Genomic DNA, 113,415 nt, shown 5'->3' with positions numbered 1-113,415 from the left:
AGCCTGCTGACAGGCCGCGGGGCCGGCCGCACGCGGCTTCGCCGCTCCTTCCGACTGGCAAAGCGCCCCACCCGGCGCGGCAAAGCGCATTCGACTCGCGCTGTCCAATCTGTCGCAACTGTGAAACACGACTGCTCGCGCTCCGTCCGTTTTAGTCACGCCTTAATACCCGGGCAATTGCTACGCAATGTGCGATTGCGCGCATAACCGGCCTTGACCGCTTATTCATAAGTGATCCGTGTTAATCCGAAAATCCAACCTGCATTCTTCATCCATGTTTCTTTGTCTGGCGCTTTCAGGCGCTTTCGCTTATCGTTAGGCCATGCGCCAATCAGAGCGCTTCTATCAGGTCAACGAGGCAAGCCACGGTTCAAGTGGTTTTCACGGTTCGGGGAAAAATCGCCGGGCAGTTTCAGCAATGAACGACAAGGTCGCCGCCATTGCATGAATCGGTCCGCCATGCAGCGCGTTCCGGTTCGCGCCGCGCTTGAAGCGTGTCCCTTGTTCGTGATTGCTGCTGTCGTGAATGCGTCGCAGCCGGAGTGCAGCAACTGGCCGCCTGAATCTCACAACGTCGCACGGCAGTCCTGAGGATCGAACGGGGGGAACCATGACTACGACTTGCACGCCGGCCGATATGGAACGCACGGTTCTGTACGTGGCGAACGCGCCCGACCAGATACTCGTCGAGTTTCTGGCCGCGTCGGGATGGCAAGCCGTGCACGCAAAAAGCACGGCCGTGGCGGAACGCATGATCGAACGCGGCAACATCAAGGTCGGTCTCGTTCAGTTGCCCGAAGATTGCACGTCACAGCAGCTGTCCGCGCTCGCGCTGTGCATGCGCCGCGTCGAAACCAACTGGGTCGCGCAGATCGTGCCGGGCCAGGCCGACAACGAGCTGGTCAGCCGTTTCATCCTCGATTACTGCTTCGACTTCGTCACGCAGCCGTGGCTCAACGAGCGGCTCGTGTTCGCGCTCGGCCACGCGCATGGGCTGTCGAGCCTGCGTCAGCCGCGCGTCGTGCCGGAGCCGTCGCTCGGCCGCCACGGCATGGTCGGGCAATGCGAGCCGATGCAGCAGCTCTACCGGCGCATCGACAAATGCGGCGTGACCGATGCGCCGGTGTTCATCGCGGGCGAATCGGGCACCGGCAAGGAGCTGACCGCGCGTGCTATTCACGACCGCTCGCCGCGCGCGGGCCGCACGTTCGTCGCGATCAATTGCGCGGCGATTCCGCCGAGCCTGTTGCAGGCCGAACTGTTCGGCCACGAGCGCGGCGCTTTTACCGGCGCGGTGCAACGCAAGCTCGGCCGGATCGAGAGCGCGCATGAAGGCACGCTGTTTCTCGACGAAATCGGCGACATGCCGCACGAATGCCAGGCGGTGCTGCTGCGCTTCCTGCAGGAAGGCACGATTGAGCGGCTTGGCGGCAACGGTCCGATCAGCGTCGACGTGCGCGTGATCTCGGCCACCCACGTCGATCTGGAGCGCGCCGTCGAAGCCGGGCGTTTCCGTTCCGACCTCTATCACCGGCTGTGCGTGCTGCGCCTCGTCGAGCCGCCATTGCGCGAGCGCGGCGGCGACATCAAGCTACTCGCCAATTACGCGCTCAGCATGTACAAGCAGGACGGCGCGCGCAAGCTGCGCGGCCTGTCGAGCGACGCGATCGTCGCGATGTCGAACTATCCGTGGCCCGGCAACGTGCGCGAGCTGATCAACTGCGTGCGCCGCGCGGTCGTGATGAGCGAGGGCCGCTTCATCACCGCGAGCGACCTCGGCCTACCCGAAGCTGACAATGGCCCGGCGGTCACGCTGGCGGAAATCCGCAGCAAGGCCGAAAAGGATGCGATCGAGAACGCGCTGCTGCGGCACGGCTACAAGCTGTCCGATGCGGCGGCCGAACTCGGCATTTCGCGCGCGACGCTGTACCGGCTGATGCACGCGAACCGGCTGCATCAGGAGCCGGCCGGACGCGGCGCGAGCAGCGGCCCCCATGCCGATGACGAAGCAGAGCGCCAGACCTCTTCAGTGGCATAAGCGCGGATTTAAGCGTTTTTTGTAGTGAACGCTTAGCAGCGCACGGTCATGGCGCTTGAGCATTCCCGACTTTCCGCGCTCTGCCCGCACGGAGCGTGGTCGTCGAGAACATCCTCGCGCCGCCGCCAGCATGGCCACCCGGCAAGCGGCCTCCTACCTCCTGCGCCGCCCCGCCCACGGGGCTTTCCGGGCAAGCTTTCTGCTGCCTTCGACAGGCCTGCCGGCCAGCATCGGCTATCCTGTCGGGTCAACGCCCCGCCCGACGGGCGCCGCTCTCGCGGCCCTTTCGCCCGTCCGGCGGGCCTGCGCCGCAGGAACTTCAGCGCCCCGCCCCGTGTCGGTCCCGGGTCACCCCGCTGAAACAACCCATGTTCCGGCACTATCGTCCGCACTGGCTTCATCCCGCTTTACACCCTATGCAAAAATTTCTGCGTATCTATTTTTTCATTTTTCTGCTCGCAGGCGCGGCGCCCGTCTTCGCCGCCGCGCCTGAGCCTGCCCATCCCACGCCCGCGACACCCGCTTCCGCCGCCGTCACGCTGACACCTCAGCAGGCCCGCGACGCGCTCGCTGTCCTGAACGACCCCAAACGCCGCGCGCAAGTCGCCGATACGCTGCAAGCGATCGCCGCGGCCGGCGCGTTGAGCGCGCCGCCCGCATCCGCGCCGGCGGCGGCGTCGGCGCCCGCCGCCGCAAGCGGCGCAGCCGCGCTCGTGCCGGACGCGTTCAAATCCAATGGCCTCGCCTCGCAACTCGCGCGCGAGGGCGCGCATTACGCCGGCCATCTCGCGACCTCGCTGCGCGGCTCGATCGCCGCGCTGCTCGACGTCGCGTCGGTGCGCGCATGGTGGAACTGGCAGTTCGCCAATCCGCACGCGCGCGCGGTGCTGTTCGAGGTGCTGTGGTCGCTGCTGGCCGCGCTGATCCCCGCTCTGGTGCTCGAATGGCTGGCGCGGCGGCTGCTGCGGCGCGTCTATCGGGTGATCGCCGCGCGCCGCGAAGCCGCGCTGCAGGATGACAACGACAACTCACCGCCGCCCGCGCACGCCGCCGGCGCCGCGCCGGCAGGTCATCCGCCGACCAGCACGCCGCCGCTGCCCCCGCTGTCATCGGTGCCGTCAGTGCTCGAAGCGGAGGCGCAAGCCGTCACGACTGGCCCGGCCGCGCCGTACGCGACGCCATCCGCCAAAGGCCGCGCCATCGAAGCCGAAGGCAAGCGCAACGCGACGCACCACTGGACGCTGCTGCAACGTCTGCCCCGCGCGTTGCTGATCACGCTGGTGCGGCTCGTGCCGATCGCGGTGTTCCTCGGCGCGGCGAGCGCGCTGATGTCGATCTTCACCGGCAACGGCACGCCGCAGGATCGCGCGCTCGATTCTCTGATCGACGTCTATGTGGTGTGCCGCTGCGTCGTGATCGTCGGCGCATTCTTCCTGCAGCCGAGCGCACCGCGTCTGCGGCTGCTGCGCATGGGCGATGCGTGGGCCGCGTTCGTGCTCGGCTGGATCGTGCGAATCGTCAGCGTGGTCGGCGCCGGCGTCGCGCTAGCCGAAGTCGCACAGGCGCTTGGCATGAACGACGCCGCGCATCTCGCGCTGCTGAAAGTGGTCGCACTCGCCGGTCACGTGATGATCTCGATCCTCGTGCTGCACTGCGCGAAACCGGTCGCCAACCGGATCCGCAATCGCTTCGCCGCTCACGAGTCGTTAGAGATGTTCGGCAACGCGTTCGCGGACGCGTGGGCCGTGGTGACCGTGGTCATCGTGATGGGCCTGTGGTTCGTCTGGGCCTTCGACGTACGGAACGGCTATCACGCGCTCGTGAATATCGGCGGCATGACGCTCGCGATACTGATCGGCGCGCGGCTCGTGTCGATCGTGATCTTCGGCGCGCTCGCGCGCATCTTCCATGTGCAGGACGATGCGTCACACTCGCTCGTGCATCAGCACGCCTACCGATACTATCCGGCGCTGCGGCGCGTGATCGGCTGGATCATCGGCAGCGTCACCGCGCTGGTGCTGTTGCAGGCGTGGGGCGTCGACGTCGTCGATCTGTTCCGCAGCGGCACGATCGGCCACCGGCTCGCCTCGGCGCTCGCGACGATCGCCGTCGCCGCGATCATCGCGCTGGTGGTGTGGGAGATCGTCAACGTGTCGGCCGAACGTCGCCTCGATAACTGGACGAGCAGCGGCGATCTGGTGCGCGCCGCGCGTCTGCGCACCTTGATGCCGATGCTGCGCACCGCGCTGTTCTGCGTGATCGCGCTCGTCGTCGTGCTGACCGGCCTGAGCCAACTCGGCGTGAACATCGGCCCGCTGCTCGCGGGCGCGAGCATCTTCGGCGTCGCGCTCGGCTTCGGCTCGCAGAAGCTCGTGCAGGACTTCATCACCGGCATCTTTCTGCTGATGGAAAACGCGATGCAGGTCGGCGACTGGGTCACGCTCGCGGGCGTGTCGGGCACCGTCGAATATCTGTCGATTCGCACCGTGCGGCTGCGCGGCGGCGACGGCTCGCTGTTTACGGTGCCGTTCAGTTCGGTGTCGACCGTGAACAACACGAATCGCGGCATCGGCAACGCGGCGGTGCGCGTGAATATCGTGTTCGGCCAGGACGTCGAGCGCGCGATCGAGACGCTGAAGGAAATCGGCGCATCGCTGCGCACGGACGACAACTTCAAGGACGGCATCCTGGCGGACTTCTCGTTCTGGGGCGTCGATGCGGTCGACGGTTCGGCGATCACGCTGGCCGGCCAGATGCAATGCCGCGATACGTCGCGCTGGGGCGTGCAACGCGAATTCAACCGACGCATCCTCGAGCGCTTCAGCGAACTCGGCATCGAGATCGCGAATCCGCAGCGTCATCTGCTCACGTGGGACCCCGCGAGCAAGGCCAGGTTCGATACGGCCCTGCCGCGCGAACGCCATGGCGACCGGCCGGATGGCGACGCCGCCGGGGACGGTCACGCTCCGCACAAGGGCGACGCGCCGCTCGACGACCAGATCCCGGTTGATCCGAGCCCGGCCGGCGGCCCTGGCACGCCCGGCAATCCGGGCTCGACCTCGCCGCACGCGTGACGCGTCGCGCGTCGCGCGCGTAAAGGTTCGCTAGCGCGGCGCGGCGCTAGCGAACCTGCCACCAGCGCGGCAACAGGCGCCGCACTTCCGGCCTGCGAAAGCGGTCGTCGATCAGATGCACGACGCCGCGGTCCTCTTCGGTGCGGATCACGCGCCCCGCCGCCTGCACGACTTTCTGCAAACCCGGATACAGGTACATGTAGTCGTAGCCATTGCCGAAGCGCGCATCGAGCGCGCGGCGCATCTGCTCGTTGACGTCGTTGATCTGCGGCAGACCGAGCGTCGCGACGAACGCGCCGATCAGTTGCTGCCCGGTCAGATCGACACCTTCCGAAAACGCGCCGCCGAGCACCGCGAAGCCGATGCCCTGATTCATCGTCCTGAAGCGCGCGAGAAACGCATCGCGCGCGGCTTCGTCCATGCCGGGTTCCTGCGCCCACACCGGCAAGCCGGGGTGCCGCTCGCGCAGCAGCGCGACCACGCGTTGCAGATAGTCGAAACTGCTCAGGAACCCGAGATAATTGCCGGGCTGCATGTCGTACTGCTTCGCGATCAGCTCCACGATCGGCGCGAGCGAGCGTTCGCGGTCACGCCAGCGCGTCGACACATGAGCGGCCACGTGCACCTGCAACTGCTCCGCGCGAAACGGTCCCTCGACGTCGAGCCATTGCGTGTCCTCGGCTAGCCCAAGTGTGTCGCGATAGAAATGCTGCGGATTCAGCGTGCCGGAGAACATCACCGTGGTACGCGCGGCCGCATAGCGTGGCGCGAGGAACGGCGCGGGGATCACGTTGCGCACGCAGAGCGTCGCACTGGTTTTGTCGCGCGGCGCGTAGCGGTCGGCGCTCAATGTCACGTCGAACATCGAGTGCTCGCCGAACTGCTCGGCGAGCGCGACGAAGTGCATCGCGTCGAAGAAAACCCGCAGCGCATGTTCGTCGATCGACAACGGCGCGTCGGCGAGCTGATCCATTACCGCGCCGATCAGATTCTGCGCGGCGGACAGCAATTTGCCGGGCACCTCCGCGTACACCTGATAGCTGGACGTCTGCGTGCGCTTCACCGCATTCCACTCGCGCTGCAAGCGTTCGAGCGGCTTCTTCAGCGCCACCGGCGCGCTCTTGCGCGCGAGCCGGAACGCGCTTTGATCTAGCGACGCGGTATACATGCGCCGCGCGCGTTCGAGCAGGTTGTGCGCTTCGTCGACCAGCACGCCGGCGCGCCACTGGTTGATCTGCGTGAGCGCATGCAGCATCGCGCTCCCGTCGTAGTAGTAGTTGTAATCGCCGACGATCACATCGGCCCAGCGCGCGAGCTCCTGCGACAGATAGTACGGACAGATATTGTGCGTCAGCGCAGCCTCGCGCACCGCCGCGCGATCGAGCCGTGGCGTCGCCAACGCGGCGGCGCGCGCCGCATCGAGACGGTCGTAAAAGCCGCGCGCGAGCGGACAGGACTCGCCGTTGCAGGCTTTGTCCGGATGCTCGCAGGCTTTGTCGCGCGCGACCAGTTCGAGCGTTCTGAGCGGCAACGGCGCGCTCTGGTGCAGCGAGTCGATCGCATCGAACGCGAGCGCGCGGCCCGGCGTCTTCGCGGTCAGAAAGAACACGCGATCGAGCCGGTCTTCGCCGCAGGCTTTCAGCAACGGAAAAATCGTCGCCAGCGTCTTACCGATACCGGTCGGCGCCTGCGCCATCAACGGCTTGCCGTCGCGTGCCGCGCGATACACGGCCACCGCGAGCTCGCGCTGCCCGCGCCGAAACCGCCCATACGGAAACTGCAACGCGACGAGCGCCGCGTTGCGCGCGACGCGATGCGCGTCTTCCTGCACGGCCCAATCGAGAAATCGTTCACACTGGTCGACGAAGAAGATTTCGAGTTCGCGCGCGCTGTGCTGCTGCGTCAGCACGGTTTCCTTCTGACTGCCGATATCGAAGTAGACGAGCGCGATCGTCAGCTCGCCGAGCCCGCGCGCCCGGCACAGCAGATGCCCATACACGAGTGCCTGCGCCCAATGCAGCACGCGATGATTCGCGGGCATGCGCGCGAGATCGCCGCGATACGTCTTCACTTCTTCGAGCCGGTTCGCGATTCCGTCGTAGCCGTCCGCGCGGCCACGCACGGTCAGACTGCGATGCGTGCCCGTCAGCGTGAGTTCGGTTTCGTAGCCGCTCGCGCGACGGCCGGCGACCATCTGATGACCCGCGATGCCTTCGAGCGAAGTCGGCGCGGGCGTGAAGCGCAGATCGAGATCGCCGCGCCGAGCGGTGAATTCGCACATCGCGCGGACGGCCACCACGTAGCTCATACGACGCGCTCCGCTGCGGCTTGCGTCGCGGCGTCCGCTTCGCTCTGCGCCTCTTGCCCGGCCCAGCGCACGTCGAGGACGCGCACCGCCATGCCGTGCTGCGCGCAGTACGCGAGCCAGCGGATCTGGTTGTCCTGCAGACGATCGCCGGGGCCTTTCACCTCGATCAGTTCATAGCGACGCTCGGCCGGCCAGAACCGGATCAGGTCGGGCAAGCCCGAACGATTGCCGCGAATGTCGCGCAGCAAGCGCTCGAAGCACAGCTTCAGATGCGCGGCGGGCAGACAGTCGAGCGCGAGCGCGATGAGCTCGGGCGTCAGCAGTCCCCAGAACACGAACGGCGACTGCATGCCGGCCTTGTCGTGCAGATGCCGCAGAATCGTGTCGCGATAGACGCCGCTATCGAGCTGCGCGAAGCACGCGGCGAACTGCGTGGCGCGACGCGCGTGAAAGTCCGGCGCGTGCAGATCGGCCGGTCCGCGTTGGAACGGATGAAAAAACGCGCCGGGCAACGCCGTGAACACCGGCTCCCAGCACAGCAGGCCGAACAGCGAATTGATCAGCGCGTTCTCGACGTAGTGCACCGGCGCGGCGTCGCTGCTCAAATGATCGCGCACCAGGTACTCGACGGCCACCGGCGTATCAGGCTTCGGCAGCACCAGCGTGCCGCGCTCCACAGGCCTCGCCGCTGCTGCGCGCGGCACCGGCTCGCCGCACTTGCGCCGCAAGCGCGGCAACATCCGGGCGACGCGCTGCGCCTCTTCTTCGCTCTCAGGCGCGACATCGGCCTGCGAGGCCAGCGCCAGCGCTTCGCCGTAACGCTCGCTGCGCTCGAGCACGCGCATGCGTCGAAGACGCGCGCCGGGCCAAGTGCACGCGTCGTACACCGCGAGCGCGGTGTCCCACTGCCCGCGCCGCTCGCAATCCTGGCCGATCCGGAAAAGTAGTTTCGCGCGACGCATTTCGAGCCACGGATTCGCGGTGCCGATCGAGCGGACGGTCGCGATCAGTTCGTGAAGGGTGGGGGTGCCGGTGCCGACCGGTAGCCATTCGAGCGCATCGCGGCACGCGTGCAGCGCGAGATAAACGTCGACGTCCGCGCGTTGCTGGAACGCGCGCGACCAAGGCCCGAACGCGACCTTCTCGTACTGGAACACGCCAAGATCGGCGAGCACGAACTCCGACCAGTCCTGATGCAGATTGCCGAAGAACATCAGGCGCAAGCGATCGCACAACGGCGCGATCGCGACGTGCAGCACGCGGTCCGTAGAAGCGTCGTGCCAGGCGGCGAGCGGACGTGATGTGCATGCTTGCGCGTCGCCGCTTGCGGTTTCGTAAAACTCGCGCAGCATTTCGAGCAGATCCGGTTTGCGCAAAGCCTTTGCGCCGGGAATCCGCGCGATCGCGTCCGCGAAGATGTCCTGCAATTGCGCACGCGTGCTGAGCGCAAACAGGTCGTCGAGAGACAGGGCCGGCTCGGCGTCGATCCAACGATGCACCGTCATCGGCATCGCCGCCTGCAACGGACAGCCGATTTCGTCGTAAGCCAGGCGGCTCGCGCGGAACAGCATGCCTTTGCGCATCAGCATGCGCACCAGCAGCGCACGCGATGCCTGCGGCAACGTCGCGAAAGTTTCCAGAAAAGCGCGCTCTTCGTCGTCGAGCAGATCGTCGTAACGCGCGGCGAGCCACGCAAGCGCGCGCTCGAAATTCAGCAGGTAGTAAGGGGCTTCAGAGCGGATCTCTGAGCGAGCATCGGTTGCCACGGACTTTGTGCGGGACCTGTATGTTTATACAGTGATGATAGCAAAGTCCGGCGCTGCGACCGCCGCGCATCAGCCCGCGAGCCACACGACCGTCAGCGAGCGCACGCCCTGCGCGCCGCGAATCAGTACGCCCTCGATATCGGCGGTGGCCGAAGGGCCGGTAACGAGCGCCGCGTAACGCGCCCTGCGGAAATCGTCGCGACGATAGACGTCTTGCAGTCCATCGAGCAAGTGCGCCGGATCGAGCAGCACGACCAGATGCTGGACGATGTAGCCCAATGCATTGACCACATATTCGCGCTCGCTAAACCACACCGAGCCGGTTTCGGCGACGCCAAAGCGCGCACGGACCAAACCGACGTCGACGTCCTGCAGCGATGCGGGGTCCGTATCCGCGCCGATCACGCGCGTGCCCGGCACTTCGGCGCTCGCCGATGCGATCGATGCCGCCGCGCCAAAACGCTCGCGGATCAGATCGCTGACGTCGCTCGCGCTGGCCGCTTCGACGCACGTGCCGCCCATCGTTTGCAACGCCGCCGTGAAGCGCGCCCGCAGATCGCCGCCAACCGCTTCGAACAGCGGCACGTCGGGACGCGGCCGCGCGGCCGGTTGCGCGGCGCGCACCTTGGCGAGAAAAGCCTCACGCGTTGTCATCGCCGCCTCCGCGATTCTTTTTGTACCAGGCATGAAAAGTCATCTTCGGCGCCTCCGGCAATTCGCGCTGCCGGCCCCAGATATTCAGAGGGTTGTACAGCACGAAATTCGGCAGCCGCCGCAACGCGCTGCCCATCGACGACACCGTCGCGCGATACAAGGTCGGACTCGATAGCAGACGTCCCGCCATCTTCAGGACTTCCTGCTTCACGAACGGCACTTCGTGCTGCTCGGCGATCACCGCGCGCCACTTATAGATCTGCTCGTGAATGTTGATCTTCACCGGACACACATTCGTGCAACTGCCATTGAGTGTCGATGCGAACGGCAACGCGCTATAGCGTTTCAGATCGAACGTCGGATTGATGATCGCGCCGATCGGCCCCGAATAGGTGCCGCCATACGACAGGCCGCCGCTGCGTCGATAGACCGGACACGTATTCATGCACGCGCCGCAGCGTATGCATTTGAGCGAGTACCAGAAGTCCTCCATCGCGAGCCGTTCGGAGCGGCCATGATCGACGAGGATGAAATGCATCTCGGTGCCCGGCCGCGGCGCACGAAAATGCGACGTGTACTGCGTGATCGGCGAACCCAATGCGCTGCGCGACAGCATGCGCACGAACACGCCGAGATCCGACACCTTCGGTATCAGCTTCTCGATTCCGAACGATGCGATATGCAGCGGCGGCACGTTCGCCGAAAGATCGGCATTGCCTTCGTTCGTGCAGACGACGACCGTGCCCGTTTCCGCCACCGCGAAATTGCAGCCGGTCATGCCAGCCGTTTTCTGGCGCACGAAATACGGCCGCGTATTCATGCGCTGACTCTCGGCCAGATAGTGGATGTCGCTGTTCTTCGGATCGGTGCCGATGGTCCGGCCGAACAGCTCGGCCACGTCCGCGCGCAGCTTGTGCACGGCCGGCACGACCATATGACTCGGGTCCTGATGATCGAGCTGCTGGATGCGCTCGCCGAGGTCCGTTTCCATCACGGTAATGCCGCGCGGTTCGAGATACTCGCGCATCCGGCATTCGTCGGTCAGCATCGACTTGCTCTTCACGAGCGTCGTCATGCCGCGCTCGGACATCAGCTTGTGGACGATCGCGTTGTGCTCTTCCGCGCTCGCTGCCCAATGCACGACCACGCCATTGGCCTCGGCCGCCGCCGCGAACTGCTCCAGGTAGTCGGCCAGATGCGACAGCGTGTGTTCCTTGATGCCCGACGCCAGCGAGCGCAACGTTTCCCATTCGGCAATGCCGTGCGCCTGCGCGTCGCGCTTCTCGCGCAGGTCCCACAGACGCTTGTCGTGAAACGCGACATGCTCGGTCTTGCTGATGAAAGAACCCGCGGCTTTGGCGTGATCGATGCGGTGATGGTCGCCGCTCATGCGCGTGCTCCATTGAGAACCTGCGCGATATGAATGAAGCGCGCGTCGGCTTTCATGCGTTCCGCGCAACCCTGCTGGTGCATCAGGCACGACATGTCGCCCGAAACGATGTACTCGGCGCCCGCATCCAGATGGTCGCGCACCTTGTCCTGCCCCATGCGCACCGACACCGCCTCTTCGGTGACCGAGAACGTGCCGCCAAAACCGCAACATTCGTCGGGCCTCGCCGGCTTGACGAACTCGATGCCCTTCACGCCTTCGAGCAACGCGCGCGGCTTCGAAAACGGCGTGCCGGCGATTTCCGACGCCGACGCCTGCTTCAGATGACGCAGCGCGCTGCAACTGGTGTGTAGACCGACGCGGTGCGGAAACTCGGCCCACGGAAATTCGCGCGCGCCGATCACGTCGTGCAGAAACTCCACCAGTTCGTAAGCGCCTGCGCGTACTTTCTTCACTTCGTCGGTCTGCTCGAGCGCGGTCAGATGTTCGCGCACGTGATGAATGCAACTCGCGGACGGCCCGACGATGTAGTCGTAACCCGCGAAGTTGCGCGCGAATAGTCGCTCCGTGGCGGCGGCGTCCGCATGCGCGCCGCTATTGGCCATCGGCTGGCCGCAGCAGGTCTGCTGCTGCGGATAGTCGACCTCGATGCCGAAACGTTCGAGCAGTTCGAGCGTCGCGATACCGACCTCCGGATAGAACGCGTCGATAAAGCACGGGATAAACAGCGCGACTTTCATAGGCTCTTCAGGAAAAGCGGCGGGGACGATGTCTGTTGACCGGCGTGGTCGGCGATCGCGAGATGAAACGCGGCATCGAGTTCGGCGAGATTCGCGCGATCGCGCGACAGCGACGCGGCCTTCAACGCCTCGAACGCCGCGCGGATTTTCTTCAGATCGGTGGCGGTTGCGCGCTGCGCGGCATAGACCGACGAAATCGCTTCGAGCCCCTGGCGCAACTCCAGAATGTCGGCACTGGTGCGCGGATTCTGCAGCAACAGTTCGGCAAGCGGCTTCGAGACGATGGGCGCGGTCACGTCGACCACCGTGAAACCGCCGCGCCCCGACGTTTCGATGTAACCGTCCGCCTCCAGCCGGATCAGCGCCTCGCGCAGCGATGGTCGCGACACGCCGAGCTGCGCCGCGAGATCGCGCTCGGCCGGCAGACGGTCGCCTGGCATCAGCGTGCCCTCCGAGATCAGTTGCTTGATCTGGTCGGACACCACGTCGAAAATGCGCTTGCGCGCGAAGGACGGAATCGGGGTGAATGGCATAAGCGGCGAACGATGAAGCCGGTTGACAGAGCGCGCGGCTACTCCACGGTGCGGGAATTATACCGTTCGACACCATGCGACGATTCGCCGATCTCAACGCGGCTGCCCCGTATAAAAGCTCACGAGGTCACGCTTCATCGCGTGCAGCGCGGCATCGTCGAGATACACCATATGGCCGGTCGGATAGTAGGCGATGCGCACGTTCTCGCGCAGCGACCGATCGAGGCCGAGATGCGCGAGCGCATATTCGGTCGCATAGAACGGCGTGGCGAGATCGAAGTAGCCGTTCAGCGATAACACCCGCAACTGCGGATTCTGCCGCATCGCTTCGGCCAGATCGCCGCCCGCGTAGGGCAGCTCCAGCCGTTCGCCCCACCATTCGCGATGTTTCCAGTCCCATTGCTTCAACGCGTCGTCGCTGAACACCACGTAACGGTCGGTTGGCGTGTAGTGCAGGTCGTCCGACAGATGCTGATGAAGCGCCGCATTGAACGCATTCGACACGCTGCTCACCGACGCATCGAAGTCCGGATCCTCAGATGCATCGTCGTAGTTCAGGCCTTCGAAACGCGCATCGTAGCGGCCCACGCTGCGCGACTCGTTGCGCAGCAACTCGTTTCGAAAACGCGACGGATAAAGACGCAGACGGTTACGCTTCACGAACCCTACGTCCAATCCGGTGAAGTACGCGATGCGCGCGGCGATCGCGTCGCGCTGATCGTCGGGCAGCGCATCGCCCTGTTCGAGCGCCTGCGCATAGGGTCCGCGGGCGAACGCGCGTGCTTCGTCGAGAAAGGCCGGCAGGCTCGCGGGCTTCGGTGTGACCTTGTCGTGATACCACGCGATCGCCGCGAAACTCGGCAGATAACTCTCGCTCCTGAAATCGTTGCCAGGCGCGAACGCCGCGGAATTGAGCACCGACGACAGCAGGATCACGCCGTTCAGCGCGATATTGTTCTGCCCCAACTGATAAGCGAGCATCGCGGCGCGCGCGGTGCCATACGATTCGCCGAGCAGGTACTTCGGCGAATTCCAGCGCTGATTCACCGTCAGATAACGGTCGATGAATTGCGCAAACGCACGGACGTCCTGATCGACGCCCCAGAAGTCCTTGCCCGTGCCATGCCCGACCGGTCTCGACAGGCCCGCGCCGACCGCGTCGATGAACACGAGGTCGCTGGTGTCGAGCAGGCTATCGGGGTTGTCGTCGAGCGTGTACGGCGCGGGCGGCGTGCTCGCGGGGCTCGCGGTGCGCACGCGTTTCGGGCCGACCGAGCCCATCATCAGGAATACGCTGCCGGCGCCTGGGCCGCCGTTGAACAGAAAGGTGATCGGACGCGTCGCAGGCGTCCTGCTCGGCACCGTGTACGCGACATAGAACACGCTCGCGTTCGGCGCGCCGGTCTTGTCGTGCAGCAACAGATTGCCCGCGCTCGCCGTGTAGTCGAGCTTGCGGCCGTTCAGGCGAAGCGAATGCGTGGTGACGCTGGCGGTTTCGGGCGGCACGGGAATCGCGGGCGTCGAGGCCCTGTCGTTGCGAGGCGTTGCCGTCGCGTCGGCCGAGTCCGGTGCATTCGATGCAGCCTGCGTGTCGCCACGCGCAGCCGTCCGCCTGCGCGGCTCGCCGTTCGGGCGCGCCGTCATCGCGTGCGGCTCGCTCGATTCGCCGACCGGCGACGCGTTCGCCTGCGGCCCCTGGCGTGGTGCGATCGGCGCGAATGCGGCGGCGTCCGTGCTTCCCCCCGTTGCCGTGCTTTCCGAGGTGCTCGACGCATCGGCCTGTTCGGCTGCCATGCACCGTTCGCCGAACGGCACCACACCAGCGACAGAAAGCGTCACCGTCAGCGCGGCGGCCGGTAATCCGGCTGTCAGCAAGCGGCGCAATGAAGAAGAGCAGCGATGGATCATGAAGTTTTCCGCGACGAGTCGAAGCGCGCTGGAATCGGGCTAGCCGGGTTCGGGAGCACACCCGGCGCTCGATTCTTGACGCAAGTTTGCGCGGCGTCAACCGTCGGCGTCACCGCACGCCCAACATTACAAAGCGCTTTTTCCGCGACGTGGCGCAGACCTGCGCAGTCATGGCAGAATCGACAGCGCCTTCGTCGCCTTGTCGAGAATACCCAATGGACCAACTGGTACTGGATGCATTCGACGCTGCCGCGCTGATCCCCGGCTTTCGCGCGCCGCAACTGCCGCACGAGCAGCCCGACCCCTCGACCCTCGACGCCGCCGACCACGCGATGCGGCACTGGACTAGCACCGTCAGCGGCCCGCTGGCGCCCGGCTCCGACGTGCACCGGCAGGAAATGTGCCGCATGTTTCGCGAGACCTTCAATCCGTATCGCCCGTCCGTGCTCGCATGGCCGCAGCTCGAAGCCGCGACGCTCAAGCGCATCGTCGATCTGCCGATCTGGGACATCGCCGTGCAAACCGAAGGCAGGGCGCGGCTGCGCATGGCCGCCTACGCGGCCTCGCTCGACACCCCGGAGCTGCGCGACGCACTTGCGCTGAACGCGTGGGAAGAGAACCGCCATAAGGAAGTGCTGTCGCGCATGGTGCATGCGTATGGCATCGCGCTCGCGAGCGAGCCGTCGTACGTCTATCCGAAAGACACGGAACGGGCTTACCTCGTGACCGGCTATAGCGAATGTATCGACAGCTTCTTCGCGTTCGGCCTGTTCGAGGTGGCGCGGCGCTCGGGCCTGTTCCCGCCGGCACTGACCGAGACATTCGAGCCGGTGATGCAGGAAGAGTGCCGCCATATTCTGCTGTTCGCGAACTGGGTCGCCTGGCATCGCGCGCAGCTTTCATGGTGGCAGCGCATCCGCTTCGAGCTCAAGGTGGCGGGCGTGTGGGCGTTTCTGGTGTGGGAGCGCATTGGGCTCGCACGTGCGATGGATGCTGAGGGCAACGTCCAGGAGCACGATAACAACTTCACGGTAAACGGCGCGCAGTCGGTAACGGATGTCGATATCAGCGTGCCCGAATTGATGCAACTGTGTCTTCAGGAAAACGAACGTCGATTCGCTGGGTATGACCCACGGTTGTTGCGGCCCGAAACGATGCCTCGGCTGGTGCGCTTCGGCTTGAAATTTGTGCGCAGGAAAAAGTAAGCCGCGCCGAACGCACTGCCCAGCCACCTTCGGCTGGCCGTGGTGCCCACCGACCGGATCGTCGCAATCTACAACCCACCGCCCTCTCGGCCCCGCCCCCTTTTCACGAACCGCGCGATCCTCTCGCACGCCTCGATCAATCGATCCTCGCCCACCACCAGCCCCAACCTCACGAAGCCGTTCGCCGTCTCCCCGAACGCACTCGCGTCGAGCACGGCCACGCCTTGTGCGCGAAACAGCTGCCATGTGAACTCGGTCGTATCGAGCCCGGTCCCGCTGACGTCGACCATCATGAACATGCCCGCTTCGGGCAACAGGCACCGCAAGCCCGGCACACGATGCAAGCGCTCGAACACGACATCGCGCCGCCGCCGGTAGATCTCGCGAATATCGGCGACGATCTCCGCCCTGTTCTCCAAAGCCGTCAACGCGGCCTGCTGGATGAAACCCGGCAGGCCGTACAGCATCGCGAGCGCGAGCCGCGCCATGTGCTCGATCAGCGTCGCGGGCCCGATTGTCCAGCCGACACGCCACCCCGCCATCGCATGCGACTTCGACAGGCTGCCGAGCGTGACCGTGCGCTCCGCCATGCCGGACAGCGACGCAATGCTCACGTGATCGCGTTCGAACGTGAGTTCCGCGTACACCTCGTCGGACAGCACCCACAGGTCGTGCTCGCACGCGAGCCGCGCGATGCGCTCGAGATCGGCGCGCTGCATCACCACGCCGGTCGGGTTGCACGGCGTCGCGAAGAATATCGCCCTCGTGCGCGGCGTGATCGCCGCTTCGAGCGCGTCGCAGTCGACGTGAAACGCGCGCGCCGGATCGACCGGCACCGCGACGAGCGTCGCACCCGCCGCGCGCACGCAAGCCTCGTAGGTCAGATACATCGGCTCGGGAACGATCACTTCGTCGCCCGCTTCGAGCAGGCACAGCGACACCGCGAACACGCCGTTTTGCGCGCCGGCGGTCAGCACCACGTTGGCGGCGCTCACGTCGCATCCCGTCGTGCGCGCGTGCTCGGCGGCGATCGCGGCGCGCAGCGGCTCGCGACCGGCCATCGCCGTATAGTGCGTATCGCCGGCCCGCAACGCACCGATGGCGCGCTCGACGATCGGCGCGGGCGTCGAGAACTCGGGATCGCCAACGCTCAGCACGATCACGTCTTCGCCCCTGGCGGCCGCCTGCTGCGCGACCCGATGAATTTCCCACGCCGACGTGCGCCGCCCTTGCAGTCGCTCGACCAGAGTCGAATACTTCATTGCGCTCACCCGTTGTTGTGCGGTCCGTTCCGCCGATCTCTTTCCAATTGACCCGCCAATGTAAAGGCACGCCGGCGAAACGTCCAGATACGAAAAAGGGTCATGCGAGCGGATAACCTCGCATGACCCTGTGCGCAATGTACTGCTGTTTGAATGACTGCTTTGCTTCAAACCCCCGCCAGGTTTTATTTCAAACCCCCGTTAAAACTTCGGCGCGTCAAAGCTGCCGGCGCAGTTCAGCCGGCGGCACCTTCATCAGATGCCGGTATTTCGCCACCGTGCGTCGCGCGACCAGCACGCCCTGATCCGCGAGCATCTTCGCGAGCGTCACGTCCGACAGTGGATCACGCGTATTTTCCGCGGCGATCATCTCCTTGAGCAGCGCGCGCACCGCGGCGGCCGAGCAGGTTCCGCCGCTTTCGGTGCCGAGCTCGCGCGGGAAGAAATGCTTGAACTCGAAGATGCCGCGCGGCGTCGCCATATATTTGTTGCCCGTCGCGCGCGAGATCGTGGATTCGTGCAGGCCCAGCTCGTCAGCCACGTCACGCAGCACCATCGGCTTCAGCGCGATCTCGCCGTACAGGAAGAACGCCTTCTGATGCGCGACGATGCATTCGGCAACCCGCTGGATCGTATCGAAGCGCTGTTGCGCGTTGCGGATCAGCCAGCGCGCCTCCTGCAGTTGCTGCGCGAGCGGCGAACGGCTCGCGCCGGCCGACTGCGCGAACAGCTGCGCATACATGCGATGGATTCGCGCCCGCGGCTGCACCGCCGGATTGATCGACACGACCCACTTGTTGCGCACCTGACGCACGATCACGTCGGGCACGACATAGTTATCCTCGGTGCGGCCGTAGCAATTGCCGGGCTTCGGATCGAGCTTGCGCACCAACGCGCAAGCCACACGCAATTCCTCCGCGCTGCAGCCGATCTGTTTTTGCAACTCGGCCTGCTCGCGGCGCGCGAGCCTTTCCAGATGATGCTCGGCGATCTGCCGCGCGACGTCACGTCCCGGCGTATTGGCGGGTAGCGCATTGATCTGCAGCGCGAGGCATTCCGATAGCGAACGCGCGCCGAGCCCCGGACGATCGAGCGCCTGCACGAGGCGCAACGCCACCAGCAGTTCTTCCTCGGTCAGCGTGGGTTCCAGATCGACGCTATCGGCCAGGTCGGCCAGCGACTGCCGCAGATAGCCGTCGTCGTCGAGCGCCTCGATGATGAAACGGGCCACCGCGCGATCGCGGTCGTCTAGCCGGTACAGGCGCAACGCGTCGTGCAACTGTTCGCGCAGCGTGGGTTGCGAGCGAGCCCAATCGGCCGGGTCGCTGCCGTCCGCGTCGCCGTTCTGGCGCGTCGAGTTGCGCGAACCGTAGTCGCCGGAAAAATCGGCGGGCATGTCGTCCTGGCCCGCGCTTTCGAGCGTATCGCTACCGGCGCTTTCCGCCGGCAGTCCGTCCGGCTCGGCGGCGGCAAGCGTATCGACGGCGGGCGGCGCGTTGGCGTCTTCACCTTCGCCTGGCGTCGTGCCGGCGAGCGCGACGTCCTCAGCTTCGGATGAGTCGTATTCGAGGAACGGATTGGTATCGAGCGCCGTGCGCAATTCCTGCTGGAACTCGAGCGCCGACAATTGCAAGAGCCGCACCGACTGCTGAAGACGAGGCGTCAGTGCGAGAGACTGCCTTGTACGAAGTTCGATTGAAGGCATTGGAGTGATCCCGTTCGTTAATAGCCTCAGACTCAACGAGCCGAGTTCACTGACCAACGCAACGTCCGTACCAGATCGCGCAAGACGCTGTTTTGATTGCGCTTTGTTTATTCAGGCGGATGAATTGCCCTGACCGGGCGCGCCGGTTTTTACAAACGGCAGGCAATTTCCGGTCCCTTTCTTCACCTCTCCGTCGACCTCGCGCATGGCCGCGCCGCAGCCCTATTCGTCAGTCGAAACTCCCCGGTGCATGCGGCTTTCGCGAGCGGCATGGATTGGCTCGCAGCCGGCAGGCACGATGGTTGCGGAGCGACGGTGTGTGGACGGACGCCGCCCTTCGCAAACGCCTCGATCGAGCGCGGATGCGAGTACAGCGTCCGGTGTCGAGAAACGGGCCCTGACGGTACCGTAGCGGCGACGACCCCACGTGTCTCATCAGCGGCTTCGGCCGCGATCGGCCACCGGCCAACAAGACCGCCATTTTCATTACCACCTGATGGAGAGAACCATGAAGACGATCCAGCTTCTGAAGACCGCAGGCAGCATCGCCGTCGTCGCGTTCGCGCTGAACGCGAACGCCCAGACCAGCGCTTCGGCCCCGCCAGCGGCGTCGGAAAGCATCGGCCAGCATATCGACGATGGCACCATCACGACCAAGGTCAAGGCTGATCTGCTTGCCGCGAAGAACGTCAAATCGACGCATATCCACGTGAAGACCCGCAAGGGCGTCGTGTGGCTCACGGGTTCGGTGCCGTCGGCCGACGACAAGTCCGCCGCCGAAGATGTCGTGCAAAGCGTGAAGGGCGTAACCAGCGTGAAGAACCATCTGAAGGTCGCGGCTGACTGATATCCGCGCGATGGGTTCGCACCGATTCGACTGAACAGAACGTAACAGAGCCGGCTGGCAGAGCCGGCTCTTCCTTATTGCACTGGCGCGTCGATCAATGCTTCATCGCCGCATACTGGTCGCGCAGATCGCGCACCCGGTCATGCGTTTGCAGCACGCCCTGGTACTGCCGCTCGACGATTGCCCGCACGTCCGCCGGCAAATCCTTCTCCAGCGCGTCGTGATAGCGTTTCTTCGCGACGTCCTCGCCTTTTTCGCACTCGGCAAGAATCGCATGGTCGCTGCGATTCGCTACCGCCGATTTCACGTCGACCCAGCCGCGATGCAGCGCACCGCTCATGCTGCCGCCGGTTTCGGGCTTGCCGCCCAGGGTCTGAACGGCATCCTGCAACTCACGCGCGCCGCGCGAGCAGTCCTCGGCACTCGAACGGAACAGCATCTTCAGCTGGTCGTCGTGCGCATCCTCGGCTGCCTTCATAAAGCCCTTTTCGCCATCCTTCGACGTTTCGACCAGATCATTCAATACGGAAACAACGTTGGTAGCCATTCAATACCTCCAAGGGTTTCGTTCATCGCGGAATCCGCCGCGCGGGGCTTTTTATGCGCCTCGCGATGAATCGGTTCGACGCGCGGCGGGCTGCATTTGATAGCACGCATCACGCGTGCCCGGCACCTCGCGCGAGCCGATGCGTAGCGAAAGGCAGCTCGAACGAGCGCAGCCGCCGCGCCGATGCGCGGCAACCGCGGGTGTCGCGCGACGTCGAAACAGCGCGGAAAACGGAAAACGGAAAACGGCCCGATGATCGCCATCGGGCCGTTTTTTGTCTGTATGCCGCGTCGCTCATATCACGCGCGCTTCTCCGCGAATTCCTTGATCGGCTCAGGAGTCTTCAGCGGATCGAAATCGGCCCAGCGTCCCTGCTGCCAGCGGCCGGTCGCCTTCTCGATCGACACGCCGCCCGCTTCACGCAGCACGCGCGCGGCGTCCAGCTGATTGTCGGGCGACACGTGCACGGCGACGAGCACGCCCGAATCGCGCGACTCCTCGTGATACGGCACGCGATGGTCCGATTTGCCGCGCTCCGTGGTGCGCGACATCGCGCCGACCAGCGAGCCGACATATGCGCCGACGCCGGCCGCGATCAGCGACACCAGCAGCGGCGCGGAAAACACCGCGAAGATCGCCACGCCAATCACCGCGCCAATCACCGCGCCGATCGTCACGCCCATGCCCGCGCCTTTAGGCGCTTCTCGCGCGCCGGGGTCGGTATCGGTGTCGCCGCCGATCGGGAAACGCGCATGCTGGCCGCGCGGATTGACGAAAAACAGCGTGACGTCCTCTTCCACGAAACCCGCATCGAACAGTTTTTGCGCCGCGCTTTCCGCAGCGGGAAAAGTCGTGAAGCGTGCCGCGACGATGAGTGACATACGGCCTCCTTATCGTTAATTGCCGTTCGTGGACCATCCTGTCGCCGGTGGCGCGAGTCGGAAGCAGCGCGCCCAGTCAATGCGACATGCAGCGGCGCTACGCCGCGGCGCCGCGATCCGGTTCCATGCCTTCCACTCTGAACAGTCCGCTATGCAACACTACGCCTTCTCCGTTGTTCTGGTCGAGCGCTTCCGCGCAGACCGAGCGGATGCGCTGACGGCCTCTGTCGAAAGCGGCCATCAACGCCGCTTCAAGCGCGGACTCCGCGCCGAAATGATCTTCCAGAGCCTCGGCAGTGATCGCGCAAACCACTGGCTCGCCATCGACGCGCGCAAGAAAGCGCACGGTCAGATTGGCGCCGTCGAAGGCCGCTTCGTCATCGGGGAAAGTGATCTGCATCAGAGAGTCCTCATAAGCAGGCCGTGGCAGGATCGCGTTCATGACGAGCCCTTCAATTTGCCGGCCAGTTGCTCCGCCATCTCGAGGTGATGCTTGATGGTTGGCAGCGCTTGCGCGGCCGCGGCCTTCAGTTGCGAGTCGGTGCCGCTCTCGCTTTGCTGCTGGAACAGGTCGACCGCGCGCTGATGCGCTTCCACGCCGACCTGCTCGACATAGGCCTGATCGAACTCGGTGCCCTTCAACGTCTGCAGTTTGCCGACCAGCGCGGAATCCGCGGACGGCGTCGGCTTGAAGCCCTTCTTAGCGACCAGCCCGGCCATTGCGTGCGACAGCTTCGTGTGGTCGGCGATCATCTGTTGAGCGAACTTCCTGACATGCGGATCGTTGGAGTTCTTCAGCGCGACCTTGCCAGCGGCGATTTCAGTGGCGTCCGACTTCGACGCTTCGAGCACGAACTGCTGATCCGCGGGTGACAGCGTCGTGCTGCCGGTCGGCGCTGCGCTCGCGGGCGCATCGCTCGCCTGCGCGCAGGCCGTGTCGATCGATGCCGCGCTCACGCCCAACACGGCCAGCGCGGCAGTCAACACTTGTAGGGAATACCGGAATTTCATGCATTTTCTCCCTGTCGAATCACCGATGCGCAGGCTCCGAAGCCAACGCGCGCGCCGCCCGCGATCAAGCCGCCTTGCGCTTCGTCAGTTGCGCGATCAGCGCCTTGTTGAACGCGGGAAGGTCGTCGGGTTTGCGGCTCGAAATAAGATTGCCGTCCTCGACCACTTCCTGATCGACCCACGTGCCGCCCGCGTTGCGAATATCGTCCTGCAGGCTAGGCCAGCTCGTCACCGTGCGCCCCTTGACGATCCCCGCCGATACCGGCAGCCACGTGCCGTGACAGATCACCGCGATCGGCTTCTTCGCGTTGTCGACCGCTTTGACGAACGCCTGCGCCTGCGGCAGCAGTCGCAGCGCGTCGCCGTTCACGACGCCGCCCGGCAACACCAGCGCGTCGTAGTCGTCGGGACTGGCCTTGTCGAAGGTCGCATCGACGTCGACGGTATCGCCCTTGTCGACGTGTTTGAAGCCCTGGATCTTGCCCGGCTTCGCCGAGATCACATGGACCGTCGCGCCCTCCTCGGTGAGCGCGCGTTTCGGCTCCATGAGTTCTGCCTGCTCGAAACCATCTACGGCGAGTACGGCTACCTTGTAGCCATTCAGTGCATCAGTCATGTGTGCTCTCCTTCATGCGGCGCCGCGCTCATGCGCTTGCCCGTGAGGCATGTGCATAGGTCTGCGCCTTCGCTAAGCGTGGTTACGCAAAACACGTGCCTGGTTGAGGCAGTGTTCAGCGGGCTGACATTACGTTGGCGATGCACCGACGCTGCGGTTGCGCCGTTCAGCTCGAGCCGCCGCGTGTGCAAAAGCGCCGTGGTCAGACGTCGGTTTCGTCTTCGCCGGAGCGTTCCGCGCCCGGCGGCACTTGCGGTTCGACGACGTGGTCGGTGTCGATATCGCGGTCCATCTCCAACGTCGAATCGCCATCGGCCGACGCGCGCTCGCCCGTACCTGAGCGATCGGTATCGCTGCCGAGTGCGGCGTCGCCGGCTTCGAGCGCGTGATTGTCGAGCTCCGTATCGACGTCGAAATCGTGACGCCTCGCGCCCGCCACGTCGCTGCCGCTATCGGACGAGTCGCTGGGACCCAGCGCGCCCGTCGTGCCGGACGTTTGCTTGACGGTCTGCTGCGGCTCTTCATCGGGGTTGAGTGTGCTGCTCATGAAAGCTCCCTTTCCGGTTGGTCACGTCGACTTTTCCGCAAGGACCGTTCCGCCTCAGCGCGCTGGTCACCTACCAGTGGCATCCCCCTTGCTTCCCGCCGATCACACGGCGCACATCGCACCTACTCGGCGAACCGGTTCGAACCGGGTTTGAAACTTCTACCTGCAACAATGGCTACCGCGACTCATTCCACGACCACATCACGCAGCCCGACCACCGCGAACGGCAACACCGCACCCCAACCGATGCCGCCGGGACTGCGCCACGCCGACGACACGAGGCCCGGCTACACACGCAAGCGCGACCGGAACGGCTTCATCTATTTCGACGTCGACGGCAAGCGCATCGTCGATGAGGACGAGATTCAACGCATCAATTCGCTCGCGATTCCACCCGCGTACGAAAACGTGTGGATCTGCCCCGATCCCCGCGGTCATCTGCAGGCGACCGGCCGCGACGCGCGCGGCCGCAAGCAGTACCGCTATCACCCCCGCTGGCGCGAAACGCGCGACGCCGACAAGTACGAACGGATGGCCGAGTTCGGCCGCGCATTGCCCAAAATCCGCGCGCGCGTGGCGCGTGATCTGAAGCTGCCCGGCATGCCGCTCGACAAGGTCGTCGCGGCCATCGTGCAGTTGCTCGACACGACGCTGATCCGCATCGGCAGCGCAGAATACGCGCGCGATAACCACTCGTACGGATTGACGACGCTGCGCAAGAAGCACGTGAAGATCAGGGCCGGTCAATTGCGCTTCCAGTTTCGCGGCAAGAGCGGCATCGAGCACGACGTGACAGTGGACAATCCGAACATCAAGCGCATCGTGCGACGTTGCGCGGAGCTGCCCGGTCACGACCTGTTCCAGTATCTCGACGAAGACGGCACGCGCCACAGCGTCGGCTCGACGGATATCAACGACTACCTGCGCCGCGTAAGCGGCGCGGACTTCACCGCCAAGGACTACCGCACGTGGGCCGGCAGCGTGTACGCGCTCGCGGCATCGCGCCGCTTGATGTGCAGCAGCGCGGCCGAAGCGCGTCGTCATATCGTCGCGATCGTGAAAGAAGTGGCGACGCTGCTACGCAATACGCCCGCCGTCTGCCGGCGCTGCTATATCCACCCAGCGGTCATCAGCGCGTTCGAGGCCGACGAGTTGCAGAGCCTCGCGCCAGGCCAATCGCGCCGCGGACTCAAGGTAGATGAAGTGGCCTTTGCGGTGCTGCTCGCGCAGGCGGAAAAGCGTGCGGCGAAACTCGCGCGCGCATCCGGTGCCAAAGGACGCAAGACGCGGGAGTCGTCGGTCGACGACAGTATCAACGCTTCGTTGACGAGTCTGCTAAAAAAGTCGCGCGTGGTGCGCAAGAAAGCCACCGCCGCGAAAGACAAAAGCGCCGCGGCACATTTGCGAGCCACGGCACGCGTGCGTACGCGGCGCGCTGCGCGGGAAATGGCCTCCGAACCGAAACCGCCGGCCCAGTGACGGGCTCAGCGCTGAATCGACCCCGGCTCAAACGTCTTCCTCGAACGCCGCCATCACGAGCCAAACGTCGCGTTCGCCGTCGCGTATCTCCGCCGCCAGCGCATAGGCATCGTTTGGCGAACATACGCGCGCGAGCGTGCTATGCGCGACTTCACCGTTGTCGAACACACGCTCCGACAACGGCCGCACTTCCTGCTTGCCTTCGAACATCGGCTGTTGCCGACGATACACGAGCGTCTCGGCCTTCCAGTTGCTGAAGCACTCGCGAACATGCGCGAAGTCCCCGCCGCAGATGTTCGCCTGATAATGAATCTTCTTAGTCACGATTTTCTCCCTCGATGGGGAGCGCGATACCGCCGGCGCGTTACGATGAACGCACAGGTGCATGGCCGCGCCCGCATCGATCCAGCGTTACTGTCCCTTCGTATCGCTGCTGGCATTGGCGCCGGGCGTGTTCGTCGTATCGGTCATCGGCTTGTTTGCCTTCGACTTCTTGTGATGATGTTTCATCGACGAAGTCGATCCCATGGTGCTGCCCGTGACATTCGACGCGGGCTCGTTGCCCGCCGTCGGCGCCGCGGTCGCCGCGCCATGCGCGTTGCCGCCGCCGGCGCCGCTATTGCCGTTACCGCCGCCCGCCTGCGCGAACGCGGCGCCCGACGCGACGGCGCCCGACGCGACCACACATGCCGCGAACAGCCATGCCTTCGGATACTTGCTCATCTGGGTTCTCCCTGAAGTAAAAGGACGGGTGAGATCCTTCGGTTCCCTGCTGCCATCACTGAGAATCGAGCAAGGCCTATGCCGCGCGATGCAGTCGTCGCATGCGCGCATCGCGCTTTGCTGATCAGCGCTGGCGTCGGCACTGACGAAATAATTGCAAACGCGCTCGCATCCTTTACGCACGCGGTGCCTCGTCGCGCGGATGCGCCGCGCGCCACGGCGTAACGGCGCCGCATGGCTAGATGGAACGGCCGTTGCTAAATGCCTCGGTACATTCACCCCTTCAAAAAGGAGCCCATCATGGTGATGCAGACCCAGACACAAGGTGCGAACATCGTCGGTAAAGGCGCCGCGACCGCGGAAGGCCCAGGTCCGGATGTTATGGCAGCGGCTACGCTCGACGGCAACAAGGTTATCAGCAGCGACGGCGAGCACATCGGCAAGATCAAGGACATCATGCTCGACGTGCGTTCGGGCCGCGTCGCGTATGCGGTGCTGTCGAGCGGCGGTTTTCTCGGCATCGGCGACAAGCTGCTCGCGATTCCGTGGAGTGCGCTGACACTCGATACGCAGGAAAAATGCTTCGTGCTGAACATGGTGGCCGAGCGCGTGAAGAACGCACCGGGATTTGATAAGGATCACTGGCCATCGATGGCGGATCAGACGTGGGCCACCACCGTGCATCAGTACTACGGCAGCGAACCGTACTGGGGCGACGTCTATACGAGGCGCGACGACCTCGGCGTCGGTGACATTCCCGCGGGTTCGTCGGATGCGCCCGAGGCCGGTGGCGTGAAGCTCTGATCGCCAAATCGACCATTTTCGACGCGTGGCGAGTCCGACATTCCGCTTCAGGAGACAACACAATGGCGACCCGAAAGACCAGCAGCAAATCGAAACGCCCTGTGTCTCGTGGCAAGTCGGGACGGCCAGCGCGTCAGCGGCATGCGCAGGCGCATCCCGCACATCGCGCCAAAACCGCGAAGTCGAGCAGCGTATCCGGCGCGAAGAGATGGTCGCATCACGTAATGGAAACGAGCGACGCGATGGACATCCAGAAGGATATTTTCAAAACCGGCAGCGCGGAGTCCATCGCGCAATCGTTGAAGCACTCGTCGACGGCGAGCCGTCGACGCAAGGGCACGCCGTTTCAATCGGCGATGTCGATGCTCAATTTCTACATCAATCGAGCGGGCCGAAACCTGCCGAAGGAGCGGCGCGATACGTTGCAGCGGGCCAAGCGCAAGCTGCGCGAAGCGTTTGGACGAGAGCCGCGGTGAGGTGACCGGATGACGGCGCCATCACGCGGCACGGCGCTTCAGTCGGCTCCAGGCTGAATGCCGAAGGCACTCTGCACGGCCTCGTACCGCGAATTGACGTTCAGTTTTTCGAACACGTTCTTCATGTGCCATTTGACCGTCTCGGGTGCCAGATTCAATGATCGTCCGATTTCCTTGTTGGACAGCCCGCGAGCGACGTAGCCCAGTATTTCGAGTTCTCGCGCGCTCAGTGTGCCCGGCGTTATCTTCGTGTTGGCATAGCTCGACGAAGAAGATGGCGTGTTATCCGCCTCGTCGAAAGCCGACAGCACCGTGCCGATATACGTGGCGTGCCCGGTCGCGATTTCCGATGGCGTGCGGCGAAAGCGTTCCAGTAACGCACGCATCGGCGGCCCCTCGTCCACGAAGCTATTGATCATCCCCATCGCGCCGCCGATCCGCACCGCGTTTCCCAGCGCGGCGAACGCCTGTTCCGAAGCACCGTTCTGCTCATGCGCGAGAGAAAGCAGCAGCGAAACGACGGCCTCGGCATAGCGCCAGCCCAGTGCAACCAGATTGTCGAGTGAGCGCGAGAGAAAACCAACCGCGTCGCCGGCGGCATTTTCAGCGAGCAGAACGCGGGCTTGCAGCACGCAGTAGCTTGCCCACGTTTCCATCGCCGAACCCCGTCGCCCTTCGCACATCATCGGTACGCTCGCGCTCAGTTCGTCGGTGACCTGTCGCGCCTCGACCACCCTACCGTCGGCAAGCAGCTGTCTGACGGTTTCCGCATCGCACGCGAGCTTCAGACGCAACCATCGACGGGTTATCGCGAGCTGTCGACCGTCCTCGAGAACGGCGAGTGCCGGACCTTTTTTGCCATCCCGCCACAGCAGGCGCGACGCGGTAAGCATATAGCGCATCAATGCGGCGAGCGGCGAAGTCTCCAGCGCGATGGTCATGCGACCGTCGATCAACTTCCGCGCCTTGGACAGCTCGTTGCACTCGTAGTAAATCGACGCAAGGCAACCGGCTACCGCGGCCGCGCCCGCCGACCACTCTCCTAGCTTGTCTTCGGAGTACCGCATCGCGACCTCCATCACCCGCCTCGCATCGGGAAGTTCGCCGTGTATCAGCGCGGCGATGCCGTACACCGCGTCGCGCAACATATCCGCGCTGTTCGGTTTCCGGCTGAGTCCCACCTGATCGACCCGCGCTCTCCATACGCGGGAGATGTAGGCGAACTGCCCTCTATACATCAAGCCGAAAATCTCCGCGCTTTGCCCGTAATGGCGTACCCACGGTTCCGCAGGCGCCGTCGATGCCTCAACGGCACGCCCGAGTTCCAGTGCATGTTCGCTGTCGTCGTTCACGCAAGCGATCACCGCGTGGATCGCGTTGATCTCCGCCCATGCGACCTCGTCGGCTACCGACCGATCATCACGGGCCATTCGTTCGAACTCGTCGGCAATCTCGCCGATCTCCTTCGACGCGCGCGCGGTCTCAAGCGACATCGCGAGAGCCCAGGCTTTCACCAGACGCAAGCGCAGTCGACCCGCGATCACGTCCGGCGGCAGTTTGCGAATCCAGCCCGGCAGCATGAACGGGTCGCCGCGTTGGAGCATCTCCATCGCACAGTTTTCGGCCCACTGCACCGCCTGCCCGATGTCGCCCGCTGCCAGCGCATGTCGCACGGCTTCGCGCCACAGGCGAGCCCGCGCGAACCACAGGCTGGCCCGGCGATGCAGCAACGGAACCTGTCGTGGCGTCTGACGCATGAGACGGCGGCGAAGCGCATCGCTCAGCAATGCGTGATAGCGATACCAGTTCTGCGTCTCATCGAGCGGCCGGATGAACACGTTATGCCGCTCGAGCCAGTCCAGCTTTTCTCCGCTTTCGCCCTCACCGCCCATGACATCGTCGCACAGCGTCGCCGTAAGCCGCTCGAGAATCGACGTGTAAAGCAAAAACGTCAGCATGGGCGGCGGCAAATGCGCAAACACCGTATCGTTCAGGTAGCGATCGATGCCGAAGCGGGAACCGGCGAGATGACTGGCGAGCGCGGCCACGTCATCGATCCGGTTCAGTCCGAGCGAGGCCAGCTGCAAACCGGCCACCCAGCCTTCGGTCGCGCTGTTCAACAACTCGACGCTGTTGCGGTTGAGCAGCGCGTTACCGGTGTGGTCGAAAAACGCCTGAGCATCGTCGAGCGAAAAGCGCAGATCGTCGACATTCACACGCGAAAGTTTGTCGGGCGAGCGCAGCCCGCTCAGCGACAGCGCCGGTTCACCGCGCGCGCCGAGCAGCACGTGCAGGTTGTCGGGCGCGTAGCGCAGCAGGCGCGACACGATCGCGAGAACGGGTTTCGCGCTCAGACGGTCGACGTCGTCGAGCACCAGGAAAACACCGCGGCCGTATGCGGCAATGCCATTGATCAGCACTGAAATGACCGTTCTGACCGGTGTGTGTGCATCGTTATCGAGAAGTTGCTGTGCCTGCCACGCGATCTCCTTCGACGCGCGACAAAGCGCCGCCACCAGATAGGCCCCGAGTTGCTGCGGATCGTCGTCTTCTCCATCGAGACTGAGCCACGCAACGGGACGCTTCTTTCTCGTTTGCGCTTCGCTCCACGCGGCAAGCAAGGTCGTTTTGCCGAAACCCGCGGGCGCGGTCACGAGCGTAATGTGACGCGGACGTCGTTCATCGAGTCGCCGGAGCAATCCCGGCCGTTGCACGCAACCCGCGGGAAGACGCGGCGGCATCATCTTGGTCTGGATCAGCGACACGATCCATTCACGCTCGAAACTATCAGCGGTTGTATTCATGAGGTGTCCTCTCACCGGCTATCCGTGAGAGGCATGGAGGGTCGTTGTGAATTTGTTTTCAAGATACGCCGAACCGTGTGACGACTCAATGAGGAGCCGCGCAACGAGGCGCGACCAGCGCAATCCGCTTCAGGTCGCTCATGGTCTCGTGTCGGATCGCTAGCGGAGATCGCTTTGCGCGCCCTGCTCGGACCCGTCGTTCTTCGCGACAGCGTCTTCCGGCTCGGTGCTCGCCGGCGCTTGCGCTTCCGCGCTGCCAGCATCGGCCTCGTCAAGGCGGTAGCCGTGCGTATAGACGGTCGTCAATCGCACGCCGTTGTCCGGATGCAGGGCCAGCTTGCGTCGCAGCCGGTAGATATGCGTGTCGATCGTGCGCGACGTACTATCCAGCTCGCGGCCCCACGCAAGCTTCGCCAGAAGCCGCTTGGAAACGACCCGTCCGACGTTCGCGAAGAAATAGGCCGCCACGTCGAATTCCTTTTCCGTCAACAAGATCGATTCGCCGTGCAGAAAAACACTGCGCTGCGTGACGTCGAATATGTACGGCCCAACCGCGATTGCACTTTCCACCTTGATGCTGCGTCTTGTGCGACGCAACAGCGCGCCTACCCGTGCCCCCAGCTCTTTGGCCCGGAACGGCTTGACGACGTAGTCATCCGCGCCGGCGTCCAGCGCCTGCACGATGTCGACTTCCAGAAGTCGGCTGGTCACGAACAGCACCGCGGGTTCGCGGCCCAGGTGACGGCGTATCCAGTACAGCACCTCGAAACCGCTCATGCCCGGCAATTCCCAGTCGAGCACCACGAGATCGACCTCGTTGGCCTGAAGAAAACTGATTGCGTCCTTGCCCCGCTCGACCTTGTTTATTCGATGCCCGGATTGCCCGATTTCCCTTTCGACCGAATCAGCTTGCGCGGGATCGTCTTCCACCAACAGGATATTCATCTATCACCTTTTTTCTTTCGCCCTGGCGACTTGAAGACCGGCCCGCTCGACAGATGCTGCGAAAGACATTCGCATCTGGAATTCCCCTCACACAAGCAAGCAGTTCAAACAGGACGAAAAAGCCAACATAAAAAATCGCATACGGCACCAGGTCGGCGTGAGCGGCCAGCGGCGCCGGCTCCGTATGCGTTGTGAATTTCGAGAAGAAAGATAGAGCCAGTCGCTTTTCAAATCCCCCCCTTTCGGAGGGGGGGATGGTGTTTTCGAAGGGGGGGCTCATATTGCACGATCCCCCCCCCTTATCAGCGATTCGATCTGGCGCGCGAGCATCCGGCCGCGCGTCGGCGGCGGTAATGGATCGGGATCGTCGCGGACATACAGCCGGTTTCCCCGTCGCGCTCGTACCGACGCCGCCCTTGACCTTCAGGTTGGCGGTCACGCGCGCGGAAAAGCCGATTGCAACGGCCGTGTAGCCCTTGTAGTTGCCCGAGCCGATTCCAACCGCGAGGGTCTTGCCGGGGTCGACGTCCGGGATCATCGTCTACGCGGTCGCGCCGGCGATGCCTGAATAGGCCTGGCGCGCCGCCGCGTTCACCCCTGCTGAACCGAGTCCAACTGCTGCATGTTGATCGCGTCGGTCGGACTGACGCCCGGCGCGACGTTCGAGATCGTCCGTTCGTGACCGAGCGAGCCGATCGACACTGAGTTCGCGTCGCTGGCGGCGGAGCCCGCACCGAGCGCGACCGAGTTGGGCGCGGCCGCAACCGCATTCGCGCCGAGCGCCGACGAACCCGCGCCGCCGAGCGTGACTTTCGTGTGGGATGGGGTCGTCGTACCGGACCGCGTCGCCGAGGCCGGTGGACAGGGAAGCGAGGCTGCTGTTGGTCGTGCTCAGCGCGGCGGAAAGCGACGTTACGTCGCTTTGTGCGTGCTGATGTCAGTTGAGGTCGAAGTCGACAACGAAGTCAATTGCCTAAAATTGACGGCATCGGTCGGGCGCACGCCCGCGCCGCGCATCACGACGACCTTGCCCGGTTGCACGCGGCCGTCCTTGATCGCCGCGATCGCATCGTCGGATGTCGATGCCTGCGCCGCTGTCGACGCTGATCGCAACGCGCTGGATCGAGGACGGCACCGCGCAGACGATCCTCGACGCGCAGCGCGCCGAGTTGCGCGCGCGCCAGGAGATCGCGCGCGAACTATTGCCCGCCGAGCATCTGAAGAGCGACCCCGCATGCATGTTCGTGTGGTTGCGCGTGCCGCCGCCGTGGCGCTCGGACGACTTCGCGGCAAACGCGCTCGCGCGCGGGGTCAACACGATGCCCGCATCCGCGTTCGCGGTCGATCGCTCGACGGTCGAGCACGGCGTGCGCATCAACCTCGCTTGCGCCGAGTCGCGCGAGCAGTTGACGCGTGGCCTGCTGATTCTCGCGCACACGCTGCGCGACCGGCCGCGTGCGCTGTTCGGCACGATCTAGCTAGCAGTGGAAGCGTAAAGCGGAGCCGCTAGAATACGGCACCCCCTGCCCAGCCGAGCCGCCTTCATCCGATGACTCCGTCCGACGATTCAAGCCCTTCCTCGCGCACGCACGCCGCCGATGCGCTGTTCGCTTTCCTGAAGACGCTGCCGCTCGGCGACCGCTTGATCGAGGGCGGCTTCATGGCCGTGCAGGCCGTGGCGGGCGCGAGTCTCGCGTTCGGCATCGCTCGCGCGCTGCACACCGAGCAGGCGTTCTGGGCCGCGATCACCGCGATCGCGGTGAGCCAGCATAGTTATATCGACACCCGCAAGCTGTCGCGCGACCAGTTCATCGGTGCGATGGTCGGCGGTATTTTCGGGCTGATCGGCACGCTCGCGGGCGGCGGCCATTTTGCCGCGTACGCGGCGACCGTGGCGGTCGCGATCCTGATCTGCTGGGTCGTCAACGTCGGCAGCGCAGCGCGCCTCGGCGGCATCACCGCGACGATCATGCTGCTGGCGCCAGGCGTCGGCCCGGCGTGGGACAAGGCCTTGCTGCGGCTTGCCGAAGTGACGCTCGGCACGGTCTGCGCGCTCGTGGTCGCGCGACTGATGGCGTCGTTCGAAAGGCGCGCGTTCAGCAAGGGCGGACCGCCCAGATAGAATCGCCCACGCGTTGAGTCTTTAGTCAGTCCTCCAGAGCATCGTCCGTTGGCGTGCGGCGCCGGTAACGTCCCGGCGTCACACCGACGCTTTGCGCGAACGCCTTGCCGAACGCCGCCTCCGATTGATAGCCGACCGCCTCGCCGATGTCCGCCGCGCTGCGTTGTGTGCGCAACAGCAGATCGCTGGCGATCGCCATGCGGATCTGCGTCAGAAAATCCATCACGGTCACGCCCGCGCGCTCGTTGAAGTGGCGCGAGTAGGTCGCGCGCGACATCGCCGCACGCTCGCCGAGTTCAGAGATCGTCCATGCGCGTTCGGGCGCGTCGAGCATGGCCTGCACCGATGCGCCGAGGCGTGCGTCCGTCAGCAACGCGAGCATCCCGGTGCCGTTCGCATTGCGCTCGCCGTGCACGCGCAGTGCCATCGCGAACAGCGCGTGGCTCAAGGCCGTCACGATCGCGAGCGCGCCAGGCTGACGCCGCTCCGCTTCGCCGCGCATCAGAGTGATCACCGCCTGCAACGCATCGAGCGTTTGCGCATCCCCGAGCGATACGTGCAGCGGATCGGGCAGCACATTGAGCAGCAACGCCGATGAACCGGGTGCATAGACGAAGCGGCCGCACAGCAGATCGACGCCGTCATGAATCGCGCTGTCGTTGGGCGCGTGCGCGGCCGTGGCAGTGGTTTCGTGGCCATCGTTGCGCCGCACCGGCAGCATGCCGTCATGCCCGAGCGTCAACGGCAGGCCACCCGCCGAGCGCTTTACGTCGCGCATGCGATGCGCGGCGCCACGCGGAAACAGCATGAAATCGCCGGCCTGCAATTCGAGCGGCTCGCCGGCGGCAGTCTCGATCACACAGCTGCCGTCGAGCACGAGATGAAACGGCGCGACGCCGGCCTCCAGCGGCGCGTGATCGATGTCGAATGCGCCTGATAGCAGGCAGCGAAGATCGAGACTCGCTTGCGGCCGGGCAAGGTCGATCAGGCGACTGAGCGTGTCCATGAGACGAGCGCGCTAAAAGTTGAGTCGAATCAGTATTCAGGATATCGCGGCGCGGCGCAATACTTTGTCCCACGACGCCGGCAACCGCCGGCGCGCAATGGACCAAGGAGCACTGCCATGTTGAACTGGATCGATTACCGCAAGGAACTGTTCGGCCGTATCGGCGAAATGTCAAAGCTCGCGCCCGAAAGCGTGAAGGCGTATCAGGCGATGTCGAGCGCCGGTCAGAAGACCGATCTGCTCGGCGCGAAAACGCGCGAGCTGATTGCGCTCGCGGTAGCGGTCAGCCTGCGCTGTGACGGCTGTATCACGGTCCATACGGCCGAGGCGCTGAAGCACGGCGCGACCCGCGAGGAAATCGCCGAAGCGCTCGGCGTCGCGATGGCGATCAACGCGGGCGCGACGCTGGTGTACTCGGCGCGCACGCTGGACGCGGTCGCCGCGCACACGCAGGGGTAAGCGAGACTGATGATTAGCCGCAGCGATCGCCAAGTCGTCGTCCGTCCTTACGTGCCGCATCGACCGATCATGTCCGGCGATGCGGCGCGCGGCCCTTGTTGCAGCGATCGATCAAACGCCTACCAGCCTGGTGACCGTTCCTCAGAACTGAATCGTCGTGCGCAAACCGAGAACCGCTTCGTTCTTGATGCGCTGGGACGAATCGTCCGGATGCGGAATTCCGCCGCCCGGCCGCCAGAAGTACTGGAAGTCCGCTTGCAGCATCCACCACGGCGCGACCTGATACTGATAGGTGGCTTCGAGCATCGTCTCCGCGCTGCGCGACGGATAGCCCGGCGTGTACAGCGGCTGCGCGCTCGCAAGATCCTGCGCGTGCGAGCCGATCTTCGCATAGCCGAGTGCGAGCCCGACCACGTCGTTGTCGCGCCCCTTGAACGGCGCCTTGAGCGTCACGCCCGCATTCACGCCGAGATCGACCAGATTGCGATCGCCCGGCGCACCCATGATGCGCGCGAACACACCGAGCGACCGCGGACTGTCGGAACCTGCGCGCCACACCATCTGATCGGCGACCGCGTAGAAGCTGTAGTTGCCGCGATGACTCGTCGGCACGCCGTTGCTCGCCGGATTCGCTAGCGACAGGCCGCTCGTGTCGAAACCCTGATCCGCGAAGTGGTTGCTGTTGTACCAGAAGCCGAGCTTGTAGGTGCCCGGCAGGCCGGCCGGCTTCGGATCGGACGCATTCGCCGACGGCTGGTTGATCGCGTACTGCAGTTCGCCGATCACGAGCACGCCGTTGCCGAGATTGAAGTTCGTGCCGCTCGCGTTGAGCTTTTGCGGATCGCCGACGCCTGGCGCCGGATTGCCGTCGAATACGCCGCCCAACACGGTTACTCCGTTCGCGAACGACGCCCGCGCCCTCACGCCGAGCGACGACAGCGGATAGGCCGGGCCGCCCGCCGGCAGATCGACGGACGGCAGCACTGGCCAACCGAACGTCGCGTTCATGAAGGTGGCCGCGTACTGGCTGACCATGAACTCCTGATCGAGACTCTGCTGACCGATCTTGACGTCGACGTTGCCGAGCGACTGCTGATACCACAGTTCCCACAGACGGGTCGCGGCGTCGGCTTCGATGCCGCTCGCGGTTTGCAGCGTTTGCAGATTTCTGGCGGTCAGGCTCGTGCCGTGAATCTGCAGACCGGACACGTTGAAAGTGCCGCCCGGCAATCCAAACGCCTTTTGCGTATCGACGACGAGTCCGAACTCGGTCAAGCCTTGATAAGCACCGCCGCGATTCGTCCCGCCCGAGAGGTTGCCCATGTACTCGCCGGTCTCCTGCAGATTGAAAGTCACACCGTAGTTGCCGAGCCACGGACGCAAACCGCCCATGTCGCCGAGCAGGTTCGGGCGCTCCCACAATTCCGTGGGCGCGGCGACGCTCTGATCGGCGGGCGCCGCATTGTCCGTGGCGCCGGGAGCCGGGGCGGCCGGGGCGGTCGATGGCGCCGCTTGCGTCGGCGCGGCTTCGCCGGGTGTCTGCGCGAACGCGCAAGGAACGAGGCCGAGAGAAAGAACCGCGCTCACGGCGATGGCACCGCCGGAGCTCTGCGGTCTGCGCTTGTAGATATTTTCCATCACGTATCTGGGGTTGAAGTTATAGGCGGATCGCTCCGTTGTTGTTCGCACACGCAGATGGCAAACGTGTGTTCAATTCATTGCCGGCATGCAAGCTCGCGCGAGCCAGCGACGTTACCGTGACGCACTCCGGCGCACAACGAGCGCAATGCGAAAGCGCAACCGCCTCTGCAAGCAGAGGTTGCAGACGACGGTCAGAAAAGAGGAAGCGTGCTACGGAAAACCGGCAGCAAAGGCCGGTCAGAATTGAAGCGCGCTAACCCGAATGGGGCGAGTTAGCGGCGAAGGAGTGAACCTGCGGCGACTATCTCGCGGTTGTGTTGCCGGCGCTGGCCGGCATCGGACTTCCACTGCCTGAACATGCGTCCATGGGTGACTCCTTCGATACGTTGGGGCGAATTGTATTGACGTCGCCCGAAAAAGCGCAAGTAAAAAAACGCATAAAGACAACGTCGGGTTCTCGGGGCCGCACGCAATGATTCTCGAACTCGTTGCGCAAGCCTTCGTCGATAAATGTTGGCTCTGCTTACAGAATCTGGTTGACTCCGGGTTTTTACCGCGTCTAGAATTCGCCCGTCTTCTCAAATGGGGCTGATGCCTTGGACACCTGCAGTAGTCGATCTTCGAACAGTTTCACTGCCTGACCGGCAGAACGTCCGCGCCCCTTCCCCGCGCCGCCGTTCCGCCAGCAGGCAGAACGGTGCGCGCCGTAGCAAATCTTCTTCGTGCACCTCGATCATGAGCGCCATGTGGACGCGGCCTTCGCTCGTCCGCACTGGCACGCCCTCGCAAGCCTTCGGGTTTGCGGCCGAAGCTCGCCGATACCCGCGCCTGGTCGCGGGTTCTGGCGAGGCCGGTAAAACCACGCTGCGTGCCTGAGCGCAGTTCAACCCGACGAGGAGCCCCATGCCCGACAGTGACAGTTGTTGTTTATGCCCCTTCCCTTCAGCCTTAGAGAAGGAAAGCAGCTAGCAACCTGACGCCGCGCCAAGCGTGCGACGTTGGACCGTCTGCCCGCTTTCCGCTTGCCGCGTCACATACGACGCGCGGAGAAACGTCATGTATTTCGCTCTGCTTTTGCCGCATCTGCCCTATCGCAACGAGTCGCGCGCTCACTACGAGTCGCTTCTGTCGCTCGATCCGGTCCAATCGAATCGGCTTGTCACGCTGTGGTGCCGAATCGGGTCGCTGCTCTCTTAAGTCCTGCCAGGTTTCTGTCACGAATCAACGCCATTATCGAAAGATTGTGGCGTTGCCTCGTCGTGGCCGTTGCTTGCTGAATGAGCCCTTTCGTCAACTTGCGATTCGTCATGTTCCAACTCAACAATCCCTCGCGAATCGATGCATGTGTCGCCGCCCTGTACGGCGGCACGACTTCGCTGTGCGCAAATACCCACGGCCCCGGAGGTTACTGATGGAGTTCGGTTTCAACCTGAACCGCACCGCCAATGCATCCGCACGACGGCTGCGTCCAAACGGATGGGACTTCGTCGCGTTCCCGCTGATCATCTGCCTGATCGCGATGGCGTCGATCGGCTTTCACGAGACGCTCGCGCCGATGTCGACGCTAAAGACGCAGGCGATCTCGCTCGATCCGGCCAACCTGCCCGAGTACGCGATGCGCACCACGCTGCGCATGCTCGCGGCGATGGTCGCGTCGCTGATCTTCACGCTGGTCTACGGGACGCTGGCCGCCAAGAGCCGCCGCGCCGGTCTCGTGCTGGTGCCGATTCTCGACATCCTGCAGTCGGTGCCGGTGCTCGGCTACATCTCGTTCACGGTGACGTTCTTCCTCGCGATGTTCCCGGGCCGCGTGCTCGGCGCCGAACTCGCCGCGATCTTCGCGATCTTCACGAGCCAGGCGTGGAACATGACGTTCAGCTTCTATCAGTCGCTGCGCACGGTGCCGCGCGATCTCGACGAAGTCTCGCGCGGCTTTCATCTGACTTCATGGCAGCGCTTCTGGAAACTCGAAGTGCCGTTCTCGATGCCCGGCCTGATCTGGAACATGATGATGTCGATGTCGGGCGGCTGGTTCTTCGTCGTGGCTTCCGAAGCGATCACGGTCGGCAATCATACGGTTACGCTGCCGGGCATCGGCGCCTACCTGGCGCAGGCGATCAGCGACAAGAACCTGCACGCGGTCGGCTGGGTCATCCTCGCGATGACGGTCGTGATTCTCGCCTATGACCAGTTGCTGTTCCGTCCGCTCGTCGCGTGGGCCGACAAGTTCCGCATGGAGACCACGACTTCGGGCAACGCGCCGCAGTCCTGGCTGCTCGACACGATGCGGCGCACACGTCTGATTCATCAGTTGCTGACGCCGGCGGGCGTGATGCTCGCGACCACCGCACGCATTCCGTTCCGTGTGCCTTTCGCGAGCGCGCGACGCGCCAGCGGACCGCGCGGCGAGAAATCGACGCGCGTGGGGGACATCATGTGCGGCGTGCTCGTATTCGTGCTGACGGTCTATGCGATCTATCGCGTCGTCGCCTATGTGCGTGCCGGCGTCACGCTCGACGAGGTCGGTCACGTGTTCGTGCTCGGGCTCATCATACTACTGCGGGTCGCCGTGCTGATCGCGATCTCCTCGGTGATCTGGGTACCGATTGGCGTGTTGATCGGCCTGCGTACGGCGCTCGCCGAGAAGGTCCAGCCGCTCGCGCAGTTTCTCGCCGCGTTCCCCGCGAACCTGCTGTTCCCGGTGTTCGTGATCGTGATCGTGCGCTTTCATCTGAATCCGGATATCTGGCTGTCGCCGCTGATCGTGCTCGGCACGCAGTGGTACATCCTGTTCAACGTGATCGCGGGCGCGACCGCCTATCCGAACGACTACCGCGAGGCGGCCATCAATTTCCGCATCCGGGGCTGGCAATGGTGGCGCCAGCTGATGCTGCCGGGCGTATTCCCTTACTACGTAACTGGCGCGATCACCGCATCGGGCGGCGCGTGGAACGCGAGCATCGTGTCCGAGTTCGTCCAGTGGGGCGATACCAATGTGGTCGCGCACGGCCTCGGCGCCTATATCGCCGAGACGACCGCCGCGGGCGACTTTCCGAAGATCATCCTTGGCGTCGCCGTGATGTCGCTATTCGTCACGCTATTCAACCGCGCGCTGTGGCGCCCCCTGTATGCCTTTGCCGAAATCAGGCTGCGACTCGACTAGGAGTGAACCCATGCAAAACGTCATTCAAGCCATTCCCGCCGACCGGCTCCAGTCGTCGCCGCGCGTGGGCGCGCAAGTGCTGAACATCGAGCACGTGAGCCGCGGCTTCCATAAAAACCAGAGCGACCTGCTGGTGCTCGACGACGTCAATCTGACGCTGCACGAGGGCGAAATCGTCGGACTGCTCGGCCGCTCGGGCTCGGGCAAGTCGACGCTGCTGCGCATCATCGCCGGTCTGATCCGGCCGACGAGCGGCAATGTGACCTACCTGGGCAAGCCGCTCGACGGTCCCGCCGAGGGTGTCGCGATGGTGTTCCAGACCTTCGCGCTGTTTCCGTGGCTGACGGTGCTGCAGAACGTCGAAGCGGGGCTGGAGGCGCTCGGCGTCGGCGTCGAGGAGCGGCGCACGCGCGCGCTCGCCGCGATCGATCTGATCGGCCTCGATGGTTTCGAAAATGCGTATCCGCGCGAACTGTCGGGCGGCATGAGGCAGCGCGTCGGCTTCGCGCGCGCGCTCGTCGTCGATCCGACCATCCTGCTGATGGACGAGCCCTTCTCCGCGCTCGACGTGCTGACCGCCGAAACGCTGCGCACCGACCTGCTCGACCTGTGGAACCAGGACCGCATGCCGATCAAGTCGGTGCTGATCGTCACGCACAACATCGAGGAAGCCGTGTTCATGTGCGATCGCATTCTCGTGCTGTCGTCGAACCCCGGGCGCGTGGTGGCCGAGACCGTAGTGCCGTTCGCGCATCCGCGCAACCGGCTCGACCCGGATTTTCGCGCGCTCGTCGACGAAATCTACGCGAAGATGACCGCGCGCCCCAGCGACACCGCGGCCAAACGCGAACTCGAACCCGGCAGCTGGTTGCCGAACGTGTCGACCAACCTGATGGCGGGTCTGCTCGAAACGCTCGCTGCAGCGCCCTACAACGGCCGCGCCGACATGCCCGAGATCGCGCGCACACTGCAGCTGGAAGTCGACGAACTGTTCCCGATCGCGGAGATGCTGCAGTACCTCGGCTTTGCCGAAGTCAGCGAGGGTGACGTGTTCCTGACGCCACCCGCGCATCGATTCGCCGAGGGCAGCACGCAGGAGCGCAAGATCATGTTCGCCGATCATTTATTGCAGCGCGTGCCGCTCGCCGCGCGAATAAGACAGGTGCTCAACGAACGGCCCGGACATCGCGCGCCGCGCGTGCGCTTCGAGCAGGAACTCGAGGACCTGCTGTCCGACAGCGCGGCGCAGGAGACACTCGATGCGGTGATCGACTGGGGTCGTTACGCGGAAATCTTCTCGTACAACGACAAGACGGAGACTTTCAGTCTCGCGGACGTCGAGACCTGAGCGAGTGCCGAAACGAAATGGCCGCGGAAAACCTGAGAGCGGTGGATCGTCTTCACGAGTTGGCGGTTTTTCCAGTCGACCGCCTCAGGCCCACGCGCGCGAGCATGAAACTCGCGCGGCCCATCGATGAAGATTCGGGCTTCCAGGGCGAACGCGAGTACGCCGTCGCGTCATCGCTGCACGACGTGCCGAACCTCGGCCAGCTGCTGCCGGCGTTGCTCGCCCTGCCGCTCCAGCATCCAGCCGGGGTACTCCGCCGGCAGCGCGCTGACTTCGGCCAGCTTCGCGAGCTCATCGGCGGATAGCGCGACGTTGGTCGCCGCGATGTTGTCGTCGAGCTGCTCGATTTTCTTCGCGCCGACGATCACCGTGCTGACGACACGCTGATGCAGCAGCCACGCCAGCGCGATCTGCGCGACCGAGACGTTTTTCGCTGCAGCGATTTCGCGCATCACGTCGATGCAGTCATACGCGCGCTCGCGATCGACAGGCGGAAAATCGAAGTTCGTGCGACGGCTGCCCGCTTCGGCCTGCTGCTCGCGTCCGTATTTGCCGCTCAGCAAACCGCCCGCGAGCGGACTCCACACCATCAGGCCGAGGCCTTCGCTTTGCAGCATCGGCACGAGTTCGCGTTCGAGATCGCGGCCCGCGAGCGTGTAATACGCCTGCAGCGTTTCGAAGCGCGCGGTGCCGAGCCGCTCGGCGATGCCGAGCGCCTTCGCGATCTGCCACGCGGCCCAGTTCGACACGCCGACGTAGCGCACGTGGCCGTGCTGCACGAGCGTATCGAGCGCGCGCACGGTTTCTTCGATCGGCGTGGCCGGATCGAAACCGTGGATCTGATACAGGTCGACGTGATCGAGTTGCAGACGCTTCAGGCTCGCCTTGATGCCGTCGAGGATGTGATAGCGCGACGCGCCGCGCGCGTTTGCGAACTCGCCGGTCTGGCCGAACACCTTGGTCGCGATCACGACCTTGTCGCGCGGTACTTGCAGGTTCTTCAGCGCCTGGCCGGTGATCTGCTCGGACAGGCCGCCCGCGTAAACGTCGGCGGTGTCGATGAAATTGATGCCCGCGTCGAGCGCCCGGCCGACCAGCCGCTCCGCGTCGTTCTGCTGCAGATCGCCGATCTGCCGCCAGATGCCTTCGCCACCGCCGAAGGTCATCGTGCCCAAACACAGCTCTGAAACAAACACACCGGTACGACCCAACTGGTTATATCGCATCGTCGACGCTCCATCGTGGGTGCAGGAAGAGTCGTCAAGCGTACTGCAATTGGCGGAGGTTGGTAGGAGTGGCGCACACGCCGCAAAAGACTACGAATTCCAGCAGCGGCGCGAAGCCCGATGCGCCGCGCACGAGCGGCGAAAACCTGCGAGACTGACGGCTATTGCGCCGTCAGCGTGGATCAGCGTGGAATGACCCACAACCGCCAAAACGGTCGACATTGCCCGGTACCGACTGGATATCGCCCGCGCCGCCCTCATCTGCACAAGCATGACTTCGGCAAAGACTTCCGCCGCACTCGACGCGGCGCTTCGCTCCCGCAAGGCCCGCTCCACCGCGAGCGCGGCGCGCGCCGCCGCGCCAGCCTTACCGCCAGCCCAGCAGGCGCTCGACGGTTTTCACCCAGCCGTCGCCAACTGGTTCCGGCAAACCTTCGCCGCCCCGACCGACGCACAAGCCGCCGCGTGGCCGCAGATCCGTAGCGGCCGTTCGACGCTGGTCGCCGCGCCGACGGGCTCCGGCAAGACGCTGACCGCATTCCTGTCCGCGCTGAATGACCTGGTCTCGCGAGGCCTCGCGAACGGCGGCACGCTGCCCGACGAAACGCTGGTCGTCTACGTGTCGCCGCTGAAGGCGCTTTCGAACGACATCCGCCTGAATCTGCAACTGCCGCTGCAAGGCATCGCCGCCGAACTCGATAGGCTCGGCCTGCCGCCGCTCGACATTCGCACCGCGGTGCGCACCGGCGATACCACGCAGCAGGAACGCAATGCGTTGAAAAAGCGCGCGCCGCACATTCTCGTGACGACGCCCGAGTCGCTGTACGTGCTGCTCGGCTCGGATTCTGGCCGCCGCATGCTGGCAACGGTGCGCACGGTGATCGTCGATGAGATTCATGCGCTCGCCGGCAGCAAGCGCGGCAGTCATCTCGCGCTGAGCCTCGAACGGCTCGACGCGCTCTGCGCCCGGCGCCTGCCGCGCATCGGGCTGTCGGCGACGCAAAAGCCGGTCAGCGCGGTCGCGCGGTTTCTGGTCGGCGGCGCGAGCCTCGAGAGCGACGTACCGGCCGAGTGCGCGGTGATCGACGTCGGCCACGTCCGCGCGCGCGACCTCGCGCTCGAGATCCCGCCGGTGCCGCTCGAAGCGGTGATGGCCAACGAAGTGTGGGAGCGCGTCTACGACCGGCTCGCCGAGCTGGTCGCGCAGCACCGCACGACGCTGATCTTCGTCAACACGCGCCGGATGGCCGAGCGCGCCGCGCGTCATCTGACCGAGCGGCTCGGCAAGGACGCGGTCGCCGCGCATCACGGCAGTCTCGCGAAAGAACATCGTTTCGACGCCGAACAGCGCCTGAAACGCGGCGAACTGCGCGTGCTGATCGCGACCGCTTCGCTCGAACTCGGCATCGATATCGGCGACGTCGACCTCGTCTGCCAGATGGGTTCGCCGCGCGCGATCGCGCCGTTCCTGCAACGCGTCGGCCGCTCGGGCCACCACGTCGGCGGCATGCCGAAGGGGCGGCTCTTTCCAGCCTCGCGCGACGACCTGCTCGAATGCGCGGCGCTGCTCGATTGCGTGCGGCGTGGCGAACTCGATGCGCTACGCATCCCGCGCGCGCCGCTCGACGTGCTCGCGCAACAGATCGTCGCGGAAGTGTCGAGCGCCGAGTGGAGCGAGGATGCGCTGTTCGACATGCTGCGGCGCGCAGCGCCGTACGCGGATCTGTCGCGCGAGCAATACGACGCGGTGCTGCGCATGCTCGCCGAGGGCTACACGAGCCGCCACGGTCCGCGCGCCGCGTACGTGCATCGCGATGCGGTAAGCGGCACGCTGCGCGGCCGGCGCGGCGGCAAGCTGGTCGCCGTGACGTCGGGCGGCACGATCCCCGAAAACGCCGATTACGCCGTCGTGCTCGAACCGCAGGCGATCAACATCGGCACCGTCAACGAGGACTTCGCGGTCGAAAGCCTCGCCGGCGATGTGTTCCAGCTCGGCAACGCGTCGTATCGGATTCTGCGAATCGAGAGTGGCCGGGTGCGTGTCGAGGACGCACAAGGGCAACCGCCGAACATTCCGTTCTGGCTCGGCGAGGCGCCGGGGCGCAGCGACGAGCTGTCTTTCGCGGTCACGAGATTGCGGGAGCAGGTCGAGCGTTTGCTGACGGAGGGCGAGCCGGCGTCACACGCGGTTGCGTCGGTGCCAATCGCCGCGGCGCAATTCGAAGCAGCCGCAACGCCCGCGAAATCCGCGGCAAAGAGAGGACGCAACGCGAAAGCTGCCGTGGCGCAGAGCCCGACGCAGACCACAACGGCGTCCGCACCCGCCGCAGCCACGCTGCCCGCGAACGAAGCCGAACCCACGGCCGCGCGCCTCGACCGCGCCATCGCCTGGCTCGCCGACGAGCTCGCGCTCGACGAGCCCGCCGCGCGCCAGATCGTCGAATACCTGGCGCGTGCGCGCGCCGCGCTCGGCGTACTGCCGACGCAGAGCACGCTGGTGATGGAGCGCTTCTTCGACGAATCGGGCGGCACCCAGCTCGTGATCCACTCGCCGTTCGGCAGCCGCGTGAACCGCGCGTGGGGGCTCGCGCTGCGCAAGCGCTTCTGCCGCAGCTTCAACTTCGAGTTGCAGGCCGCCGCCACCGAAGACGCGATCGTGCTGTCGCTGACCGGCAGCCACTCGTTCGTGCTCGACGAGGTCTGGCGCTATCTGCATTCGAACAGCGCCGAACACCTGCTGATCCAGGCACTGCTCGATGCGCCGTTGTTCGGCGTGCGCTGGCGCTGGAACGCGACGACCGCGCTCTGCTTGCCGCGCTACACGGGCGGCCGCAAGACCGCGCCGCAACTGCAGCGCATGCGCAGCGAGGATCTGCTCGCGAGCGTGTTTCCCGAGCAGGCCGCGTGTCTGGAGAACGTCGTCGGCGAACGCGAGGTGCCGCGCCACCCGTTAGTCGACCAAACCATCGACGACTGTCTGCACGACGCGATGGACAGCGAACGCTGGCTCGCGCTGCTGCGCCGCATCGAGCGCGGCGAGTTGCGGCTCGTCGCGCGTGATCTGCCGGCGCCGTCGCCGCTCGCCGCCGAAATCCTGACCGCGAAGCCCTACGCGTATCTCGACGACGCGCCGATCGAGGAGCGCCGCACCCAGGCGGTGCTGAACCGCCGCTGGACGGACCCTGAAAGCGCCGACGATCTTGGCGCGCTCGACGCCGCCGCGATCGACAGCGTGCGCGACGAGGCGTGGCCGCAGGCGCGCAACGCCGACGAAATGCACGAAGCGCTGACGGGCCTCGCGTGCATCACCGGGGCCGAGGCGCTCGCGCACGAGGATTGGCCGACGCTGCTTGCGGCGTTGGCGAAAGCCGGCCGGGCGACGCGCTTGCCGCTGACCGCGCAAGCTAACGCGAGCACGGGCAACGACAACGCCAGCGACAGCGCACTGTGGCTGCCCGCCGAACGCCTCACCTGTTTCGAAGCGCTGTACCCCGGCATCGCGCGCAATCGCTACATGCCGCCGCTGAGCGCCCCGAAGGGCTACACCGAGAACTGGAGCGCCGACGACGCGCTCGTCGACGTGTTGCGCGCGCGGCTGACCGGCTTCGGCCCGCTGACGGTCGAGGCGATCGCGCGCCCGCTCGGTTTGCCGGCCGACCGGATCGAACAGGCGCTGATCCGGCTCGAAGCCGAAGGCTATCTGTTGCGCGGCCGCTTCACGCCGCACACGAGCGACGAGGAATGGTGCGAACGACACCTGCTCGCACGCATCCACCGCTACACGGTGAGGCGGCTGCGGCGTGAGATCGAGCCGGTCGAGCGGCACGACTTCATGCGCTTCCTGTTCGAATGGCAGCATCTGACGCCGAGCACACGCGCCGAAGGCCGCGACGCGCTCGCCGCCGCGCTCGACCAGCTCGAAGGCTTCCAGGCCGCGGCCGGCGCGTGGGAGGAAGACATCCTGCCCGCGCGCGTGCGTGCCTACACTAGCAGTTCGCTCGATGAGCTATGCCGCGCCGGCAAGATCGTCTGGACCCGCCTGACCGAGCGGGCGCGCGGCGCCGCCGGTCCGGTCCGCGGCACGCCGATCGTGCTGCTGCCGCGCGTCCAGCTGCGTGCGTGGCGCGCGCTGCTCGATCCGGCGCGCCAGGTCGAGTTGTCGGCGCTCGCGCAAAGCGTGCACGATACCCTCGCGCAACACGGCGCGATGTTCTTCGACGAACTGCTCGCCGAGGTGCGCGTGCTGCGCATGGAGCTCGAAAACGCGCTCGGCGAGCTGGTCGCGGCCGGCCTCGCGAACTCCGACAGCTTCGCGGGCTTGCGCGCGTTGCTGAAGCCGGTCGCCAAACGCAACGCGTTTTCCAGCAGCCGGCGCGCGCGAGCGAGCGCGCTGATCGGCGGCATGGACGACGCGGGGCGCTGGGCGCTCGTAAGCCGTCCGTCCGCCGTCGCGCCGGAAAATCCCCCCGAACGGCGGCGCCAGTTGCCGCCCGAGGCGCTCGAACACGTCGCAATGACGTTGCTGCGCCGCTACGGTGTCGTGTTCTGGCGCGTGCTCGAACGCGAGGCCGAATGGCTTCCGCCGTGGCGCGATCTGCTGCGCGTTCTGCAGCGGCTCGAGGCGCGCGGCGTGATCCGCGGCGGGCGGTTCGTCAACGGACTCGCGGGCGAGCAGTTCGCGCTGCCCGAGGCGATTGCGCTGCTGCGCGAGGTGCGCCGGCAGCCGAACGACGGTGCTCTTATCTGCGTTGCTGGGACCGATCCGCTGAATCTCGTCGGCACGCTGCTGGTCGGCGACAAGGTGCCGGCCGTGACCGGAAACCGCGTGCTGTATCGCGACGGCGTGGTGGCGGCCACGCTGGTGGCCGGCAAGTTCCGGTTCGACGCGGCGCTCGACGCCAACCCGCCCGAACGCGAACGCGCCCGCGCGCTGCTGGCGCGCCGCCTCTAGCGACGTCATCGTGGCGTCGTTCTGGCGGGTAATAATCGCGCCGCGCGCGGCCGCGCAGGCCCATACTCATGCTTAGCAAAACGTTAATGATTCTTCGCTCGAATTGTCACGCTTAGATACAATGAGGCAGTTTCATTTTAGTATGAGGAAGACTGTCTGCCGCCGCCCGCCTTGATAGGGACCGCCGGCACACTCCGGGGATTCCATGAGCGACGAGCTACACGACCAGGTGCTTCACGCGCGGTTCGGCACAAGCAGCCCTCGCTGGGGCCTGGCGGCGGCCAGCAACATACTGGAACTCGTGCCTGCGCACGGCCACGCGGCTGTCGGCGTCGCCATTTCCCTCACCTCTTCTCAAGCTTCCCAGGTCCGCGCGCTGAGCGGCGTGACCTCCCACGTCGTCGTCGACGTTCAGTTGGACGCCGCGCCGCTGCGGCTGCATCTGGTCGGCAAGAAACTCGATTGTCATCGCTGGGGCGGCACCGCGTCGGCCGATGGCGACACCGAATCCGTCGCGCGAGCGCTGCTGCACGGTCTGTCGTTCGCTGAACAGGTCGTCTCGGAGGTCAATTCGGTCGTCGTGATCGTCGACCGGAACGGCCGGATACAGCGCTTCAACCGGCTAGCCGAGGAGCTGACCGGGCTCAGGGAAGAGGACATCATCGGCCGCAGCGTCTGGACGTTGTTCATGTCGTCCGACGACGACCGGGTCTCGAACGAGGTCAGCGCGAATTTTTTCAATCGTGGCGAACCGTACGAGATCGAACGGCGCATCAAAACGGTGCACGGCGAACGGCTGTTCCTGTTTCGCAACAAATTCGTGCGCAGCGGCAGCGGCATCGAAGAGCAGTTCCTGATCTGCTCGGGCACCGACATCACCGAACAACGGCTCGCGCAGGACCGCCTGATCGAGCAGGCCACCACCGACCCGCTCACAGGCCTCGCCAATCGCAACGCGATCCAGGAGCGCATCCAGATCGCGATCGAACTGGCCGCGCCGGGCGAAACCGTCGGCATCCTGTTTCTCGATCTCGACAACTTCAAGAAGGTCAACGATCACTACGGCCACGTGTTCGGCGACCGCCTGATCTGCGACGTGTCGGACGCGATCCGCGACTGCCTGAATCCGGGCGACTCGCTCGCGCGTCTGGGCGGCGACGAATTCATCGTGCTCGCGGCGAAGGGCTCCGCGCATGAGCTGGAAAACACCGCGCAGCGCATTCTCGATCGTATGCGCATGCCGTTCGCTGTCGGGCTCGTCGAGGTCTATACCGGCTGCTCGATCGGCATCGCGCGTTCGCCCGAGCATGGCGAAACCCTCGAATCGCTGATCCGTTCGGCCGACACGGCAATGTACGTCGCGAAGGACGAAGGCAAGCGCACGCATCGCGTGTTCTCGCCGGACATGAATCGCCGCGTCGCGGAGTTCATGTGGCTCGACACGAATCTGCGCCGCGGACTCGACGAAGGCCAGTTGGCGCTGCACTATCAGCCGAAGCTGAACCTCGCGACGGGCGCAGTGCAAGGCGCCGAAGCGCTGGTGCGCTGGAATTCGCCGGAGCGCGGCCAGATCATGCCGGCGGAATTCATCCGTTATGCCGAGGAATCTGGACTGATCGGCGTGCTCGGCCGCTGGGTGATGGAAACCGCAGCGAAACAGGCGGCCCGCTGGAAAGCGGCCGGCTATGACCTGCGCGTCGCGATCAACGTGTCGGCGCGACAGCTCACGGATACAGCCGTGGTCCGCCATTTCACCGAGGCATTGCAGCACGCGAGTCTCGATCCATGCCTCGTCGACCTCGAACTGACCGAAAGCTGCCTGATCGAAAACGAAGCGGCCGCGATCGAGCTGATCAAGCAGTTCCGCCAACTCGGCGCGCAGGTGCATCTCGACGACTTCGGCACCGGCTACTCGTCGCTGTCGCAACTCGGCCGTATTCCGCTCGACGTGATCAAGCTCGACCGCAGCTTCACGGGCTCGATCCACGCGGATATGAAGGCACAGGCGCTGGTGCGCTCGATGGTCGCCGTCGCGCAGGAGCTCGATTTCCAGGTGGTCGCCGAAGGGATCGAAACCGAGGCGGAAGAAGCCTTCATGAAGGGGCTCGGCGTCGATTACGTGCAGGGCTTCCTGTACGCGAAGCCGATGCCCGCCACCGAGTTCGAGCGCTGGCTGCTCGATAGGCGCAGCAAGCTCAGGCTGATCGCCTGAGCCCTGCTGTCGCGCGCTTCAGCCGAGGCGCGCGGACCAACCACCCACTTCGTCTTCATCCATCCCGACGGCGCGCGCCGCGCAGTGGATTTGCGTCCACGTAGCCGCGTCGATCGGAATGCCGGCGGCCTCGCGCTGCGCGCGCGTCACGCGCTCGGGCTCGCCGGGTTCGTAGATGCGCTCCGCGCCCGCCGCGAGCGGCGACGCCTTCACCCACGCGAGGAACGCATCGGCTTCGGCTTGCGCATCGGGCGCGTCGAATGCGGTGGGATCGATGATCACCGATAGCATGCAGTTGATGATCGCGTGCGTGGTACCGAGCGTGTCCGCATGCGTCGTGAAGCCGCCCGACAGCGCGCCGCCGAAAATCTCGCAGATCGCCGCGAGCCCGAAACCCTTGTAGCCGCCGAACGGCGTCAGCGCGCCGAACGGCGCTTCGTGCATGACTTTCGGTTCGAGCGTCGGCATGCCTTCGTGATCGATCAACGCGCCGGGTGGTGTGTGCTTGCCCTGGTTATAAGCGACGCGCGTCTTGCCGAACGCGATCGTGCTGGTCGCGAAGTCGAGCACCAGCGGCGGTTTGCCTGGCCGCGGATAAGCGGCGCAGAACGGATTCGTGCCGATGCGCCGGTCCGCGCCGCCGAATGGCGCGACGAGCGGATCGCCCGCCACGTTGACGAAGTGAAACGACACCAGCCCGGCGCGCGCGCACTGCTCGGCCCAATGCCCGATGCGGCCGATATGATGCGCGCCGCGCAGGCCCACCGCGCAGACGCCGAGCCGCCGCGCGCGCTCGATGCCCCGCTCCATCGCCTCGAACGCGATCACCTGACCGAAGCCCTTGCCGCCTTCGACGGTCAGTACCGCGCCCGCGTCCTTCACGACGTCGGCGTGTCGATTCAGTTGCAGTTGCTGGTCGGCGAGCGATTCGACATAGCGCGGGATCATGCCGACGCCGTGCGAGTCGTGCCCGGTCAGATTCGCGGCCAGCAGATGATCGGCCACCAGCTCCGCTTCGCGCGGCGTACTGCCCGCTCGCTCCCAGATCGCCCTGACGTAGGCATGCAGTTGATCGGCCGGAATCCGGGGCGTGGTGGTTTGGGCAGTCTGGGAGTCGGTCATTCAGCGTGTCGGTGAGGTTCGAACGGAAGGAATGAAACGGCGGGAAAAACAGCTGCATCAAAGCAGCATCGATAAACAGCGGGCCCGGGTCACGCCCGAGCCCCACTCAAACGAAACCGGAACTCACGGCGCCGCGGCAATCACTTCGGCAACCGCGGCCGTCAGCTTCTTGCCGTACGGCACGTGCAGGAACTCGTTCGGCCCATGTGCGTTCGACTTCGGCCCGAGCACGCCGCACACCATGAACTGCGACTTCGGGAAGCCCGCCTTCAGCACGTTCATCAACGGGATCGTGCCGCCGAGACCCATGTAGGCCGCGTCGGCGCCGAAGTGCTGACGCGACGCATCGTTGAGCGCGGTGGCGAGCCACGGCGCGACCTCCGGTGCGTTCCAGCCGCTCGCCGCGCCCGCATCCGGCTTGAACGTGACCTTCGCGTTGTACGGCGGATCGAATTCGAGCAGCGCCTTCAGTTCGGCGACCGCCTTCTCCGCTTCGATGGTCGGCGGCAGCCGCAGCGACAGCTTGAACGCCGTGCGCGGACGCAGCACGTTGCCGGCGTCGGCGAGCGCTGGCAAGCCAGCCGCGCCCGTCACCGACAGCGACGGACGCCACGTCGAATTGAGCAGCGCCTCGCGCGGATCGGTCGTGGTGGGCAGCACCTGACGGCCGTCCTGGCCGCACGCCCACGGCATCTTCTTCCAGACCTCATCGCCGAGAATCTTTGCGGCGGCCTCCGCTTCGCGCAGACGATCGGCCGGCACCGTGCAGTGGAAGCCCTTCGGCAGCAGCGTGCCGTTGGCGGAGTCTTCGAGACGGTCGAACAGTTGCCGCATGATGCGGAAGCTCGACGGCACGATGCCGCCGTAGACGCCCGAGTGGATCCCTTCGTCTAGCACCTGCACTTCGAGATCGCCGCCGACGAGTCCGCGCAGCGACGTGGTCAGCCACAACTGGTCGTAATTGCCCGCGCCCGAATCGAGACACACGACCAGCCCGACGTTGCCGAGCCGCTCGCGCAGCGCGTCGACGTAGGGCAGCAGATCGTAGCTGCCCGACTCCTCGCAGGTTTCGATCAGCCCGACGCAGCGCGGACGCTCGACACCCTGTGCATCGAGCGCGGCGAGCGCCGTCAGGCTCGCATAGATCGCGTAGCCGTCGTCCGCGCCGCCGCGGCCGTAGAGCTTGCCGTCTTCGAACTTCGGCGTCCACGGACCGAGGTCGTTGCGCCAGCCATCGAACTCGGGCTGCTTGTCGAGGTGGCCATAGAGCACGACGGTTTCGTCGCTGCCCGAGCGCGTCGCGGCCGTCTCGAAGAAGATCACCGGCGTGCGGCCCGGCAGGCGGATCACCTCGAGCTTCAGGCCGCGCACCGGTTGCTGCTCGGCCCATTGCGCGGCGTCGGTGATCACGCGCTCCAGATAACCGTGTTTCGCCCAGTCGGGATCGAACGCCGGACTCTTGGCCGGCACCGCGATGTAGTCCGTCAGCGCGGGCACGATCTCGTCGTTCCACTTGCGCTCGACGAATTCTCGTAGCGTGTCCGGGTTGAGTTGAGCCTGCTGGGTCGTGTCGTCGGTGATCATGATCGGGTCCGTGAAGTACTGTTCGGTCGAAACGATCATGATAGTCCCGATGCGTGTCGGGCTGAACCCCTTGCGGTGATTGGGGTGGAGACTGGAACGCGCAGGTGCGAGGCGCGCGGCCGCCATTCGCGCGACAATTGCTACATGCATCGCGCATCAGGAGCTTGTATGGGTGGCAACGTGGCCGTTCAGGCCATCGGCGCGGCGTTCGCGCTGGCCTTGTATTTTCTGCCGGCGATCATCGCGGACCGGCGCAAGCGCCGCGACGTGCTGACGCTCGCGCTCTTCAATGCCTGCCTCGGCTGGACCGTGCTCGGCTGGGTGCTCGCGCTGTATTGGGCGCTACAGCCGAATCCGGCGGAGAGCCTCGCGCGGGACGTCGTGGAGACACGCAAGGTGTCGACCTTGCGCGCGTTTTCATCGGCGCTGACGCTGCGCGTGCGGCGACGCCAGGCCGCGCGCGACCGGCCCGAGCGCTGAAACGATTCGGGCGGCTCGAGCAATACGAGCAACAAACGAACAACAGGAAACCGATTGATTGACGTGCACGGGCGTCACTCAGGGGCGTCAGTCAGGGGCGTCACTCAGGCCGCGCGCCCGATGCGACTCCACTGTACCGAGCCCGCCGGAATGGAGCGCGGCTCCGCCCGCACGGCTTGCGCCGCAAAGCTTTCGTGGCGCAGTTCGCCGTGTTCGTCGAACCACTCGCAGATCACCCAGTCGCCGGGATTCAGCGCGACCGGACCTGCGTACGTCACGGTCATGCGCGGGCCCCCTTCTTTTAACTTGACGACGTCGCCCACATTGAAGGCGGCGGCGGATGCTGTCTGGAATGCGTCAATGGTAGCGGTCAGCATATTGGGCCCCCCTATCTTGAGCGTTATTAACTTGAGCCCGGCTTTATCGACTCCGACCTGTTGAACGTACACGCTAAAGTTAAGACAGATTAACAATCGAATTTAAACGCGGCAAGCGCTTTTTTATTGATACCGTTTCCATTAGACCCGCAGTCCATGCTCGCTGGCTAAAGTTCCCGGCATTACCGAAAACAATCATCGCGACAGCTTGCGGCTAACCCTATGTGCGCTACCGCACAAACGCAACACTTACTGCAGGCCGTCTGCAGGCCGGTAGAAAATGCGAGGCCGGTTTCGTCTGATTAGAGAAAGCTGACGCGATGTCGTCGAGCCGTTAATCGGAATGAGCCAGTTTGATCTAAATCAGAATTACCTGTGAACGAGTAGATCGCCGGTAAATACGATGCAGTTCGTTATACCGCTTCGTTCAAATTGAACGATTTTTTCAGCAAGCTAACAAATGAAAACGATTACCAGCGGATTAATTTCAAACTGCCGGGGCCACCGAGCGCCGCACGCCTTGCTGATGACGTACCAGCAGCACGCTAAGGCCGATACACACGAACATCAGCACGGCATTGATAGCGAGGCTCAGCTGGAACGCGTGCGCATAAGAGGCGGGTGCCGAACTGCCGCCGAGCGCCCCGAAGAACGCGCCGCTGATCGCCGCGGTGCCGAACGCGGAGCCGATCTGCAACGTCGACGAGACCACACCCGATGCAAGCCCGGCCTTCTCGGGCACCACCTCCTGCAGCACGATGCGCATGATCGACGGCAACAGCAGACCATGTCCGACGCCCGCGCACACTAGCCCGCAGTAGAACAGCAGATCGGGCGTCGCGGATTGGGTAGCGGACCAGCCTGTCACCGTGAAGCCCAACGTCATCATCGAGAAACCGAGCGTCAGCACATGGGCGCCGATGCGCTTGACCACGGCCGGCGACGTCAACGGCCCGATCACGAAGCCGAGCGCGAACGGCATGATCGCGATGCCCGACGCGAGCGGCGTCCAGTGCAGGCCGGTTTGCAGAAAGATGCCGTAGGTCAGGAAGAACGCGCTATTGCAATAGAACAGGAACGCGAGCACGAGACCGAGCGCGAACGCGCGATTGCGGAACAGTTGCAGGTCGACGAGCGGATGGCCGCCAGCGCGCTCGACGCGCCGCTCGGTCGCGACGAACAGCGCGAACACCGGCACCGCGAGTGCGAACATGGCGAAGGTCCACGCGGGCCAGCCGGCTTCACGGCCATGCGTCATCGGATAGATGACGAGCAGCAGCACCGCCGACAGCAGCGCGACGCCCTTCAGATCGACGCCGGTATGCGTGGCCGGCTGGTTCTCCGGCACGAACTTCCATGTGCCGACGAACGCCGCGATGCCGATCGGGATGTTGATCAGGAAGATCACGCGCCAGTCGAGCCCGAACGGGTGATACGTGATCAGCGCGCCGCCGCCGAGTTGCCCGACGATCGACGACAAGCCGAACACGAAGCCATACAGACTCATCACGCGCGTCTGCTGATGCAACGGCACGACCGCACGAATCGTCGCGAGCACTTGCGGCGCCATCACCGCGGCCGCGATGCCTTGCACGATGCGCGAGACCACGAGCATGTGGCCGCTCGTCGCGAAGCCGCACAACGCCGACGCGATCACGAAAGCCGCCATGCCCGTCATGAACATGCGACGGCGGCCGAACAGATCGCCAAGGCGGCCCCCCGTGATCAGCAGCACCGCGTAGGCGGACGCATAAGCCGACACGACCAGTTGCAGTTGCGCGTCGCTCGCGTTGAGGCCCGTGTGAATCGACGGCAGCGCCAGATTGACGATGAAGTAATCGAGCGGCGCGAGAAAGGCGCCGACGAACAGCACGGCGAGCGCGAGCGCCTGGCGCTGAAAGCCGGGCGCCGACGCGTTGGCGGCGACAGCCATGCCGGCCATCGCCGGGCCGGGACCGGTCACGGCTGCGCTCGCCGCGCAGCTGACGGATCCACCGAATGCCGCCGGAGCGGACTTGATTGCCTCACGTTTCATGACCGATCGTTCAAAAATTGGTTAAAAAATTTTTGCGCCACTGCTCGCGGACGAGGCGTTACACCAGCGCGCGCATCGCCACATCGACGATACCGATCAGCGCATCTTGCTGATGCGCGACCCGCCCCATGACCCGCAAGCCCTGCATCACGCACAGCAGGAAATCGCCGACGGCTTGTTCGTCGAGCGTCGAATCGAATGCGCCGCTCGCCTGACCGCGGATCACCGCCGCCGCGAGCAAAGTCGCCATGCGGCGCTGAATCGCGGCGACGCGCGCGCGCAGCACTTCGTCATCGGGCTGCATTTCGAGCGTCGTATTCGTAATGAAACAGCTGCGCCGGCCGCTCAATGCGCAGGACACCCTCGCGTAGTGCAGCAGCGCGTCGCGCAGCGCCTGCTCCGGCTCGGCCGTCGCGCTCAGTCGCTGCGCAAGACGCGCGACCGCGCCTTCCGAGTAATGATCCAGCGCGGCGAGCATGATGCCGTGCTTGTCGCCGAACACGCCGTAGAGGCTGCCGCGCAGCAGACCGGTGGCCTTGCACAGATCGTCGATCGACGTCGCGTGGTAGCCGTGATCCCAGAACACCTGGCTCGCGTTCGCCAGCACGGTGGCCGTGTCGAACTCGCGCGGACGGCCGCGCTGACATGTTTCGCCAGCTTTTTTCGCGGCTTGCTTTGAATGACTCAATTGCGATGACCTTGTTGCCTGGTTGCGTCGGTCCGTTGATATTATGACTGGATGTTCAATAAATCAAGGATGACATTCGGAAGGCCTACACGCGTCGGGGTCATCCGTTCATTCGACAACCGCCATCAAAAAACCGGCGGCGGACATGGCCCGTCGCCGGCTTCGTTGCGCGCTCACAGTCACAGCAGGGGCTCAGGTCTCGAGCTTCGCATCCATCGTAATCGTTGCATTCAGCACCTTCGACACTGGGCAGCCGGCCTTCGCGTCCGCGGTGGCTTTGTCGAACGCGGCCTTGTCTCCGCCCGGAATCTTCACGGTCACGTCGAGATGCACCGCGGTGATCGCGAAGCCGCCACCGTCCTTGTCGAGCGTGACGGTGGCCGTGGTGCCGATGTGCTCCGGCGTGATGTTGGCCTTGCCCAGCTCCGCCGACAACGCCATCGAGAAACATCCCGCATGCGCAGCCGCGATCAGCTCTTCCGGATTCGTGCCGATGCCGTCCGCGAAGCGCGTCGCGAACGAGTACTGGGTGTCCTTCAGGACGCCGCTGTCGGTGGAAATCGAGCCCTTGCCGTTCTGCAGGCCGCCTTGCCAGACTGCCGATGCCTTGCGCTTCATTGCTCTCTCCTGTTTGTGCCTTGCCGCGCACGCTGCTCGACCAAAGATGATGCCCGCCGCGGCGGTCCGCCCGGATGTGTCCGCGCCTGGGCATCGGTCGCAGGTGCCGCGCGGTTTGCAGGCGCGGGCGTGGACCGGATTTCATCATAGGCGCTTCCGCGTCCCGGCGCGGAAATGCGCCTTTTTCACTATCTCAAAACTGGCAATAATATTTCGCCAGAAAGCCGCTTTTTTGCTGACCTCGTAAGAAATAGACTGCGTTCAACGGATCGGGGAACGCAGTTCACATCGATCCACCACACAATCAATTGGAGGTCGTCATGAAATCGCTTCTTTCCGCAGTCGTCGTCGCATCCGCTCTTATCGTTCCGGCACTGTCGTTCGCCCAGCAGGCAAACGGTCCGGTCACGCGGGCTCAGGTGCGCGCCGATCTCGTAGCCGCGCAAAAAGCAGGCCTCCTGAACCAGAACGACACCACCTATCCGAAGGCCGTGCCCCAGGACTCGACGATCGTCACCGCTTCGGCGCAAGGTTCGCAAGACGTCGGCGGCGCGAAGGCCAGTTCGTCGGATGCGGGCGCGCCGGCGACGGTGCAGCAACGTCTCTTTTCGACGTATCGCGGTAACTGAGCGTGGTAACTGATCGTGATAACCGAGCGCGCAAGTCGTTAATGTAGCGCGCAGTAAAAAAGCCCCGGTTGCGAAGTTCGGCAACCGGGGCTTTTCGTTGGCGCGCGCGGCGCTGCTGCGCAGCCGCTCGTTGGCAAAAGCGCTATTCGGGAAACGGCAGGCTTTGCTGCCCCAATGCGCGCATGTCGAACACGTTCAGCGTCATCGCGACCAGCGCGTAGTAGCCGAGCAGGCCGACCAGGTTGATCACGACCTGATGCCCGAAACGCCCGACCGTCTGCGCATACGTCGCGGCCGTCACGCGCTTCGTCTCGTACAGTTCGCTCGCGAAGTCGTAGATCAGCGCGTCGTCGGCATCGGCGAACTCGGGGCGGCGCCCCTGGCGGATCGCCTCGGCGTCCGCTTCGCCGACGCCCGCCTGCAGCGCGATCGGATAGTGGATGTACCACTCCGCCTGGGCCTGCCAGCGCGAAGCGGTCACCAGAATCGCGAGTTCCGACAGCCGCAGCGGCAGCCCGGTCTGGTAGCGGCAAAACGCGCCGAGGCGTTGCGCGTGCTGCGCGAGATCGGGGCTGTGAATCCAGCCGAGGAACGGCCCATTCAGGTTGCCGCGCGGGCCGGACAGGATTTCGTTGAGCACCGCCTTCTGTTCGGGCGTGGCAGTGGACATGTCGAAGTGAGGCAAGCGCTCGGTCATCATCGTTCTCGCAAAAGTCGGTGGGTCGAATCTCAGCGGGCGGCGAGCGACGCGCCGATCGCATCGCTGAGGCGGCTGACGATCTCGTCGATGTCGCGCTCCGTGCAGATGAACGGCGGCGCGAGCAGCACGTGGTCGCCGCTCTCGCCGTCGACGGTCCCGCCCATCGGATACACCATCAGGCCGCGCGCGAACGCTTCGCGTTTGATCGTCGCGTGCAGTTTCAGTTTGGCGTCGAACGGCTCTTTGGTAACGCGATCCTTGACGAGTTCGACGCCGACGAACAAGCCGCGCCCGCGCACGTCGCCGATATGCGCATGCTGCGCATAGTGCTCGCGCAACCGGCCGCGCAACTGCTCGCCACGCGCCTGCACGTTCGCCAGCAGATCGTCTTCCGCGATCACGCGCTGCACTTCGAGCGCGGCCGCGCACGCGGTCGCATGGCCGATATAGGTATGGCCATGCTGGAAGAAGCCGGAGCCGCCGACGATGGTCTGATAGATGCGGTCGCTGACCAGCGTCGCGCCGATCGCCTGATAACCCGCGCCAAGGCCCTTGGCGATGGTCAGCATATCGGGCGCCACCCCATCTTCGTCGCACGCGTACAGATAGCCGGTGCGGCCCATGCCCGACATGATCTCGTCGAGAATCAACAGCACGCCGTAGCGGTCGCACACCGCGCGGATCTTGCGGAAGTATTCGCGCACCGGCGGCACCGCGCCCGCCGTGGCGCCGACCACCGTTTCCGCGACGAACGCCGCGACCGTGTCCGCGCCGAGCGCGAGAATCTTCTGCTCGAGTTCATCGGCGAGACGCTGAGCGAACGCTTCTTCGGTTTCGTCCGCGCGCTGCTCGCGATATGCGTAGCACGGGCTCACGTGATGCGCTTCGATCAGGATCGGCAGGAACGGCTCGCGGCGCCATGCATTGCCGCCGATCGCGAGTGCGCCGAGGGTGTTGCCGTGATAGCTCTGCCGACGCGCGATGAAATGGCGCCGCTGCGTCTCGCCCTTCTCGACGAAATACTGACGCGCGAGCTTGAGCGCCGCCTCGATCGCCTCCGAGCCACCCGACACGAAGTACACGTGCTCGAGTCCGGCCGGCGCGCCCGCGACGAGCCGGTCGGCCAGTTGCTCGGCCGGCTCCGTCGTGAAGAACGACGTGTGCGCGTACGGCAACCGTTGGGCTTGCCGCTTGATCGCGTCGATCACGCGCTGGTTGCTGTGACCGAGGCACGACACGGCTGCGCCGCCCGACGCGTCGATATAACGCTTGCCCGTGGAGTCGATGATTTCGATGCCGTCGCCCGCGACGGCCACCGGCAAGGATTGCTTCGGAGAGCGATGAAAAACGGTGGACATGATGTTCAGTTCCTGGTGAGGGCGGCGGGCGCTGAAACGCGGGCCGGTTCGGGCGTCGCGCACGCGACGAAAGTGTCGAACGCGCATTGCTTCTGGCGATACGCTTTCATCGACACACCAGCGTTGCCGATTTCGAACAGCGCGGTGGCGAGGGTGTTTTCGTCGTCGGGATCGTAAGGATCGTCGCGGTAGATCGGCAAGCCCGCCGGCGCGCGATCGTGCAGTACGTCGAGCAAGGCCGCCGGTTGCAGCGGGCCGGCCGCGGCGAGGCGATTTCGCCAAGCCGGTAGCCGATGTCGTACGGCTCGCCGCTGACCTGAAAAAACACTGAATTCCTGCATCGACGCCACGGGTCGCACCATATTCAACAATCGGTACGTATTTATACGCCAATACAACATTTGTTGTCAAATGCCGTTGAACGATATCGAGCGGAGCGCGGCGTGCCTCACGCAATCGCTCAAGGCACGTACGCGCCCTTCGCATGCAACGATTGTTCGGCGAGCGCAAGCTGCTCGAGCGCATCCGCGCCTTCGAGCGCGAGCAAATGCGCGACCAGCGCTTCGGCGATCGCGGTGGCGGCCACCAGCGACGGAAAGAACGACGGGCTTTCGTGCGAGAAGATCAGTACCTTGTCGGCGTTCAACGCGATCGGCGACACGGCGCTGTCGGTGATGGCGATCAGTTTGCTGCCTTTTTCGAGCGCGGCCTCGGCGACGCGCGCGGCTTCGACCGAATACGGCGCGAAGCTGATGACGATGGTCGCGCTGTCGCGCTCGATCGTGCGCAGTTGCATTTCGAGCGTGCCGGCCTCGCCGTTGAGCAGCGACACCGACGGACGAAACAGCCGGTAGCCATAGACGAGACCGAACGCCACCGCGTAACACGAGCGGAAGCCCGCCACGTGCACGTGCGACGCACGCCGCAACACGCGCGCGGCCTCGACGATCACGCGGCCGTTATGCGCGGCGGTCGTTTCGAGATTGTGCTGCTGCGCGACGAGAAGATCGTTCGCGAGCGCATCTTTCGATTTGACCATCGAGCGCGCCCGGCTCGTCAACGGCTCCGGCCGCGTGCGCACACGCGCGACGAACAGATCGCGCAATTCGTTCCAGCCGGGAAACCCCAGTTGCTGCGACAGCCGCACCAGCGACGCGGGCTGCACCTGCGCGCGCTCGGCCACCTTGCGCATCGACGACACCGCGACCTCGTCGGGATGATCGAGCAGGAAGCCCGCTCCCATCTGGAACTGCGGGCTCAGTTCGGGAAAGCGCGCCCGGATCAGGGCGACGAGCTGATCGAAGCTGTCTGGCATGGGGAGGTGGGTCGGCGCCGAGGTGAGAGATGACAACAAATGTTACCACCGGACAGGCGCGTTTCAACGGCGCGAAGATGCTCGGTTCACCAGCGCTTCCCGATGCGCGTCGACGAAGTCCGCCATGCTGTCGAAGCGGAAGTCGATGTCAGGCTGCGAGCCCGGGTTCATCGTCGCGCCAAAGCCCGGCTGCGAATGACGGCGGTAAATCCAGCACGACGCCAGGCCGAACTCGTTTGCGGGCTTGTGGTCATGGAAGAGGCTTTCTGCCGTGTGAAGGATTTTTTCCTTCTTGATGCCGCGCTGATCGAGCTTCTGAAGCATGTACTCGAAGTTGCGCGGCGACGGCTTGTAGGACCCGACGTCCTCCGCTGTGATGATGGCGTCGAACTCAACCTGCAGCCTGGCGTTGCTGAAGGTGAAACTTTCGTTGTCGATGTTCGACAGGATGACCAGCTTGTAGTGCCTCTTCAGATATTGCAGCGCGAGCGCGGAGTCGGCGAATGCCGGCCAGTTTCTGATCGACTGGCCGTACGCCACGCATTCTTCGTGTGTATAGGGCAGGCCCCACTCTTCAGCCATGCGCTTATATACGATGGGAAGCAGTTCCTGATAGCGCTTCGCAGGGGTGAAGTTCTGCTGCGACGACTCGTGGCGAGCGTGCGCTTCGAGAACCTCGTCACGCGTGAGCGGCGTCCTGGCTCGCTCCAGCAGAGGCCTCAGGCCTTCAAGGATCCCACTCTCCCAGTCGATCAAGGTGCCGTAGCAGTCAAAAGTCAGTGTATCGAAATCGGTCAGTTTCACGACTCCTCCTGTCGGATGGCGTGCTCAAAGGTTGAACCCATGCCGAAGCGCAGCTAATCTGGTCAAACACGGGTCCAATACCTGGAGACTATATGCGCCACCTCGTCCTAACAATGGCTGTCTTAACAGCCGCCGGCATCACCGCATCCGCCAATGCTCAATCGGTGGTCACCCTCGGTCACTCGGCTCCGCTTACGGGCCCCCAGGCGCCGAACGGAAAGGACAACGAGAACGGCGCCCGCCTTGCTATCGATGAACTCAACAGGAGCGGTGTCACGGTCGCTGGCCAGAAGGTAACTTTCAAACTGGACTCCGAGGACGACCAGGCAGATCCGAAGGTTGGCGTTCAGGTCGCGCAGAAACTCGTCGACAGCGGCGTGATTGCTGTCCTCGGCCCGTACAACTCAGGTGTGGCTATCCCGGCATCGCGCGTCTATAACACCGGCGGGGTACCGATGCTGCCGGTTGCCTCCAATCCGGCGCTGACGAAGCAAGGCTTCAAAAACATCTTCCGTATCGGCGCGAGTGACGAGCAGCTAGGCGGAACGATGGGTCAGTTTGCGGCCAAAACATTGAAGGCCAAGACCGCCGCGGTGATCGACGACCGCACGGCATATGGGCAAGGTGTGGCCGAGCAGTTCGTCAAAGAGGCAAAGGCAAATGGAATTCAAATCGTGGACCAACAGTTCACGAACTCGTCGGCGACTGACTTCCTCGGCATTCTCACCAGCATCAAGGCCAAAAATCCGGATGTCGTCTTCTTCGGCGGATACGCTGCTCAAGGCGCGCCGATGGCCAGGCAGATGCGCGCACGCGGACTGCGAGCCAAGCTGCTTGGCGGTGATGGCATTTGCTCGGCCGACATGGGCAGGGTTGCCGGTGACGCGGCCTCTATCGTGTATTGCGCCCAGGGCGGCATCGCGCTCGACAAGACCCCAGCCGGCCGTGAGTTTCTGCAGAAATACAAGGCCGCGTTCAACACCGACACGCAGGTTTATGCGGTCAGCTACTACGACGGCGTAAAACTGCTGGCCGATGCGATGGTCAAAGCGGGAACCACGACCGATAAGGCAAAGCTCACCGCCCAGTTGGCAAAGACCAACTATAAGGGCGTGGCAGGCACCTACTCTTTCGATGAAAACGGCGATCTGAAGGGCGCACCCACGACCGTCTATGTGATCAGAAACGGCCTTCCGGTGCCCTACGGGCAGTGACGTTCAATCGAATAACCCCCAACGCACACATGAAAATCACTCGCACTATTTCGACGGTCGAGGTCCATACCGGCGGCGAAGCGTTCCGTATCGTGACGAGCGGGCTTCCTCGTCTTCCCGGTGACACCATCGTCAAGCGTCGAGCGTGGCTGAAGGAGAACGCCGACGAAATTCGTACCGCGCTGATGTTCGAACCGCGTGGTCATGCTGACATGTACGGCGGATACCTGACCGAACCCGTTAGTCCCACGGCAGACTTCGGAATCATCTTCGTCCACAACGAGGGTTATAGCGACCACTGCGGACACGGCGTTATCGCGCTGTCTACCGCGGCGGTCGAGTTGGGCTGGGTTCAGCGCCAGATTCCCGAGACGCGAATCGGCATCGACGCTCCATGTGGCTTCATCGAGGCGTTCGTGCAATGGGACGGTGAACACGCCGGCAACGTACGCTTCGTCAACGTTCCGTCGTTCATCTGGAAACGGGATGTCACGGTCGAGACGCCGTCGTTTGGCACGGTAAAGGGTGACATCGCCTTCGGTGGTGCCTTCTACTTCTATACGGACGGTGCGCCGCACGGTCTCGCAGTCCGGGAGTCTTCTGTCGAGGAACTGATCAAGTTTGGCGCCGAGGTCAAAAAAGCTGCAAACGACGCGTACCCGGTTGAGCATCCCGATATCCCGGAGATCAACCACATCTACGGGACCATCATTGCCAACGCACCGCGGCACGAAGGCTCGACGCAAGCCAACTGTTGCGTGTTCGCCGACCGCGAAGTGGACCGTTCGCCCACCGGCTCAGGGACGGGCGGACGCGTCGCGCAACTCTATCTGCGCGGCGAACTGGCGAGCAACGAGACGCTCGTCAATGAGTCCATCACCGGCACGGTCTTCAAGGGGCGTGTACTCAGTGAGACGACCGTCGGCGACTTCAAGGCCGTCGTCCCCGAGGTCCAGGGCAACGCATACGTTTGCGGTTTCGCAACCTGGATCGTGGACGAGCGTGACCCGCTGGCTTACGGTTTCCTCGTCCGATAATCGGTTCCTTGCAGTCGCTTTTAGCGCGGAACGCCGTGACAGGCATTCCGCGTTGTTTGATTGGCGAATCGAGCGGCCCGACCGGTAGGTCAAAGCGCGGTTTCGTGCGCGAGGCCAGCGCGTTGGCATCACCTCATCGCCCGTTCTTGCCTTGCGTCTTCTTTGCGGTCGCTCTGCTTCGGTTCCGAAGCGCGAAGAACACACCGGCTCCGAGCGCGACGAGCAGAACCACGATCAGGCCGCCACTGATGTCGCTCATGCCGGTCATGCCACGAGATTCGCTCTGGCTGGGCGCCGCCGAGGCAGCCACGGGCGCGGAAGCCTCCGCCGCGACGGGCTGCGGAAGCGCCACACCAGCGGCACTCCCTTGACGCACCAGAGAAGCCTCCGACGTCGGCGAGGCCTGGGACACCTGAGATGCATCAGATGCGGATACGGCTGGAGGCGCTTCGGGATTGGGACCGACAGGTGCCATCGCCGTTTCCGAGGCCGTCATGACAGGCGCGGCCGGCTGAGGCGCGGCCGCCTGAGGAGCGACGTCGACGGACCGGGCCATCGCCTTCCACTGCGCGAACACGCCATCCACGCAGTGCACATCGATACAGGCGTTTCGCGCCTGCCGCCACTTCGCCAGTTGCGCGGACGAGAGTTTCCCGCTGCTCAGAAGAGCCTGTTGCTGCGCGAAGATGTCGTCGTACTCGTTGTTCAGGATCGCGTGATCGCAAATGACGCGCTCAGCGGGTTGCTGCGAGGTTGCACACTGAATGTCGTTCGCCGATGCCGCGGTCGAACCCAACGCCGCCATGGATAGCAGCAATACTCCGAATCGTCGTGCCAGGTGCACCCGTCCTCCCAGAATGTGAGTGTCAAAGTCCAGGCACCACTATGAATCCGCCTGGCTCGTCACCGTATGTTTCGACTCTGCCTTCCAGCAGATAACGTGCCGCCAACGCGCATAGCGCCGCGTCGACGTCGTCGATCGAAGTCAGCGACGCTGTTGCGATACCTTCCCGTTCGAGGATTGCCCGGCGCTGCGGACCCTTTTGCTTCGCGGATGCGACGTCCGTCCCGAGGAAAGCGCACGTGATCGCGTGGGGGAATGTCTCGAAGCACACGCGACCATTGATTTTTTCGCCGCCGCTGAAAAGCGGAAAGTGCGCGACGAATGCGTCGTAGACGCGCTCGCCGTTGAACATCCATCCATAGAAGCCGCTTTTGCTGGCGATCGCCGTTTCGCGAGCCGGTGTCGCAAACGAAAAGATTCGCTGCCGCGCGAGCGCCTTCTCGGCTAGTCGTCCCGCGGCGCCTGTTCGCCAACGACACGGCGCATCGATGCCGACCGCCGCCACCTCGAGTGCGCGACACCGTTCGAGCATCTGTTCGGGGGTCGCGTTGCCGAGATGGCTCACGATCTCGGTGCCGCGCAGGACGACCAGATGGTTTCCCTTCCGGTCGCCGCCAACATCGATGCCCGCTACCGTGGTCGGCGTCAAAGCAGCGCCACCACCCTCACATCGCCCTGCTCCGCCGACGCCACCACCTTCTCGCCGATCCGGCGGAACGTGATCGACACCGACGCATCCCCGACCCGCAGATCGCTGACCTCGAGCCAGTCGATACCTTCGGGCAGCATCGGCTGTTCGATCAGCACTTCGCGGCGCTCGGCGTCGATCGTGATGCCCAGACACGCCTCGAGCATCATGAACGGCGAGCCCGCCGCCCATGCCTGCGGCAAACACGCGACCGGATAGGCCGTGGGCGGCTCGCCGCGGCGTCGCGGGAAGCCGCAAAACAGCTCGGGCAAGCGCATGTCGAAATTGACCGCGGCCTGGAACAGCGCCTGCAGCAGCTTCACGGCCGACGCCTTGCCGCCATAGCGTGACAGCCCTCGCGCGCACAGCGCGTTGTCGTGCGGCCAGACCGAGCCGTTGTGATATGCCATCGGATTGAAGCGCGCCTGGCTCGCGGCCAGCGTGCGCACGCCCCAGCCGGTGTGGAACAGCGTCGAGTCGAGCGCCCGCACCACCGCCTCGCCGCGCTCGCGCGTGGGCAGGCCGAACGCCAGCAGATGCCCCGCGTTCGATGCCATCACGCGACACAACTCGCCATGACCGTCGAGCGCGATGCCGTAAAAGCCGACCTCGTCCATCCAGTACTTTTCTTCGACGCAGCGGCGGATCTTCTTCGCGCGCTCCGCGTATTGCGCGGCCGCGTCGCGCAGGCCGCGCAACTTCGCGTAGTGAGCCATCGTGTCGAACGCGGCGCTCGCATAGGCCTGCACTTCGACGAGCGCGATCGGGCCGTCAGGGAAGCGCCCGTCCGCATGGAACACCGAATCGTGACTGTCTTTCCAGCCCTGGTTCGCGAGGCCGCCATCCGATTCGCGCTGGTAATCGAGCAGCCCGTGCCGGTTTTTGTCGCACACGCCCGCGACCCACTGCGCCGCGCGTTCGAGCGCCGGCCATAGTTCGTCGATCAAGCCGACGTCGCCGGTGCGGGCCGCGTAGGCGCCGGCCAGCACGATGAACAGCGGCGTGGTGTCGACACCGCCGTAGTACAGCGCGAACGGCACTTCGCCGGCCGCGGCCATTTCGCCCTTGCGCATCTCGTGCATGATCTTGCCCGGCGCGGCGTCGCGAAACGGCGAGTTCTCGCGCGCCTGATGCTCGGCGAGAAAACGCAGCACGCCGGCTGCGAGATGCGGTTGCAGCCACAGCGTCTGCAGCGACGTGATCACCGCGTCGCGGCCGAACGGGGTCGAAAACCATGGGATGCCCGCGTACGGGTACGGGCCGGTCGCGAGATCTGTCGTCAGCAGGCCGAGGTCGGCGAACGAGCGGTCGATCCACGCGTTGAACAGCGGATTGCTCGAACGCACGCGCGCGCTCGCGTTGCGTCGCTCGCGCATCACCAGGTGCGCATCCACCATTGCCGCGCGTACCGCCGTGCGGCCGACGCGCGGGCGCTCCGCATCGATCTGCGAGAGATGCGCTTCGCTCAACGCATGCATCGGCTGCGACACGTCGGCGCCGGGCTTGCCGGTCATCGGCACGACATGCACCGCTATCGACAGATAGATCGACACGCATGCCTGCGCGGGCAGCTTGACGGTGTAGTCGGCGCGGTCGGCGAACAGCTTGTCCGGCTGCGGCGAGAACGCGATCCGCACGTTGCGCGCTACGTCGTCGAGACCGATGTAGCCGAGCAGCACCTCCTGATTCTCGATGCGCGCGGGCTGCACGCGACCCTGTTTGTCGCGCTTCAGGCCGCGCACTTCGAACATGTCGCGGAAATCGCTGGAAAACGAAATCGACAGCGGCACGGTCGCATCGTGCGTGCCGTAGTTCGTGAGCTCGATCGCCTCGTTGAGCACGGTGCCCGACAGCACGCGCACACGCTCGACGTGGATCACGCCTTCGGGCGTGCTGTCGCCGCCGAGCGGCGGCAGCGGGCGGTTGGTCAGATGCGCGGTGAAACTGGTGTTGTCGCTGCTGACGCTGCCCGACAGCAGCGACGGCGCGCGGCCGCCGAAGGTCAGCCGCAGTTGCGACATCACGCGCGTATCGTTGACGAACAGGCCATCGTCGTGGCCGGTGATATCGCCGAGCGGATCGTTGACGACGAAGGTGTCGCCCGACTTGAGCACGTGCTGCGTAACGCTCGCGACGTTAAGGTTTTCCGTCGGGATGAAAACGCCGTCCTGCTCGGGCTCGCGATGATCGACGCCGCCGGAGTGGGTCAGCCCGCCGAGGGCTTCTGGCTGCTGTATCAAGGTCGCTCCTATGGATTCGCTGCTGCGTTTGGTTGCACTTCGGGTCTCGCCTCGGATCGGCCGCCGGATTGCCCGGTTGCCCCGTCACCCGAGCCCGGTGGGCCGGCCCCCCGGTGGGCCGGCCCATCCGATTGTAGAGGCTCTTTCCGCGTGAGACGAGCTTATCGCCTCGGAGTTTCGGCTTTTTGCGCCGTTTTTTGACGGCGTTTCCGGTGGCACGGGACGTGCAGGCGGCAGGATGCGCGGAACGTAAAAAAACCCACGGCCTCGTGAGCCGTGGGTTGGCGACCGTCGTTGAACGCGTTGTCGGGCGTCTATCCGGCCTGTTACCGCTTCGCGACCGGCTTCGCCTCGCGCAGCGTCTCGCCGATGAACAGCTGACGCGGACGGCCGATCTTCTGCTCGGGATCGGCGATCATTTCGTTCCACTGCGCGATCCAGCCGACCGTGCGTGCCATTGCGAAGATACACGTGAACATCGACGTCGGAATGCCCAGCGCGCGCTGCACGATGCCCGAGTAGAAGTCGACGTTCGGGTACAGCTTGCGCGACACGAAATATTCGTCTTCGAGCGCGATCTTTTCCAGCGCCATCGCGAGCTTGAACAGCGGGTCGTCGTGCAGGCCCAGCTCTTCGAGCACTTCGTGGCAGGTTTCGCGCATCAGCTTCGCGCGCGGATCGTAGTTCTTGTACACGCGGTGGCCGAAGCCCATCAGCTTCACGCCCGAGTTCTTGTCCTTCACCTTCGCGATGAAGTCGGGAATGTTGTCGACCGAGCCGATCTCTTCCAGCATGTTCAGCGCGGCTTCGTTCGCGCCGCCGTGCGCCGGGCCCCACAGACACGCGATACCGGCCGCGATACACGCGAACGGATTCGCCCCCGACGAACCGGCGAGCCGCACGGTCGACGTCGACGCGTTCTGCTCGTGGTCCGCGTGCAGGATCAGAATGCGGTCGAGCGCGCGCACCAGCACGTCATTGACCTCGTACTCCTCGGCCGGATTCGAGAACATCATGCGCATGAAGTTCGCGCTGTACGACAGGTCGTTCTTCGGATACACGAACGGTTGACCGACGCTGTACTTGTACGCCATCGCGACCAGCGTGGGCAGCTTCGCGATCATGCGGATCGCCGATACGTCGCGATGCTGCTGGTTCGTGATGTCGAGCGAGTCGTGATAGAACGCCGACAGCGCGCCGACCGCCGCAACCAGAATCGCCATCGGGTGCGCGTCGCGACGGAAGCCGCGGAAAAAGAAGTGCATCTGCTCGTGCACCATCGTGTGCTGCGTGACGGTGTTCTCGAACTCGGCTTTCTGCTGGGCATTCGGCAGTTCGCCCTTCAGCAGCAGGTAGCAGGTTTCGAGGAAGTCGGCGTTCTGCGCGAGGTTGTCGATCGGGTAGCCGCGGTAGAGCAGTTCGCCCTTGTCGCCGTCGATATATGTGATTTCGGAGTTGCACGCCGCCGTCGACATGAAACCCGGGTCGTACGTGAATTTGCCGGTCTGGCCGTACAGCTTGCGGATGTCGATGACGTCGGGGCCCAGCGAGCCCTGATAGATCGGCAGATCGATGGTCTGGTCGCTGTCGGAAAAGCTCAGCGTTGCGTGTGACTTCGAGTTCATGTACGTCTTCCTTTTGCTTGATACCGCACTCGCGCCGGCATGCATCGCGTTCGTACGGCGAGGCGCGACATCGGCGCTCCCGAAGACGGGCATGCTCAGGCTCCGCTGCGCATTCTACGGGTCGGCGTGTCGTTGATTGCGTCGATTGATCGCAACAGTCCATCTCCTTGGGCGCAACATTCGTTGTCGGCACGCGGCGGGTGCATCGCGATGCCGTTGAAAGTTGCACGAAAGTCGGAACACCAGCCGCAACAATGTTTTGCTGCCAGCACACTGCGTCGGGCGGGATCCATCTGCGATACTCAGTCCGTGCATTGATGCTTGCGGCCCGCGATTCGAAGCGGGTTTTTTTGATCACACAGAAAAGCAGGACGAATACAAATGAATGTCTCTCTCGAAACGCTGTTTCCGGATCACGTCCATACCGAAGACCACACGGTCACCGCGCTGAATCATCAGGATATCGTCGTCGCGTTGTCGGCGGCGCTGAAGACGCAGGACGTCGCGGTGCTGCACATGCTCTATCCGCGCACCGACGCGCGCACGCATCGCAGTCTCGACACGCTCGTCGACGTGCTGCATGGACACGGCCTGCATGAAGTCGCGGATCTGATCGCGCAGGAAGCGCACTATCTACTGTTCAAGGACCCGGTGAAGGCGTGGAGGGTGTTCCACGAAATCCGCAACGACTCGCTCGCGATCGGCGTACATCTGTACTATCACGGGCTCGTCGGCGAGGCGGCCGAACGCGCGCTCGACAAGGACGCGCATCGCAAGGCCTGATGCAGTAACGGGCGATCGGCGGCGCGCGCCGGCCGATCGCCCTTGGTCTTCGCTTCACTTGCTCAGCGCGCGCTCATCGCCTGAATGAAATCATCCACGTAACGATTGAACGCGGACGGGTGCGCGAGGTTCATGCCATGCGACGCACCGCGTACCGTTTCGCGGCGCGCATCGGGCAACCATCCCTGCAACGCCGTCACCGTGCGGTGGAACATGTCGGGACTCTTCTCGCCGTCGATCAGCAGGGCCGGGCAGCGCAGATCGGCCGCGTCCTCGGGCATGTAGGCGGGCAGCGGATCGCGGAATTGCCGCGCGAGCGTGTGCGCGTTGTCCGTCGCCATGCGGCGAAAACCCGGGGTGCTCATCGCCCAGAAGCCGGGGCGGCTCACCGAATCGACGAACAGTTGCAAGCCTGCTTCGACCTCGCCGCTTTCGATCAACCGAGCCGCTTTCGCGCGCAATGCGTTGACCGTCTCCGGCACGCTCGCGGGTGGACGTCCGGCGATCTGCAGCGGGCCGCCCGGATCGGCGAGCGTCAGCGTGCGCACGTGTTCGGGATGGCGTCGCGCGAAATGATAGGCGACGCAGCCGCCGCGCGAATGCCCGACCACATGCGCGGGCCCCGCGCCGAAACGCGCGATGAACTCCGCCACTTCATCGGCGTGGCTGCTCCAACTGAACGGCAGGTCCACCCGCGCGCTATCGGTCACTGGCCAGTAATGCGTGAGACTGACCGCGACGCAGCGATAGCGCTTCGACAGGCCGGCCAGTTGCGGCTGCCAGTAGCGGTAGTCGCACAACGAACCGTGCACGAACAGCAGCAAGTCGCCGTCGCCGGCCTCGACGTAAGGCACGCGCAAACCGCTGCGTAGTCCGATGAAGGATGGCGATGACGACAGCGACGAAGCGGAAACGGATTGATTCACGGGTGATCGACGGACAGCGGCATCGGCGCGGGAATGCGGGCGGAGCCGGCTGGCTACAGGCATTGGGAAATGAGCGTACCGGTGTCCCTGAAAATGGGACGCGATGCGTATTGTCACATAAGCGTCAGCGACGCGTCGGGCAGGCGTCTTCATCAAACCACTGACGCGTGGCGACAAGGATATTACTCGCCTGGAGAGAACTTCATCAGTCAGGCCGTTTCTTAAAGATCAACATAACCGGCGCGCCCCATAAAGCACCGTATATTGGGTTTCCCGATATTTTTTAGATGTTCGACGACCTCTTTAAACAGAGGCTCATCTTTGTCTGGCTCCATCATTATTCGCCAATCCTGGTCGCCGTCTCCTTTCATCTTTAAGAAGTGTGCGTCGCCTGGTTCGTCCACATAGGCCCTGACTATATAACTGACATTTCCCTCGACAAATTCATAGATATCGTACTCGTAATAATATTCATACATTCCATTTTCATCGCGGTCACTGCAGTCGATGTGGTGGCTCACAATTACTTTCATTAACTTCTCCTGCCGGTCAAAAATTTTGGCATCAAAGCTCAAGATACGCTGTGAGCCGACGCCGTATCTGATCCGTGCACGCCGAACACGACACACGCGGCCTTGCTGGCCATCGTCGGTTCCGGCAGCACACACAGAGCCGCCGCCCCGACCATTTCCAGCACCCCGCCGACCACCTGCAAACCGCCCCATAGCCGGTTGGAAAGCATCTCCGTGGGGCTGATCGACTGGCGGGAGAGCACTGCCGCCAGTTGCGGCGCACTGAGCACCACCCGCACGCCGTCCGAATCCTGTTGATACGACGTTCCGGTGTCCTCTGTAGTTGTTAGGGCTGCTACGCTAGCAGGCATCCACAGGGGTATGGAATGGGCGATGGATGATTTTTGGATTCCGCTTCGGTCAACGAAGTGTCAATATTTGTCCGCGTCGGAGGGTCTCAGTTCACTGGGAAGCGCGTGCGCGGCATTCTGAAACGGGAGCGCTGCGGCGGCAACGCTGGCCGCTTCCTGTTCGCGGTCGCGTTCGTTAATTGAGTGTTTGCCAGCGTCGATCGAACGGCCCATCGCAAGCGCCTTCACGTGCGTCCGCAATAGAGACCTCGGGAGACACGCCGGGCCCGCATCGCGTCGCTTGCCCGTCACAGGGCCGGTAAAGCGCAGCGTCCATTTGCAGCCCGCCTTGCCAAGGGTGAGCAGCAGCCCGGTTACCCTGCCACCGAATGCCGGGTTTTTGCCGAGCTGTAGTGAAGCCCTTATCCACCGCTCACGCGTCCCCGGCTTCGTCCACCCACCCCGCCGCGGCCGCCGCGCCCGCGCCGCGCACCGCGCAGGTCAGCGGTTCGTCGGCGACGTGCACGTCGAGGCCGATTTCCCGGCTCAAACGCCGCCCCAGATTGCGCAGCAGCGCGCCGCCACCGGTCAGCACGATGCCCTTGTGCGCGATGTCCGTCACGAGTTCAGCGGGAGCCAATTCGAGCCCGCGCTTCACCGCGCCGATCACCTGGCTCAGCGGCCCTTCGATCGCCTCCGAAATATCGCGGTTGCTCAACTGCACCGTGCGCGGTAGCCCATCGTCGACGCTGCGGCCGGTTGCGTTCATCTGCTCGAGCGGCACGTCGTGCACGGCCGAGCCGATGGCTCTCTTGACGTGCTCGGCGGTCTGCTCGCCGAGCAGCACGCCATACAGATTGCGCACGTAGCCGATGATCGCCGCGTCGAAATTGTCGCCGCCGACGCGCACCGAGCCACTATACGCGGTGCCGCCCAGCGCAATCACGCCGACCTCGGTGGTGCCGCCGCCGATGTCGACCACCATCGAGCCGGTCGGATCGCCCACCGGCAGGCCCGCGCCGAGCGCCGACGCGAGCGATTCGCCGATCAGGCTGACCTTCCACGCGCCAGCCGCCTCGGCCGCTTCGCGGATCGCGCGGCGCTCGACGTGGGTCGCGGAGGCCGGCACGCACAGCGTGAATGCCGCGCGCCGGCTGAAGAGCGAGCGCGGCCGCGCCATGTCGACGAATTGCTTGATCATGTGTTCGGCGGCGGAGAAATTGGCGATGACGCCGTGGCGCATCGGCCGCACCGCTTCGAGATTGCGCGGCACGCGGCCGAGCAGCTGGCGCGCCTCGGCGCCGATCGCGGCGATCCGCTTCGACCCGCTCGCGGGCTGCGTCTCGAAGCACACGACGGACGGCTGGTTCAGCACGATGCCGCCGTCGTCGGTATAGATAAGGGTGTTGGCCGTGCCGAGATCCACCGCCACGGCGTGGCGGAACAGTCGCTCAAAGAGCGGGTAATGCGGCGTCGGTCTGGCCATATGCAGGCTCTGATGTGTCGTTATGCGCCGTCCAAGGCGGTCTGGAAATGCGCCCCCGGTACCCCGAAGCCGCGCGACACGCACCGCTGGGCGTTGCGCTTCCCGCACGGCGGGGGTGATTTTCAAGCTATTGCCCGTATGACGGCAAGCCCGTCAGAATCTTTAGGGCCACTTTCTAGTGGGTTTGTGTCAATCGCGCGACAGCTCGCCCAGTGCGCGTTCCAGCGCGTCACGGCCGAGCGCGACGCCGTCGGCGGTGATCGTGTGGCCGACGCCGGGCAGCACGTAGGCGTCGACCGCATAGCCGGCGGAGTTGAAAGCGTCGGCCGCGGATTCGAGTTCGCGCACCGGGATCACCTCGTCGTTCTCGCCGTGGACGAGCGTGAGCGGCGTCGCGCGGTTCGACGACACGATCGGCGAGGCGAGCCGCCCCGAATACGCGACGACGCCGGCCGCGCCCTCAACGCTCGACGCGACGTGATGCAGCGCCATGATCGAACCTTGCGAGAAGCCGACCAGCGCAAGCCGATCGAAAGACAGCTGCCAATGCGCGAGCTCGGCGTCGAGCACGCGGCGCAGCGCCGGATAGGCGGCGGCGACGCGCGCCTCGCGGTTCGCCGCGCCGACGTCGCGCAGGCTGAACCACTGGCGGCCGCCGAAGCCGCCGTCGAACGGATCGGTGCCGTCGAGCGACACGAACGCCGTGCCGGGCAGCTCCTCGCTCCAGATGTCGGCGAGCGGCATCAGATCGCGCGCGTTGCTGCCGACGCCGTGCATCAGCACGACGAGGCTCGTCGCGGGCGCGTTTTGCGGCGCGCGCCGCCAGCCGTGTTCGAATTGTTGCCAGCTCATGGTGGGGTCCTTTTTTCCGTGGGATTGGGTGTACGTTTCGGCCTTTGCTGACGCAACCTCAGCCGCGAGCATACGCCGCGTGCCGCGTTCGCGCCGTCGGGCGCCGCATCGGCTGCTGCCGTGGCCGGCGCCGGCCGGCGATTGCGGGTATGCTTTTGCGCATCGACGGACCCGCCGCCGCGGTGCACGGTCCACGGCATCCTGCGCCGACCATGCATTGCGAATCGCGCGCCCTCGCCGTCCGTCCTCACGCCGTTCGCGCCGTCCGCCGCAAAACCTCCGGAGAACGCCTTTTGAGCCAGCCCAACGCCGCGCCTGATTCCGCGTCGCCGCCGCCTCAGCCACCCGCGCCACCGTCACCGCCCGCGCCTCTCGAAGGCGGCCGGCTGGTTCTCGCGACGATCGCCGTCGCGCTCGCCACGTTCATGAACGTGCTCGACACCTCGATCGCGAACGTCGCGATTCCGACCATTTCCGGCAACCTCGGCGTCTCGGTCGACGAAGGCACGTGGGTGATCACCGTGTTCGCGGCCTCCAACGCGGTGGCGATTCCGCTGACCGGCTGGCTCACGCAGCGCATCGGCCAGGTGAAGCTGTTCGTCGGCGCGATCCTGTCCTTCACGCTCGCGTCATGGCTGTGCGGCATCGCGCCGACGCTGCCGATCCTGCTGCTCGCGCGGGTATTCCAGGGCGCGGTGGCCGGGCCGCTGATTCCGTTGTCGCAGGCGATCCTGCTCGGCTCGTATCCGAAGGAGAAGTCGTCGACCGCGCTCGCGCTGTGGGCGATGACCGCCACCGTCGGCCCGATCGCGGGCCCGGCGCTAGGCGGCTGGATCACCGACAGTTACAGCTGGTCGTGGATCTTCTACATCAACATCCCGGTCGGCCTGTTCGCGGCCGGCGTCACGTGGATGATCTACCGCACCCGCGAATCGCCGACGCGCAAGCCGCCGATCGACGTGGTCGGCCTCGGCCTGCTGATCACGTGGGTCGCGTCGCTGCAGATCATGCTCGACAAGGGCAAGGATCTCGACTGGTTCTCGTCGCCGGTGATCGCGATTCTCGGCCTCGTCGCGCTGATCAGCTTTGCGTTTTTCCTCGTATGGGAGCTGACCGAGGAGCACCCGATCGTGGATCTGCGGCTCTTTCAGCAGCGCAATTTTCTCGGCGGCACGATCGCGATTTCGATCGCCTACGGGGTATTTTTCGGCAATCTCGTGCTGCTGCCGCAATGGATGCAGGAGTACCTGAACTACCGTTCGATCGACGCCGGCCTCGTCACCGCACCGCTCGGCATCTTCGCGATCATTCTTGCGCCGATACTCGGCCGCGTGCTGCCGCACTCGGACGCGCGCGTGATCTCGACGGTCGCGTTCGTCGGCTTCGCGATCGTGTTCTATATGCGCTCGAAGTACGTGATCGAGATCGACACGTGGCACCTCGTGCTGCCGACGCTGCTGCAAGGCATTCCGATGGCGCTGTTCTTCGTGCCGCTGACGGCGATCATCCTGTCCGGCCAGCCGCAGAGCCGGATTCCGGCGGCGGCGGGGCTGTCGAATTTCGTGCGGGTGTTCTGCGGCGCGGTGGGCACGTCGATCGCGGGTACCGCGTGGAACAACCGCACGATACTGCATCATGTGCGGCTCACCGAGCAGGCGTCGGTCGACAACCCGTTGTTCGCGCAGCAGATCGACAACACGCAGTCGGTGCTGCATCTGAATCCACAATCGGCGAATGCGCTGTTCGATTTCACCGTGAACACGCAGGCCGCGATGATGGGCCTGAACGACGTCTTCTTTGTGTCGGCGATCATCTTCGTGCTGATCATTCCGCTGATCTGGATCACGCGGCCGGCCAAGGGCGGAGGTGGACCGGATGCGGCCGGCGCCCATTGAGGCAGATTCGTTTTCGCGCGACGGCGACGCTCGCGCGGTGGCCACGAAGCGGCGTCAGCGGAAATAGCGCGCCGGCGTGTCGCCGAACGCATCGCGAAACACCGCGATAAACGACGACACGTCGTTATAGCCGACTTCGAGCGCCACCTGCGTGACGCTCTCACCGGCGCCCAGATGTTCGAGCGCGGCCAGCAGACGCAACTGCTGGCGCCATTGACCAAAGGTCTGCCCCGTTTCCTTCGCGAACAAACGCGCGGCCGTGCGCGCGGTCACGCCCGCGGCCGCGGCGAGTTCCTCCAGCACCAGCGATTGCGCGGGATTCGCGCTGAGCGCCTCGGCGATGCGCCGCGCGCGCGGATCGCCCGGCCAGTTCAAGCCAAGCGGCGCGGCGGGCAAGCCGGCGACGCGATCCAGCAGCACCTGCAGCAGACGGCGGGCGGGTTCATCGGGCGTGTGATCGTGCGGCAGATCGGCCGCGGCGGCGAGCAGCGCCTGCACCAGTGTGTCGGGGATCAGCGCGCCGGTCTGCGCGGGCAGCGGCGCGGCGGAGTCGGCGGCGGAGTCGTCGGTGGCGTCCATTGCGGCATCGGTTGCGACGTAGAGCGAATACGACTGCACCGGCCGCGCCGCGTGCAGGCAGTGCAGCGTATTCGCGGCGATCCACAGCGCGCGGGCGGGCGGGACGACCCAACGGCCGGATGCCGTGCGCACGGTCAGCACGCCTTCGCTGACATGAATCAGACGCGCGCGCCGATACGCGCGCCACGGCTCGTCCAGCGTCGCATGGCGCTCGCCGACCACGAAGACCGCTTGCTCGATGCCGTCCGGATCGAAGGCTTCCGTCATGGTGTCTGCTCTGACGCGGGACGTCCGCGAAGGGAGCAAGATTAGCACGCGCGCGGGGCCCGGCTGCGAGGCGGGCTAACAGGGTCCGGCCACCGTGAGCGCATCCCGCCTAGAGCGGGCAGCTCAAAAATCTCTCGAAGGCGATGTTAACTTTCTCGGCAAGCCGTTAGCCTTGAGCACCTGAACAACGAGCCCCTTCGTCCATCGGGCCAGCCGTAATCAGAGCCTGAACAAGGTTGACAAATGGCGCGATCCCGGCAACGCTGCTCACGCTGCCGGGATCGCCACGAGCCTGATCGCCGAATGGGCCATTGCACCACGCGCAACACGAGCTCGCGCGCTGAGTATATTCAGCTGGGAGCTCGTGTTGTTTTGCTTGGTGAGCATAGCAACTTGCCCACGGGGCATGCCATGGAACGCGCAAAAATCACGATCGCCTACGACTTCATTTGTCCATGGTGCTGGATCGGACATCGAAATCTGGAGGCCGGCAAGGCCCTTGACGATCTTCCCGAATTAGACGTTCGTTATCTTCCGTTCAAATTGAACCCGGAAATACCGCCTCAAGGGATGCACCGGCGCGCCTACCGAAGGCTCGAGTTCGGTAGCTGGACTCGCTCGGAAATGCTGGGCGGACGTGACTTTGCCGTGACGCGCCGCTATTTGAACTTGACGAGATCCTTGAAGATCAGTTGAGCCCAGGTATTCCCCCTGGCCTGGACGAGCGAACCGCCCTCCTTGAGCGGTCCTAGCGCAATCGGCGCGAAACCGAGTTGTTCAGCCAGAGCCGCGACCGGTGCCACCGCACTTTCGTCATCACTCGACAGAAACACGACGCGGCTGCCGCCATTCACACTCGGATCAGCGGCCAGAACGGCGGCAGGCAGATGGTTAAAACCCTTGACGAACCTGGACCCGGGAAACGCCTTGGCGACAACGGCGGAGGACGGCAGACCTTGTAGCTCTTCGACGGGAACGCCGTAAGCATTTGTCGCGTCGATGACCGTCTTGCCCTTCCAACTCTTGATCTGCTTCGCGACCTCGCGGTGCTCCCAGAAAGGAACCGCCAGGAAGATCGTGTCGGACTCGATTGCATCCTGCAGCGTCCTGGGGACGACGGTAGGGCCAATCGCTCGTGCCTGCTGCATCAACGTCTCGGGAGGGCGCCGGCTGGCGACCGTTACGTCGATGTTCTTTCTTGCAAACGCTCGAGCGAGTGCCTGGCCTACCGCGCCAAAGCCAATAATCGAATAGCTCATGCGAACTCTCCATCCAGGTGACGTTTTGATCAACCACGGATCCATGGTGATTATTGGCAACCGGGCGCGCGGGAGCGTTGCCCGCGTTAGGCGGCCCGCTGCGCGCGATGCGCCATGCGAGCCACAGCAGACACGCGGAGCCGAGCGCCTTCGACGCCGTTTGCGGCGACGACAGCGCGAGCAGACGTGACAATACCCGCTGGACAATCACCGAAACCAATCCAGGTTATTGATCAGGATTTCATATTTATAGACGCAACACGGACCATCTTCGTCAAGTTGACAGGCCCCCTACACGCTTTTCGGCGCGATTTCAGATAGCCGAGAAGCCGCCGTCGACAGACAATTCCACCCCATTCACGAAGCTCGAATCATCTGAAGCAAGAAACAGCGCGACCGTCGCAATTTCCTCAGGACGACCCATCTTTCCCCGCGGGATCAGGGATTCGAACATCCGCTTCGCCTCCTCGGTGAGAACCTGGTCCTGCATCGGTGTGGCGATCGGCCCCGGGCTCAGCACGTTCACCCGGATATTCCTGCCCTTCAGTTCGTTGAGCCAAGTGCGTGCGAATGAGCGCAACGCCGCCTTGCTCGCCGAATACACGCCGTAACCAGGAAAACCTTTCACCGAAGCAACTGACCCGGTCATGAAGATCGATCCGCCATCGTTGAACAGCGGCAACGCCTTCTGAACCGTAAACAGCGTACCGCGCGTATTCAGGCCGAAGGTCGCATCGAAGTGCTGCTCGGTAATCTCGCCCAGTGGGACGGCTTCGCCCATGCCAGCGCTCGCGAACAGGATGTCGATCTTGCCCTTTTCACGCCTGACTGTATCGAACAGGCGGTCGAGGTCGTCGAGATTGGCCGCGTCGCTGCGCACGCCGGTCACGTTCCGGCCAATCTGCTTGACGGCTTCGTCGAGCACCTCCTGCCTCCGGCCCGTGATGAAAACATAGGCGCCTTCTTCGACGAACCGCTTGGCGCTCGCCAGCGCCATGCCGCTCGATCCCCCCGTGATGACTGCAACCTTACCCTCAAGCTTTCCCATGACATCTCCTTTCGTGGTGTCGGACAGCGTCTCGGTTCCCATTTGCACAAATGTGCTGTATCTTGTGGATCACTGATCCAGATACAGCTTCATTTTATACGGATCACCGATCCGATTGTCAAGGCGATTTATGCGAGCCGACGCCAGAAAAAATTACAGCCATCTACTTGCGGTCGCGCGTGACGTCGTCACCGAGCATGGCGCCGATGCGTCGATGCGAGATATCGCCCGCCGGGCCGACGTCGGATTGGCCACACTGTTTCGCCATTTCCCGACACGAGAAGCCTTGTTCGAAGCGTTGCTGCGTATGAACGTGGACGAACTGATACAGCAGGCAGCCAAACTAGAAACGTCGAATCCGCCTGACGAAGCGCTGGTGTCCTGGTTTCGCGAAGGGGTTGCATTCGTTCGTAGCTATAGCGGCATTTGCGCCTTGTTCGCGACCGCGCACGCGGACCCTGACTCCGCGCTTCACGCTTCGAGCACAGCGCTGCGTTCAGCGGGCGCGCGACTACTGCGCCGTGCTCAGGCCGAGGGAACGGCGCGCGCCGATATGGATGGGGTCGACCTGTTCGCCCTGATGTCGGCGCTCGGCTGGCTCGACGGCCAACCCGGATTCGCGCCACGCGGGGATCATCTCTTTCACATTATTACGAGCGCCATCCTGACAAACCGGTCGAGCAACGATGTCGAGAAGGCAACGTGTTGAATCAGATCGCCGACGCATACTTTCCTACCAGGAAAGCCCCGGGGATTCGAACCAGACGGCGCAAAGCTGACTGGAGCCGACAGTCGAATGGCCATTACCGCACTTGATCGATCGGCCGCTTCTGGCCGCACGGTGACATCCGGGTCAGTCCTCGATCTCTCTATCTCAGCCGGGTTGAAGGTGCTGGCACTCCGTTTGGAACCAATAGTCGACCAGGCGCTGTGCCGCTTGTAGATCATCCGGGTAATACGGATCATCAAACCACGGTGACGGGTCGTAGCCCGCTTTCCTCAAGGCAGCGAGTTCGCTTTGGTGCTGCGCCATCGTAGGGGGCGCGTTTGTCTTGAGCGCCGCCAGGTCGCGGCACTCCGTCGGAGTGAGGTGCGGCCCGGTATACGGCATGCCACCAGCGACACAGCCGGTGAGCAAAATCACCAGAGCGGGAAGTATTGACTGTGTTCCAGGCCGATTTCTCATAGTACGTCTCCTTCCCTGCGCCGCGCCGTGAACCAACTCGTAGTGCGCACCGTTGCCGCTGCGGGTGGAAAATGCCCGCCTTCGACGCATGTCACTTCGAAGCCGGAACCGGCGTCGCCTTCTCTCACCACCTTGTAGATGCCACGCGTCTGAACCTTCTCGCGCGGTTTGTGCCCTTCGGCCCTATCACGCTCCTTCGGTTGATCCGCCGCGGGAGCAGCAAGCATCGTTCCTCCCGGCTACCGCGGAGCCCACGTCAGGCGTGAACGTCAACTTGTCCCGCGAGGCGCCGTCTGCAAGCCCGCGCCTCTCCACTACAGGCCAACTATCGTCGATCCAGTTGCGAAGGCGCGACGCGGCCCCCTGGCTGGGATCGGTCGCCGTGACGGCGAAACCATGAGTCAGGAAGTGTGTCACCCAACCCGCGCCAATGACATCAGTGCCGACGACGGCGACGTTGACGGCTCGCGTTGTCATCGGTTAGCCCTCCTGGCAGGCAGCGTGGATTGTTTCGCGCAACGGCCGCAGCCCAATGATCTTCCGTGCTTCAGCCGGCGTGGCCGGCTCGTAACCCATCTCGCGGACCAGGCGAACAAGCCGCTCGACCAGGTGAACATTGGTGGCCAACTGACCTTGTCTGTAGTAGAGGTTGTCTTCGAGTCCGACGCGCACGTCCCCTCCCAGCAACGGCGAGTTCATCGCCGCAGGCAACTGCGCCGCGCCGATAGCGCTGACGTTGAAGACGGCGTTGCGGGGCAGATGATCGATCATCATCTGCAACAGCCGGGGCGTGGAGGGCAACGCGCCCTGGAACGCATTGGCGCCGATCACGATATTGATAAAGTGCGGCGCGTCGTCGAGCCCCTCATTGATGGCGCGCTGAACATCCTGGACGAAGTCGGCGAGGCTGACCGGCCACAAGGGGACCCTCGACGACGTAGGCTACATCGTCGACATTCGCCATAAGTTTGACGCATGCGGGCGTCTTATCAGTTGTGTCGCGCCGTTCCGGAAGCCGATTGATCGAATCCAGGCGGCGAACAATCTGCGTTCGAATGCGCTATCAGGGATATGACACGCTCTTCGAGACCATCCCGCATCCGGCTGCAGGATGCTGCGCAACGAGGGCGGCCGAACCCGGTCGGATACTCCTCATTGCATTGCAGCAAAGGCGCCGCCGCCGTCCGCACCGGCAGGCGCGCAGTTCGCCCCTTGCCGATCCCCCGCTCCTTGCCTGCCGCGACGTCACTGGATCAGCGGCACCACGCCGAGCTTTTCAGCCAGCATCCTTTCGTAGACACCAAAGTGCAGATCGACCTCTTCCTGGGTGACCACGGTCACGAAAATAGTGATCTGCGCGGGCTGCAGGCCCAGCACCGTCGCGATCGCCGCTTCCAGCTGGGGCGCGCATAGCCGGTCATCGGCGAACGTGGTGCCGACCGCAATCTCGTAAGCGGACTCCTGCCGGAACACCACTTCAACCAGCCGCGCCCGGGCGCTCATGTTGCTGTCGATCGCCAGCCGGATGACTTCGACCGCCGTGCGCATCGTCTCAGTCGGGAACCCCTTTGTTGAGCGCAACCGGAGACGGTGACGCCCAAGAGTGAGCCAATCGTATTCGAATTCCATGGTGTCCTCGCATGGTGTTGCAGGGTGTCGTGAACGTAGGGGTGTGACAATCCAAATTCAAGAACAAAAAGTCGCCATGGCCCACTTGAAATTTCTGTTTTCAGTCCTATCTTAAATATCGCTCAGGCAGTCGCGCCGGCATTCCGGCGCGCTGCGTGTTTCGATTTGTTTGCCGCAGCATGGCAGACGGACTGGAGCGCGTATGCCGGTTCGTTTTCCTGCTGCATCCAAGGAGGAAACGATCATGAGTGATCTCTACTTCGGGACCGACCTTTTCAGCGAGTTCGACCGTCTGCAACGGCAGATGGCGAGTCTCTTCGGCGGTTTCCCGTCCAGCATCCGCTCGGGGCGCCTGGGCGCCTTCCCGCAGGTCAACATCGGTTCGACCGACGACTCTATCGAGATCGTTGCGTTCGCGCCCGGTATCGATCCGGCGCGTCTCGACGTATCCATCGACAAAGGGCTGCTGACCATCAGCGGCGAGCGCCAGACCGTACGGCCGGAAGCGGCCGGCGACGACCTGCGTACTTATGCGCAGGAGCGGTTCGTCGGCACCTTCCGGCGCGTCATTGAACTGCCGCAGCATGTGGACCCTGACAAGGTCACGGCGCAGTACACCAATGGTTGCCTGACCGTGAGCATCGGCAAGCGGGAAACGTCGAAGCCGCGGGCCATCACTGTTCAATGAAACCGGTCGCAGAACTGAGGAGGACATCATGAACGACACCACAGAACTTGCCAGCAAAGATGAAACGGCGCTGGCCCGTCGCGAAGACGAGCAGTCGCAACGCCCGATCACGCTAACGCCGCCCGTAGACATCTTCGAGGACAGCCAGGGCATCACCCTGTGGGCCGATCTGCCCGGCGTTACAAAGGACCGCCTTGATGTGAAGGTACACGATGGCAACCTGTACATCGAGGCCGAGGCGGTGGTGCCCACGCCGGCGGGGCTGCGCCTGCAACATGCGGAGATCCGCCAGCCGCATTTCGCGCGGGCGTTCGCTCTTGGGGCTGACTTCGACGCAACGAAAATCGATGCGAACCTGAAAGACGGCGTGCTGAAACTGACGATACCGCGCCGCGACGAAGCCCGGCCGCGCCGGATCGAGGTGCGGACGGACTGAAGTCGGCAGGTGGGCGGCAACGACAGGGAGAAAACCGGTGGCGGTCGTCTGGCCGCCACCTACTGACTGCGGAGGCCTGGATGCGGACGTCATACATGAATGCTGGCGCGGACGCACGCTCAGCATACGGCGCGGTGCCGGTACGTGAGCTCAGGACGCGCCGCGGATCGCGAGGCGGCCGTGGCGGCGTTCCGCAGATGCAGTCGGGAACGTCGAGGGCAGAGTCGCGACTTCAGCGCAATGACAGGAATCCGGTTCTCCGGCCAGACTGTAGAGGAGGATACGATGAATACGGATCCGAAAAAGTGGAATCCCTTCAAGTTCCTACGCGGGGCGGCTCGCAAGTCCGATGCGGACACCTCGGAAAGCCCCCCGGCGAGCGAACAGTGGCGTGACTCGTGGCCTGACATTCCGCGATTGTTCACACGCGAACCGTGGCGTGCTTTGGAAGAGTTCTTCCATGACCCGTTTGCAGGTCGCGGCGCCCTCGAACGTTGGTTTGGCGACTTCAGTTCATCGCGCTTCCAGCCGCGCATCGACGTGGTCGACGAAGGGAAGGTGTTGCGCGTGACCGCCGAGTTGCCCGGGATGGAGCGCGAAGACCTGAGTGTGAGCGTCGAGGACGGGGCGATCGTGTTGCGCGGCGAAAAGAAACAGGACGTGCGCAGCGAGGAAGACGGCTGCTACCGGCTCGAGCGCGCCTATGGAAGCTTCATGCGCACAATCCCGATGCCGGAAAACGCCGACCCCGATCACGCATTGGCAAAATTTGATAACGGTGTGCTCACGTTGACCGTGCCGAAATCGGAGCCGGCGCGATCCACTAGCCGCACGATCGATATCGGCTAGGCCAAACAGGCAAGAAGTGCGCTGGTCGCGGTGGACATCGGGCGACACGGGCCGTTAGCTCAGTTGGTAGAGCAGCGGACTTTTAATCCGTTGGTCACTGGTTCGAATCCAGTACGGCCTACCAAAAGATTCAAGGGCTTAGCGTTCGCGCTAGGCCCTTTTTCTTTTCCGACTGTCAACGAAGTGTCAACGGCATTGTTGTGGCGGCCCGCGATTTGGCTTAATTCGCCGAGTATGATTGAACCTCTTGCGATCTCAAGGGGGCTCGGGGCGTCTCCCAAAGATGGCTTCGGCCCGGAGGCGATTCATCGTTGGACTTTTTCCATGAAGTGACCTCCCTGTCGGTTAGGATCGTTTCAAGCGTCGCCGCGTTGTATGTGATGTCGGTTTTTCGATGAACCTCTTCGAAGGCATCAGACCCAACGCAAGCAGGATCAGACGCTTCTCCTGTGCACCGATGTCGCCCTTGGGATTGAATGAAGTCATGCTGCATCCGCCGAGCAGGCCGAATGCGCCGAGCGGCATAACGCGGCCTGCGGCAACGCAAAACCGTTTGACGGTATCAGATTGACCGTGCGCACTTGACCCGATACAGCGATTTCTTCTACATAAACCTGGGATTCTGCATGTCATGTACCCTGGTTGCCGGTAACACCACAGGCGGACGAACTCACCTGCGGTAGCGCCCCTTTGGCTGGCGTGGAAAGGGACCGGCCAAACTGAACCCGGCCGGCCCCACGATGGCTAGCGGCCTGTCGCATCCTGCACAGCTTCCTTCGTGGTTTCCCCAAGTGGGGCGGAGTTCGGCGCTGCCACTTCGAGATGTGGTTGCGCGACGCCCGCTTTATGGCGCCTGCGCGAGTAATGCGCTGGCTTGCTAGCACCCTCCAGTCGCGTCGCGTGAGGCGCGCCCCCGGGACGATGCACGTCGTGCGTCACGAATCCCGAATCGTGATCCGGTATCGCGAACCAGTCCGGATGCTCAAACGATGCGCGAATGTCGTCCAGGCCCGTCTGCCAGTGCTCGCTCATCGTGTCGATGCTGAATTCGTAATCCTTATAGTGCCCCTCATACGCCTTGTTCTTGTATATGAGGTGCACAACATTGACCGTACTGCCATCGGCAACTTCCCGCGCCTCCCGGATGAGCGGATGCTGCTTCTCCAGGCCCGGCGGCACATGCTTCAATAGCTCCTTGATGAGCTGTGCATGACGCTGGGTCGACCCGAGCATCGCGGTGATAGCGCGGGTCCGGCTGGAATACTGGATGTCCTTGGCGCGCTCGGACACATCCAGCATGTCGCCCGGGAGGCCACCGCTCGCACTCCAGAGGTCAACCTGGAAGACCAGGGTGTCCTTGTGCTGCGGGTCGCTTACAACCTCAGTCAACGGGGTGTTCGACACCAGACCGCCGTCCCAGTAATATTCGCCATCAATCTCGACGGCAGGAAAGCCCGGAGGGAGCGCACCCGAGGCCATGAAGTGCTCTGGCGAAAGGCGCATCTGGGTGTTGTCGAAGTAGACCAGGTTACCCGTGCGCACGTTGACCGCGCCGACGGAGACGCGAATATCGCCGTCGTTGATTCTGTCGAAATCGGCGAATTGCAGAAGGGTCGCCCGAAGCGCGGTGGTATCGTAAAAGCTCACTTCTTCTGGCGAGCGCTTGCCCATCCCTGGGATGGGCACCGGAAGGCGCGGCGAGAAAAAGCCTCGCTGCCCTTCGGTGAGTGCGCGGCCTGCCGCCCAGCAGCTCGACCACTTGCGCGACAGGTCGTGCATGCCCGCGGCGCGGGGTAGCCACGCGCCAAGGTTCCCAAGCATGTCCGCCGGCTGGCAGATGGTGTTCCAGAATCCATGCAATGCCTCGGTACGCTTGCCCGGAGCGTTGCCCGCGATGATGGCTGTGTTAAGCGCGCCGATGGAGATGCCGGAAATCCAGTCCGGATGAATGCCAGCTTCCTCGAGGCCTTCGTAGACGCCGGCCTGATAGGAGCCCAGCGCGCCGCCACCCTGTAGCACGAGAGCGACCTCGTCATAGGCCGGAAGCTTGAAAGTCTTGCGAGGTGTGCCTGATGTTTCTTGATCTTGACGCACTGGGCGGCTCCTTAGTGCATCGACCAGCCGTGGCTGACGATAATGGACTGGCCCGTCAATGCGGACGATTCGAAGCCGGCGAGGAATGCCACGGTGTTGGCGACGTCTTCCACCGTCGTGAATTCGCCGTCGACCGTTTCCTTCAACATCACGTTCTTGACGACGTCTGCTTCCGAAATGCCCAACGCTATCGCCTGCTCCGGAATCTGCCTGTCGACAAGCGGCGTGCGCACGAACCCCGGACACACGACATTGGCCCGTACACCGCGCGAACCACCTTCCTTGGCTACCACGCGTGCGAGACCGAGCAGTCCATGCTTGGCCGTCACGTAGGCAGCCTTCAGCTTCGACGCTTCGTGCGAGTGGACCGAGCCCATATAGATAATCGACCCACCGTTGCCCGCAGCGTACATGTGCCTGACAGCAGCTTTGGTCGTGAGGAACGCGCCGTCCAGATGGATTGCGAGCATTTTTTTCCAGTCGGAGAAAGCATAATCTTCAATCGGGTTGACAATCTGGATGCCCGCGTTCGAGACCAGCACATCGATGCTGCCAAGCCTGTCTACAGCCTGCTGGATGCCGGCGTTGACCGCTTCTTCGCTCGTCACGTCCATTGATACAGGCAGCGCTTTGCCACCCTCCTTGCGGATGCTCTCGGCCACGCTCTCAGCAGCCTTGAGGTTCAGGTCCGCGATTACCACCGACGCGCCGAGCGCCGCGAGCTTGCGTGCGCACTGTTCACCGATACCACTTGCAGCGCCCGTCACGAGCGCGACCTTGTCTGTTACGGACATGCCTTTTCCTTAATATGTCAGAGGGTGCTTACTGATTCGCGGCAAGCTTGAGTGCCGGCGCCTCGGCGAGGTAATCGAAAGCCACCTCCCCGATGTCGAGCGTGAGATTGGCGATAACGTGCCGCGCGCCGACGATTTTGCGCACCGGCAAATCCGCCACCGGAGCCAAGGCATGGGGGTGCAGCTCAAGCGCGGCCGGACCGCCCCACGCGCCGAGCACCGTGACATCCCGCAGGAAGTAGCGCACGAGCTCGCAGATGCGGGCTGAACCGTCGACGTGCGGAATGACTTTCAGTAGATAGTTCGGCGTGTCCGCCAGCTTCTTGCGCTCGACCTCGAGGTCAAGTGGCTCGTACTTGTAGCCCATCGTGCCCGTGGCAATGCGCTGGGTGCCATAGTCGAGCGTTCCAAGCAGCGTGTCGTTGCCGTCAACACGCAATTTCGGACTCGCCAGCTTCTTGGGGAAGCCCCAAATCTCACGACCGCCAGCAATCGGGCCTTCGTCGTCGAGGTACATCGCGTGTGTGTAGCTGCCTGGCGCGCCGGCATCATCTCTTACCGAGATAACCTGGCCGCTTTCCGTGTAATCGCCGAATCCCGACGAGTCTGGCATGCGAATGAATTCGTAATGCACGAGGGGGCTTGCGACTGTCAGTGGTTCCGGCACCACGGCGCGCAAAGCGTCCATGTCGGTCTCGTACGAAATGATGAAGTACTCGCGATCAAGGAAGCGAAACGGCGGGCGGGGGTAGGAAGGATTGTGGACGGGCATCGCAAAAGCATCTTTGCGGATTTTTTCGATTTTCAACTATCTCTCCAGTAGTGACGTCAAATGACGTCGCGTCTTTAAAGCCCACGCATGCGCACCAGAGGTGCTGTGCTGCACACCGCGCCTCTGCCTTATCACAGCGTGTCGGGTTCGAGTGGCCCTGTGCTCTGCATCGTTGTACAGAGCACGGGCAATAGTAGCGCCTTGGTCCATGCATCGGTGTCCTTGCTGGCCGTAAAACACTGTCCCCCTCGCCGCAACAATTGGTTCGATCCTTGTGCGCGCCCGCTTCTCATCGGCGAAACGCCGCGTGTAGCGATGTCGCTTCGTGATAGGCAATATCGCACATATAGGCGTACGTATTAATTGCCACATGGCTCGTTGTTTCGTCCCCGATGCCTCGCTTGCTTCAGGCATGTCGATTCGAAACCGCGTCCCCGAGAACATAAACGTGCGCAAGGTCACAATTGGACATTAACGGAAGCCGCGACCATCATTGCGCCTGCGTTTCGCGGCGGCGGATCGCCTGCTCTGGGAGAGTACACGGCGTCGCCCGCCTCAATCGGATGACCGCTCAACACGCACGTCCCCGGCCCCTTCGCGATGAACACCCGTCAGGGCTGGTAATCACAGCGACCGCTGCACGAATCGCACCAGGAAACCGACCGGGTCTGCAAAGGGTTCGGCGCCACTTTCAGGTCAGGCGGATCTTCGGTTGGACGAGACCGTTGATCTGTTCCGCTGTCCACAGCAGCGTCGCCTTTCGAAAGCCATGGAGAGCCTGCTGATGGCGCCGGTAGAGCATGGCGTGACTCAGTTGAGCGAAACGTCCGCGCACGAAACCGCCACGAAAGAGTCCGAAGCGCCCAAGCGTGCCGAACGCGTTGTAGTCGCTCAGCGAGACGAGCGAACCGAAATCGCGGAAACGGAAATCGGCAAGTGGCTTGCCTGCAAGCCACCCCGGAAGGTGACGCGCGAGATGCTCGGCCTGCTGCGTGGCGACCTGCGCGGTCGGTGCAAGTTGCCGGTCGTGACCGGCAAGTGTCAGGCTTGCGCAATCGCCGAGCGCGAACACGTGATCGTCACGCGAAGACTGCAGACTCGCTCCGACGACGATCTGGTTGGACCGGTTCGTTTCGAGTCCGTCGAGATTGTTCATGAAATCCGGCGCCTTGACGCCCGCTGCCCAGACCATCAGATCGGCCTCGGCAAGCGTGCCGTCGCCGTGGCGAAAACCATTCGCCTCTGCCGCGGTAACACGCGCCGAAGTCAGCACGCGAAAACCGATATGCTCGAGCTGCGACTGACTCGATGCCGATATCTCCGGCGCAAACGCCCCGAGCACGCGCGGGCCGCTTTCGAGCAGCGTCAGACTCAGCCGCTCTCGCACAGTCGGGTCTCCGTAACTCGACGCAACGTCAAGCAAGCGGCTCAGTTCAGCGGACAGCTCAACACCCGTTGCACCCGCGCCGACGATCGCCACACGCAGTGGTTCGTCCTTCGCGACGCTTCGAAATACGCGCGCTCGCAACGCGGCGTTGAACGCTTCGGCCTGTTTTTGACTGTCGATGAAATGGCAGTGCTCTTTCACGCCCGGCACGCCGAAATCGTTCGCCCGGCTACCCAGCGACAGCACAAGCACGTCGTACCCGACCGTTCGCGGACCGAGCACTACTTCACCTTCCGGCGTCCTGAGCTCGTCGAGCTGGACCAGCCGCCGGCTTCGATCGAGCCCGTTCATTGCGCCGGGCTGATAGGTGAAGCCGTGATCGCGGGCATGGGCGAGGTAGATCACCTGCTGCTGCTGAACATCGCGCGTGCCGGCTGCAATAGTGTGCAGCATCGGCTTCCATATGTGCGTCGGGCTGCTGTCGATCAGCGTGACGCTGGCCCGGCCGCTACGCCCTAACAGGTCGCCGAGTCGGGTAGCCAGCAAAATTCCCGCAATCCCGCCGCCGACGATGACAATCCGTATTGGTTGTGACATAATAAATTCAACGCGTGATGAATAAGTCACATCGTAGCCTAAAGCACGAGCTCCGTCAAACCGCGGCCCTCCTCAGCGTCTCACGCGCCGTCAGTTAAACTTCGGCTGAATTGACGATCCACAACTCACACCCAAATGAACGACGTAACGTCAGGACCCGCTAAGCTGATCGAGAAAAAGCGTACCCGCGGACGACCCGCGTACAGCGCTTCCGTCGGTGCCGACGTCCTCCTGCGACATGCCCGGCGCACCTTCGCAAAGCGTGGATTCGACGCTACCAGCGTGCGGGAAATCGCGCGCGACGCGGGTGTCGACCCGGCGCTGATCGCGCATCATTTCGGGTCGAAAGAAGCGCTATGGGTTGCGGTGGTAGAGCAGATCGCGGATCAGGCTGCGCCAATGATCGACGCCACAGCCAGGTTGCGCTCGGCCATGCTAGGTGCGCGTGAGCGTGTCGAACACGCAGTGGTTCTTTTCATCGATCAGGTTTTCGACGAACCCGACCTTGGTATGTTTTTTTCGACTGCCGCGACCGAAGAAGGCGAGCGCTTCAACATACTCATCGGGCGTCTGGTGCGCCCCTATCACGACGTTTTCGTGCCTTTGCTCGAAGATGCATCGAGGGCGAAGGAATTGAAACCGCACCACCCCGAAGTCATGTTTTCCATGCTGATGAACGCCATCAGCAATACCGTGGCTTACCACCATATGCTGCGGGCTTTCTCGTCACTTCCTGAAGATCAGGCCAGGTTCAAGCGCGCGGTGCGGGACACGGCGCTGAACATGATCGGAAAGTAATCAGCAAGACCCAATGCGCTTCGCGACAAGCCCGGAATCCTCCACCTGCTTATCGTGCGCGTCGTCCCCTGACGCATTCGCTGCCCAAGAGAACTACCATGGCGATGACCGCCCCAAGGAACGTGTCCACGATCCGCTCGCCGACGAGCGCGAGGGGAGCGCTCGTCCCGCCCACCGCTGAGATGGTCAACGCGGTTGGGGTAATGAAGGTCAGGGCCAGCGCGTAGTGCCGCGCGGCCACGACTTCGATCACGAACTGGAGCAGCGCGAGGACCCCGACGAGCCAGAGGCCTTTCGGGTCGACGAGCTGGATCAAGCCAAAGACAGCCGCGCCCAGGACCGTGCCCACAACGCGGTGCACGGCCCGAATGGCACTTGAGCGCGAGACGTGGCTGCCCTGCAGCACCGCACCCGCGACCATAACCGTCCAGTAGGCACGGTGCTCCCCAAAAGACAGGCTCAGCAAGCCGGCGCTGGCAACCGCCACGATCACCCTCGCGGCGATCGTGGCCTTTTCCCCGTCGAGCAAGCCGGGAGGAAACCGCATGCGCAAGCTGGACGCTTCGCCCTTGCGCTGTTGCACAAGCGGCAGCGCGAGGGGTGCGATCACGAGCAAGTACGCACTGAGCGCGCCGACCGCGACCAGAGAGGGGATCATAAAGACGCCAAGGGGCGAACCGCTGAAACGCGCGGAAGCGGCCAGATGACCGCTGACACCGGCGACCAGCACGAACTGCATCGGCCCGGGTGGACCCATTCCGACACCGAGCAGAATGATGCTGGCGAGCGCAGCCACGGCGACGAGGCAGGCGATGGTCAGCCACGCATTCGTCGCGCACAGTACGCCCAGCGTGGAGGCGGCCACGAACCCCGCCGCGACGAACGGCAAGGCCTGGAGCCGGTCGCCCAGGCGCAGCGTCGAGCCGTAGAGAGCCGTGAAGGCGCCGAGAGAAGTGATGAGCCCGAGTGACTGGTGGCCGGCCAGCATGAACGCGCTCAGAGGCACGCCCATCGCGACGCCCCCTCCGACGCCGGCCGACCACCGCCACGGGCCGTCGTTGAAGCCAAGCAGGCTTTTCAGTACGCGGGGCGGCAAGAAAGGTCTTCTCATTTGGGATTGTTTTGTGAAGCGGCCAGGCGATTGGATAATGAAATTTGAATCGAAGGCGGAGATCGCGTTTTCGCTCCGACGGCGCTCCGGATTGCACGCCTTGTCTGTCGACACTTCAGAGCCGCATTCCGCAGGGTCGCAAGTGACCAACCGCCTTTTTGCGGCTTCAAGACGGCCCTCTCCTGACGACCCCGTCGGTCTACACGTTCGTGCTACCAGTTCGTTCGTCGCAAGTGCCGCTTCCCCCGAACCCACCGAGGTTCAAGTGCGCGAGCGCGATCGAATGACGTTCACGTGACGGCCATCATGCGGACCGCTTGCCTCGCGCAACGGTGTGCGACGACGTGATGGCTCCGGTCCTCCGACTTTCAACCAACGCACGCGTACGCTGCGAGATTCGCGCCGCTGCCTCCCGGATCGATTCGACAAGACGGTCCAGATTGGCAAATTCGAGTCGCTGGGTCGGCACGATCACCGCAAGCGAACCGACTGCTTCACTGGAGTCGTCCGTAAATAGCGGCGACGCCAGTGCAGAAACGCTGCTTTCCAGTTCGCCCCTCGACAGATAAAAGCCGGCACGCCGGATTTTGAGCAGCGACGCGCGAAACTCGTCGAGTGTCGCCCCAAGGCCGCTTTGCGCGATCTCGTCGGCATACTGATCGAACAGGACCGCGAGCTTGGCCTTCGGAAAGGTGGACAGGATCGCTTTTGGAGCGGCGCCGAGAAACAGGGGGCGAGGACGGCCCCGGCCGTACCGGAGGTCAAGCGCCGCGCCGTGAGTCTCGCGATGCGTGTCCACGAGTTCGTTACCGTACCAGCGCGACATCACCACATCGAAGCCGGCGTGTTCACTCAACTCACGCATGATCGGCTGCCCGACCGCAAGCAGCGGATCCGACATGCGCAGGTGGTAGTCAAGCTTGATGATGCGAGGGCCGAGACCATAGTCTCCTCCTGCAAACCGGATGAGCAAGCCAGCATCCAGGAGCTCGCGTACATAGCGATAAGCCGTTGGGGTTGAGCAATCGAGTTCGGCGGCAACGTCTTCGACGGACAGGAACGGCTTCGCCTCCGAAAACAGCTCGAGTATGGATAAAAGTCTCGTAATGCTCGACATCTATTGCGCTGCGCCTCCTCGTGTGTGAACGGAATTATATGCACTGGCAAGATCGCCATTGACACCTTCAACGACCACCGCGCGGAAACAGTCGCACGCGAGCCACGCAGCGCCACGCTTATGCAAGCCCCATGCGCTCGGCCATTTCGGTTTGCCAGACACTTCGCGGCCTGAATCCCGATAGCGTTCTTGCGTGGCGTTCGACAGCCGCCATCAGTTCAGCATCGGGCAAGCCGAAGTCCACCGGCACCCGCATCGGCTGGTCGACGTACCACGGCGTGTCGATGTAGAGCTCGAGGCGATTGCCCTCGGGATCGCGCGCATAGATCGAAACCGAATTGCCGTGGGTGACGGGGTTGATTTCCTGCAGGCCTTCCGCAATGAACTGCCGATGAAACCGCCTCAACGTGGCAAGGCTGTCAGCTGTGAACGAAATCTGGTTGATCGGATTGAACGCCAAGTGCTCGGGGCGGCCGCTCGCGAGCACGATCTGGTGATGCACCGCGGGATCGCGGCTCAAGAATACCAACTGCACAGCGCCGTGCGGCGTCTGCAGCGAACCCCGATCCGTCACGGTGAATTCCATCACCCGCGTATAAAAGTCCTCCACGCGCGCCATGTCGCTCACATAGAAGCCCATGTGACTGAGCGACAGCCCTGCCCTCGCTTTCTTCATACCGTTCATGCCTGTCTCCAAGTAGTGATAAACCCTAGCAAAAAACACGTTGTGACATTTGCTAAAGTTAGTCTATTCTCACCATAAGATAAATGCACGGTTTTTTACGAATCCAGGCGTTGATCCAATCTACTTTTTATCTATCCGGAGCATCAATGAAACTCGCCAGCTTCTCCACCCACCTTGGCTCATCGTTCGGCATCGTTCGCGACGAAACCGTGTTCGACCTTGGCAAACGTCTCGGCGGCCGCTATGCCGATCTGAAGGCACTGATTGCCGCCGACGCATTCCGCGAGGCCGCACAGGCCGCCGATGGCACGCAGGGCGACTACCCGCTGTCGGAAGTCACGCTGCTGCCTGTGATCCCGAACCCCGAACAAATCTTTTGCGTGGGACTCAACTACGCAGACCACGTCAAGGAAACCGACCGCGAAACCACCGAGCATCCGGTCATCTTCATGCGGGTGCCGGCTTCCCAGGTTGGCCATGGCCAGCCGATGCTGCGTCCGCCTGAGTCGCAGAAGTTCGACTATGAGGGTGAGATTGCCGTCATCATCGGGCGCGGTGGACGACGCATCGCCGAGGCCGACGCGTGGAATCACATCGCTGGCTACGCCTGCTACAACGACGGTTCAGTGCGCGACTGGCAGCTTCATACGGGCCAGTGGGGCCCGGGCAAAAATTTCTATCGCACCGGCGCGTTCGGACCGTGGATGGTGACGAGCGACGAGATCGAACCCAACGCGGTGATGACGCTCGTCACCCGCCTGAATGGACAGGAAGTGCAACGCGCGACGACGCAGATGCTGATTCACGGCATTGCCAAACAGATTGCCTACCTGTCGACGTTCACCCCGCTCTCTCCGGGAGACGTGATCGTGACCGGCACGCCTGGCGGCGTCGGCGCGAAGCGCAATCCGCCGCTGTTCATGAAGGCCGGCGACGTGGCGGAAGTGGAGGTTGATCGGATCGGCGTTCTGTCCAATCCAATCGCCGACGAAGCGTAAAAGTCGTAGCCGGGCGCGTTCGTGTGCGCTCGGCGTCTTATCTGGCGGAACAAGACATGTTAGAGAAAACTATTTCGACGCACGCGTGCGACTACGACGTGGCCGTTATCGGTCTCGGGCCCACCGGGGCGACGCTCGCGAACCTGCTGGCAATCGAAGGCTTGCGGGTGCTGGTGCTGGAGCGAGACAAGGAGATTTTCGCGCTTCCTCGCGCGGTGCATTTCGACGGTGAATGCATGCGCGTGTTCCAAACCCTCGGTTTAACCGACAAGCTGCTACCCAAGCTGTTCGTGGGTCCCGGCATGAAATTCGTGAACAGGGAAGGCAAGTTGCTGATCGACTGGCAACGGCCAACCTGTATCGGACCACAGGGGTGGAGTGCGAGTTACAAGTTCCATCAGCCCGATCTCGAGAATGCGTTACGCGAGCGTCTTGCGCAGCAATCGAGCGTTGACGTCCGGTTGCGCCACGAAGTGTTCGCGCTTGACGAGGCGAGCGATGGCGTCCAGTTGCGCTTCGAGGATACGTGCTGCGGCAAACTTGGACGTACCACCGCGCGATATGTAGTCGGCTGCGACGGTGCGCGCTCGATTGCCCGACGCTTCATGGGCACCGAATTGAGCGATCTGAAATCGCATGAACGCTGGGTTGTGGTCGACGTATTGCTCGATGCACCGCGGCCCGATCTTGGCGACTACTCGGTCCAATACTGCGACCCGGCGCGCCCGACCACTTACACGCGTGGTCCCGGAAATCGGCGCCGCTGGGAAATCATGGTGATGCCCGGTGATGATGTGACGCAACTCACGTCCCCCGAATGGCTGTGGGACAAACTCGCTCGCTGGATTTCTCCGGCCGATGCGCGCCTCGAACGTTCTGCCATATATACATTTCACTCGGTCGTGGCGAACGGTTGGCGCCGTGGCCGACTCCTGCTTGCAGGCGATGCCGCGCATCAGACGCCACCCTTTATGGGCCAGGGAATGGGAGCCGGCATTCGCGACGCGTCGAATCTCGCGTGGAAGCTTGGTGCCGTCATTCATGGCGAAGCGCCCGATACCCTCCTCGACAGCTACGAATCCGAACGCTCGCCGCACGTGCGCTTATTTATCGAAACGGCGGTACAGCTCGGCTCAGTCATTCAAACGACGAGGTCAGACCTGGCCGAAGTCCGTGATGAAGAAATGAGCGCAGCGATTCGCAATTTTGTGACCCCACAACCCAGGCTTGGCCCGGGCGCATGGATCGATGAACCATCGGGCGTGGCCGGGCATATTGCACCGCAACCCCGCCTGCTGGACGGACAACTCGTGGACGACGTGGTCGGCTATCGGTTTGCGCTGCTTGCGCGACCCGAATTGCTCCGTGAATGCCCCGACGTCGCCAATAGCGCTGCGCAAGCGGGCGTCGGGATTGTGGCCAGCGATGGAGCGGCTGTTCGCGAGTGGTTGGAGTCGATCAACGCTCCAGCGGTGCTTGTACGCCCCGACCGGTATGTGTACGGCGTCGCGCAGGACGGTGAATCCTTGCAAAACCTTCTGCACCACGCCGTACCCGGCTTGCAAACCGAAGGTGCTGTGGCCATGTGAGCCCGCAACCCCCGTTGTCACGCGAGATGTCTCGCGGTCGACGCACATAGACCATCGGACAAAGAATCCGATAATCAAATTGGAGGAGTCATGGGAATATCCCACAACCCGGTCGGCGGCGCCGACCGTTCACAGCCATCCGGCTTGTCCCCGTCGCAGTGGAAAATGATTCTCATCGCAAGCCTTGGCGGCTCGCTGGAGTTTTACGATTTCATCGTCTACGGCTTTTTTGCCCATAACATCGCGGCCCAGTTTTTCCCGAACTCGTCGTCGCTGGTCAGCATGCTGGCTACTTTCTCCGTGCTCGCAATCGGGTACGTGATTCGACCGCTCGGCGGAATTGTGCTCAGTAGCTGGGGCGACCGGTATGGCCGGCGTCCAGTGTTTCTCGGCTCAATCATTGTGGTCACGACCGCGACGATCTGTCTTGGTCTGCTGCCCAACTTTCAGAGCTGGGGCATGACCGCATCGATCCTGTTGATCCTGCTGCGCATGCTTCAGGGTTTTTGCGTCGGCGGAGAAATGCCCGGCGCGATTACCTATGCAGTGGAAGCCGCGCCGCATCGGGCGGGGCTCGCCGCGGGCATCATTATCTGCGCGGTGAACCTGGGTGTTTTGCTGGCCACATTCGTCAACCTCGGCATCCAGACCTACCTGTCCGCCACGGACGCGGCGGCGTATGGCTGGCGGATCGCGTTTCTTTTCGGCGGCGTTTGCGGGATCGCTTCCTACCTGATGCGCCGTAATCTGGACGAGTCGCCCGAGTTCAAGAAGATGCAAGGGGCTGTCGTCAAACAGCCGTTTCGCGAGACCTTGCGACGTCATGGCAAAGCGGTCGTGACGGGGGCACTGGCGATCGCCGTGATGGCCGGCGTCAACGGCATACTTTATGGCCACATGCCCGCCTACCTCGTCCAGCAGTTGCACTATGCACCACGGACCGCGGCAATTGCCCAGAACGCTTATCTGATCGTCAGTTCCCTCGGCCTCCTCGCCGCAGGCTGGCTCGGGGACAAGATTCCACGCCGGTACCTGCTTCGAGCGTCAGCGGCGCTGCTGATCGCATTGAGCTACCCGTTCTATGAAGCGCTGGCGAGTCACACCGTCAATCCGGTGGTGCTGTTTGTGCTTGCCGGCTTGGTTTTTTCACTGGCAAGCGGGACATGGGCGTCGGTGCTCGCCGACCAATTCCCTCTCCAGGTCAGATTCAGCGGAATCGCGCTGGCTTACAACCTGGCCGTTGTCGTATTCAGCGGCTTTGCGCCCTTGCTGGCGACCATGCTGATTCGCATGACCGGCTCCTTGGCAGCGCCAGCCTGGTATGTCATCGCCGCATGCACGGTCGCGCTGCTTGCGAGCTATGGGTTGCCGACGGGAAAGTCTCGGGCCGGGTCGCCTTCGAAGACAGATGGACTGAGCGGCGAACTGTTGCGTTGAGCCGAATCGAGCGACGATGCGGCCGGCACCGTCTCCGACAAGAGGTATCCATGCAGTATTTTCGGGAGGTTTACGATGAAAGATGCATCCATTCAGGCCGCCGTCGAGGCGCTGGAACAACAGCGCTGCGACGCCACGGTGGCTGGAGACCTGCACAAACTCGCGTCGCTACTCGACGACGATCTGACGTTCGTCCATTCAGCTGGCTACGTTCACGGCAAGTCGGAGTATCTGTCCTTCCTTACCGAGAAGATCAAGGTGCGTCAAATCGTGCGTCCGCAACCGCTCGCGTATAGGTTCCTGCCAGACACCGTGATCACGACGGGCCATCTCGAACAATCCCTGGTGCGCAGGACCGATGGATCTGAGCTCAACATTCGCGCGCTCATAACTGAAATCTGGGTCAAAAGCGAGGGCGGCTGGAAACTGCTGCATCTCCATTCCGGGCGCTTGCCGGATTGACGCAGATCCCTATCTTGCCGTCCATCTCGGGGAAGCCTGGACACCGATCCTGAACAGGTTCGCGAACTTATGCTGCGTGCCTATCAGGCGCACCCGTCGATTCTCGACCATCCGGCGCCATCCGTCATGTTCAGTCAACTGACGCCCGACGGCATTACGCTGAGCGTCACCGGTTATGTCCGCAGCCCCCGGATCACAGGGGATATCAAGAGCGATCTGCTGTTCGAAATCCTCAAGCGATTACGTGCGGCGAAGATCCCACTGTCGAAGCCGCAAACCGTTATGGTCGGGAATCTGCATGACCAGAGTCGCGCCGCCTTTGCCACAACCAGCTTATCGGTCTAGCGTCCCCCGGAGCAGGAACGAGCCGGAGGTCAAGAAACCAGGCGGGATCAGCGCGTTTTCGTCGAAAAATCCGGCGGCATAGTGCGTCCAACTCACGCGGTCCGCTCGGACTAGTAATGCTTCTCGGACTGCAGATCGTCGATCACTAACGCGAGAAGCATGCCAGCACGCGAGTCGCCCGCTCATGCGCGCCAGATAGGGTTTCGCACGGCTCGGTACGCGCGGCGATGTCACTACCTGGTGCCCCGCAACCTGGGTGATGCATAGGGGACCGCATTCGGCCCCATTGCAGTGCGTGCGCGTTGCAGGCGCTCGCCCGTCAAGGTGCGCACCGCAACGCGGCTACCCTCGATATGGCGCGCGATCAACGCAACGCTACGATCCGTTTCGCGACAACGAATCGCATCGAGGATCGCGACATGTTCGTCGTAGGTTTCGTCGATGCAGTCGCCATACACGAGATCGAGCCGCCGCACGACCCGGATGCGATCGGTCACGCGCCGCATCGCATTGGTCAGCTCGGCGTTATCGGCGGCCTGCACGAGGGCGTGATAAAATGCTTCGTCGAGCGCGACCATCTCGCGGCCGTCACGCCGACGGTGAGCAGGCGGGATCTTCCAGATTTGTTCGAGCTGATCGAGCATCTGTGCGACGCCTTCGGAGAGCTCTCCTCCGGCACTCGCAAGCTTCGAGACCGCAAAGGTTTCAATCAGCTTGCGCATTTCGTACAGGTCTTCGAAGCGTTTGAAATCGACCGGCACGACTTCCCAGCCGCCGCGCACATAGCCGCGCATCAGGCCGTCACTTTGCAGGCGCTGCAAGGCCTCGCGCGCAGGCGTGCGGGACACGCCGAAGCGCTCGGCGATGCTGCCTTCCGTCACGCGGTCGCCGGGCAGCAGGCGCATATCGAAGATATCTTCGCGGACACTGACATAGACATGATCAGCCCGCGAGGGGGGAATGCCGGTGATGTCGTTCACGCTTGGAACCTGAGTTGGCGAGTGTCGGGGCTGAGATTATTGTCCGACCCGCACGCGCCATGTCAACACGCGATGAAAAAACCGGCATCGCACGGACATCAGCCGCGAGCGAAATACGCCTTTACAGCCGACAGAAACGTATCGATGTCCGCGCGCCTGCAGCGCGGACGATTTCGATTGAATTGAAAATCGGGTTATGCCGCCACGCGCTCACGAGTAGCTGCTGGCGAGCGAAAGCGCCGGGTTGCGCGCAGTGGCATCGCGCTGCTGTGGGTTGGGCGATTTCAGTTCCGAGCCGCGTTCGGACCCAACGGAGAAAAGATTGACCGCTCCCAGGAGGTTTCGTGCTTGCCGGTTCAAGGCGTCCACGGCGGCGCCCGATTGCTGGACGAGCGCGACGTTCTGTTGCATGCCGTGCTCCAGGCTTGCGATCATCTCGCGGACCTCGCCGATCTGAAGCGCTTGCTGCTGACGCGCGTCATGGATTTCGCTCCGCGTGCCCCTTCGGTGTCGCCGGAGGTTTGCCGTGCAATCACCTCGTCGATAAACGGCGTGGCCTTGTTGCCCGCCTCGATCACGCGCGAATAGATAGCGCGCTCGGCTGCGGTGATGTCGGTGCGCTGCGCGTAGACGGCGGCAAGCGGCTTTGCCGCCTCGTCATAATCCGCCGCAAGTTGAAATGAGCAACCGCCACGGCGCCTGCGCGGCAACGCAGTTCAATTTCGTAGGTTTATATCGTCACCTGACGAGTTGCGCTGGAGACGACTCGGACGATCGCAGCGATAACACCGGCGAGCCGCCCGGCGCCGACTCGCAATGCGCTTACAGCGCAGGCAGCAGGCTCGGCAGGCTCGTCAGGAAGGCGCGCACGTGCATGGCAATCACCGCTTCGGCGGGCATGCTGTTTTCATTCGAATAGATGCGGCGGCGAATCGCCAGATGAGACACGGCGCCATGTAACAGCCAACCCACTTCGCCCAGTTGAGCCGGGTCGGCGGGCATGCGTAGACCCAGTTCATACGCGGTCTCCGTGACGATGATCTCGAGCGCATGGCTGACGATCGCGTTCGTATAGGCCGGCGCCGTGTGCAGGCCCTCGAGCGACGAATAAAGGAAGAGCCTCAGCCAGCGGCGCGTCAGGAGCGTGTCATAGTACTCGCAATAAAAGCGGTTGAGTCGGCTTTCAATCGGCACACTTCGGTCTTGCAATTGAACAAACCAGATTGCGTCGAAGATTCCGACGACTTCCCGCTTGTAGACTTCATCAATCAAAGCGGCCTTGCTCGGGAACAGGCTATATAACAAGCGTTGCGATACGCCGCAGGCTTCCGCGATGGCGCGGGTCTGTGCGCCGAGACCATGCTCCGCGAAATATTCCGCGGCCTTCTCCAGCACGCGCGCCTGACGCTCGGCACGCGGCAAACGCTGCGGCGCTTTTTTCATCGGCCGCTTGACCGCCACGCGGTCGGCGCCGGTTCCACGGCTCGGCTTCTCGATAGTCCCTTTGGTCTTCATAGCTCCCTGCGCTCTCGGATCATAGCTGTTATCATCACCTGACGATTTACGTTTTGATAAAGTATACGCCCCGGGCGTGGGCGGCAGTCCCGCGCTGCCCTGCGTGACCCTCGCATTATCTCAGCCGTTGCGAAGCGAGCGTCGTCCTTGCTGCTGCCAACTAACCTGGAACCGGATGTTCGTCCATGTCCGCGTTGCCACGGAGGCATCGTGATGGGAGTCGGCGTGACGGCGCCCGCATTGGCATCGAATCCCGCCCAGCCGATGGCGGGTCGCCACGAACGCTCTCTTTAGCAAGCCTGAAGCACGTTGATGACGCGGCTCACGAGCAACGGGCGCGTATTGTGTCCATATTCGGCCATATGCGCGGAGGCCCCGTGCGCCCTCAACGCTTGCGCGCTTTCCCAGCGCTCGATGACAGCGAACGTGTCCTTGCCGAGCGGTGTCTGAATCGTCCCGAACTCAGGTACGTCGATGACGGCCTCGTAGCTGACGCACCCCTCTTCGGCCAACACCGCCGGCCGGTTCTTGTTGAAAAGTGCCAGCACGGCTTCGCGTTGACCGGGCTGTGCGGTGATTGTGGCAATGACATGGATCATCCGGGTACTTCTCCTTTTCTGTTTCGGCGCCGATCGCCGCGTGAAATCATAGCCGCGTTTGCGTACGTTTGCTGAAAGAGCCTCATCGAGTTCAGACCGCACTTCCGACGTGGCTCGTCAGCGATTCGATCCGTCACTACATCGCGACGCTCAGCACGCTCTTGCCTATCTGAACATGACAGCGGCGTAATGCGGAGGTCAGCCTGGCGTCACCCCATCCGCGGACAATAGAGCTTACTCACCCTCGCGGCGGTGGCGCGGCGAGCGCCGCCAAAGCACAGGTTCGCACAGCGTTCAGGCAGCGCGATGCGGCCGATGGCCTCGCCGTCCGGTGCGAACACCATCACGCCGTTCAATGTCGGTCCTGTACCCCAGCCGGCCCACAGGTTGCCGTCGGTGTCGCAGCGGAAGCCATCCGGCGCGCCGTGCTCGCCGCCGTCGACAAAGATGCGGCCGTTGACGAGGCGTCGGCCATCCTCGACGTCGTACGCCCGGACGCGTCTTGGCGTGGATCCGGACTCGACAATGTAGAGGCGGCTTTCATCCGGCGAAAAACAAAGGCCGTTCGGATTGGCGATGTCGCCAGCGACGATCTCTGCTTCGCCGGAGCGCGGGTCCAGGCAAGTCAGTCGTTCTTCCGGATATACGCTGCGAACGCCTGCTCGTAGTCCGGATGCCAACGCGATAGCGCCGGGCGATTCTCTACAATGTCTCCCGCAGCCCAAAGGATGCGTCGCTCGTCGAGGGAGCGAGGCACATCGTTGTCGGGGCACAGAATGTAGAAATCGCCGGCACCCAGTCGCTCGATCATGAAATCGACAGTCTGCTCGGGCGTCCAGGCGGCGGCCGGTTTCTCGGTACGACCTTGAGCGGCAAGCTCCGTAAACACAAAGCCAGGGATCAGCAAATGCGCGCTGATCCGGCAGCCCGGCGTATTGCGCAACTCGTGCTGCAGTGCTTCGGTAAACGCCTTCAGGCCGGCCTTGGAGACGTTATAAGCCGGGTCGCCGGGCGGCGTCGTGATGCCCTGCTTCGAACCGGTGTTAATGACGAGCCCCGGGCGTCCGCGCGCGATCATCGCGGGCACGAAGGTCCGAGTGCCACGAATGACACCCCATAGGTTGACGTCGAGCACCCGCTCCCAGTTAGCGGCCGCGCCGAACATGGCGCTACCCGGTTGAATCCCCGCATTGTTCATGAGGATATCCGTGCCGCCGAAGCGATCCCGAACGGCTGCTTCGAGGCGGACCAGGTCTTCGATGCGGCTGACGTCCGTCTCGACGACCAGTACCTCCTTCGCGCCTTCAGCAGCCACGCTGGCAATCGCCTGCATCGCATGCGCCAGGCGGTCCTCACCCAGATCCGCAATGCACACGCGAAGCCCGAGCTGCGCGAACCGCTTCGCAGCAGCGAGTCCAATGCCGGCAGCACCGCCTGTCACGACGGCGACGGCTCCGGGAGTGAAAGTAAAGTGTGTCATCAATAGTCCTTTCTGATTCGTCATAAAACGTCAGCCCGGCACCTCACAAGCAGACCGCCAAACGGCAGGTACGTCGATAGGTCGCGCGGCCGGGAAATTCGTCACTCACCTCAGTCCATCGGGCAAAACGGCACTGGCGACAGAAACACCGATTCCTGATGGACGAGATACGGCAGGATGCGCGGCGTGAAAGCTTGCCAGCGTGGATCGGCTGCGAGTTTCGCGCGCTGCGCTGCCCGATGCGCGTAGTCCTCGTAACCCCAGCAGAACACGATCGAGTTCAACGTGCCTGAGTCCTTCGTCCAGCAACCCTTGAGCCGGGCGTACTGACTGATGATGCCAAGCCCTTCGCGCTCGTAGATGTCCAGGAACTCGCCTGTCTTTCCCGCCGTAATCTGATATGTACGCATTTCTACCAACATGGTTCCCTCTGTTTCGATCGGTACTCTCTCGCAGCACACCGTCGTCAGACCGCGTGGCTTTCGACATGCGCCTTCAGCGCGCTGAAGAACTCATCGAGATTCTTGCTCGCGGCGGACTGAATCAGGCGCGACCCCACGCTCATCAGCTTCCCGCCAATCTCGACGTCAGCGTCGTACACCAGCACGGTCGTATTGCCTTGCGCTTCAAGTTGCAGGCGCGCAGTGACTTTGGCAAAGCCCAGCGCACCTGCACTGCCCATACCGGCAATCGTATAGGCCCTGGGCGGATCGAGATCCGACAATTCGACGTTGCTTTTGAAGGTCGCCGCCATCGGGCCGACGCGAATCTGCACGGTCGATTCGAAATGCAGGTCGTCGAGTCTCTTCAGCGCTTTGCAGCCAGGCAGGCATGCTTCGAGTACTACGGGATCGTTCAATGCGCGCCATGCGGCTTCAGGGGGCACGGGCAGGATGGTTTGATCTGTCAGCTTCATCGCCGCCGCTCAGCGCTCGTAGAGTTTGAACAGCGCCTGCGTGCCGTTGCGCGCGCAGCCCCGCTCGGCCAACTCCTGGTACATTACGCGCACCAGTTCCAGACCCGGCAATTCACGTCCCATGCTCCGCGCTTCCTCGTGCGCAATCCGCATGTCCTTGATGAAATGCTCGATGAAGAAACCGGGTGCAAAATCGCCCTTGGCAATGCGCGGCCCCAGGTTGTTCAGCTGGAATCCACCCGCCGCGCCTCCGCCAATCGCGCTCAATACGGTGTCGGCATCCAGCCCGGCGCTGTGCGCATAGGCGAGCCCTTCGCACACGCCCACCATTGTCGATGCAATGACGATCTGATTGCACAGCTTCGTGTGCTGACCCGCACCCGGGCCGCCTTGCAGGACGATGTTGGTGCCGAGGCAGCGCAACATCGGTTCCACGCGTGCGAGCACAGCGCGTGCGCCGCCGACCATGATCGACAGGCGCCCTTCGCGCGCACCGATGTCGCCGCCCGATACCGGCGCATCCAGCATGTGCACCCCGCGCTCAGCGGCGAGCGCGGCCAACTCTTCGGCCAGTTTTGGACTCGACGTCGTCATGTCGACCAGCACCGCATCGCGCCGCGCATGCGCGACCAGACCGTCGTCGCCCAGATAGAGTGTGCGGACGTCCGCGGGGGTGCCGACAATCGTGAACACGACGTCCGATACTTCGGCGAGCGCCCGCGGGGTCGCTTGCCATGTCGCGCCGGCCTCGATGAGCGGCTCAGCCTTCGCACGCGTACGGTTATAGACATGCAGCGGATAGCCGGCGGCGGCTAGCCGCGAGGCCATCGAGAAACCCATGATGCCAAGGCCGATAAAGCCAATCGCGGGTTTGCCTGTAGATTGATTCATGATGGTTGGTCCGTTCAGAGTTTGTCGCGCAGCAAGTCGCGCAATAGCATGGGAGTCAGTGGATGACGGTCGGCAACGACGCCAAATGGCGCCAGCGCATCATTGACCGCGTTGGTCAATGCGCCGATCGCTCCCATCACCCCGCCTTCGGCCATCCCCTTGATGCCGGCCGCCGTCGACTTGCCAGGCGTATGCAGCGGGATGATCTCGAAGTTGGGCAATTCAGTTGAAGTAGCGATCAGGTAGTCGGCGAGTGAGCCGGTCACGTTCTGTCCTGAGTCGTCGTAACGCATCTGCTCGAACAGCGCGCCCGACAGTCCCATCGCCACGGCGCCATGCTGCTGCCCTTCCACCACGGTGGGATTGAGCAGCGTGCCGCAGTCTTCGGCGACGACGTAACGCGCGATGCGGATTGCGCCGGTCAAGACGTCCACCTCGATCTCGCATCCATGAGCCGCATTCGAATAGGTCATGGCCGGAGGGTCGTAAGTCAGGTGAAATTCGAGGCCCGGCGTCAAACCTTGCGGCAACGCGGTGGGATCCAGATACGCACGGCGGGCGACGTCGGCGAGCGTCAACCCCGTGTCGATCCACTCGTCCGCGCGACGACGCTCGATTCTCGCGTCGATCAGGCGCAGCGACTGCTCGTCAGGCAAACCAAGGCAACCGGCGGCGATCGCGAGAACCTTGCGGCGTGCGTCGAGTGCGCACAGGTAAAGCGCGCCGCCGCCTGCCGTGCCGCTGCGGGCGCCACGACTGCCCATACCGTATGGTGCGATATCAGTGTGGCCCATATGAATGCGCACGCTCGACGGCGGCACGCCCAGGCCCTCCGCCACCGCGTTGGCCATCGCGCTCTCATAGCCCTGGCCGCTGGGCCCTAGACCGACCGACGCGTTCACCACCCCGCCTGGTTCGATACGGATCCAGCTTGCTTCGTGCCCCGAACCGGGAATTCCCGCGGCCTTATAGAAGCGCGAACCATACGTGGTCGGTTCGACCACGTTGCACAGGCCAAGCCCCAGGTAATGGCCAGTTGCGAGCGCCGCCTGCTGGCGCTCGCGAAAGCCCGCGTAGTCGAGCGCCGACAGCAAGGCCTCGAACGTCTGGGTCGGCGTGATGTCGTCCAGACATTCTCCCGTAGCAGTGCGGTACGGCAGTTCTGCCGGACTCAGCAGGTTGCGCCGGCGTACCTCGACCGGGTCGAGTGCCAGTTCCCGCGCGATTGCATCCAGCGTGCCGTCCATCACCCAGCTGGTGATGGACATCGGCGCGCGCATCGGTGCATTGCCACATTTATGACTGAGCACGACCTTCACATCGAAAGCGTAGTCCTGCAGCCGGTACGGTCCGCTCAGGATCATCGCAACGACGCGCGCCAGATAGTTGGCAGGAAAGAAGCAATAGGCGCCAAAGTCTTCGCGGAGTTCGAGTTCGAGAGCGAGCAGCGTGCCGCGCTCATCGACCGCTGCGCGGGTGCGGCAGAAGTCCTCACGCGAATTGGCGGCGGCCGTCAGGTTCTCGAGGCGATCCTCACGCCAGCGCACGGGCCGTTTCAATTGGCGAGCCAGCGCAGCAACCGTCAACTCTTCGCGGTACAAGGCGATTTTCTGTCCGAACGCTCCACCGACATCGGGCGAAATCACGGTCACCTGAGACTCGTCGAGCTTGAGGCGCTGCACCAGTTGAGTGCGCAAAGGATGTGGCACCTGCGTTCCAATATGGAACGTCAGGTGGTTCCGTCCGGCGTCCCAGACCGCTGCACAGCCGCGGGTTTCGATCGGCACATGGGTCTGGCGCTGCTGCTGGAAGGTCGCTTCGACTATCCGGAAGGCCCGGCTGTTGGCGCGCTCAGGGTCGCCATGCACGTAGGTCTGGTGCGAGACCAGGTTGCCTGGCACGGCCGGGTCGACTTGCGCCGCGTTGGGTGCGAGCGCCTGCCACATGTCTGTCACCACGGGCAGCGGTTCGAACTCGACGAGCACCTGCTCGGCGGCGTCTTCAGCGAGGTACCGATCCGTCGCGACGACGCAAGCCACAAGATCGCCCTGAAAACGCACTATGTCCACTGGCATCGTCGCAAATTCGACGGGCTTCAGTCCTTCGACGGGTGGTGCGACACGGAACGGTGTAGTCCACTGCGCGAGTTCCACGCCCGTGATGACGGTTACGATGCCGGGCATTGCGGCGGCGCCGTGAATATCGATGGAGACGATCCGCGCATGCGCGTGCGGCGAGCGAACAAAGCACACGTGAAGGACACCGGGTATCTCGATGTCGTCGAGATACCGGCCATAGCCGGTCAGCAGCCGATAGTCTTCGGTGCGAGGCGTCGCTTTGTTGAAATAACGAAACGTCTGCTCAGCCATCGACCGTCTCCGCGCGCATCCGCTCGGCCGCGAGCAGGATCGCCCGCACGATGTTCTGATATCCGGTACAGCGGCACAGATTGCCCGACAGCACCTCGCGCACCTGGGCCTCGGATGGCCACGGGTTCTCGCGCAGGTACGCTTCAAATGTCATGACGATGCCGGCCGTGCAGAAACCGCACTGCAGACCGTGGCACTCATGCAGCGCCTGTTGGAGCGGCGACAGACGACCGTCTTGCGCTACCGCCTCGATGGTCGTGATCTGCGCTTCATCCATCTGCACGGCGTAAGCCAGACATGAGCGTGCCGGGCGGCCATCGATCAACACGGTGCATGCGCCGCACACCCCGTGCTCGCATCCGACATGCGTGCCCGTCAGCCGGCAATCTTCCCGCAGCACATCGGACAATAGCTTGCGAGGCTCGCAATGCACATCATGGCGCGCACCGTTCACACTCAGATAAATTGCTGTCTTTTCCATGAACGGCCTAATCGGGTTGCGTAACGCCGGCGGTTATCCGCTGCAATGCTCGCGCGATGAGCGCCTTGACGAGATCGCGCCGATACGCGGCGCTAATACCTGGCTGATCGTGCACCTCGACGGCGTTTGCGACTGCCTCGGCAATCCTGCCGACGCTCGGCGCATCGGCCGTTTCGCCGACGAATCCCGCAGCGAGGTCGTCAAGCACCAGCGGCACATCTGCCACACCGCCTACGCCGATCCGCAACGAGGCGAACCTGTCATCCGCGAGCACGGCGGTGACAGCGCAAGCCGCGATCGCGAAATCGCCGTGCCGTCGGCTAAATGCTTCGAAGGCATGCCGCTCGCCGGACAACGCCGTCGGAAAGCGCACCGTGCGAATGATTTCGTCAACCGCCAGATCGGTGGTCATCACCGCGATCAGAAACTGTGCCGCCGACACCTCCCGGCTGCCGGCCGGCCCGACAATCTCGATGCGTGCGCCTAGCGTGCTCGCAATGAGCGGTAATTGCGCCGCGGGGTCCGCATGCGCGAGACTGCCGCCGAGTGTCCCGCGCTGTCGGATGGCGTAATGTCCGATCGTTGCCGCCGCTTCAGCCAGTAGCGGGCAAGCAGCGCGTACTGTGTTGCTGGTGGCCAGCTCGTGATGGCGCGTCATGGCGCCGACCGCTAGCGTATCGGGTTCAAGCGTGACGCCCTTGAGTTGAGGCAGCGCATTCAGATCGACCAGGTGCGCCGGTTGCGCGAAGCGCATATTCATCATCGGCGCGAGGCTTTGTCCTCCGGCGATCAGCTTGGCGTCAAAACCGTGAAGAGCAAGAAGCGACAGCGCGTCGTCGAGCGTGCTCGGCCGGTGATACGAAAATGCGGTGGGCTTCATACGCGTTGCGCCCGCGGACTCCGGCCGCAATTCCGGGCGAAGACCGGCAACCCGCGACAGCCCCCGCCCGCCGGTAACCGAGGCAATCGACGTCGGCCATTCCCGATTCGCTTGACGCTGCTCATGAGTCGCTCCAGCCGCGCGTGCGGCGCTGTTCACCCCGTTGGATAGCTACTGCTTCAGCCATCGCATTGGCAACGAGGATATCGCCGATAAATTAAATCGTCAATTGACGACTACATTTCCATGAACAGGCTCGACGTCGATCCAGCATGCAAGCTCGTGTATTTGCCTGTTTGTAAGGGAAATCGCGATGTGGCGTTTTTTTATCGGCCGTTTGATCGGCGCCATCCCTGCCTTCATGCCCCTCCCTTGTGAACGGGTTTTTCAAATACGTCTTCACATGACGATTTATGATTTGATAGAGTACATCGTCCGCAAGCATGAACCGGTGTCGCCATGCTCCCGGTCTAGCCATGCACTATGTCAGTGCCATCGCGAAGCGAGCTTCATCTGTGACTACCGGCATCGGCAAATACCCGCGCCAGGGCGTTTGCGAGTCTGCCACTCAACCCGTATCGGTTCTCCGCTCATGTCTTTGTCAAGCCGTCAATCGGTCATCATCGCGTTGATCGTCGCCAGTGCCTATTTCATGGAGAACCTGGACGCTACGGTGATTGCGACAGCGCTGCCCCACATGGCCGCTACGTTCGGCGTCACGCCCGTGAGGTTGAGTATCGGCATGACCGCCTATCTGCTCGCGCTCGCGGTTTTCATCCCGATCAGCGGCTGGGTGGCGGATCGCTTTGGGCAACGCTCTGTGTTCGGTAGCGCCATCGTCGTGTTCACGGGCGCCTCGATACTTTGCGGACTCAGCAACGGTCTCGTCGAATTCACAGTCGCGCGGATCCTGCAGGGACTCGGCGGTGCAATGATGGTGCCGGTAGGCCGGCTCGCGGTGCTGCGCAGCACTGAGAAGCGTCATCTGATGCGCTCGATCGCCTACATTACCTGGCCCGGGTTGGCCGCACCGGTGCTGGGTCCAGCGCTGGGCGGCTTTATCTCGACCTATTTCAGCTGGCGGTGGATCTTTTTGCTGAACGTACCGATCGGTCTGCTGGGTCTGGCGCTGACCGCCACCTTCATTCCGAACTACCGCGAATCCAGCCGCCGGCCGTTCGATGTGCCCGGATTCGTGCTTAGCGGAGTCGCGCTAACCTGCCTCATGTATGGCATGGAACTCGTTGGGCAACCACATGGCGACTGGCACATCACGGTCGCGGCCCTGACGGGTGGCGTGGCCGCCGCGGCCTTCGCGGTACGGCATTTCCGGCGTGCCGAACATCCGCTGATCGATCTTGCGCCGTGGCGAATCCCGACCTTTCGCGTGACCCTCGAAGGAGGTTCGTTGTATGTCGTCTCGGTCAGCGTTTCGCCCTTCCTGTTGCCGCTGTTCTTCCAACTCGGTTTCGGGCTGAACGCGTTCGCCGCCGGTTTGCTCGTGCTCGCTTACGCGGCCGGCAATCTGGCCATGAAGACCGTCACCACGCCCATTCTCAAGCGCTTTGGTTTTCGCAAGGTAATGATCGTGAATGGCCTGCTCACTGCCGCCACCATCGCCCTGTGCGCCCTACTCTCGCCGGACACGCCACGCACGCTGATCATGCTGGTGCTGCTGATCGGCGGGCTATGCCGATCGATGCAGTTCACCAGCATCAACACGCTCGCATTCGCGGATGTGCCGCCAGCGCGGATGAGTTCGGCGAGCACGTTTTTCAGCATGGTCCAGCAGATGACCATCGGTCTAGGCATCGCATTCGGTGCGATCGCGCTGCATGCTGCAGTCCTGATACATGGCGGCCACGCGCAGCTTTCGCTCGCTGACTTCCGGGTCGCGTTTCTGCTTGTCGCGGCGTTGGTACTGATCTCCATACTCTACTTTATCGGCATCGAACCCGACGCCGGCTGCGAGGTTAGCGGCCATGCGCAAGCCGCATCGCAGTAGTGCGGAAATTGTATCGAGCGCATTGACGGCTACCGATCCAAATTAAACAGAGAGAGTCCGTGCAGAATAACCCGGGTACGCCGCTCACCGCTGCGCATCTCACGCTGCGCCAGGTCGGCGCTACGCAGTAATGTGGAGGGATGCGATCAGCTTTCCGGAAGGTCCCGAGCGAGTTTGGCAGAACCATTTTTCGAAAAGCGTAAGAAGAATACGACGGGGTTGCCTTCAATGACGGAAATAACCGCCGTAGTCAGCGTCAGGATTGCGGATATCACGCGTCTGACCCACATATTCGGCGAGGAATCGACTCAACAGGCTCTCACTCAGTTCGGCGAGGAAGCAACGGCTTTGCTAAAGCGGTTGCTGGATCAGCATGAGGTAATTGACCGATATCGTTCTGATGTCGACGGACATTGCTCTGCGTGTTTCCGTGTCCTGTCGGGAGGCTTGCCGCGTGATGCCAGCGAAGCGGCGCAGGCCATAGAAAAGGCAGGGCGTCATCTGATTCGCGAGCGGCTACCTGCTATTTTTTGGCGGCGGGACAGGCGCCCGGATCAGCTACGGTCTGTCGGTGTTGGTTTTGCCTTCCGAAGCAGTCTCGGGAGATGCCAAAGCATGTTGGCTTCAATGGACGAAAGATCGATCGAGGTTCCAAACCAAAAAACCAAGGCGGAAGACCGCCGCTTCCTGCTGAGCGGAAACTCGTTCAGCGTTCGATCCGGCTGACCGCCTCACAGTGGGCAAAAGTCGATGCATACGGCCTATCCTGGCTGCGCCAGCTAATCGAGCGCGCCAAACCACCAAAAAGATTGCAGGAGCCTGGAGAACAGACGCCTGACGATTGATCCAAAAAAGAGTCGGCGAGGCGAACAAACCTCGCCGACCGAAAATGCCCCGGCTTTACGAGGGTCGCCGGGACAGGAGGGCCAAACCTTGATTAAAAAATTACTTGCTGCTCGCGACGCGCACGCCTGACGAGACAGGACCGGATACCCCCGAACTACCGTGCTGCGTCGAATTTGCCAGCTGATTCACGAAGGAAACGACTTCCGGCCAGTGATAGAATTTCGCCCACGCGAAAGCCGCGATCAGTACCGACGCCGTAGTCAGCGCGAACACTTTCCACGTGCGCCGTGGTCGCGGTTTTTCGTCTTTCGCAGCAGCGAGTGCTGCGGCAATTGATGAAGACGGTTTGATCGTGCTCGTGAAGCGGATATCGTTGACGAATACCTTTCCGGCTTCGAAGCGGTTGTGCGACGGAATTTGCGCCAGTTGCTGCGCCGGTTTTGCTTCTGCGCTGACGCGTGGCCGCTGCGGTTCGAAGTCCGCAGCTACAACCGCGAGCCGCACCGATACCCTGTCGAGAAAAACCTGCACATCTGGTTGCAGGTAGCCGAGCGCATCTATCGATCCTTCGTTCAGATGGTCCGCAATCGTCGCAAGCTGCGACGCGAACAGCCCCGGCAATTCCGAAATATCGGCCTGCTCGATCAGCACGTGATGTTTGATTAATCCGCCGAGAATCGCGGCGCAAATGCATGTCAATGCGCACGTAGCCTGCGCCGGTACGCCAATTTGCGTGGCGACGTGATCACTCAGCACGCTCGCATCTCTGCCGGTCGCGCGAGCCACGAACGTGAAGCCCGCGTGTTCAAGCTCTTTCAGTTGACCGGTCGTATCGACCAGCTTTGCGCACTCGTCGTCAATGCGCGGGTTGATATCGCGCGACATCAACGCGCCGAATACCATGACAGTTTCCTCGCGCCCTTCCGATGATCGCGCAGCAAGCGCGGCAATCAGAATCGATCCGGCACGGCTGAAAACGTCCGCGATTGCGGGCGCAGGCAATCCGACTTTCATCGCGATTTTTTCACGAACGATATCGTCAGCGCACGCACCCAGTGCGGTGGAAAGATTGATCCGTTTCAATGCAGGCTCCCCGTTGCGTTTTCTGTTTGCTCAACCTGCGTTTCGTGACTGAGCGCGAGCACGGCAAGATCGCGCGTCAGCGCTTCGAAAACAGGCGTCCAGTCGCCGTATGTGGATTGGCGGTAAAGGCGCGTGTTTGCGTACCACGGACTATCCGTGCGCTCCGTCATCCAGACCCAATGCGGATTAACGTCGAGCAGGACCCACGTAGGGACGCCCAGGCCGCCCGCCAGATGCGCAATCGACGTGCACACAGTGATGACGAGATCGAGGCCGCTGACGACTGCTGCTGTGTCGTCAAACGATGACAATTCCGCAGCCGGATTTGCGACAGTCAGGCCCGCGCCGCGCAGATGCTGCACGTCCGTTTCCGCGTCCATCTGCAGATTCACGAACGTGACATGGCTCATGCCTGCAAAGGCGCGTGCGTAATTCAGCGGATCAACCGAACGCAGTCCGTTGCGCTGATGGGTTTTGCTGCCGCTCCACACGAGGCCAACACGCAATTTCCGGTCGTTCGGCAGATACTTGCTCCACGTCTGGACCTTCTGCGGATCGGCTTTCAGATACGGTTCGTCGGGCAAATCGTTGAGCGTCACGCCGAGTAGAAAAGGCAGACTGCCCACGGGCAAATGAAAATCGAAATGCGGCAGCGGACGCTGGTCGTGCGGAATGATTGTCGGCACTTCATCACCGAGGCTGCGTGCAAAAAGCATTTGCAGACTGCTGAAACAGCAATAAACCAGCTTGCCGCCCTGCTGTTCCACGAATTCAGCGACAGCCGGGACAAAACGCACAAACTGCAATGCATCGCCGTGCCCCTGCTCGCCCCAAACGAAAATCGTTTTACCCTTCAGCGCTTCGCCGTTCCAACGTGGCGCGGGGATATTCGGCACGACATCACGCAGTTCCGGCGAACCGCTCCAGCGCGCCTCGTGATTTCGCCAGCCGTTTTCGTAGTCGCCGAGCAGCAATTGCAGCATGGCGATAGTCCAGATCAGCGAAGGATTTTCCGGATTGAAGCTCAGCGCCCGCTGCGCGATTTCGAGTGCGCCGGAGAACTGTTGCAACTCGCGCAGCACGTACGAATATGTCTGCAACGCGCTGACGAGATTCGGCGCGAGCGCGCATGCCCGTTCGGCTGCAACCAGGCTGTCATTGAGCTTGCCGGTTTTGAGCAGCACAGACGCAAGATTTGTCCACGCCAAGGCGTGATCCGCGTCTTCAGCAAGTGTCGCTTCGAAAAGCTGACGCGCCTCGTCGTACCGATTCAATTCGAGATAGGCAGCGCCGAGGTTGTTGCGCAGCATCGGCAATTTCGTGTTCAGGCTGAGGGCCTTCTGGTATGCATCGAGCGCCTGCGCATGGCGTCGCGTCTGCTGATACGCGAGCCCGAGGCGAAACCAGTTCCCGGCATCGGCGCCGAAATGCTCACAAAGAGTGATCGCGATATTGATGGCGTCATCGCCCCGCCCCATGCGCGATGAAGAATCGAACCAGTCGATGAGCCACACGTCGCCGCGTGCGCCGGTATTCCACGCGCGCTGAAACCATTCCTGCGCATCGGCATCGTTGCCGAGCCTGATCGCCACGCGCGCACGTTCGACAAGCGCATCTACATTGTCCGGTTTGATGCTGAGCGCCTTATCGAGCAGTTGCCGTGCTTGCACGAGCCGCCCACGCAGAATCATCAAGCGGCTGCACGCGATCAACACTATCGGCTCATCCGACTCCATCGCGCGCTGCGCATCGAGCAGTCGTGACGCGCCAATCAGATCGCTGCGCGTGATTTTATTTTCGACATCGCCGAGCCATTTCATTTGCGCGTCCGTCACTTGCTTCCCCGTCACTTGTGTCAGCGTCATTTCGATGCGCTCCGGAAAGTCTGTTGCGGACGGATGGCCGATTTCTCCGCAAGCCGACCAATCAGCCCTGCAAAAGCGTCATCGTTCTTTTTGCCCTGCATCGCTTTGCGCATCGGTTCGCGCGCTTCGTCATAAGACGGAACCACCGTAGCGCGTCGATCATTGAGGCGCGCAACGATAAAGCTGTCGCCGACGCGAACAGGCGTGCGCGTGATTTCGCCGGTCTTCAACGTCGCGATAACATGCGCGAGCGGCACCGGCACACCTTGCGTGTGACCTTCTGTGATCGGAGTGTTGAAGCTGACCCATGCCGTTTGCGCAGCACTCGCCTGCGTGCGTGCAGCGACCTGATCAAACGAATCGCCGCTCTGAAGCAGCATCAATGCGAATCGTGCTGTCGGCTCATCGGCAAACACCATCTGGCTTACCTGATACTGATACGGCCCAAGTTCGCTGATGATTTCGTTATAGCGTTGGCGCACCTCGGCATCCGTGACCGGTTCAGCAGACAGATGCCGCGCAACGTACAGCCGATTTTCGGTATCGATTTTCGCTTTCTGCATTGCGGCGCGAACCGGTTCCGTGTTGCCCAAGCCTTCGCGCTCCGCTGCCTGACGCAGCAATTCACGCGCAACGAGCCCCTGCAGAATTTCCGGTCGCATCGTTTCGGGACGGCCTGTCATCGCTTCCTCTAATTCGAGGCGATGCACGGCCACGCCGTTGACCGTCGCCACGGCATCATCAGAAGCTGCGAGCGCCGTCGGCACGTGAAGTCCAGCCGCGACGATTGCCAGAACCATCAAACCCGTCACGCGCGGAGTACGT

Annotated in this window: 107 protein-coding genes, 1 tRNA gene and 6 pseudogenes (1 of these 114 cut by a window edge); 35 read left to right on the top strand and 79 right to left on the bottom strand. The window is 63.5% G+C overall.

Annotated elements, in window-relative coordinates:
* The first annotated feature begins 610 nt into the window (after positions 1–610).
* A complete protein-coding gene (locus OKW35_RS27710) occupies positions 611–2,038 on the top strand; it encodes a sigma-54-dependent transcriptional regulator (protein ID WP_184059977.1) in 1,428 nt (475 codons plus the stop codon).
* A 416-nt stretch (positions 2,039–2,454) separates the two neighbouring features.
* A complete protein-coding gene (locus OKW35_RS27705) occupies positions 2,455–5,112 on the top strand; it encodes a mechanosensitive ion channel domain-containing protein (RefSeq protein WP_429553687.1) in 2,658 nt (885 codons plus the stop codon).
* A gap of 46 nt (positions 5,113–5,158) precedes the next feature.
* On the opposite strand, the gene OKW35_RS27700 is transcribed toward OKW35_RS27705, so the two are convergent.
* The 7 genes from OKW35_RS27700 to OKW35_RS27670 all read right to left on the bottom strand — a co-directional run bounded on the left by OKW35_RS27700 (position 5,159) and on the right by OKW35_RS27670 (position 14,411).
* Positions 5,159–7,420, bottom strand: coding sequence for an ATP-dependent DNA helicase (locus OKW35_RS27700; protein ID WP_429553686.1), 2,262 nt, complete (start codon positions 7,418–7,420; stop codon positions 5,159–5,161).
* Positions 7,417–9,186 carry a VRR-NUC domain-containing protein gene (locus tag OKW35_RS27695; protein WP_429553685.1) on the bottom strand — a complete coding sequence of 590 codons (1,770 nt, stop codon included), beginning with the start codon at positions 9,184–9,186 and terminating at the stop codon, positions 7,417–7,419. Before OKW35_RS27695 ends, OKW35_RS27700 begins: the two co-directional genes overlap by 4 nt.
* A 69-nt stretch (positions 9,187–9,255) precedes the next feature.
* The gene (locus OKW35_RS27690) at positions 9,256–9,840 is read right to left on the bottom strand and encodes a LutC/YkgG family protein (RefSeq protein ID WP_429403045.1); all 585 of its coding nucleotides are present in this window, start codon (positions 9,838–9,840) and stop codon (positions 9,256–9,258) included.
* A complete protein-coding gene (locus OKW35_RS27685) occupies positions 9,827–11,230 on the bottom strand; it encodes a lactate utilization protein B (RefSeq protein ID WP_429553684.1) in 1,404 nt (467 codons plus the stop codon). Before OKW35_RS27685 ends, OKW35_RS27690 begins: the two co-directional genes overlap by 14 nt.
* Entirely contained in the window at positions 11,227–11,970 is a 744-nt protein-coding gene (locus tag OKW35_RS27680) for a (Fe-S)-binding protein (protein ID WP_018425278.1), read from the bottom strand. Before OKW35_RS27680 ends, OKW35_RS27685 begins: the two co-directional genes overlap by 4 nt.
* Positions 11,967–12,503, bottom strand: coding sequence for a FadR/GntR family transcriptional regulator (locus OKW35_RS27675; RefSeq protein WP_429553683.1), 537 nt, complete (start codon positions 12,501–12,503; stop codon positions 11,967–11,969). The genes OKW35_RS27680 and OKW35_RS27675 overlap by 4 nt, the downstream gene beginning before the upstream one ends.
* A 93-nt stretch (positions 12,504–12,596) precedes the next feature.
* The gene (locus OKW35_RS27670) at positions 12,597–14,411 is read right to left on the bottom strand and encodes a S10 family peptidase (protein WP_429553682.1); all 1,815 of its coding nucleotides are present in this window, start codon (positions 14,409–14,411) and stop codon (positions 12,597–12,599) included.
* A gap of 215 nt (positions 14,412–14,626) precedes the next feature.
* Between OKW35_RS27670 and OKW35_RS27665 the strand changes: the two genes are divergently transcribed.
* Complete coding sequence (locus OKW35_RS27665) at positions 14,627–15,616, top strand: ferritin-like domain-containing protein (protein WP_429553681.1); 990 nt, start codon at positions 14,627–14,629, stop codon at positions 15,614–15,616.
* Between the two features lie 68 nt (positions 15,617–15,684).
* On the opposite strand, the gene OKW35_RS27660 is transcribed toward OKW35_RS27665, so the two are convergent.
* Positions 15,685–16,878, bottom strand: coding sequence for a pyridoxal phosphate-dependent aminotransferase (locus OKW35_RS27660; RefSeq protein WP_429553680.1), 1,194 nt, complete (start codon positions 16,876–16,878; stop codon positions 15,685–15,687).
* A 217-nt stretch (positions 16,879–17,095) separates the two neighbouring features.
* Entirely contained in the window at positions 17,096–18,583 is a 1,488-nt protein-coding gene (locus tag OKW35_RS27655) for an RNA polymerase factor sigma-54 (protein ID WP_184059959.1), read from the bottom strand.
* Positions 18,584–19,091: 508 nt separating this feature from the next.
* Between OKW35_RS27655 and OKW35_RS27650 the strand changes: the two genes are divergently transcribed.
* Entirely contained in the window at positions 19,092–19,430 is a 339-nt protein-coding gene (locus OKW35_RS27650) for a BON domain-containing protein (protein ID WP_429353651.1), read from the top strand.
* Between the two features lie 94 nt (positions 19,431–19,524).
* On the opposite strand, the gene OKW35_RS27645 is transcribed toward OKW35_RS27650, so the two are convergent.
* From OKW35_RS27645 to OKW35_RS27620, 6 genes are all read right to left on the bottom strand, one after another.
* Positions 19,525–19,977, bottom strand: a complete 453-nt coding sequence (locus OKW35_RS27645; protein WP_187613572.1) for a PA2169 family four-helix-bundle protein — start codon at positions 19,975–19,977, stop codon at positions 19,525–19,527.
* A 299-nt stretch (positions 19,978–20,276) separates the two neighbouring features.
* Complete coding sequence (locus OKW35_RS27640; protein ID WP_184039756.1) at positions 20,277–20,858, bottom strand: hypothetical protein; 582 nt, start codon at positions 20,856–20,858, stop codon at positions 20,277–20,279.
* A 97-nt stretch (positions 20,859–20,955) separates the two neighbouring features.
* Positions 20,956–21,300 carry a DUF1488 domain-containing protein gene (locus OKW35_RS27635; RefSeq protein ID WP_090809747.1) on the bottom strand — a complete coding sequence of 115 codons (345 nt, stop codon included), beginning with the start codon at positions 21,298–21,300 and terminating at the stop codon, positions 20,956–20,958.
* A complete protein-coding gene (locus OKW35_RS27630; RefSeq protein ID WP_429333800.1) occupies positions 21,297–21,869 on the bottom strand; it encodes a DUF4142 domain-containing protein in 573 nt (190 codons plus the stop codon). The genes OKW35_RS27635 and OKW35_RS27630 overlap by 4 nt, the downstream gene beginning before the upstream one ends.
* 64 nt (positions 21,870–21,933) lie before the next feature.
* Entirely contained in the window at positions 21,934–22,485 is a 552-nt protein-coding gene (locus tag OKW35_RS27625) for a type 1 glutamine amidotransferase domain-containing protein (RefSeq protein WP_429403039.1), read from the bottom strand.
* 202 nt (positions 22,486–22,687) lie between these two features.
* Entirely contained in the window at positions 22,688–23,032 is a 345-nt protein-coding gene (locus OKW35_RS27620; protein WP_429553679.1) for a chemotaxis protein, read from the bottom strand.
* 171 nt (positions 23,033–23,203) lie between these two features.
* On the opposite strand from OKW35_RS27620, the gene OKW35_RS27615 reads away from it, so the two are divergent.
* The gene (locus OKW35_RS27615; RefSeq protein ID WP_429553678.1) at positions 23,204–24,511 is read left to right on the top strand and encodes a DNA topoisomerase IB; all 1,308 of its coding nucleotides are present in this window, start codon (positions 23,204–23,206) and stop codon (positions 24,509–24,511) included.
* Between the two features lie 27 nt (positions 24,512–24,538).
* On the opposite strand, the gene OKW35_RS27610 is transcribed toward OKW35_RS27615, so the two are convergent.
* Positions 24,539–24,835, bottom strand: coding sequence for a hypothetical protein (locus tag OKW35_RS27610; RefSeq protein WP_187616657.1), 297 nt, complete (start codon positions 24,833–24,835; stop codon positions 24,539–24,541).
* An 87-nt stretch (positions 24,836–24,922) separates the two neighbouring features.
* On the bottom strand, positions 24,923–25,234 hold the full coding sequence (locus OKW35_RS27605) for a hypothetical protein (RefSeq protein WP_429553677.1): 312 nt from the start codon (positions 25,232–25,234) through the stop codon (positions 24,923–24,925).
* Between the two features lie 300 nt (positions 25,235–25,534).
* On the opposite strand from OKW35_RS27605, the gene OKW35_RS27600 reads away from it, so the two are divergent.
* Positions 25,535–26,038: a PRC-barrel domain-containing protein gene (locus OKW35_RS27600; protein WP_184059940.1), complete on the top strand. Its 504-nt coding sequence runs from the start codon at positions 25,535–25,537 to the stop codon at positions 26,036–26,038.
* 62 nt (positions 26,039–26,100) lie between these two features.
* Positions 26,101–26,514 carry a DUF3175 domain-containing protein gene (locus OKW35_RS27595; RefSeq protein WP_429553676.1) on the top strand — a complete coding sequence of 138 codons (414 nt, stop codon included), beginning with the start codon at positions 26,101–26,103 and terminating at the stop codon, positions 26,512–26,514.
* 38 nt (positions 26,515–26,552) lie between these two features.
* Here OKW35_RS27595 and OKW35_RS27590 read toward each other — a convergent pair whose 3' ends face one another.
* The 6 genes and pseudogenes from OKW35_RS27590 to OKW35_RS27565 form a co-directional block, all read right to left on the bottom strand.
* On the bottom strand, positions 26,553–29,318 hold the full coding sequence (locus OKW35_RS27590) for a LuxR C-terminal-related transcriptional regulator (RefSeq protein WP_429553675.1): 2,766 nt from the start codon (positions 29,316–29,318) through the stop codon (positions 26,553–26,555).
* 159 nt (positions 29,319–29,477) lie between these two features.
* Positions 29,478–30,263 (bottom strand): response regulator transcription factor, encoded by a 786-nt coding sequence (locus OKW35_RS27585; protein ID WP_429553674.1) that lies wholly within the window; start codon positions 30,261–30,263, stop codon positions 29,478–29,480.
* The gene (locus OKW35_RS27580; RefSeq protein WP_429553673.1) at positions 30,223–30,801 is read right to left on the bottom strand and encodes a YadA C-terminal domain-containing protein; all 579 of its coding nucleotides are present in this window, start codon (positions 30,799–30,801) and stop codon (positions 30,223–30,225) included. Before OKW35_RS27580 ends, OKW35_RS27585 begins: the two co-directional genes overlap by 41 nt.
* A gap of 53 nt (positions 30,802–30,854) precedes the next feature.
* A complete protein-coding gene (locus OKW35_RS27575; RefSeq protein ID WP_429553672.1) occupies positions 30,855–30,965 on the bottom strand; it encodes a hypothetical protein in 111 nt (36 codons plus the stop codon).
* A gap of 12 nt (positions 30,966–30,977) precedes the next feature.
* Positions 30,978–31,028, bottom strand: a pseudogene (locus tag OKW35_RS27570) (hypothetical protein); the annotation flags it as partial.
* A gap of 147 nt (positions 31,029–31,175) precedes the next feature.
* The gene (locus OKW35_RS27565) at positions 31,176–31,280 is read right to left on the bottom strand and encodes a hypothetical protein (protein ID WP_429354220.1); all 105 of its coding nucleotides are present in this window, start codon (positions 31,278–31,280) and stop codon (positions 31,176–31,178) included.
* Positions 31,281–31,345: 65 nt separating this feature from the next.
* On the opposite strand from OKW35_RS27565, the pseudogene OKW35_RS27560 reads away from it, so the two are divergent.
* Together OKW35_RS27560 and OKW35_RS27555 are read left to right on the top strand one after the other, a co-directional pair.
* Positions 31,346–31,741, top strand: a pseudogene (locus OKW35_RS27560) (PLP-dependent aminotransferase family protein); the annotation flags it as partial.
* Between the two features lie 71 nt (positions 31,742–31,812).
* The gene (locus OKW35_RS27555; RefSeq protein WP_429553671.1) at positions 31,813–32,385 is read left to right on the top strand and encodes an FUSC family protein; all 573 of its coding nucleotides are present in this window, start codon (positions 31,813–31,815) and stop codon (positions 32,383–32,385) included.
* Positions 32,386–32,410: 25 nt separating this feature from the next.
* On the opposite strand, the gene OKW35_RS27550 is transcribed toward OKW35_RS27555, so the two are convergent.
* Entirely contained in the window at positions 32,411–33,391 is a 981-nt protein-coding gene (locus OKW35_RS27550) for a cupin domain-containing protein (protein WP_429553670.1), read from the bottom strand.
* A 117-nt stretch (positions 33,392–33,508) separates the two neighbouring features.
* Here OKW35_RS27550 and OKW35_RS27545 point away from each other — a divergent pair, with 117 nt between their 5' ends.
* The gene (locus OKW35_RS27545; protein WP_184009880.1) at positions 33,509–33,850 is read left to right on the top strand and encodes a carboxymuconolactone decarboxylase family protein; all 342 of its coding nucleotides are present in this window, start codon (positions 33,509–33,511) and stop codon (positions 33,848–33,850) included.
* A 141-nt stretch (positions 33,851–33,991) separates the two neighbouring features.
* Here OKW35_RS27545 and OKW35_RS27540 read toward each other — a convergent pair whose 3' ends face one another.
* Positions 33,992–35,488 (bottom strand): carbohydrate porin, encoded by a 1,497-nt coding sequence (locus tag OKW35_RS27540; RefSeq protein WP_429553669.1) that lies wholly within the window; start codon positions 35,486–35,488, stop codon positions 33,992–33,994.
* A gap of 1,059 nt (positions 35,489–36,547) precedes the next feature.
* On the opposite strand from OKW35_RS27540, the gene OKW35_RS27535 reads away from it, so the two are divergent.
* The 3 genes from OKW35_RS27535 (at position 36,548) to OKW35_RS27525 (ending at position 40,002) form a co-directional block, all read left to right on the top strand.
* On the top strand, positions 36,548–36,688 hold the full coding sequence (locus OKW35_RS27535; protein ID WP_429553668.1) for a hypothetical protein: 141 nt from the start codon (positions 36,548–36,550) through the stop codon (positions 36,686–36,688).
* 214 nt (positions 36,689–36,902) lie between these two features.
* Positions 36,903–38,654 carry an ABC transporter permease gene (locus tag OKW35_RS27530; protein ID WP_429553667.1) on the top strand — a complete coding sequence of 584 codons (1,752 nt, stop codon included), beginning with the start codon at positions 36,903–36,905 and terminating at the stop codon, positions 38,652–38,654.
* Between the two features lie 10 nt (positions 38,655–38,664).
* Positions 38,665–40,002: an AAA-associated domain-containing protein gene (locus OKW35_RS27525; RefSeq protein WP_429553666.1), complete on the top strand. Its 1,338-nt coding sequence runs from the start codon at positions 38,665–38,667 to the stop codon at positions 40,000–40,002.
* Between the two features lie 170 nt (positions 40,003–40,172).
* On the opposite strand, the gene OKW35_RS27520 is transcribed toward OKW35_RS27525, so the two are convergent.
* Entirely contained in the window at positions 40,173–41,228 is a 1,056-nt protein-coding gene (locus OKW35_RS27520; RefSeq protein ID WP_018425310.1) for an aldo/keto reductase, read from the bottom strand.
* 271 nt (positions 41,229–41,499) lie between these two features.
* Here OKW35_RS27520 and OKW35_RS27515 point away from each other — a divergent pair, with 271 nt between their 5' ends.
* Both OKW35_RS27515 and pdeR read left to right on the top strand, forming a co-directional pair.
* A complete protein-coding gene (locus OKW35_RS27515) occupies positions 41,500–46,179 on the top strand; it encodes a DEAD/DEAH box helicase (RefSeq protein WP_429553665.1) in 4,680 nt (1,559 codons plus the stop codon).
* A gap of 205 nt (positions 46,180–46,384) precedes the next feature.
* On the top strand, positions 46,385–48,391 hold the full coding sequence (gene pdeR / locus OKW35_RS27510) for a cyclic di-GMP phosphodiesterase (RefSeq protein WP_429492149.1): 2,007 nt from the start codon (positions 46,385–46,387) through the stop codon (positions 48,389–48,391).
* A gap of 18 nt (positions 48,392–48,409) precedes the next feature.
* On the opposite strand, the gene OKW35_RS27505 is transcribed toward pdeR, so the two are convergent.
* Both OKW35_RS27505 and OKW35_RS27500 read right to left on the bottom strand, forming a co-directional pair.
* Positions 48,410–49,513 (bottom strand): malate/lactate/ureidoglycolate dehydrogenase, encoded by a 1,104-nt coding sequence (locus tag OKW35_RS27505; RefSeq protein WP_429553664.1) that lies wholly within the window; start codon positions 49,511–49,513, stop codon positions 48,410–48,412.
* Between the two features lie 123 nt (positions 49,514–49,636).
* Positions 49,637–51,097, bottom strand: coding sequence for a M20 family metallopeptidase (locus tag OKW35_RS27500; RefSeq protein ID WP_090810511.1), 1,461 nt, complete (start codon positions 51,095–51,097; stop codon positions 49,637–49,639).
* Between the two features lie 168 nt (positions 51,098–51,265).
* On the opposite strand from OKW35_RS27500, the gene OKW35_RS27495 reads away from it, so the two are divergent.
* Positions 51,266–51,577 (top strand): superinfection immunity protein, encoded by a 312-nt coding sequence (locus OKW35_RS27495; protein WP_184047290.1) that lies wholly within the window; start codon positions 51,266–51,268, stop codon positions 51,575–51,577.
* Between the two features lie 104 nt (positions 51,578–51,681).
* Here the strand turns inward: OKW35_RS27495 and OKW35_RS27490 are convergent, their stop codons facing one another.
* The 4 genes from OKW35_RS27490 to OKW35_RS27475 all read right to left on the bottom strand — a co-directional run bounded on the left by OKW35_RS27490 (position 51,682) and on the right by OKW35_RS27475 (position 55,295).
* Complete coding sequence (locus tag OKW35_RS27490) at positions 51,682–51,954, bottom strand: YodC family protein (protein ID WP_429353638.1); 273 nt, start codon at positions 51,952–51,954, stop codon at positions 51,682–51,684.
* 487 nt (positions 51,955–52,441) lie between these two features.
* Positions 52,442–53,989 (bottom strand): MFS transporter, encoded by a 1,548-nt coding sequence (locus OKW35_RS27485; protein ID WP_429553663.1) that lies wholly within the window; start codon positions 53,987–53,989, stop codon positions 52,442–52,444.
* 58 nt (positions 53,990–54,047) lie between these two features.
* Entirely contained in the window at positions 54,048–54,677 is a 630-nt protein-coding gene (locus OKW35_RS27480) for a TetR/AcrR family transcriptional regulator (RefSeq protein WP_187630725.1), read from the bottom strand.
* 192 nt (positions 54,678–54,869) lie between these two features.
* Complete coding sequence (locus OKW35_RS27475; protein ID WP_429403023.1) at positions 54,870–55,295, bottom strand: OsmC family protein; 426 nt, start codon at positions 55,293–55,295, stop codon at positions 54,870–54,872.
* Between the two features lie 320 nt (positions 55,296–55,615).
* Here OKW35_RS27475 and OKW35_RS27470 point away from each other — a divergent pair, with 320 nt between their 5' ends.
* Entirely contained in the window at positions 55,616–55,924 is a 309-nt protein-coding gene (locus OKW35_RS27470) for a DUF4148 domain-containing protein (RefSeq protein ID WP_429353637.1), read from the top strand.
* 142 nt (positions 55,925–56,066) lie between these two features.
* Here OKW35_RS27470 and OKW35_RS27465 read toward each other — a convergent pair whose 3' ends face one another.
* From OKW35_RS27465 to OKW35_RS27445, 5 genes are all read right to left on the bottom strand, one after another.
* On the bottom strand, positions 56,067–56,621 hold the full coding sequence (locus OKW35_RS27465; protein ID WP_429553865.1) for a carboxymuconolactone decarboxylase family protein: 555 nt from the start codon (positions 56,619–56,621) through the stop codon (positions 56,067–56,069).
* A gap of 32 nt (positions 56,622–56,653) precedes the next feature.
* A complete protein-coding gene (locus OKW35_RS27460) occupies positions 56,654–57,982 on the bottom strand; it encodes an aspartate aminotransferase family protein (RefSeq protein WP_429553662.1) in 1,329 nt (442 codons plus the stop codon).
* Between the two features lie 5 nt (positions 57,983–57,987).
* On the bottom strand, positions 57,988–58,344 hold the full coding sequence (locus tag OKW35_RS27455) for a hypothetical protein (RefSeq protein ID WP_425199378.1): 357 nt from the start codon (positions 58,342–58,344) through the stop codon (positions 57,988–57,990).
* A 98-nt stretch (positions 58,345–58,442) separates the two neighbouring features.
* Positions 58,443–59,297 carry a MurR/RpiR family transcriptional regulator gene (locus OKW35_RS27450; protein WP_184039682.1) on the bottom strand — a complete coding sequence of 285 codons (855 nt, stop codon included), beginning with the start codon at positions 59,295–59,297 and terminating at the stop codon, positions 58,443–58,445.
* Positions 59,298–59,360: 63 nt separating this feature from the next.
* On the bottom strand, positions 59,361–60,101 hold the full coding sequence (locus tag OKW35_RS27445; protein WP_429553661.1) for a haloacid dehalogenase type II: 741 nt from the start codon (positions 60,099–60,101) through the stop codon (positions 59,361–59,363).
* 92 nt (positions 60,102–60,193) lie between these two features.
* On the opposite strand from OKW35_RS27445, the gene OKW35_RS27440 reads away from it, so the two are divergent.
* Positions 60,194–61,315 (top strand): branched-chain amino acid ABC transporter substrate-binding protein, encoded by a 1,122-nt coding sequence (locus tag OKW35_RS27440; protein ID WP_184059900.1) that lies wholly within the window; start codon positions 60,194–60,196, stop codon positions 61,313–61,315.
* A gap of 29 nt (positions 61,316–61,344) precedes the next feature.
* Entirely contained in the window at positions 61,345–62,352 is a 1,008-nt protein-coding gene (lhpH, locus tag OKW35_RS27435) for a trans-3-hydroxy-L-proline dehydratase (protein WP_429553660.1), read from the top strand.
* 133 nt (positions 62,353–62,485) lie between these two features.
* On the opposite strand, the gene OKW35_RS27430 is transcribed toward lhpH, so the two are convergent.
* The 4 genes from OKW35_RS27430 to gltA all read right to left on the bottom strand — a co-directional run bounded on the left by OKW35_RS27430 (position 62,486) and on the right by gltA (position 67,749).
* Positions 62,486–63,157, bottom strand: a complete 672-nt coding sequence (locus tag OKW35_RS27430) for a hypothetical protein (protein WP_184059896.1) — start codon at positions 63,155–63,157, stop codon at positions 62,486–62,488.
* A 61-nt stretch (positions 63,158–63,218) separates the two neighbouring features.
* Positions 63,219–63,845, bottom strand: a complete 627-nt coding sequence (locus OKW35_RS27425; RefSeq protein ID WP_429553659.1) for a DUF429 domain-containing protein — start codon at positions 63,843–63,845, stop codon at positions 63,219–63,221.
* Positions 63,842–66,121 carry an amylo-alpha-1,6-glucosidase gene (locus OKW35_RS27420; protein WP_090810509.1) on the bottom strand — a complete coding sequence of 760 codons (2,280 nt, stop codon included), beginning with the start codon at positions 66,119–66,121 and terminating at the stop codon, positions 63,842–63,844. Before OKW35_RS27420 ends, OKW35_RS27425 begins: the two co-directional genes overlap by 4 nt.
* 329 nt (positions 66,122–66,450) lie before the next feature.
* Entirely contained in the window at positions 66,451–67,749 is a 1,299-nt protein-coding gene (gene gltA, locus OKW35_RS27415; protein ID WP_184059892.1) for a citrate synthase, read from the bottom strand.
* A gap of 381 nt (positions 67,750–68,130) precedes the next feature.
* Here gltA and OKW35_RS27410 point away from each other — a divergent pair, with 381 nt between their 5' ends.
* Entirely contained in the window at positions 68,131–68,532 is a 402-nt protein-coding gene (locus OKW35_RS27410; RefSeq protein ID WP_184059890.1) for a hypothetical protein, read from the top strand.
* A gap of 62 nt (positions 68,533–68,594) precedes the next feature.
* Here OKW35_RS27410 and OKW35_RS27405 read toward each other — a convergent pair whose 3' ends face one another.
* The 6 genes and pseudogenes from OKW35_RS27405 to OKW35_RS27380 all read right to left on the bottom strand — a co-directional run bounded on the left by OKW35_RS27405 (position 68,595) and on the right by OKW35_RS27380 (position 72,658).
* Positions 68,595–69,458, bottom strand: coding sequence for an alpha/beta fold hydrolase (locus OKW35_RS27405; protein ID WP_429553658.1), 864 nt, complete (start codon positions 69,456–69,458; stop codon positions 68,595–68,597).
* A 221-nt stretch (positions 69,459–69,679) separates the two neighbouring features.
* Positions 69,680–69,991 carry a hypothetical protein gene (locus tag OKW35_RS27400; RefSeq protein WP_429553657.1) on the bottom strand — a complete coding sequence of 104 codons (312 nt, stop codon included), beginning with the start codon at positions 69,989–69,991 and terminating at the stop codon, positions 69,680–69,682.
* A gap of 53 nt (positions 69,992–70,044) precedes the next feature.
* Positions 70,045–70,341: pseudogene (locus OKW35_RS27395) on the bottom strand (hypothetical protein); the annotation flags it as partial.
* A gap of 60 nt (positions 70,342–70,401) precedes the next feature.
* Complete coding sequence (locus OKW35_RS27390) at positions 70,402–70,554, bottom strand: hypothetical protein (protein ID WP_184059881.1); 153 nt, start codon at positions 70,552–70,554, stop codon at positions 70,402–70,404.
* A gap of 199 nt (positions 70,555–70,753) precedes the next feature.
* The gene (locus OKW35_RS27385) at positions 70,754–71,806 is read right to left on the bottom strand and encodes a rod shape-determining protein (RefSeq protein WP_184031269.1); all 1,053 of its coding nucleotides are present in this window, start codon (positions 71,804–71,806) and stop codon (positions 70,754–70,756) included.
* A gap of 189 nt (positions 71,807–71,995) precedes the next feature.
* The gene (locus tag OKW35_RS27380; protein WP_429403015.1) at positions 71,996–72,658 is read right to left on the bottom strand and encodes an alpha/beta hydrolase; all 663 of its coding nucleotides are present in this window, start codon (positions 72,656–72,658) and stop codon (positions 71,996–71,998) included.
* Between the two features lie 293 nt (positions 72,659–72,951).
* Here OKW35_RS27380 and OKW35_RS27375 point away from each other — a divergent pair, with 293 nt between their 5' ends.
* Positions 72,952–74,553, top strand: a complete 1,602-nt coding sequence (locus OKW35_RS27375) for a DHA2 family efflux MFS transporter permease subunit (protein ID WP_018425335.1) — start codon at positions 72,952–72,954, stop codon at positions 74,551–74,553.
* Between the two features lie 54 nt (positions 74,554–74,607).
* On the opposite strand, the gene OKW35_RS27370 is transcribed toward OKW35_RS27375, so the two are convergent.
* Entirely contained in the window at positions 74,608–75,399 is a 792-nt protein-coding gene (locus OKW35_RS27370; RefSeq protein WP_184059872.1) for an AraC family transcriptional regulator, read from the bottom strand.
* A 411-nt stretch (positions 75,400–75,810) separates the two neighbouring features.
* Between OKW35_RS27370 and OKW35_RS27365 the strand changes: the two genes are divergently transcribed.
* The gene (locus OKW35_RS27365) at positions 75,811–76,095 is read left to right on the top strand and encodes a DsbA family protein (RefSeq protein WP_184059870.1); all 285 of its coding nucleotides are present in this window, start codon (positions 75,811–75,813) and stop codon (positions 76,093–76,095) included.
* Here OKW35_RS27365 and OKW35_RS27360 read toward each other — a convergent pair.
* Together OKW35_RS27360 and OKW35_RS27355 are read right to left on the bottom strand one after the other, a co-directional pair.
* Positions 76,059–76,658 (bottom strand): NADPH-dependent F420 reductase, encoded by a 600-nt coding sequence (locus OKW35_RS27360; protein WP_429553656.1) that lies wholly within the window; start codon positions 76,656–76,658, stop codon positions 76,059–76,061. The genes OKW35_RS27365 and OKW35_RS27360 overlap by 37 nt on opposite strands.
* A 313-nt stretch (positions 76,659–76,971) precedes the next feature.
* The gene (locus tag OKW35_RS27355; RefSeq protein WP_429553864.1) at positions 76,972–77,706 is read right to left on the bottom strand and encodes an SDR family NAD(P)-dependent oxidoreductase; all 735 of its coding nucleotides are present in this window, start codon (positions 77,704–77,706) and stop codon (positions 76,972–76,974) included.
* Positions 77,707–77,836: 130 nt separating this feature from the next.
* Here OKW35_RS27355 and OKW35_RS27350 point away from each other — a divergent pair, with 130 nt between their 5' ends.
* Positions 77,837–78,415, top strand: coding sequence for a TetR/AcrR family transcriptional regulator (locus OKW35_RS27350; RefSeq protein WP_090809671.1), 579 nt, complete (start codon positions 77,837–77,839; stop codon positions 78,413–78,415).
* A gap of 165 nt (positions 78,416–78,580) precedes the next feature.
* On the opposite strand, the gene OKW35_RS27345 is transcribed toward OKW35_RS27350, so the two are convergent.
* The 4 genes and pseudogenes from OKW35_RS27345 to OKW35_RS27330 all read right to left on the bottom strand — a co-directional run bounded on the left by OKW35_RS27345 (position 78,581) and on the right by OKW35_RS27330 (position 80,521).
* On the bottom strand, positions 78,581–78,892 hold the full coding sequence (locus OKW35_RS27345) for a DUF4148 domain-containing protein (protein WP_184059863.1): 312 nt from the start codon (positions 78,890–78,892) through the stop codon (positions 78,581–78,583).
* A 186-nt stretch (positions 78,893–79,078) separates the two neighbouring features.
* A complete protein-coding gene (locus OKW35_RS27340) occupies positions 79,079–79,369 on the bottom strand; it encodes a 3-hydroxyacyl-CoA dehydrogenase NAD-binding domain-containing protein (protein ID WP_184059861.1) in 291 nt (96 codons plus the stop codon).
* Positions 79,370–79,372: 3 nt separating this feature from the next.
* Positions 79,373–79,816 (bottom strand): annotated as a pseudogene (locus tag OKW35_RS27335) (3-keto-5-aminohexanoate cleavage protein); the annotation flags it as partial.
* 321 nt (positions 79,817–80,137) lie between these two features.
* Entirely contained in the window at positions 80,138–80,521 is a 384-nt protein-coding gene (locus OKW35_RS27330; protein WP_429333765.1) for a hypothetical protein, read from the bottom strand.
* 244 nt (positions 80,522–80,765) lie between these two features.
* On the opposite strand from OKW35_RS27330, the gene OKW35_RS27325 reads away from it, so the two are divergent.
* The 4 genes from OKW35_RS27325 (at position 80,766) to OKW35_RS27310 (ending at position 82,618) form a co-directional block, all read left to right on the top strand.
* Positions 80,766–81,209 carry an Hsp20/alpha crystallin family protein gene (locus OKW35_RS27325; RefSeq protein WP_429553863.1) on the top strand — a complete coding sequence of 148 codons (444 nt, stop codon included), beginning with the start codon at positions 80,766–80,768 and terminating at the stop codon, positions 81,207–81,209.
* Between the two features lie 28 nt (positions 81,210–81,237).
* Complete coding sequence (locus OKW35_RS27320; protein ID WP_090809667.1) at positions 81,238–81,645, top strand: Hsp20/alpha crystallin family protein; 408 nt, start codon at positions 81,238–81,240, stop codon at positions 81,643–81,645.
* Between the two features lie 285 nt (positions 81,646–81,930).
* Positions 81,931–82,494: an Hsp20/alpha crystallin family protein gene (locus OKW35_RS27315; RefSeq protein ID WP_429404313.1), complete on the top strand. Its 564-nt coding sequence runs from the start codon at positions 81,931–81,933 to the stop codon at positions 82,492–82,494.
* A 48-nt stretch (positions 82,495–82,542) separates the two neighbouring features.
* A tRNA-Lys gene (locus OKW35_RS27310) sits at positions 82,543–82,618 on the top strand.
* Positions 82,619–82,905: 287 nt separating this feature from the next.
* Here OKW35_RS27310 and OKW35_RS27305 read toward each other — a convergent pair.
* The 6 genes and pseudogenes from OKW35_RS27305 to OKW35_RS27280 form a co-directional block, all read right to left on the bottom strand.
* Positions 82,906–83,019, bottom strand: a pseudogene (locus OKW35_RS27305) (ubiquinol oxidase subunit II); the annotation flags it as partial.
* 219 nt (positions 83,020–83,238) lie between these two features.
* Positions 83,239–84,588: a DUF3734 domain-containing protein gene (locus OKW35_RS27300; RefSeq protein ID WP_429403009.1), complete on the bottom strand. Its 1,350-nt coding sequence runs from the start codon at positions 84,586–84,588 to the stop codon at positions 83,239–83,241.
* A gap of 11 nt (positions 84,589–84,599) precedes the next feature.
* A complete protein-coding gene (locus OKW35_RS27295) occupies positions 84,600–85,382 on the bottom strand; it encodes a 3-hydroxybutyrate dehydrogenase (RefSeq protein ID WP_184059855.1) in 783 nt (260 codons plus the stop codon).
* 28 nt (positions 85,383–85,410) lie between these two features.
* Complete coding sequence (locus OKW35_RS27290; protein ID WP_184059853.1) at positions 85,411–86,190, bottom strand: acetoacetate decarboxylase; 780 nt, start codon at positions 86,188–86,190, stop codon at positions 85,411–85,413.
* 422 nt (positions 86,191–86,612) lie between these two features.
* Positions 86,613–86,762 (bottom strand): DUF3331 domain-containing protein, encoded by a 150-nt coding sequence (locus tag OKW35_RS27285; RefSeq protein WP_090809656.1) that lies wholly within the window; start codon positions 86,760–86,762, stop codon positions 86,613–86,615.
* Between the two features lie 83 nt (positions 86,763–86,845).
* The gene (locus tag OKW35_RS27280; protein WP_429553655.1) at positions 86,846–88,138 is read right to left on the bottom strand and encodes an NAD(P)/FAD-dependent oxidoreductase; all 1,293 of its coding nucleotides are present in this window, start codon (positions 88,136–88,138) and stop codon (positions 86,846–86,848) included.
* 135 nt (positions 88,139–88,273) lie between these two features.
* Here OKW35_RS27280 and OKW35_RS27275 point away from each other — a divergent pair, with 135 nt between their 5' ends.
* Positions 88,274–88,936, top strand: coding sequence for a TetR/AcrR family transcriptional regulator (locus OKW35_RS27275; protein ID WP_429553654.1), 663 nt, complete (start codon positions 88,274–88,276; stop codon positions 88,934–88,936).
* Positions 88,937–88,985: 49 nt separating this feature from the next.
* Here OKW35_RS27275 and OKW35_RS27270 read toward each other — a convergent pair whose 3' ends face one another.
* The 3 genes from OKW35_RS27270 to OKW35_RS27260 form a co-directional block, all read right to left on the bottom strand.
* Positions 88,986–90,161: an FUSC family protein gene (locus OKW35_RS27270; protein ID WP_429553653.1), complete on the bottom strand. Its 1,176-nt coding sequence runs from the start codon at positions 90,159–90,161 to the stop codon at positions 88,986–88,988.
* Between the two features lie 190 nt (positions 90,162–90,351).
* Positions 90,352–91,164 (bottom strand): IclR family transcriptional regulator, encoded by an 813-nt coding sequence (locus OKW35_RS27265; RefSeq protein WP_429553652.1) that lies wholly within the window; start codon positions 91,162–91,164, stop codon positions 90,352–90,354.
* A 118-nt stretch (positions 91,165–91,282) separates the two neighbouring features.
* Positions 91,283–91,849 carry a VOC family protein gene (locus OKW35_RS27260; RefSeq protein ID WP_184059845.1) on the bottom strand — a complete coding sequence of 189 codons (567 nt, stop codon included), beginning with the start codon at positions 91,847–91,849 and terminating at the stop codon, positions 91,283–91,285.
* Positions 91,850–91,995: 146 nt separating this feature from the next.
* On the opposite strand from OKW35_RS27260, the gene OKW35_RS27255 reads away from it, so the two are divergent.
* From OKW35_RS27255 to OKW35_RS27235, 5 genes and pseudogenes are all read left to right on the top strand, one after another.
* Positions 91,996–92,847 carry a fumarylacetoacetate hydrolase family protein gene (locus OKW35_RS27255; protein ID WP_429553651.1) on the top strand — a complete coding sequence of 284 codons (852 nt, stop codon included), beginning with the start codon at positions 91,996–91,998 and terminating at the stop codon, positions 92,845–92,847.
* Between the two features lie 56 nt (positions 92,848–92,903).
* Positions 92,904–94,436: a bifunctional 3-(3-hydroxy-phenyl)propionate/3-hydroxycinnamic acid hydroxylase gene (locus tag OKW35_RS27250; protein ID WP_429553650.1), complete on the top strand. Its 1,533-nt coding sequence runs from the start codon at positions 92,904–92,906 to the stop codon at positions 94,434–94,436.
* A gap of 90 nt (positions 94,437–94,526) precedes the next feature.
* The gene (locus OKW35_RS27245) at positions 94,527–95,873 is read left to right on the top strand and encodes an MFS transporter (RefSeq protein ID WP_429553649.1); all 1,347 of its coding nucleotides are present in this window, start codon (positions 94,527–94,529) and stop codon (positions 95,871–95,873) included.
* A gap of 75 nt (positions 95,874–95,948) precedes the next feature.
* The gene (locus OKW35_RS27240; protein ID WP_429553648.1) at positions 95,949–96,335 is read left to right on the top strand and encodes a nuclear transport factor 2 family protein; all 387 of its coding nucleotides are present in this window, start codon (positions 95,949–95,951) and stop codon (positions 96,333–96,335) included.
* Between the two features lie 36 nt (positions 96,336–96,371).
* A pseudogene (locus OKW35_RS27235) lies at positions 96,372–96,680 on the top strand (DUF3772 domain-containing protein); the annotation flags it as partial.
* A 233-nt stretch (positions 96,681–96,913) separates the two neighbouring features.
* Here OKW35_RS27235 and OKW35_RS27230 read toward each other — a convergent pair.
* From OKW35_RS27230 to OKW35_RS27170, 13 genes are all read right to left on the bottom strand, one after another.
* The gene (locus tag OKW35_RS27230; RefSeq protein ID WP_429553647.1) at positions 96,914–97,660 is read right to left on the bottom strand and encodes a GntR family transcriptional regulator; all 747 of its coding nucleotides are present in this window, start codon (positions 97,658–97,660) and stop codon (positions 96,914–96,916) included.
* A gap of 210 nt (positions 97,661–97,870) precedes the next feature.
* The gene (locus tag OKW35_RS27225) at positions 97,871–98,071 is read right to left on the bottom strand and encodes a hypothetical protein (protein ID WP_429553646.1); all 201 of its coding nucleotides are present in this window, start codon (positions 98,069–98,071) and stop codon (positions 97,871–97,873) included.
* 20 nt (positions 98,072–98,091) lie between these two features.
* A complete protein-coding gene (locus OKW35_RS27220; protein WP_429492187.1) occupies positions 98,092–98,370 on the bottom strand; it encodes a hypothetical protein in 279 nt (92 codons plus the stop codon).
* Positions 98,371–98,482: 112 nt separating this feature from the next.
* Positions 98,483–99,055, bottom strand: a complete 573-nt coding sequence (locus tag OKW35_RS27215) for a TetR/AcrR family transcriptional regulator (protein WP_429509994.1) — start codon at positions 99,053–99,055, stop codon at positions 98,483–98,485.
* A gap of 410 nt (positions 99,056–99,465) precedes the next feature.
* Positions 99,466–99,774 (bottom strand): putative quinol monooxygenase, encoded by a 309-nt coding sequence (locus OKW35_RS27210; RefSeq protein WP_429553645.1) that lies wholly within the window; start codon positions 99,772–99,774, stop codon positions 99,466–99,468.
* 209 nt (positions 99,775–99,983) lie between these two features.
* Positions 99,984–100,454 (bottom strand): SMP-30/gluconolactonase/LRE family protein, encoded by a 471-nt coding sequence (locus tag OKW35_RS27205; protein WP_429553644.1) that lies wholly within the window; start codon positions 100,452–100,454, stop codon positions 99,984–99,986.
* Positions 100,400–101,254 carry an SDR family NAD(P)-dependent oxidoreductase gene (locus OKW35_RS27200; protein WP_429553643.1) on the bottom strand — a complete coding sequence of 285 codons (855 nt, stop codon included), beginning with the start codon at positions 101,252–101,254 and terminating at the stop codon, positions 100,400–100,402. Before OKW35_RS27200 ends, OKW35_RS27205 begins: the two co-directional genes overlap by 55 nt.
* Before the next feature lie 110 nt (positions 101,255–101,364).
* Entirely contained in the window at positions 101,365–101,676 is a 312-nt protein-coding gene (locus tag OKW35_RS27195; RefSeq protein ID WP_184059833.1) for an NIPSNAP family protein, read from the bottom strand.
* Between the two features lie 44 nt (positions 101,677–101,720).
* Positions 101,721–102,170: a CoxG family protein gene (locus OKW35_RS27190; RefSeq protein WP_429353606.1), complete on the bottom strand. Its 450-nt coding sequence runs from the start codon at positions 102,168–102,170 to the stop codon at positions 101,721–101,723.
* A 9-nt stretch (positions 102,171–102,179) separates the two neighbouring features.
* Positions 102,180–103,061, bottom strand: coding sequence for an NAD(P)-dependent oxidoreductase (locus OKW35_RS27185; RefSeq protein WP_429353605.1), 882 nt, complete (start codon positions 103,059–103,061; stop codon positions 102,180–102,182).
* Positions 103,062–103,075: 14 nt separating this feature from the next.
* Positions 103,076–105,430, bottom strand: coding sequence for a xanthine dehydrogenase family protein molybdopterin-binding subunit (locus OKW35_RS27180; protein ID WP_429553642.1), 2,355 nt, complete (start codon positions 105,428–105,430; stop codon positions 103,076–103,078).
* Entirely contained in the window at positions 105,423–105,911 is a 489-nt protein-coding gene (locus tag OKW35_RS27175) for a (2Fe-2S)-binding protein (protein ID WP_429353603.1), read from the bottom strand. Before OKW35_RS27175 ends, OKW35_RS27180 begins: the two co-directional genes overlap by 8 nt.
* A gap of 7 nt (positions 105,912–105,918) precedes the next feature.
* Positions 105,919–106,791: an FAD binding domain-containing protein gene (locus tag OKW35_RS27170; RefSeq protein ID WP_429402997.1), complete on the bottom strand. Its 873-nt coding sequence runs from the start codon at positions 106,789–106,791 to the stop codon at positions 105,919–105,921.
* Between the two features lie 592 nt (positions 106,792–107,383).
* Here OKW35_RS27170 and OKW35_RS27165 point away from each other — a divergent pair.
* Both OKW35_RS27165 and OKW35_RS27160 read left to right on the top strand, forming a co-directional pair.
* Positions 107,384–108,796: a DHA2 family efflux MFS transporter permease subunit gene (locus tag OKW35_RS27165; protein ID WP_184060289.1), complete on the top strand. Its 1,413-nt coding sequence runs from the start codon at positions 107,384–107,386 to the stop codon at positions 108,794–108,796.
* A gap of 174 nt (positions 108,797–108,970) precedes the next feature.
* Complete coding sequence (locus tag OKW35_RS27160) at positions 108,971–109,522, top strand: hypothetical protein (RefSeq protein ID WP_429553641.1); 552 nt, start codon at positions 108,971–108,973, stop codon at positions 109,520–109,522.
* Between the two features lie 219 nt (positions 109,523–109,741).
* Here the strand turns inward: OKW35_RS27160 and OKW35_RS27155 are convergent, their stop codons facing one another.
* The 3 genes in view from OKW35_RS27155 to OKW35_RS27145 are tightly spaced (each overlapping or abutting the next) and all read right to left on the bottom strand, a layout consistent with a single transcriptional unit that may run on beyond the window.
* The gene (locus OKW35_RS27155; RefSeq protein WP_429553640.1) at positions 109,742–110,725 is read right to left on the bottom strand and encodes a hypothetical protein; all 984 of its coding nucleotides are present in this window, start codon (positions 110,723–110,725) and stop codon (positions 109,742–109,744) included.
* The gene (locus OKW35_RS27150) at positions 110,722–112,590 is read right to left on the bottom strand and encodes a tetratricopeptide repeat protein (protein ID WP_429553639.1); all 1,869 of its coding nucleotides are present in this window, start codon (positions 112,588–112,590) and stop codon (positions 110,722–110,724) included. Before OKW35_RS27150 ends, OKW35_RS27155 begins: the two co-directional genes overlap by 4 nt.
* Positions 112,587–113,415: the 3' portion of a peptidylprolyl isomerase gene (locus OKW35_RS27145; protein WP_429553638.1), read on the bottom strand. It continues 11 nt past the right edge of the window; only the last 829 of its 840 coding nucleotides appear in the window; its start codon lies beyond the right edge, outside the window; its stop codon occupies positions 112,587–112,589. The genes OKW35_RS27150 and OKW35_RS27145 overlap by 4 nt, the downstream gene beginning before the upstream one ends.

This window comes from Paraburkholderia sp. MM5477-R1 (genome assembly GCF_050436385.1).
GTDB classification, from domain to species: Bacteria; Pseudomonadota; Gammaproteobacteria; order Burkholderiales; family Burkholderiaceae; genus Paraburkholderia; species Paraburkholderia tuberum.
This window is presented reverse-complemented; position numbering and strand designations above follow the sequence as displayed.

Bases quoted from the DNA above. Each gene is read 5' to 3' on its own strand.
- OKW35_RS27595 (WP_429553676.1), top strand. From the start codon at position 26,101: ATGGCGACCCGAAAGACCAGCAGCAAATCGAAACGCCCTGTGTCTCGT.
- OKW35_RS27665 (WP_429553681.1), top strand. From the start codon at position 14,627: ATGGACCAACTGGTACTGGATGCATTCGACGCTGCCGCGCTGATCCCC.
- OKW35_RS27370 (WP_184059872.1), bottom strand. From the start codon at position 75,399: ATGACGGAAGCCTTCGATCCGGACGGCATCGAGCAAGCGGTCTTCGTG.
- OKW35_RS27465 (WP_429553865.1), bottom strand. From the start codon at position 56,621: ATGACCGAGCGCTTGCCTCACTTCGACATGTCCACTGCCACGCCCGAA.
- OKW35_RS27455 (WP_425199378.1), bottom strand. From the start codon at position 58,344: ATGGTGCGACCCGTGGCGTCGATGCAGGAATTCAGTGTTTTTTCAGGT.
- OKW35_RS27450 (WP_184039682.1), bottom strand. From the start codon at position 59,297: ATGCCAGACAGCTTCGATCAGCTCGTCGCCCTGATCCGGGCGCGCTTT.
- OKW35_RS27260 (WP_184059845.1), bottom strand. From the start codon at position 91,849: ATGAACGGTATGAAGAAAGCGAGGGCAGGGCTGTCGCTCAGTCACATG.
- OKW35_RS27500 (WP_090810511.1), bottom strand. From the start codon at position 51,097: ATGATCACCGACGACACGACCCAGCAGGCTCAACTCAACCCGGACACG.
- OKW35_RS27515 (WP_429553665.1), top strand. From the start codon at position 41,500: ATGACTTCGGCAAAGACTTCCGCCGCACTCGACGCGGCGCTTCGCTCC.
- OKW35_RS27250 (WP_429553650.1), top strand. From the start codon at position 92,904: ATGTTAGAGAAAACTATTTCGACGCACGCGTGCGACTACGACGTGGCC.
- OKW35_RS27640 (WP_184039756.1), bottom strand. From the start codon at position 20,858: ATGTCACTCATCGTCGCGGCACGCTTCACGACTTTTCCCGCTGCGGAA.
- OKW35_RS27710 (WP_184059977.1), top strand. From the start codon at position 611: ATGACTACGACTTGCACGCCGGCCGATATGGAACGCACGGTTCTGTAC.
- OKW35_RS27680 (WP_018425278.1), bottom strand. From the start codon at position 11,970: ATGAAAGTCGCGCTGTTTATCCCGTGCTTTATCGACGCGTTCTATCCG.
- lhpH (WP_429553660.1), top strand. From the start codon at position 61,345: ATGAAAATCACTCGCACTATTTCGACGGTCGAGGTCCATACCGGCGGC.
- OKW35_RS27355 (WP_429553864.1), bottom strand. From the start codon at position 77,706: ATGGGAAAGCTTGAGGGTAAGGTTGCAGTCATCACGGGGGGATCGAGC.
- OKW35_RS27535 (WP_429553668.1), top strand. From the start codon at position 36,548: ATGTATTTCGCTCTGCTTTTGCCGCATCTGCCCTATCGCAACGAGTCG.
- pdeR (WP_429492149.1), top strand. From the start codon at position 46,385: ATGAGCGACGAGCTACACGACCAGGTGCTTCACGCGCGGTTCGGCACA.
- OKW35_RS27685 (WP_429553684.1), bottom strand. From the start codon at position 11,230: ATGAGCGGCGACCATCACCGCATCGATCACGCCAAAGCCGCGGGTTCT.
- OKW35_RS27385 (WP_184031269.1), bottom strand. From the start codon at position 71,806: ATGGCCAGACCGACGCCGCATTACCCGCTCTTTGAGCGACTGTTCCGC.
- OKW35_RS27190 (WP_429353606.1), bottom strand. From the start codon at position 102,170: ATGAAGCTGACAGATCAAACCATCCTGCCCGTGCCCCCTGAAGCCGCA.
- OKW35_RS27400 (WP_429553657.1), bottom strand. From the start codon at position 69,991: ATGAAAGTAATTGTGAGCCACCACATCGACTGCAGTGACCGCGATGAA.
- OKW35_RS27440 (WP_184059900.1), top strand. From the start codon at position 60,194: ATGCGCCACCTCGTCCTAACAATGGCTGTCTTAACAGCCGCCGGCATC.
- OKW35_RS27325 (WP_429553863.1), top strand. From the start codon at position 80,766: ATGAGTGATCTCTACTTCGGGACCGACCTTTTCAGCGAGTTCGACCGT.
- OKW35_RS27280 (WP_429553655.1), bottom strand. From the start codon at position 88,138: ATGTCACAACCAATACGGATTGTCATCGTCGGCGGCGGGATTGCGGGA.
- OKW35_RS27635 (WP_090809747.1), bottom strand. From the start codon at position 21,300: ATGAACGCGATCCTGCCACGGCCTGCTTATGAGGACTCTCTGATGCAG.
- OKW35_RS27410 (WP_184059890.1), top strand. From the start codon at position 68,131: ATGAATGTCTCTCTCGAAACGCTGTTTCCGGATCACGTCCATACCGAA.
- OKW35_RS27600 (WP_184059940.1), top strand. From the start codon at position 25,535: ATGGTGATGCAGACCCAGACACAAGGTGCGAACATCGTCGGTAAAGGC.
- OKW35_RS27460 (WP_429553662.1), bottom strand. From the start codon at position 57,982: ATGTCCACCGTTTTTCATCGCTCTCCGAAGCAATCCTTGCCGGTGGCC.
- gltA (WP_184059892.1), bottom strand. From the start codon at position 67,749: ATGAACTCGAAGTCACACGCAACGCTGAGCTTTTCCGACAGCGACCAG.
- OKW35_RS27330 (WP_429333765.1), bottom strand. From the start codon at position 80,521: ATGGAATTCGAATACGATTGGCTCACTCTTGGGCGTCACCGTCTCCGG.
- OKW35_RS27185 (WP_429353605.1), bottom strand. From the start codon at position 103,061: ATGAATCAATCTACAGGCAAACCCGCGATTGGCTTTATCGGCCTTGGC.
- OKW35_RS27240 (WP_429553648.1), top strand. From the start codon at position 95,949: ATGAAAGATGCATCCATTCAGGCCGCCGTCGAGGCGCTGGAACAACAG.
- OKW35_RS27630 (WP_429333800.1), bottom strand. From the start codon at position 21,869: ATGAAATTCCGGTATTCCCTACAAGTGTTGACTGCCGCGCTGGCCGTG.
- OKW35_RS27225 (WP_429553646.1), bottom strand. From the start codon at position 98,071: ATGCAACAGAACGTCGCGCTCGTCCAGCAATCGGGCGCCGCCGTGGAC.
- OKW35_RS27605 (WP_429553677.1), bottom strand. From the start codon at position 25,234: ATGAGCAAGTATCCGAAGGCATGGCTGTTCGCGGCATGTGTGGTCGCG.
- OKW35_RS27340 (WP_184059861.1), bottom strand. From the start codon at position 79,369: ATGACAACGCGAGCCGTCAACGTCGCCGTCGTCGGCACTGATGTCATT.
- OKW35_RS27550 (WP_429553670.1), bottom strand. From the start codon at position 33,391: ATGGACACGCTCAGTCGCCTGATCGACCTTGCCCGGCCGCAAGCGAGT.
- OKW35_RS27315 (WP_429404313.1), top strand. From the start codon at position 81,931: ATGAATACGGATCCGAAAAAGTGGAATCCCTTCAAGTTCCTACGCGGG.
- OKW35_RS27150 (WP_429553639.1), bottom strand. From the start codon at position 112,590: ATGACGCTGACACAAGTGACGGGGAAGCAAGTGACGGACGCGCAAATG.
- OKW35_RS27650 (WP_429353651.1), top strand. From the start codon at position 19,092: ATGAAGACGATCCAGCTTCTGAAGACCGCAGGCAGCATCGCCGTCGTC.
- OKW35_RS27170 (WP_429402997.1), bottom strand. From the start codon at position 106,791: ATGAAGCCCACCGCATTTTCGTATCACCGGCCGAGCACGCTCGACGAC.
- OKW35_RS27580 (WP_429553673.1), bottom strand. From the start codon at position 30,801: ATGATCCCGGACGTCGACCCCGGCAAGACCCTCGCGGTTGGAATCGGC.
- OKW35_RS27540 (WP_429553669.1), bottom strand. From the start codon at position 35,488: ATGGAAAATATCTACAAGCGCAGACCGCAGAGCTCCGGCGGTGCCATC.
- OKW35_RS27645 (WP_187613572.1), bottom strand. From the start codon at position 19,977: ATGGCTACCAACGTTGTTTCCGTATTGAATGATCTGGTCGAAACGTCG.
- OKW35_RS27505 (WP_429553664.1), bottom strand. From the start codon at position 49,513: ATGACCGACTCCCAGACTGCCCAAACCACCACGCCCCGGATTCCGGCC.
- OKW35_RS27475 (WP_429403023.1), bottom strand. From the start codon at position 55,295: ATGAAGCGCAAGGCATCGGCAGTCTGGCAAGGCGGCCTGCAGAACGGC.
- OKW35_RS27320 (WP_090809667.1), top strand. From the start codon at position 81,238: ATGAACGACACCACAGAACTTGCCAGCAAAGATGAAACGGCGCTGGCC.
- OKW35_RS27175 (WP_429353603.1), bottom strand. From the start codon at position 105,911: ATGGAAAAGACAGCAATTTATCTGAGTGTGAACGGTGCGCGCCATGAT.
- OKW35_RS27265 (WP_429553652.1), bottom strand. From the start codon at position 91,164: ATGTCGAGCATTACGAGACTTTTATCCATACTCGAGCTGTTTTCGGAG.
- OKW35_RS27365 (WP_184059870.1), top strand. From the start codon at position 75,811: ATGGAACGCGCAAAAATCACGATCGCCTACGACTTCATTTGTCCATGG.
- OKW35_RS27345 (WP_184059863.1), bottom strand. From the start codon at position 78,892: ATGAGAAATCGGCCTGGAACACAGTCAATACTTCCCGCTCTGGTGATT.
- OKW35_RS27210 (WP_429553645.1), bottom strand. From the start codon at position 99,774: ATGATCCATGTCATTGCCACAATCACCGCACAGCCCGGTCAACGCGAA.
- OKW35_RS27655 (WP_184059959.1), bottom strand. From the start codon at position 18,583: ATGCCTTCAATCGAACTTCGTACAAGGCAGTCTCTCGCACTGACGCCT.
- OKW35_RS27200 (WP_429553643.1), bottom strand. From the start codon at position 101,254: ATGACACACTTTACTTTCACTCCCGGAGCCGTCGCCGTCGTGACAGGC.
- OKW35_RS27555 (WP_429553671.1), top strand. From the start codon at position 31,813: ATGACTCCGTCCGACGATTCAAGCCCTTCCTCGCGCACGCACGCCGCC.
- OKW35_RS27275 (WP_429553654.1), top strand. From the start codon at position 88,274: ATGAACGACGTAACGTCAGGACCCGCTAAGCTGATCGAGAAAAAGCGT.
- OKW35_RS27380 (WP_429403015.1), bottom strand. From the start codon at position 72,658: ATGAGCTGGCAACAATTCGAACACGGCTGGCGGCGCGCGCCGCAAAAC.
- OKW35_RS27430 (WP_184059896.1), bottom strand. From the start codon at position 63,157: ATGGCGGCGTTGGGTTCGACCGCGGCATCGGCGAACGACATTCAGTGT.
- OKW35_RS27485 (WP_429553663.1), bottom strand. From the start codon at position 53,989: ATGAAACGTGAGGCAATCAAGTCCGCTCCGGCGGCATTCGGTGGATCC.
- OKW35_RS27615 (WP_429553678.1), top strand. From the start codon at position 23,204: ATGGCTACCGCGACTCATTCCACGACCACATCACGCAGCCCGACCACC.
- OKW35_RS27520 (WP_018425310.1), bottom strand. From the start codon at position 41,228: ATGCGATATAACCAGTTGGGTCGTACCGGTGTGTTTGTTTCAGAGCTG.
- OKW35_RS27180 (WP_429553642.1), bottom strand. From the start codon at position 105,430: ATGGCTGAGCAGACGTTTCGTTATTTCAACAAAGCGACGCCTCGCACC.
- OKW35_RS27705 (WP_429553687.1), top strand. From the start codon at position 2,455: ATGCAAAAATTTCTGCGTATCTATTTTTTCATTTTTCTGCTCGCAGGC.
- OKW35_RS27690 (WP_429403045.1), bottom strand. From the start codon at position 9,840: ATGACAACGCGTGAGGCTTTTCTCGCCAAGGTGCGCGCCGCGCAACCG.
- OKW35_RS27530 (WP_429553667.1), top strand. From the start codon at position 36,903: ATGGAGTTCGGTTTCAACCTGAACCGCACCGCCAATGCATCCGCACGA.
- OKW35_RS27620 (WP_429553679.1), bottom strand. From the start codon at position 23,032: ATGAGCAGCACACTCAACCCCGATGAAGAGCCGCAGCAGACCGTCAAG.
- OKW35_RS27625 (WP_429403039.1), bottom strand. From the start codon at position 22,485: ATGACTGATGCACTGAATGGCTACAAGGTAGCCGTACTCGCCGTAGAT.
- OKW35_RS27255 (WP_429553651.1), top strand. From the start codon at position 91,996: ATGAAACTCGCCAGCTTCTCCACCCACCTTGGCTCATCGTTCGGCATC.
- OKW35_RS27350 (WP_090809671.1), top strand. From the start codon at position 77,837: ATGCGAGCCGACGCCAGAAAAAATTACAGCCATCTACTTGCGGTCGCG.
- OKW35_RS27165 (WP_184060289.1), top strand. From the start codon at position 107,384: ATGTCTTTGTCAAGCCGTCAATCGGTCATCATCGCGTTGATCGTCGCC.
- OKW35_RS27585 (WP_429553674.1), bottom strand. From the start codon at position 30,263: ATGAATATCCTGTTGGTGGAAGACGATCCCGCGCAAGCTGATTCGGTC.
- OKW35_RS27675 (WP_429553683.1), bottom strand. From the start codon at position 12,503: ATGCCATTCACCCCGATTCCGTCCTTCGCGCGCAAGCGCATTTTCGAC.
- OKW35_RS27360 (WP_429553656.1), bottom strand. From the start codon at position 76,658: ATGAGCTATTCGATTATTGGCTTTGGCGCGGTAGGCCAGGCACTCGCT.
- OKW35_RS27700 (WP_429553686.1), bottom strand. From the start codon at position 7,420: ATGAGCTACGTGGTGGCCGTCCGCGCGATGTGCGAATTCACCGCTCGG.
- OKW35_RS27295 (WP_184059855.1), bottom strand. From the start codon at position 85,382: ATGTCCGTAACAGACAAGGTCGCGCTCGTGACGGGCGCTGCAAGTGGT.
- OKW35_RS27245 (WP_429553649.1), top strand. From the start codon at position 94,527: ATGGGAATATCCCACAACCCGGTCGGCGGCGCCGACCGTTCACAGCCA.
- OKW35_RS27490 (WP_429353638.1), bottom strand. From the start codon at position 51,954: ATGCTGACCGCTACCATTGACGCATTCCAGACAGCATCCGCCGCCGCC.
- OKW35_RS27495 (WP_184047290.1), top strand. From the start codon at position 51,266: ATGGGTGGCAACGTGGCCGTTCAGGCCATCGGCGCGGCGTTCGCGCTG.
- OKW35_RS27545 (WP_184009880.1), top strand. From the start codon at position 33,509: ATGTTGAACTGGATCGATTACCGCAAGGAACTGTTCGGCCGTATCGGC.
- OKW35_RS27390 (WP_184059881.1), bottom strand. From the start codon at position 70,554: ATGGGCCGTTCGATCGACGCTGGCAAACACTCAATTAACGAACGCGAC.
- OKW35_RS27565 (WP_429354220.1), bottom strand. From the start codon at position 31,280: ATGCGCGGCGCGGGCGTGCGCCCGACCGATGCCGTCAATTTTAGGCAA.
- OKW35_RS27470 (WP_429353637.1), top strand. From the start codon at position 55,616: ATGAAATCGCTTCTTTCCGCAGTCGTCGTCGCATCCGCTCTTATCGTT.
- OKW35_RS27195 (WP_184059833.1), bottom strand. From the start codon at position 101,676: ATGTTGGTAGAAATGCGTACATATCAGATTACGGCGGGAAAGACAGGC.
- OKW35_RS27590 (WP_429553675.1), bottom strand. From the start codon at position 29,318: ATGAATACAACCGCTGATAGTTTCGAGCGTGAATGGATCGTGTCGCTG.
- OKW35_RS27670 (WP_429553682.1), bottom strand. From the start codon at position 14,411: ATGATCCATCGCTGCTCTTCTTCATTGCGCCGCTTGCTGACAGCCGGA.
- OKW35_RS27660 (WP_429553680.1), bottom strand. From the start codon at position 16,878: ATGAAGTATTCGACTCTGGTCGAGCGACTGCAAGGGCGGCGCACGTCG.
- OKW35_RS27525 (WP_429553666.1), top strand. From the start codon at position 38,665: ATGCAAAACGTCATTCAAGCCATTCCCGCCGACCGGCTCCAGTCGTCG.